An 81,820-nucleotide genomic window follows, 5' to 3' on the forward strand; every position below is an offset into this window, starting at 1 on the left:
TTAAAGTAAACGATTTAGACTTCGTAACTGCTAACAATCTTACATCTTTTTACGTAACTACTCAAACTGGTGCAGGTGCAGGAGTAACTTTACCTACTTGGGCAGACTGGACTAAATAATAAAAACATAATATTCATACAAAAATGTCTTTCTTAACTGAAAGACATTTTTTTTTGGTATAGTCTTTGTTTTTTGTATATTTACTTAACAAAAATCACATTGATGGCAAAAAATTACTTTTATAGTGTTCTTTTATTGGTTTTTTTATTCTCTCTTAGCAGCAATGCTCAAGATACTAAGCAATTACCTAAAGCACAACAAGCGACTACAATCGAAGGATTGAATTTGTATCCTAATCCCGTGAGCAACGGTAAAGTATACATCTCGACAAAAAACGATGCCGAAAAACAAATCATTATTTTTGATTTGCTCGGAAAAAAAGTACTTCAAACAACACTTATTTCTAAAGAATTAAATATCTCATCATTAAGCCCTGGTGTTTACATCATTAAAATTGATGAACAAAACGCAACAGCGACTCGCAAGTTAATTGTAAGATGAAATTCACAGTTAAAACCAAAAATTTAAAGCTCCTCTTAACCGTGGGGCTTTTTTTATACCCTTTGCCCCCATATTGAAATTAAACTCTATAGACAAAAAGCCAAAATATTTGATTAAACATGCTTAAAACCTGCAATAGTCAATAAAAAAAATCACAATGATCGAAATGGTTCTTCCCACAAATCAAAACCATTTTAACCATATTAATTTGTTGCAATAAAGCTTTTAGAAGCTAAAGCGAGATGTACTAAAAGCAAAACATTTTAAACTCTATTTGAAACCAATAAAAAAGCATAAAATTAATATCTTTGTAAAAAAAAGTTTTGATTACTCCCACAGATATTTTCACCATTACAGGACAAAAACAATTTGAAAAAATTGCATTAAAAGTTTTTAGGTACCAATACGAGAACAATAAAGTTTATAATGAGTTTTGTAAATTATTAAATACTGATGTGGGATGTGTAAAAAGTATACAACAGGTCCCATTTTTACCCATTCAGTTTTTTAAAAGCCATGAAGTGGTTTCTAATAATGATCCCGTTCAAGCCACTTTTTCTAGTAGTGGAACTACAGGAATGATCACTAGTAAACATCTAGTTACTAATGTTGCAATCTATGAAGAAAGCTACCGCAAGGGATTTGCTGATTTTTATGGCAATATCGAAGACTATGTGGTTCTAGCCTTATTACCTTCCTATTTAGAGCGTGACGGTTCATCTTTGATTTACATGGTCGAAGATTTAATTAAATTGTCTAATCGCACTGAAAGTGGGTTTTACTTGCACAATCATGACGAACTCATAAAAAACCTAATCGCTCTAGATGATGTCGGACAAAATGTAATTTTGATAGGAGTCACCTATGCCCTACTAGATTTAATTGAGAAACAAAAATTTCAATTAAAAAACACTATTATCATGGAGACCGGTGGAATGAAAGGCAAGCGCAAAGAGATGATCCGTGAGGAATTGCATGAACAATTGTGCGCAGGTTTTGGCGTGACAGCGATTCATTCAGAATACGGTATGACCGAACTACTTTCTCAAGCTTATTCACTAGGGGATGGAATATTCGAATGCCCCTCTTGGATCCAAATCCTATTGAGAGATACCGAAGACGCCCTAAGCTATGTGGGTATCGGAAAAACTGGCGGAATCAACGTGATTGATTTGGCTAACATCAATTCATGCTCTTTTATAGCAACACAGGATTTAGGAAAGAAATACCCAAACAACTCTTTCGAAGTATTGGGACGTTTTGATAATTCAGATATTCGTGGTTGTAATTTAATGGTCATTTAGAATTCGTAGTATATTTATAACTTTTTAAACTTAGCACATGCGCATCATTTCTATTGTAATTTTCTTCTTTTCAATCTGTAGTTTTGCACAGAATCCAGAATTGGAAGTAAAAATAGATTCCATTACTTCACTAAATACAAATCCAAGTAACAGGAAATTCACAATACATTATCATATTAAAAACAGAACTAACACTATTGTTTCTTTTATCTTAGATACCAAATCGACAAAATCCAATACTACAAATTCTTTATCCTGGAGCCCTTCATACAGATTATACCAAGAAAATGTGACTATTGAAGCCGATAATATTTTCAATACAAAAAATACTCAAGAGCCAGTAAAAAAAACGATAAGTGAATTACGATCTAACAAAGGTAACTTAGAACAATACTTAGCTGCCGAGCAAAAAAAGATAAAAGAACAAAACAGTAAAAACATTATTCAAAGCATCATTAAATTAAATCCAAACGAAAGAAGAACGTACACTATAACCGCAAACTGGGATAAAAATAGATACCTACAGTATTTTGACAACGAATATTATTTAGACGAAAAATCCACCCACTACATTGACTTGCACATTAATTTATTCAAAGAGGAATTATATGAACGCTTACTTACCGAAGATTTAAACACAATAAAAGAAGACAAAACCATCACAAAAGGTTGGATCCAATCAAATAAAATGGAAATCAATTTTAAAGAATAACATACATTCAAAACACAAAAAAGTCACAATAGTTCCTTAGAACTCTTGCGACTTTTTGACCATTTGTTTATTTATTTACCATTTTATTTTTGAATATACTACAATAAACTATAGTCACATTCTTGTCATTCCGACAAAGGAGGAATCTCATCAAACCACTTACGTGACGGGGATTCCTCTTTCGTCGGAATGACAAACTAAATGTTAAATTTTGGGTATGAAAAATTTTACAGTACTTACTATGCTGAGAAAGTATTAATCGTTGTTTAACTTGAAAATTAAACTACTCTTACCACAAAGTAATTTTTCTTTCCGCTTTGTAACAATACAAATTGATTGTTGATTAAATCTTTTGACGAAAGTATAAAATCTTCTTTTATTTTCTCTTTGTTTATCGAAATCGAGTTTGCTGTCAAAGCTCTTCTCGCTTCTCCATTCGATTTAAAAAATCCTGTTTTATCATTCAAAACAGTGATGATTTCGATTCCCGCTTCCATCTCATTTCTTGCAATTTCAGCTTGCGGAACACCATCAAAAACTTCTAAAAAGGTCGCTTCGTCCAATTCTTTTAAATCAGCGGCAGTTGCATTTCCAAAAAGAATATTTGATGCTTTGATAGCTTTCTCTAATTCTTCTTTTGAATGAACAAAGGTTGTTAACTCTTCGGTTAATCTGCGTTGTAACACCCTTAAATGCGGCGCTGTTTTATGCTCTTCAATCAAGTTATCGATTGTTTCTTTATCTAAGAAAGTAAAGATTTTAATATATTTTTCGGCATCGACATCTGTCGTGTTTAACCAGAATTGGTAAAATTTATAAACCGAAGTTTTATCTGCAGTTAACCAAACATTTCCACCTTCGGATTTACCGAATTTAGATCCATCCGCTTTTGTAATCAATGGGCAAGTCATTGCATACGCTTTAGCCTCTTCGCCTACATTCATTCTACGTACTAATTCTGTTCCCGTAGTGATATTTCCCCATTGGTCAGAACCTCCCATTTGCAACAAACAGTTGTATTCTTTATGTAAATGGTAAAAATCGTATCCTTGAATTAATTGGTATGTAAACTCTGTAAAAGACATTCCTTCACCCTCTCCCGCAAATCTTTTCTTTACAGAATCCTTAGCCATCATGTAATTTACCGTAATACGCTTCCCTACATCACGAGCAAAATTTATAAATGACAACCCTTTCATCCAGTCGTAGTTGTTTACTAAAACCGGCGCATTTGCAGCATTTGAATTAAAATCTAAAAAACGAGATAAAACACCTTTTATTCCTGCTACATTATGGTTAAGAGTGACTTCATCAAGAAGGTTTCTTTCATCTGATTTTCCTGAAGGATCTCCAATCATTCCTGTTGCACCACCTATTAAAGCAATGGGTCTATGCCCAAAGTTTTTTAAATGTACCAAAAGGATAATAGGAACTAAACTTCCAATATGCAAAGAATCAGATGTAGGATCAAATCCTATATAAGTAGTGGTCATTTCTTTTAAAAGTTGTTCTTCGGTTCCAGGCATGATGTCGTGAACCAATCCGCGCCACTGTAATTCGGAAATAATATTTTTCATTCTACTTAGTATAATTTTTATGCAAATATAAAATTTAAAGTCGAATCGCTTATTTGTTTGTGTGCATAATCTTAAAAAATCGCAATTCGTAAATCATAATTCGTAAATTTGCTATATGATATTAGTAACAGGAGGAACAGGTTTAGTGGGCGCACATTTATTACTGCAATTGATTGAACGTGGAAATTTAGGTTCCAATCAAATTCGCGCTATTTATAGAGACCCAAGCAGCATCCTAAAAACTAAAGCATTATTTACTCATTATCAAAAAAGCTCACTATTTGACACCATAGAATGGGTTCAAGCAGATATCCTTGATGTTCCTTCGCTAGAAAAAGTCTTCACTGGGATTGATTATGTTTATCATTGTGCCGCCCTTATCTCGTTTGCCTCTAAAGACGAAAACAAACTACGCAAAATCAATATTGAAGGCACTGCTAATATCGTCAACTTTTGCCTCGCCAGAAATATCAAAAAACTATGTCACATTAGCTCTATTGCTGCACTAGGCGACTTAGCTCCTAATGAAACGGTAGTTACAGAGGAATCTGAGTGGAATCCTGAAAAGCCACATAGCGATTATGCCATCTCTAAGCATGGTGCCGAAATGGAAATATGGCGCGGCCAGCAAGAAGGTTTAGCGGTAATTATTGTAAATCCAGGAGTGATTATAGGACCCGGTTTTCCTGATCAAGGAAGTGGGGAGTTATTTAAAAAAGTGAGTAAAGGATTGTCTTTTTATACCTCAGGAACTACGGGTTTTGTAGCCGTAAATGATGTTGTAACTAGCTGCGTACAACTAATGGAAAGCGATATTAAAAACCAAAAATACATCCTTATCACTGAAAACAGTTCTTTCAAAAATATTCTTAATGCAATAGCTGATTCTTTAAAAGCAAAAAGACCTTCTATAGCACTTAGTCCGCTTGCAATGGAGGTATTATGGAGAGCTGATTGGATCACCTCTTTTATTTTTAGAAAAAAAAGAAGCCTTACTAAAGCTACAGCAAGAGCTTCTTATTCTACTACCTTATATTCTAATGATAAAATCAAAGCGGCTTTAAAAACCAACTTTACTCCCATTGCTCATTATATCCAAGAAAACAAATTCTTGTAAATCTGTATTGCTTTCGATAATTATTATTTGACTGCAGCAGCATTTTTATTTAAGAGAACTTTAGCTGCTTTAAATTTGCGTTTGCGTTTCAACTCAATCGCTCTATCTTCACTGTAAGGTTTTAATAAAGAATCATTTTTTAAAGCTGGTTTTTCTTTTAAAAGCAGTAAAGAATCTTTCTTACTTTTAGCTTTATTCTCTTTTTTAAGTATTGAATCAAGTACTGTTTTTTTATCATCTAAACGCTTGATAATTTTATCAAACATGTCTTTATATTCAACATAATTAGAAGCGTAATAAATATTGCTTTTAGCAAATTGAAGGCTATCAATCTTATATTTTTTAAAAATATATTCTGACGGGTTCAATTCTATACTATCTCTCACTGTATTGTTTTGGTACTTGATACCATCCAAAAGTGATAAATCATACATAATATTCATCATTTTTTCTTTTTCAATAAGACCTTTGGGTTTTTCGACCACTTCCTTCTTACAACTAAAAAATAAAAACAACACCGCAATCAATACTATACTTTTTTTCATTTTCTATTTTTAACGATCAAACAAAAGTCTTTTCCCTGCGCGAATATCTTTAACTTTAAAAGCGTTATATACTAATTTCCCGTTTACAAAAGTATGGGTGATTCTAGACTTAAAAGTAAACCCTTCAAAAGGAGACCAGCCGCATTTAGCAAAGATATTCTCTTTTTTCACACTCCAAGGCAAACCTGCATTCACGATTACTAAGTCGGCAAAATAACCTTCTTTAATAAAACCTCGTTTTTCAATTTTGAAAATTTTAGCTGGATTATGGCACATTTTCTCCACAATTTTCTCCACACTAATTTTTCCTTGATGGTGTGCTTCAAACATAGCTACAACAGCGTGTTGTACTAACGGCCCACCTGAAGGTGCTTTTAAATACGGTTGTTTTTTTTCTTCAAGAGTATGCGGCGCGTGATCAGTAGCAATAACATCAATACGATCGTCAAGCAATGCTTCCCAAAGTACTTTTCTATCATTTGCTGTTTTCACTGCAGGATTCCATTTTATCAAATTTCCTTTAGTAGCATAATCATCATTAGTAAACCATAAATGGTGAATACAAACCTCAGCAGTAATTTGCTTTTTTTCTAACGGAATTTTATTGGTAAACAAGTCCATTTCTTTTGCCGTAGAAAGATGAAAGATATGCAAACGTGCACCGGTTTTTTTAGCCAAAGCAACCGCTTTAGAAGAAGAAATATAACAAGCCTCCTCTGAACGAATTAAATGATGCGCTGTTACAGGAACATCATCACCATACTCAGCTATAAATTTTTCAGTATTACTTTTAATAGTTGCTTCATCTTCACAATGAACAGCAATTAACATAGAAGTACTAGAGAATATCTTCTCTAATGTAGCCTCATTATCTACAAGCATATTCCCTGTAGATGATCCTAGAAATATCTTTACTCCAGGAACATTCTTAGGATTAGTTTTTAAAACTTCGGCTAAGTTATCATTAGTTGCTCCCATCATAAAGGAGTAGTTTGCATACGATCTATCGGCTGCAAGTTGGTATTTTTCTTCTAGAATTTCTTGAGTAACGGCATTAGGAATCGTGTTAGGTTGCTCAATGAAAGAAGTGATCCCTCCTGCAACGGCAGCTCTAGATTCTGATTCGATATCTCCTTTATAAGTAAGTCCTGGCTCTCTAAAGTGCACTTGATCATCAATAGCGCCCGGCATTAAATAATTACCTTCGGCATCAATGATTAGACAATTAGATGATTTTGCACTAATACTTTCAGCAACTTCTACAATTAAGTCGTCCTCAATTAACACATCACCCTCAAAAATCACCCCTTCATTTACTATTTTGGCATTCTTAATTAAAACACTATTCATGGTTTCCTTTATTATAAAGTATTTAATAATTTTTTTATTCTTAGCGAAATAACTCCAAAAACGGCTTCAACAATAATTGAATTACTCATTTTAGAAACTCCTTTTGTTCTGTCTGTAAAAATTATTGGCACTTCAGTAATTTTAAAATTTTTAGAGAAAGTTCGGTATTTCATTTCAATTTGAAAAGCATAACCCACAAATTTTATTTTATTAATATCTATTCTCTCTAAAACCTCTCTTTTATAACATACAAAACCTGCAGTGGCATCGTGAATTTTCATTCCCGTAATCATGCGTACATATACTGATGCAAAATACGACATCAATACTCTGCTTAAAGGCCAGTTTACTACATTTACTCCTGTTACGTAACGAGAGCCTATTGCTAAATCAGCATTCCCAAAATGACAAGCATCATACAATTTTTCTAAATCATTTGGATTATGTGAGAAATCAGCATCCATTTCAAATATAAAATCATACTTATTTGCTAGCGACCATTTAAAACCATGTACGTAAGCAGTACCTAATCCGGATTTCTTTTTTCTAACTTCTAGAAATAAACGACCTGGAAACTCTTCTTGCAACAGCATCACTTTATCAGCTGTACGATCAGGAGAATTATCATCAACGATAAGCACGTGAAAAGGTTTGTGTTGCGAAAGCACTGATCTTATAATGCTCTCAATGTTTTCAATCTCGTTATAGGTAGGGATTATAACAATACAATCGTTCATAAATCTTGTAATTTCACGGCAAAAGTAACGTTTTTATGCCATTTCATTCATAATAAAATTATAATAAAAAGATTCATATAAAAAATTAGTAATTTTGCAGCGATATGATGGAACACTTACTTCAACCGAGAATTATTGAAAACAAAGATTGGGCAACCTTTTTATTTGTTTTGACATTTGCGCTTATTGCTTTTACCAAATCATTCCATGAAAATCGATTTGGAGATTTCATGAATTTACTATTTTCTGATAAATATTCTAAAGTATACCGCGATAGCAGCAATATAAAGAGCACTTTTACAATTTCTTTATTTATTGCTCAAGTGATTTCGTTTGCCTTTTTTATCCAATTGTCATTAAGCTTCTTTGGTTATGCATCAAAAACAGACTGGTTGCTTTACATTCAAATAACAACATTACTAGGATTCTTCATTCTTTCTAAATTTTTGATCGAAAAAATTATCGCAACAGCGTTTAATATTGAGGAATTTATGGAGCAATACAACCTGCAAAAAGTAACTTATAGAACCTACATTGGACTATTATTACTACCAATCAATGTAATCCTATTCTATTACAGTGATTTTTCAAGAAATATTTTACTGATAATCATAGCTATATTATTGCTATTAAACATATTAACCTATTTGATTACAATAAAAAATTATCAAAATCTAATAATAGGTAAGTTGTTTTATTTTATTTTATATCTTTGCACTTTGGAAATAGCCCCCTATTTTTTTATGTATTATTGGTTTACAAAAGGTAGCGCCTAGAAAAAATAAAATATGAAAGTGAAAACAATTTTGGTGTCACAACCCGAGCCTAAAGTAGAGAACTCTCCTTACTTTGAGCTTCAACAAAAGCATAAAGTGAAAATTGATTTCAGACCTTTTATTCACATAGAAGGAGTTAATGCTAAAGAGATTCGACTTCAAAAAATCGATCTTAATCATTATACTGCAATTATTTTAACTAGTAGAAATGCAGTAGATCATTTTTTTAGAGTAGCTGATGAAATGCGCTTTAAAGTTCCTGAAACTTTAAAATATTTCTGTCAATCAGAAGCAGTTGCTTTTTACCTACAAAAATACGTAGTTTATAGAAAACGTAAAATTTATGTAGGTCCTAAGGATTTTGCTGATTTATCTCCGCTAATTAAAAAATACAAAGACGAGAAGTTCTTACTTCCTGCTTCTGATCAATTAAATGCTGACGCGCCAATTGTATTAGATAGTTTAAAAGTAGACTGGACTGCAGCTGTTTTTTACAAAACAGTAATGAGTGATTTATCTGATCTTGCTGATGTTTATTATGATGTTTTGGCTTTCTTTAGCCCAACCGGAATAAAATCATTGTACAAGAACTTTCCGAATTTTGAGCAAAACGATACTCGTATTGCCGTTTTTGGAAGTACTACTCAAAAAGAAGCTTTAGATCACGGATTAAGAATTGATATTCTTGCTCCTACACCTGACACTCCTTCTATGACTATGGCACTTGAAAAATACATTGTTGAAGCAAACAAATCAAAATAACATTTGTTATTATATATATTAAAAGCCGCTAATCAGCGGCTTTTTTTTTATTTATGATTTTTAAAATAAGCCAATACTTTTTATAAAAAATTTCAATTGTTAACTCAAACGCAGTTGACAACCACTATTGCATCTCAATCTAGCTCGAAGTAAAAAACCAGACTCAGCTATAATATATTGATTTACGGTGTTATTTTGTGATTTTTTACTTAATTTTGATTTATAATTTTAACTAAAAAACAATTTTTAGTTTCAAAAGCTAACTAATGAAAATCAATTCCCTTGTAGTAGAAATAGACGGTATCGACAAAGAAATTTTACGCGATCTAATGCAAGATGCTCGAAAACCCATTTTGCAAATTGCAAATAAAATTGGAATTTCAGGAGCTGCAATTCACCAACGCTTGCGCAAATTAGAACAATCTGGCGTAATCTCAGGATCTAAATTTACGGTGAATCATAAAATACTTGGTTACAACACGATGGCATTTGTAGGTGTATATCTTGACAAAGCATTACGAAACCCAGAAGCAGTAAAGGAACTAAAAAAAATTCCCGAAGTTTTAGAATGTCACTACACTACAGGAAACTGGTCTATATTAATAAAAATAATTTGTAGAGACAACGAGCATTTAATGCACATGTTGAATACTAAAATACAAGCCATCGAAGGCGTTTCAAGAACAGAAACTTTTATCTCCTTAGACCAGCAAATTAATAGACAAATTCAGCTTTAGATAACGCTAAAAAAATCGCAAATGCCAATTTATAAAAATTGAAATTTGTGATTTTTTATTTATCCCATTTATAAAACTACTCCATTAAAAGTTCAAAGTCGTGAATTATTACTGCATCTCGACTGCACTCAATGTGACAAAATCAGACTGAAACTTATTGCACTGGTTATGACACTATATTTAAAACGTTTTCGGCTTAGCGATGTGGCATACATCGAAGAACAACTGTTGAATTTAGTGCTAAACCCGCCATATTGCCAAACCGATGTTATGGGCCGTTATTTTTTGATAATTATTTACAAATCAAGTTTATCAAAATCTTTTATATTAGACAGCCTTGTCAATTGTTTAATATTTATTCGCTCCCAAGTTTCTTTAAAATTATCTGTCGTATAGTTATCTCCGTCCACATCTTTATTTAGATTATCACGTGTGAGTTTCTTTTTTGTCAAAAAATTTATACTTACTTCATATTGCGGGACTGAACCTCTACTTGAATAGGAATCATAACCAATAAGTTCCATATCTCCATTTTGACACCTAAATGTGTAGCTCCAACTACCGTATCTTCCGTGTCTATAACTTATATATAGTTTTCTGTTTTTTATTTCAAAATCTAATTCTGGTGCAAAATACACACCACCATCTTCGTTTTCAGAAGAAAAACAATCATAATTTTTTGAAGCTAATTCGTATATTTTTCCTTTTTTTAACAATACAATAATACCTCTACGGTTTCGATTTAATTCGCCACGATATTCGTCTTGTATAATTTTGCTTTTGTCTGTTCCCTTAATGATGAGTACAATATCTTCTAATCCATCACCATTTAAATCTCCTTTTATCACATCAAAGGCACCAGATGAAACCCCACCTTCATACTTGTACTTTACATATCCTTTTGGGATAAAGTCTAAATAAGCTTTCTTTTCCTTAATTTGTCCAAAAACTGAAATCGTCCAAATTGTCGTTAAAAATATTAAAAGTTTATTCACACGTGTCGTTTTTTATAATTACCCATAACAAATTCACAACTTAATCTCTTCTACTTCCCGCTCCCATATAAATAGAAACATAGTACAACAAAGTTCCTATCGATCCTATCGCCGCAACTACATAAGTTCTAGCAGCCCATTTTAAAGCATCTTTTGCCCCTGCTTGTTCTTGTTGCGTAAGCATACGTTTGTTTTCTAGCCAAGCCAAAGCGCGGTTACTTGCATCATATTCAACCGGTAATGTTACAATCGAAAATAGGGTTGTTGCTGCAAAAAGTACAATTCCACCTAGTAGCAAATAAGGAAAACTATTGATCAATAAAATCCCTCCTATTAAAACCCATTGCATATACTTAGAAGACACATTTACAAAAGGCACCAACTTAGAGCGCATGGTCAACCATTGATATCCTACAGCATGTTGCACAGCATGACCACATTCATGAGCCGCTACTGCTGCTGCAGCTGCGTTACGTTGATTGTAAACCGACTCACTTAAATTCACCGTTTTATTCACTGGGTTATAATGATCTGTCAATTGTCCTGGTGTCGAGATAACACGTACATCCGTAATACCATTATCGGCTAACATTTTCTCAGCAATTTCAGCACCAGACATTCCGTTTTGCAAATGCAGTTTAGAATACTGCTCAAATTTACTTTTGAGCCTAGAACTTACTAACCAGCTAAAAAGCATGATAGCACCTGCTAGAATTAAATACCCTGATCCCATATCTTTATTTTTAAGTGTTTTATTGTAATACTATCATAATAGCAAAATTTGAACCAAAATGTTAAAATGCCACTATGACATTTTCTAAATATACGTAAAATAAAAAATCCAAACGCTAACAAAGTAGCATTTGGATTTTTTATCACTAGGTACCAACTTGATAATTAGCTACTACTAGCCAACTAGGTTGATTATTTTTCCAGGAACGATGATCACTTTATTAGGTGTACGTCCTTCTAATTGTTTGATTGTTCGCTCGTCTTTCATTACGATTTCTTCAATTTGCTCCTTAGTTAAATCTAGAGGCAAAGTAATTGTAAAACGCATTTTTCCGTTGAAAGAAACAGGATACTCTTTTTCAGATTCGACTAAATGTTTTGGTTCGAATGCTGGAAAAGGAACTAAAGCTATCGAACCCTCGTTTCCTAATAATGACCACAATTCCTCAGCGATGTGCGGCGCATAAGGCGAAATCACAATAGCCAATGGCTCTAAAATAGCGCGAGAATGACAGTTTTGAGTCGATAGTTCATTCACACAAATCATAAACTGAGAAACCGAAGTATTGAAAGAGAAATTCTCAATATCGTCAGCTACTTTTTTAATGGTTTTATGCAATGTTTTCAAATTGTCTTTTGTAGGCGTTTCGTCAGTCACAATCATGTTGTGCTCATCAAAATACAAACGACACAGTTTTTTCAAGAAACCAAACACACCCGAAATACCTGCTGTATTCCAAGGTTTAGCTTGCTCTAATGGCCCTAAAAACATTTCGTACAAACGCAACGTATCTGCTCCATATTCATCACAAATAGCATCTGGTGTCACTACATTGTAATACGATTTAGACATTTTTTCAACTTCACGACCAGCAATAAATTTTGTATTTCCAGCGAAGGAAATAAATTTTGCGTTTGCAAATTCTGAGGAATATTTTGAGTCTTTAATAAATTTATCGATAAACAATTCATTCGTGCTTTCGTTAATAAATTTCAAATCAATTCTAATTGGACTGAAACTGAAAGCTACTGAGAAAGGATCACAAGAATTAAAACTTATTTGAAAAGCTTTATTAGAGTGCTGCTCATTTAATGCTGACAATAAACTTGATAAAATAATTATAATCTCCTTTAAATCAGCAATATCCGACTCATTGAAAGTTTGTATAATTTTATCATGATCTCCTAAATCAACTAAATTACTTTCTAAAATGTCCATTATTTGATAAACCCAATAGTTACCTATTAAAGTATCTATCTCACCATCAACCACCTTTTTTATATTTAAAGAATTTAGCTTATCCTTTAGTTTATTATATTTTTTTAAGAAATCATATTCAATAATGGTTGCAGGAAGTTTTAATGTCATAAATTCTTCATCTGGAGTCCCTAAAAATAAGTAAGAACTTACTTCTGCTCTTAAAACAAAAGCACTAGTACCTAAGATCATTCCTTGATTAATCAATTTCTTGAATGGCTCTTCTGTTGGCGCAAAGCCTTTATCCTTTAAGAATTTATTCCAGAAACGAGCGTACAACAAGTGACCTGTTGCGTGTTCGTTTCCACCAATATATAAATCCACACTTTCCCAATAAGCCAGCGCTTCTTTGCTTGCAAATTCGTTTTCGTTATGCGCATCCATGTATCGCATCCAGTAAAATGAACTACCCGCCCAACCTGGCATAGTATTCAATTCTAGAGGAAAAATAGTCGCATTATCCACAAGATCAGTATTGACCACTTTATTTTCTGTAGTATCCCAAGCCCAAACTGTTGCATTCCCTAAAGGTGGCAAACCATCTTCTGTTGGTAAATACTTTTCTACTTCTGGCAACACAATTGGTAAATGCTGCGCATCGATCATATGTGGCAAGCCATTTACATAATACACTGGGAATGGTTCTCCCCAATATCTTTGACGAGAAAATACAGCATCACGCAAACGGTAATTGATTTTTCCGTAGCCTTGATTTAGTTTTTCTAAAGCTTCAATTGCTTTTTTAGTCCCTTCTTTATACCCTAATCCCGTTAAGAAATCAGAATCTACTAATTTAAAACCTTCTTTTGCTCCAAAAGCAGCTTCAGAAATATCTTTATCGAAAATGTTTTTGATAGGCAACATCCCGTCTTGACCTTTGAAGAAATTAGCAAAAGCATAATCACGTTCGTCACCACAAGGAACCGCCATTACAGCACCTGTTCCATATCCTGCAAGAACATAATCCCCAATCCAAACTGGAATGGCTTCCTTAGTAAACGGATGCTCTGCATACGCACCTGTAAAAACTCCCGAGATGGTTTTTACATCAGCCATACGCTCTCTCTCAGAACGTTTAGATGTTTTAGTAATATAAGTTTCAACAGCTTCTTTTTGCTCAGGCGTAGTAATTTGAGCAACTAACTCATGCTCTGGAGCAAGCGTCATAAATGTCACTCCAAAAATTGTGTCAGGGCGCGTAGTAAAAACTGATATCCCCCTAGCCTCCGAAGGGGAAACTATCGCATTGCGCAGTTCATGCGTAATTATAGCTAGAACACTGTCAATATTATTTAAGACTTCCTTATTATTAAAACGAATAACTTTAAATCCTTTTTCACCAAGATCCTTTGTTCTCTCATCGTCTGCCTCTTTTTGATCGTTGTGAATTTCACCATCAACTTCAACAACTAACTTTCTAGATAGACAAACAAAATCTACAATATAGTCGTCTATTAGATGTTGTTGTCTAAATTTATAATCTAGCGCTTTAGACTTCAAATGCAACCACAAGATTTTTTCTGCTTCGGTTGGGTTGTTTCTCATTTCTTTAGCTTTTTCAAGTAGTAAATGAGCATTATTACCGCCAGTCATATAACCAGGAGTCTGCGTCGACTCCAAGTTCTCTTCCCCTTCGGGGAAGGATAGGATGGGGAACGTAACCATCGCACCAATTGATTTTCCAATCCAATTTCTTTGACTTTCTTTGATGCTTTCGCTCCAGTCAATATCGTTTAATCCTTGTAATAAACGTTCTGCATAAGCAGATATTCGCATGCTCCATTGTGTCATTTTTTTACGTACAACCGTAAAACCGCCACGTTCTGAAACTCCATTTACAATTTCGTCATTTGCTAACACAGTTCCTAAACCTGGGCACCAGTTCACTTCAGTCTCTGCTAAATACGTCAATCTATATTGTAACAAAATTCTCTCCTGTTGTTCTTTTGCGTAAGCATTCCATTGGTCAGCAGAAAAAATTGCAATTTCGTCATCACACACGGCATTGACATTTGCATTTCCTTCTTTTTCGAATACTTCCTTTAGAGTAGAAATATCCTCGGCTTTATCACTGTTTTTATTATACCACGAGTTAAACAATTGGGTAAAAATCCATTGTGTATGTTTGTAATAATCCGGGTTTGACGTTCGTACTTCTCTACTCCAATCAAATGAAAACCCAATTTTATCTAATTGCTTGCGATAACCAGCAATTTTATTTCCTTCTTTATCAAATCCTCCATCGATGTTTACACGCGTAGTATCTTCAGGACGTTGCCCTGTTTGAATAGCATATTGCTCCGCTGGCAAACCAAAACTATCATAACCCATTGGGTGTAAAACATTAAAACCCTGATGTCTTTTATATCTCGAATACACATCTGAAGCGATGTACCCTAGCGGATGTCCTACGTGAAGTCCTGCTCCTGATGGATAAGGAAACATATCTAACACATAATGTTTGGGTTTATCTGAATTATTTGACGCAGCAAATGTTTGATTTTCTGCCCAATATTTTTGCCATTTGGCTTCTATTTCGTTCGGATTGTATTTCATTATAAAGTTTCAAAGTTGCAAAGTTGCAAAGTTTCTAAAGTTTTTTTCTTAACGTATTCAAGCGCCAAATTTACGTTTATTGTACGAAAGTTAAAACTTTGGGCGTTATTAACTTTAAATAAAGAAATTCTTTATTATTTTTACCCCATAATTAAAGTAAACTATGAGTTCTTCATTTGATAAATTTCAAAAACGCCGACTAATTTCTTCTTATTTTTCAGTAGTACTAAGTGTATTCTTAGTTTTATTTCTATTGGGAATACTAGGACTTTTTATTATCAATTCTAAAAAACTAGCTGACGATTTTAAAGAAAAAATTGCCATGACGGTATTTTTTAAAAATGAGGCTAACGATAGTATCCTGAAATCTTTTGGCACCGAATTAAAAACTGCTCCGTATGCAAGAAAGACTGTTTACGTAACTAAAGAGCAAGCTGCTAAACAACATACTGATATTATTGGCGAAGATTTCATGACCTTTTTAGGAGAAAATCCACTTCAAAATTCTTTTGACATTCACTTAAAAGCTGATTATGTAGAGAAAGATAGTATTTCTAAAATTGAAATGCGCTTGCGCGAAAACCCTATGATTTCAGACATTGTTTATGACAAACAACTAGTAAACCTTGTTAATGATAACATCAAAAAAGTAAGTATGTGGATTTTAGTAATAAGCGGTTTCTTGACTTTTATTGCTGTTTTATTAATCAATAGTTCTTTAAGGCTATCCATTCACTCTAATAGATTTATTATAAAAACCATGCAAATGGTAGGTGCTACAAAATCTTTTATTAGAAAACCATTTGTAATGCGCAGCATAAGACTAGGAATGCTAGGTGCTGTATTAGCGATTATCGCTCTTATAGGGGTATTATTTTATGTAGAAACTAAATTCCCTGATTTAGGAATATTAGACAATAAGGCATTTATAGCCATTATATTAGCAGGCGTTTTTGGGGCAGGAATTTTGATTACTTGGTTGAGTACACACTTTGCTACCCAACGTTTCTTGAATTTAAGAACAGACGACCTTTATTAATTATTAGAGTACAGCATACCAATTTTTGACATTAGATTTTAAAAACACAGCATAAATGGAAAATAAAGAAAAAACACAGCAATTTCTTTTTGAAAATATTAATTATAAAATTCTACTTATAGGAATTGGGGTGATTATTCTAGGCTTTATATTAATGTCTGGTGGAGGAAGCGATGATCCAAATGTTTTTAACGACGACATTTTCAACTTTAGAAGGATTCGCTTAGCACCTACAACCGTTTTAATTGGTTTTGGAATCACTATTTACGCTATATTAAAAAATCCAAAGAAATAGTTTGTAGCATTCAGCCATCTGAAACTAAAACCTACAATCTAAAATAAAACATAAATGAATACATTACAAGCTATTATTATAGCGATAATTGAAGGACTGACTGAATATTTGCCCATTTCTTCTACTGCCCATATGGGTTTTACAGCTTCTCTTTTAGGAATGGAAGAAAGTGAGTTTTTGAAAATGTTTCAAGTTTCCATACAGTTTGGAGCCATTTTATCCATAGTAGTATTGTATTGGAAAAAATTCTTTGATTTCACTAATTTGAATATTTATATAAAATTAGTTTGCGCTGTAATCCCAGCTTTAGTTTTAGGGTATCTTTTTGATGATAAAATTGAGGCCGTTTTAGGAAATCAAATTGCAATTTCTTCGGTTCTCGTTTTAGGTGGAATTGTGCTTTTATTTGTAGATAACTGGTTTAAAAACCCTGTAATTCTCGATGAAAAGGACATTACGGTGAAAAAAGCAGTAATTATTGGTTTTTGGCAATGTCTTGCTATGATGCCTGGAACTTCTCGCTCTGCAGCTTCAATCATAGGCGGTATGACGCAAGGATTGAGTAGAAGAGCATCGGCTGAGTTTTCATTCTTTTTAGCCGTTCCTACAATGTTAGCTGTAACTGTATACTCGGTTTTTGTTAAGACTTGGGGAAAAGGCACCAGTACTGAAATGAAAGGTTACGAAATGATCTTACAAGATGACAACCATATTCAACTGTTTATTCTTGGTAATGTTATCGCTTTTGTTGTTGCACTAATTGCTGTTAAAACATTCATCAACGTACTTACAAAATACGGATTCAAATTTTGGGGTTGGTACCGAATTATAATAGGAGTAGGATTATTGATTTACTTTTACACCTCAAAATAATGGAAAAACTAACTCCCGAAGACTACTTAAACGGACAAATATTATTAATTGACAAACCCTTGAAATGGAGTTCCTTTCAAGCGGTTAATAAATTAAAATATGCGCTAATCAATAAACTAGGTCTTCCTAAAAAGTTCAAAATAGGTCACGCGGGAACGCTAGACCCTTTAGCGACAGGTTTATTATTAGTTTGCACCGGAAAATTCACTAAAAGAATATCAGAGCTTCAAGGGCAAGCCAAAGAATATACAGGCACTTTTTTTATTGGAGCAACGACTCCTTCGTACGACTTAGAAACTGAGGTGGATGAAACTTTTTCAACAGCGCATATAGACGACGCTTTAATTCATGAAACGGTAAAACAATTTCTTGGAGAAATAGACCAAAAACCACCCATTTATTCCGCTATAAAAAAAGATGGTGTGCGCTTATACGAGCATGCCCGTGCTGGAGAAACTGTAGCGATTGCTTTTAGAAAAACAACCATTCACGAATTTGAAATTACACGAATTGCATTGCCTGAAATTGACTTTAGAGTGGTCTGTAGTAAAGGAACATACATTAGATCGTTAGCGTATGATTTTGGTAAAGCCATGCAATCAGGTTCACACCTTACCGCTTTGAGGAGAACAAAAATTGGCGATTATAATGTTATTGATGCCCAAGATGTTATTTTGTTTGAAGAAAAGCTAGAAATAAACTAGCTTAAAAACAAAACACATGACAAATACATTATAGTATTTCTCATGTGTTTCTTTTTAAATTAGAGTACTTAAACTCCAAATTTATCATTTGCAATTGGTCATGAAGCTTGCTCATTAATAATGAATTGATCTATGTCCTCCAAATAGCAAATTAGATAAATAATCGTAAAATTTTTCAAATAGCTTTCTCATAATGATGTTTTTTAATTGTTAAACAATGTTATTGAACAGTAATAAAAAAAAGTAAATCAAATAGTAGATTTGGTTTGCTTTTACTAAAGTACAACTTTTTTACTAAAAAAACTAATGAATAAGCACGTAATTAATTGATTTTAAGAAAATTATAACAAATAAACTTAATCGATGTCCTTATCAATATCAATCATCATGTCAATTAACTCTAATTGCGTAGTCATACCTTTATCGTGTAAATACCATAATTGCAGCGCTGTTTTAGCCTCTTCATCAACTACACCATGTTGCTTTTTATAATCAATAATCAAGTCTGATGCTCCTTTAGGTCTTGGTCCCCAATGCGCTAATGCACCGCTAGTTTCTTTGTGTATGACAATTAATTTCGGAATCGATTTTGATTTATTGGTTAAAAACAATTTCATTAATTCGTCATTCTCGTCACGTAAAACCACACGCATTTCGATTTTATCCCCTGAAGCTAGCACCATTTTATTAAATACTGGTAGTAATTGCGCCGCGTCACCACACCAACCTTCAGAGATAACCAACCATATATATTCTCCTTTTAATCCTATTAATCTTGTGGTAATTTCTTCAGGAACCGCAATAGTTTTATCTAAACGCTTCATGCGAGTATCATTTAAGACACTATAATGAGTTAATTCTTCAGATTGAACAGCTCCAGTAGATTTTTGATCCAATAATAAATCAGAAACTATTTTTCTATATTCTAAATAAGAGTGGCTATTAAATAATGCTTTCGCTATTGAAATTTTCATAATTGATGCTTTTTGAAGTAAAGTTACCAAAATTTAATTAGTACAAAGAAGATAAATATCATATTTAAATAAGTAAAAATTGTAATTTTATATCCTACAAAAAAAGAAAAATGAATTTACATACCAATTCGATTGGCTTGGTCCTTTCTGGAGGTGGATCAAAAGGATTAGCCCATGCAGGAGCTATTAAATTTTTAGAAGAAAAAAATATTCAACCCACTCGAATCGCCGGAACAAGTGCAGGTTCAATTGTAGGAGCATTATACGCATGGGGCAAGACTCCTGAAGAAATTTTAGATTTTTTCAAATCAATTTACTTATTCCATTGGCGCCACTTAACTTTTAAAAAAGCAGGTTTCATTGATTCAGAATCTTTTAAAATAGATTTTCATACCATTTTTAAAGACGCCACGATTGCAGACATGAAAATCCCAATCCAGATTACAGCCACAGATATGGTAAAAGGAAGACTGAAAATTTTTGAACCAGAAACAAAAATAATTGATGCTATTTTAGCCTCGTCTGCTTTTCCTGGAATAATATCCCCCTACTTAATTAAAGGAGAACCTTATAGCGATGGAGGTATTTTAAATCATTTTCCTACTGATATACTACAAGGACAATGCGATACCATAATAGGTATTTATGTAAGTCCAATTCAAAAAATAGAAGCCAAGGATTTAAAATCAATCCGTTCAGTAACAACAAGAGCATTTGATATTCTTTCGGCCAATTCGAATATTCAAAAATTCAATATTTGCGATTGGGTTATAGAACCCGAAGAGTTGAGTTTACATAGCACCTTTGAAATGAATAAATCAAAGATGGATATAATATTCAACATTGGTTATGAAGCAGCAAAAAGCTCCTATGAGAAACTAAATTTATAAAATTTAAGTCTCTCTATTTCAAAAAAAAAGAATATCACTATATTTGCACCAAACAACTCAACAAAGACATGAAATATAAAAGAATTCTTCTAAAATTAAGTGGCGAAGCATTAATGGGAGAGAGACAATACGGAATTGATCCTGTAAGATTAGCTGAATATGCCGAAGAAATCAAACAAATTCACGACAAAGGTGTAGAAATCGCTATTGTTATAGGTGGAGGAAATATTTTTAGAGGTGTTGCTGGTGCTAGTAACGGCATGGATAGAGTTCAAGGAGATTACATGGGAATGCTTGCCACTATTATTAATGGTATGGCTTTACAAGGTGCTCTTGAGGATAAAGGGATGTTAACTAGGTTACAAACGGCTTTAAAAATTGAAGCTATTGCTGAGCCTTATATAAAAAGAAGAGCAGTTCGTCACCTTGAAAAAGGAAGAATTGTAATTTTTGGTGCAGGAACAGGAAACCCATATTTCACAACAGATACCGCTGCGGTTTTACGTGGTGTAGAAATAAATGCTGATGTAATCCTTAAAGGAACAAGAGTAGATGGTGTTTATGACTCTGATCCTGAGAAAAATGCTGAAGCTTTAAAATTTGATACTATCTCATTTGAAGATGTACTTAAAAAAGGACTAAATGTAATGGATACTACTGCTTTTACATTAAGTCAGGAAAATAAACTTCCAATTGTAATTTTTGACATGAATAAAAAAGGAAACTTGGAGAAAATATGTGCAGGAGACAATATAGGAACTGTAGTAAATATTTAATCTCCATTATTAAGAAGGAGAAAACTAAAAAAAACAACAATGACTGAAGAAATTGAATTTATACTAGATAGTACAAAAGAATCTATGACTGGTTCTATTGCACACTTAGAAAAAGAATTTTTAAACATCCGCGCTGGAAAAGCATCTCCTGCAATGTTAGGAAGTGTTTTTGTAGATTACTACGGATCTTCAACTCCATTATCACAGGTAGCAAAAATCAGCGTACCTGATGCTAGAACAATTACTTTGCAACCGTTTGAAAAAAACATGTTACAAACTATTGAAAAAGCAATTATGATCGCAAACATTGGGTTCAACCCAATGAATAATGGTGATTTAATCATTATTAGCGTACCGCCTTTGACAGAAGATAGAAGACGCGACTTAGCAAAACAAGCCAAAGTAGAATCAGAAGATGCTAAAATAGGAATTAGAAACGCCCGTAAAGACGCAAATACTGAAATTAAAAAATTAGAGAAAGATGGTACTTCTGAAGACGTTTGTAAAAGCGCCGAAGAAGAAGTGCAAAATTTAACCAATAGTTTTATCAAAAAAACAGAAGAACTTCTTGTATTAAAAGAAGCTGAAATCATGAAAGTATAATTTTTTATACCAATCCTATTTAAATCCGTTCTGTTTCTATTAACAGAACGGATTTTTTATTGTTATTTTTGCGCTATCAAAAGGCTATCAGTCTTGAAATAAAAAATCCATATGAAGCAATTGTGTGTATCGTTCTTTTTTTTAACGCTTTCGCTACAAGCGCAATTTCATATAAGCGGTACTGTAAAAGAGGCTGTTACTAGCAAACCTCTGTCTTACGCTACAATTACTTCAGCTGAAGGTTTCAACTCCGTTACTGATGTTGATGGAAGATTTGACATTAATTCTAAAGTACAACTTACTAGTTTAAAGGTATCCTATCTTGGGTATTCAAAAACCTCCATTAAAATAAATAGAAATGTAGAGCAATACGCTATTTTTTTACATCTAAAAAAAGACCGTTTGAACGAAGTTCTAGTGTCAAACATCAATCCTGCGTTAGCAATTATAAAGGCTGTCATTGCAAACAAAGACAAAAACGATCCACAAAAAAAATTAAACACTTTTGAGTTTAAATCTTATAATAAATTAATCGTTAGTGCCCCAGTCGATTCTATTTCTAGCAAAATTGATTCTATTTTTGTTGATAAAGGCAACGTACAAAAACTTGTAAAAATAGATTCATCTAATTACAAGATTAAGCAGATGGTGAGTAAACACCATTTATTTCAAACCGAAAAAGTATCGCAATATCAGTTTGCTAACCATACCTTAAAAGAAACCATTTTAGGTACAAAAATGGCTGGATTCAAGCACCCTGTTTATGAAGTTCTAACGTTTAACTTGCAATCTTTTTCTATTTATGATTCAAGTTATGAATTATTTGAAACTAAATATGATAGTCCTATTGCTGCTGATGCGTTAAGGAATTACAATTTCAAAATATTAGACACTGTCGCTATTTCAGGACGGAATTCGTACATGATTTACTTTAAAAACAAGAAAAAAAGTAGAGCAACAGGATTAGAAGGTGTTTTATACATTGACGAGAATAGTTTTGCTATTGCTAAAGCTGTTATGCACATTAAAGGCGTTTTAGACATTAGCGGAACACATGAATTTGAATATATTCCAAGTGAAAATATTTGGTTCCCAATAAATAAGAGCTTTAAGATTATAAAAGGAAAAAACGATGATGATATTAAAATTCTAGGAGGAACCATTCAGTTTGATGGAGATGTCGAAGAGAATTTTAAAACCCGAAAAAGAACCGCTTCTGATTATACCTATTTATTTTCTGAGAGTAATAATTTTGATGTAAGCTACAACTGTCCTACTCAAACAAAAAAGAATTTCATTACGGTAGAGTTAAACGAAGACGCTGCACATAAACCAGAAAGTTTTTGGAATGAATATAGAAAAGACAGCCTAGATATTAGGAGCCAAAGAACTTATTTAGCATTAGACAGTATTTCTATAGAAAAGAATATTGCGAGCCGCTTGCGCTTTGGACGTAAAGTCATCAACGGGTATTTGCCCCTAGATTTCTTTGATCTGGATTTACGTAAAATTTTTAGTTACAACAACTACGAAGGGTTTCGTTTAGGTCTAGGAGGAGTTACCAATGAGCGTTTTTCAAAAGACTTTAGAATAAGTGGCTATGTTGCTTACGGGACTAAGGATACTAATTTTAAATACAATCTAGGTGCAGCCACACAATTAGACCGAAGATCCAGTTCCTGGTTAGGCGTTGCTTATACAGATGATGTGAAGGAAATTGCAAGTACTTCCTATGCTATTGAGAAAAGGCCTTTCAAAATTTATGATCCCCGACCAATAAACATTAGTACTTTTTATAATTATGTGGGTTGGAAAACATTTTTAGAAACCAAATTAATTCCAAAGACCGAAAGCATTTTAGAGATTTCAAGATCTGATATTGAACCAAAATTTAATTATGCGTTCAATCTTAATGGCCTTTCGTACACACAATATGTGATGACAACTGCAATGCTTTCACTGCAATGGAGTCCGTTTAGTGAATACATGCAAACTCCTGATGGCCGAATAGAGTCTGAAAAAAGATACCCTAAATTCACTTTTCAACTGACAAAATCACTTCCTAAAATAGCTGACAATGATTTTGATTTTGGCAAAATAGAATTTAAAACAGAGTATGAAAAGAAATACTTAAACGGACAAAAGTCTTCCTTTTTATTCGAAGGAGGTTACGCTTTAGGCGATGTGCCACTAACACATTTATACAATACCTCCCCTAATAATATCACCAAAGAAAGTATTATTCAACGCATTACCTTCTCATCAAAAAACAGTTTTGAAACCATGTATTTCAACGAATTTTTCTCAAGTGAATTTGTTTATTTTCAATTCAAACATAGTTTTAACCGAGTAAAAATCATTAAAAAAGTAAAACCTTCTTTAGTTTTAGTTTCTCGAATGGGTTGGGGAGATTTACAAAAGCCTGAACAACACACAGGCATTGATTACAAAACCCTAAATGAAGGCTATTTTGAGTCGGGTATTGAATTGAACCAAATTTTTAATGGCTTAGGACTAACTGCATTTTACCGTTATGGCCCCAATCAATTACCCAAGTTTGAAGACAACATTGCTATTAAACTGAGTTTTGTTTTAAAATTAGGACTGTAAACATTAGTTTAAATGACCGCCCGATTTGAGTACTGAAATAAATTTGCTCACAGATTTTGAAGATTTCAGTAGATCAATCCGTTATGGTTATTCCTTCAAAATCTTTGAAATACGCATGCCTTTTATAATTAGAGACCTAGTAACTGATAGTCATACTATTTTAAATAAGTAGAAATAAAACTCTTTTAAGGTTTAATAATTAAGACCGAAGGTACTCCTATCAACCAATCACTATCTGAATCTAGTAGCGATTTCCAACTTTCGAGACTTATTAACATTAAATCTTGTTTATCTAAAAAGGATAATGGTACTTTTTTACCAGCAACTACCTCAATATTTTCAGCATGCTTTTGCTCTAATGAGTCTACAGCACTTTGCAAAACAAAATTATTTTGGACATGATTGTTAATGTCTAAAATTACAATCTTAGAGTTATTATTGTTGATTAATTTTTGAGCATAATCAATTAAAAAAGCATCTTCTGATTTAAAAATGGGAATAAAAACATGGTCAATATGCTGAAATTCTTTATCGATTAAAATACCCAAAGGCATTTTGGTTTTTGCAACAATTTGCCTTGTTCTTTCATCAAAAGGGGAATTTTCAAACAAACCTTCTTTACCTGTAAACTTATCAATTAATCTATCCGGATTGATAATTCTAGTCGTAAAACCTATTACTTTACCAAGTAGGGTTCCTTCAAAAATTGATTTTCCAAGTCCAACTAATAATAAATCATAGTCTCCTTGATTGGCCACATCAGTGATTTCGGTTTCGATATCATTAGTTACTTTAAAAATTGTATCAATTTCAAGATTTAACTGCTCTGATTCTTCAAAAATAGGCTCAAAAGTATCCTTCTCTTTTTCTTCTCTATTAAAAGAGTGCAGCTCATCACTTACCGTTAAATGCAAAGCGGTGATACTTGTATTTGCCTTTTGCTTTTTTGTTAAGCCATTTGCTAAACGCAAAAGTGATTTACCTTTTTCATAATTCCCAAATGAAACTAGAATTCTATATTTATTTTGATCTACTTGCTCCTCCTCTTCCGAAACATTTTTATTTTTAAAAAGAAAATCAATTAAATCTAAAGCAGGTCCCGTCATAAAAGTAGTGACTAGAGCCATAATTACCATCATTGTAAACACTTCGGGCGTTAGAACTTTTAATTCTAAACCAATATTTAACACAATTAACTCCATCAATCCCCTTGTATTCATCAAGGCACCAATAGTCAAGCTGTCTTTCCAGTTTTGTCCAACAAATTTTGCTGCTAAAGCACTTCCTAAAAACTTTCCTACCACAGCAACAAGGATAATGGCTCCCGTTACTTTCCATAAATAACTATCGTTGATTAGCCCTACTTCGGTTTTTAAACCTGTAAAAACAAAGAACAATGGCAATAGCAAAATCACGGCTACATCTTCGACTTTTTCGATAAAAATCAAACGGAATTTAGAAACATCTGGCATGATAGCTCCCATCATAAATGCACCAAAGAGTGCATGAATTCCAATAACTTCAGTTGCGTAAGAGGACAAAATTAAGAATAGAAAGAAAATTGCCATCACTGGTTTTCCAATACTGTCTTTAGAACCATATAAATCCCCTATCCTTTTCAAGAAAGGTTTTACTATAAATATCATGGCAAGAACATAGACTACAGCAAGTGAAATCACGTAAAGTGAACCTATGAAATCTCCTGCTTTTACAATGGCAATTACTACTGCAAGCAAGCACCATGCGGTGATGTCATCTGCGGCAGCGCAAGTAATAACAATAGCTCCTAACCTTGTTTTATGAATACCTCTTTCTTGTACAATACGTGCCAAAACTGGAAACGCAGTAATACTCATGGCAATTCCCATAAAAAGGCTAAAAGACAAAAATTCTACACCTTCAGGAGCAAATTTATTATATACAAAATAAGACAAGCCTATTCCTAATGCAAAAGGAAACACAATACTTGCATGACTTATTACAATGGCTTCACTGGCTTTATTTTTTAAAACTTTTATATCAAGCTCCATTCCTATTACAAACATAAAAAGGATAAGCCCTATTTGGCTTAGGAATTTTAGATTCCCTAAAGATTCTACCGGGAATAATGCTGCTGAAAACTCCGGAAAATACATCCCGACTAAGGATGGTCCTAGAACGATTCCGGCAATAATTTCACCAATTACAGTAGGTTGCCCTATTTTTTTGAATATCCAACCAAATAATCGCGCTACTAAAATAATAGTAACAATTTGTGCCAAAAGAATTGCTAGAGGATCCTGAAAATTCTCTTTCATAGAATCGATAAAATCATTCCATGAATTATGTGTCGCCGAAGCAACGATGGAGCCATCAAGCTTTTCTAACTCTTTTCCTCTTTTAACGATCCAGTAAATCAATGCGCTAAACCCTCCGGTTACACCGAAATAAAACAAACTGTTTTTATATTTTTTCAAATCCATTTTACTGTAGTGTATTCGTTAAAAAAATCACACAAAGATGTAAAATTCTACAATATGTTTTACATCCCTCAAATTTATTTTTAAGTGTGATTTAAAATAAAAAAAACAGGCTATATAAAGCGCTTAAAACAACTAAAAAGAATTCAATAAATTCATTCTTTTGCAGTGGTTTTCACTACATTTGCATCCATTTTTAAAGATTTATGAGAAAGAGATTAAAAGTAGGTTTCTGGGAACTTATCGCCCGAATTGTACTTAAAAATAGACTAGCGATACTTGGTGTTATTATTTTAATAACTATTTTCTTAGGCCTGCAATGGAAAAACATTCAGTTTTCTTTTACAGAAGCTAACTTACTGCCAGACGACAACAATGTCAATAAAGAGTACAATGCTTTTTTAGACAAATTTGGAGAAGAAGGAAATTTGATTGTTGTTGGAGTAAAAGACAACACTTTTTTCACTCCAAAAGCTTTTGCTGCTTGGAATAAATTAATGGCTGATTTTAAATCGAATAAAGAAGTAGACTTAGTTGTATCAGTTAGTGACTTAAAGAAACTTCAAAAAAACGATTCTATTCAATCATTTGAGTTGGTTCCGTTTGTTGATCAAAACAAAATCTCTAGTCCAGCCTATCTAAAATCAATCCAAAAAGATTTGTTTACAAACATGCCTTTTTATGAGGGATTGTTATTCAATAAAAAAAGCGGAAGCATTCGATCAGCTATTTATTTGGATAAAAAAATTGTCAACACAGCACATCGAAAAGATTACATTGTAAATACTTTTATTCCAAAGATTAATGCTTTCGAAAAAGAAACTGGAATAGATTTACGTGTTTCTGGAATGCCATACATACGTACCCTTAATGCGATGAGTATTTTAAGCGAGATCAGTTTGTTTATTGGTGCATCGTTATTACTTACTTCATTGATCTTTTTCTTCTTCTTCCGTTCCTATAGAGCAACATTAATCGCTATTGTAATTGTGGTAATTGGTGTGATGTGGACCTTTGGATTATTAGGATTATTTCATTATCAAATTACGGTACTTACTGCACTTGTTCCTACATTAGTAATTGTTATAGGTATCCCAAACTGTATTTTCTTAACTAATAAATACCAGCAAGAATATAGTGCCCATGGTAATAAAGCCAAAGCTTTACAACGCGTAATTACAAAAGTAGGAACCGCTACTTTAATGACAAACCTAACTACTGCAGCTGGGTTTGCTACCTTTATCATTACGAGTAGTCAATTATTAAAGGAGTTTGGTATTATCTCCTCTTTAAGTATTATTTCATTGTTCTTTTTATGTTTGATTGTAATTCCTATTTATTACAGCTATCAACCCGTACCTAAACAAAAACATTTAGAACACTTAAACCGCAATTATACCCGCGTGTTCATTAATTGGATCGAAAAAACGGTAAAATACAACAGACGTTATGTTTACATCGTTTCTATATTTTTATTTTTAGTAAGCATCATAGGCGCTTTCAAAATTAAAACATCAGGAAGTTTAATTGAAGACATGCCTAAAAACACGAGTTTCTTTAAGGATATTTTATTTTTCGAAAAAGAATTTGAAGGGATTATGCCTCTTGAAATTACGGTTGACACCAAAAGAAAAAAAGGAGTCATGGTAATGTCTACTTTAAGAAAAATGGACGAATTTCAAGAAACCATCGAAGAAATTCCAGAACTTTCAAAACCAATTTCGATATTAAATCTAGTTAAATATTCGAAGCAAGCCTATTACAATGGCAATCCTGAATTTTATAAATTACCTACATCACAAGAGAAAACTTTTATTTTAAGTTACGCTAAAAATGCGACTAAAAACAGTAAGAATAACTTAATGAAAAGCTATGTTGACAGCACTGGACAAGTAGCCAGAATCACCACTTTCATGAGAGATATTGGTACGGGAAACATGGCAAATATTGAAGACAAACTCTGGGCGAAAGCTAATAAGGTTTTCCCAAAAGACCGCTACAATGTAGTGATGACTGGAAAAGCTTTGGTTTTTGAAAAAGGAACACAATACCTATTAGATAACTTAGTAAGTTCGTTATTATTTGCAGTATTATTGATTTCGTTATTAATGGTATTCATGTTTCGTTCTTTCAAAATGGTCGTAGTTTCTTTGATTCCTAATTTACTTCCGCTAGTGATTACTGCTGGATTAATGGGCTATTTCGGGATTCCGTTAAAACCTTCTACCATCTTAGTCTTTAGTATTGCATTTGGATTATCTGTAGATGATACTATTCACTTTCTTGCACAATACCGTCAAGAACTAGCTCATAATAATTGGAAAATTAAAAAGTCAGTTTTTGCTACAATAAAAGAATCTGGAATAAGTATGTTTTATACTTCAGTCGTATTATTTGCTGGTTTCTCTGTATTTATGCTGTCTGATTTTGGAGGGACTGTAGCCTTAGGAGGATTAATAGCTATAACACTTGCTTTTGGTATGTTGTCCAACTTAATGTTACTGCCTTGTTTAGTTTTAACGCTAAATAAATCATTAGCTAACAAGCAAGAATTTATCGAACCAAAAATCGATATTTTAAACAACCCAAATGAAGTTGATGATGAAAAGCTCATTTAATAAGTACATCCAAATAAATAGACTAATCCTGCCCTTTAAAGGCGGGATTTTTTTGGCTTAAACCTGAACTCTTTGGGATTAATTTTTTAAAAATGTACCTTTGTTGAAATACCTTTATAAATAGCCAAAACCTAAGTAAAAAAGGGATTTTAGGTATTTTTAATCTAAAAAGTGGAGTCTAGTCACCACTTTAAAAAACAGGGCGAAATCGAAAAGCCTCATGAGTAGAACAATAAAATAAAAAATAAATGGATCAACAAGTTCTCGTTGTAAACAATTATCTAGAAAAAATAACCAACTTTGGTTTAGAATATGCACCCAAATTATTAGGAGGATTACTTGTCCTTTTTATTGGATTATGGGTTACTAAATTAGTTACTAAAGCCGTTGGAAAGTCATTAACTAAATCTTCAATTGACCAATCTCTTGTTCCTTTTTTAAAGAGTTTGACCAATATCATTTTAAAAGCCTTACTCATCATCACTGTAATGGGAATGATAGGAATTGAAATGACCTCATTTGTTGCTATTATTGGTGCTGCAGGTCTAGCCGTAGGTTTAGCATTGTCAGGAACATTACAAAATTTTGCTGGTGGTGTGATTATTTTAATATTAAAACCATTTAAAATTGGTGATTTTGTAGAAGCTCAAGGTTTCTTGGGAACAGTAAAAGAAATCAATATATTTTCGACATTATTAAATACCCCTGATAAAAAACTAGTGATCATTCCTAATGGACCACTTTCTACAGGAGCATTAATTAATTATTCAGCTGAACCTTTACGAAGAGTTGATTGGACTTTTGGAATTGCGTATGGTGATGATGTTGAAAATTTCAAAAAAGCTATAAATCAATTCATCTCTGAAGATGATCGAATTTTAAAAGACCCTGCAGGTTTTATAGGTTTATCAGAGCTAGCTGATAGTTCGGTAAATTTTGCAGTAAGAGTTTGGGTTGACAGTGCTAATTATTGGGGCGTGTTTTTTGATATGAATGAAAAAGTATATACTAAATTTCCCGATTATGACCTCAACATTCCTTTTCCACAAATGGATGTGCATGTGCAAAAACAATAACTCCTCAAATACAATTAATACTTATTAAATTAGTATAGCTGTATTTACACATTTAAAAAAGGTTTCTCGTTTATTAAAACAAGAGGCCTTTTTAATTATAATTATTTTTCTAAACTTATTTTTCCCAAAGCAGCTTCTAGACTTTTAAAATCAGATAGTACTTTGACAATAATTCCTTCCTTATTAATAATATAATGAGTGGGGAATGCATTGAGTTGTAGAGTCAAATTCATATAGGTTTTCATATCAGGAACAACAGCATATGAGAGTGGTTTTCTAACTAAAAATGGCGCTAACTGTTCGGCTGTATCTTCGGCTAAACTTACAAAAACAATGTCTGTTCTATCTTTGTAGTTAGCTACTAATTGATTGACTTCTGGAAATTCTTTGAGACAGGCTGCACAATGAATGTACCAACATTTTATAACAACAATCTTCCCTTTTAGAGTTTCATTAGTAATTAAATTACCCTCTAAATCTTTGAATGAAAATGCAGGGAATGGTTCGCCTTCTTTTTTATAGTTTTGAATTTCATTGAATGCCGTTTCAGCAATCGAAGCCTTTATACTCGTATCTGATGTTGGTTCAATTTTAAATAGCTGGTAATATAATGCTGCACTGTCGGATTCTAATTGAATGGGGATATAGTTTCCGCTGGTTAATTCTTGTAGAAAAGCTGCTTTAGTAATTGGGTTTGATTTTGCATCTAAGGCCACAAAATCAGTCGAAAGCATGATGTGCGATTTTTGATAGTTGTTCCAACCCAAATACGTTTTTTGAACTTCGGACTGATTCACAGCCGGTTTCCAAAATTTAGTTTGCGCCATACAAGAACCAAAAGCAAGTAATAAGCTAAACGTATACAATTGTTTTTTCATGGCCAGCACATATTGAAAACCTAATTTATATTTAAGATCTGGGCTTATTAAGTCCGCGATCATAGAGCACAATACTTCCTGCAACAGAAACATTCAAGCTTTTCTCTGACTTAAATTTAACCAAATAATGGCATTTTTCGATCGCTTTTTTCGAAAGTCCGTTATCCTCAGCACCTAGAAGATAAACACAACGTCGTGGATGTTCAAAGGTTTCTAAATCTACCGCTGTATCATCAAGCTCTACCCCTACTAAACGAGCACCTTTGGGCAGATTTTTATAGAAATCTTCAAAGGTATCATAATGAAAATACGGAATCGATTTTACGGCATTGTGCGTATCACTCGACTGTTTTGCATAGCGGTTCCCAATCGTAAAAATATAGCTAGCACCTAAGTTTTGAGCCGTGCGCCATAGCACCCCTAAATTTTCAGGAGTTTTTCCGTTTTGTATGCCTATCCCGAAATACTCGGTTATAAAATTATCATTCATGCTGCAAAAATACAAACTGTTGGCTGGTTTTTCAAGTTTTTAGAATGATTTACACTACAAAACTATTATTGCGGTCAAAATCTTCTTAGGGGTAAAATAAAATTGAGCAGGAGATCTTACTTTATTCGTTACATTATTAATTAAATTAAAATACTTAATGTCTAGTACTTAAAAAAAACTACAGGATTATTATATAAGAAATGCCCCAAATAGTATCTAACTTTTTGGAGCATCTTCAATTTGATTGGATTTTTTTTATCTAAAAAACATTAAAAACTTTTTGTGTGCTTTAAAACATAATTTATTAGTTCTAACTCAGTACTTTTTTTTATTTTCTCTATTTCTTCTTTAAACGAGATCACTTTGCAATTATTTTCTATAGTAGAATTCGAAAAATCACTTTCATTTAATTCAAAATCCATTTTGAACTGTGTGAAATATTTATTTTTTTTTATTGTGATATCATCTTTCATATAATTTGAATAAAATTAGAAAATCATTTAGACCTTAAAGTATGAACAGCTTGCTGCTCTAATGTTGATAAAGCTTGTAAAGATTTAGCTTTCTTAGGTTTAATATTTTTTAAATTCTTTTTAATTAATTTTCCATTATCTTTTCTTTCGGCAAAGTTAGTAAAAAATAATAAATAATTACGAGGAGCTACACCATCAAACATTAAAATCTTAACTCTGTCTGATATATTCTCGTTTTCTGTCATGGCATCACTATGTAGTGTTAAACATAAACTTTTAACATAGGGCTCAATATAATAAACTTCTTTAATACCTGCTGCAATAATGTGTCTTGCACAATTGTGACAAGGATATGTAGTACAAAAAAGCTTACCATTAATCATTCTTGTACCTGTTATTTGACTACCCTGAATAATTGCATGCATTTCAGCATGAACACTACGCGAAAATTCTATTAGATCTTTGACTTTACTATTTCGTAAATTAAATTTAATTTTACTTATTAAATCTTCTTGAATAGTTACACCATCTTTTTGAAAAATATCTTTCAACTCAACATCTGTAATTAGAGAATCTACAATATTGTCAACTAATTTATCTTTTTGAGTATCATTACTACAAAAACCCTTGTTGAAACATCTATTATCAATTGTTGTATTTGATGTATACAAGTTACCTCCATACTTAGGTACATCATTCCACCCTGTTGATAGAATATTGCTATTTTCATCAACTATGCAAGCACCAACTTGCCTTGATAAGCAAGCCGAATTTCCAGCTGCAGATTTTGCGTAATACATTGACTGTTCCTCAACAGTGGGTGTTATAATCGCACTTTCAAAAATTAAATCAAAAAACCTTTTAACTTTAATATCAGTAGCAGCTTTATTACTTTCTGAAATCCTCATAAAGAAGTCACCATCTACAAATGTACCTCTAACATTTTGTCCGTGCTTGAAATTTTGTTTATCATCAATTTCAATAATATTTTCAATTTCATCTTTCTTAAACCCCTTCTCTAACAAATTTGCTTTCCTATCGTCAATGGGTGAAAAAATACTTATCTGATAAAAATTTTCTGTATAAACTTTTCTAAATAGATCTAATTCTTCCTTAGATTTAATTGAATCGATAATATAACATTTTCTCCTAGATGTAAAATCCTCAGCTGTAGGTGTTTTGGCCCCTTTATCTTTTACCTCAGCAAGCCTCTCTAAATGAATTTTTTGAATAGTTTTTTCTGCTAAATGCGAATTATTGAATTTTTCTCTAATTGAATTTCCTCTCTCAATTTTGTGATAATATTGGTTATAAACTTTTGTTTTACCAACTTGTTCTTCTAGTAGAGTTTCTTCTGAATCTTCAATAAAATCGCTTAACTTTATTCGTTCTACTGTATAGCCGTAGTTAATTTTAATAATGTTTTCTATACTTTCTAATGCCGCCTCTTTTATAGATCCAATTGGTGAACAAATACCAATGAATAATTCTTCAGTCAAAGTTTTATCCACTTTATCGATTGTATCTGACTTCTTTAGTGACTTTTTTATACTTTCGTCAAATTCTGTTAATTTTAATGCTTCCATTTAATGATTTTATTACTATTGCACCCACAATTATTGTTCTCTTATTGATAGTTCTTAAAATCCATAAAGAAAATAAAATAATTTTTCATTTTAAAATGGATTAAAATTATTAGAACGTTCAAATATAGAGTTAATTTAAATATATCTTACTTAATTTAATTCTAAAACAAAAACTGGCTCATAATTCCACTACTGCCTAGCCCAGATAGTAGCGGCATCCTTTTACTTTTTTTCTTTAAAAAAGTAAAAGATAGAGCGGAAAGCTGGAAATAGCTCCAAAAAAACAACATTGTCTATCTTGATTGCTTGCTTACTGCAATGACAATTAAAACAAATGAATTATATTTGCAGTTAGAACACGAGTGAATTTTAAAATCAACTATACACATATAATGAGACATACAAAAGTTAAAGACTTACTAAACAGCACCAAGACGCTTCATGAAGTAAATGCAAAAGGATGGGTGAGAACTTTTAGAAACAATCAATTTATTGCTTTGAACGATGGCTCGACGATTGATAATATACAATGTGTAGTCGATTTTGAGAATACTCCTGATGAAACCTTAAAGAGAATTACGACTGGTGCTGCGATATCTGTTACTGGAACTTTGGTAGAAAGCAAAGGTGCGGGACAAAAATTTGAAATTCAAGTTGCAAAACTAGAGATTCTTGGAGACTCAGATGCGGAGAAATTCCCGATACAACCTAAGAACAAGCCTAGTCTTGACTTCTTGCGTGAAAATGCACATTTACGTGTGCGTACGAATATGTTTGGAGCGATTATGCGTGTGCGTTCAGTACTATCTTACGCGGTGCACAGTTATTTTCAGAAGAAAGGTTTTGTGTATGTGAACACACCTATCATCACGGGATCTGACGCTGAGGGTGCCGGAGAAATGTTTAAAGTTACGGCTTTGCCATTTGACGGAACTCCTAGAAAAGAAGACGGAAAAGTTGATTATAGAGAAGATTTCTTTGGTAAGGAAACTAATTTGACTGTTTCGGGACAACTGGAAGGAGAGACTTTTGCGATGGCATTGGGTCAGATTTATACGTTTGGACCTACGTTTAGAGCAGAGAACTCGAATACTTCGCGTCACCTTGCTGAGTTCTGGATGATTGAGCCAGAGGTTGCTTTTAATGATTTGAATGATAATATGGATCTTGCTGAAGATTTTATCAAATATGTAATTGAATACACATTGAATAAATGTGAAGATGATATTAAATTTTTAGATCAAAGATTGTTTGACGAAGAAAAGACGAAACCAATGGCTGAACGTAGCGAAATGAATCTTCTAGAAAAATTGCATTTCGTTCGTGATAACAACTTCAAACGTGTTTCATACACAGAGGCAATTGACATTTTGAGAGATTGCACGCCTAATAAAAAGAAAAAATTCAACTACATCATTAACGAATGGGGTGCTGACTTACAATCAGAACACGAGCGTTACTTGGTAGAAAAACACTTTAAATGTCCGGTGATCTTGTTTGATTACCCAGCAAATATCAAAGCATTTTACATGCGCTTGAACGAAGACGGAAAAACAGTTCGTGCAATGGATATCTTATTCCCTGGAATTGGAGAAATTGTAGGAGGTTCTCAAAGAGAGGAACGTTTTGATGTTTTGGTCGAAAAAATGAAAGCCTTAGGAATTGATGAAGAAGAATTGTGGTGGTATTTAGATACCCGTAGATTTGGATCAGCAGTACACTCTGGTTTCGGATTAGGATTTGAGAGATTGGTACTATTTGTAACTGGAATGACAAACATACGTGACGTAATTCCTTTTCCAAGAACACCTATGAATGCGGAGTTTTAAAAAAAAGTTTCAAAGCTGCAAAGTCGCTAAGATTTTAAGTTTTATAAATTTGTTTAAAGTTTAAAGTTGTTTAAAACGTGAGCAACTTTAAACCTTTTTAAACAACTTTTCTAGTTAATAAAATAAATAATTATAATTCGTCAACACACGTTACTTAGTAGCTTTGCAACTTAGTAACTCAGTCACTTTTTTTATGCTAAAGCAATTCTTAAATTTAAAATTATCACAGAAATTATCTCCACAGCAAATCCAGCTGATGAAGTTAATTCAATTGCCTACGCAAGCCTTTGAGCAACGTTTACTGGAAGAAATGAATGAAAACCCAGCTCTAGAAGCGGGTAAGGAGGAAGATGATTACGAGAATGACGATTTTGAAAACGACGAATTCGAAGATTATGATGAAGGCGATTCAGAAAGAATTGAAGCAGACGACATTAATATCGATGAGTATTTGAGTGATGATGACTCGCCTGATTATAAAACACAAGCTAATAATTATAGTGATGATGATGAAGAACGCGAATCGCCTCTTGCCTCTCCTATTAGTTTTCACCAAGATTTAATCAATCAGCTAAATACATTTATTCTAGATGATCAAGAACGTGAAATTGCCGAATTCTTAGTAGGAAGTATTGATGATATGGGTTACATACGTCGCAGTATTCCTGATATTGTTGATGATATGGCTTTTACACAAGCAATCTATACCGATGAGGAAATGGTCGAAAGAATGCTGCATGTAATTCATGAACTAGAGCCATCAGGTGTGGGAGCACGCGATCTACAAGAATGTTTATTGCTGCAGTTGAAGCATAAAACACCGTCTGAATATATTGACTTGGCTACTGATATTATCGAAAACCAATTTGATGCCTTCACAAAAAAGCATTACGATAAATTATTACAGAAATATGGTGTCTCTAACGAGCAATTAAAGAAAGCGGTTCACGAAATAGAGCGATTGAATCCAAAACCTGGTGGAGCCTTTACTGGAAACAATAAAGTTACCGAAAATGTAGTCCCTGATTTTGCTATTCGAATAGTTGAAGGCGAACTGGAATTAACCCTTAATGGAAGAAATGCACCAAGCCTTCATGTCTCTAAAGACTACCAAGAAATGATGCAAACCTATAAAGTGTCTACTGATAAATCAGGTCCGCAAAAAGATGCAGTACAATTTATCAAGCAAAAATTAGATTCGGCTAAGTGGTTTATTGATGCGATACGCCAGCGTCAAGAGACGTTGTTTGTTACCATGAATGCTATTATGCATTATCAAGAAGAGTATTTTCTAGAAGGAGACGAAACCAAATTAAAACCAATGATCTTAAAAGACATTGCCGATATGGTAGGATTAGACATCTCAACCATTTCTAGGGTTGCCAATAGTAAGTATGTAGAAACACCTTATGGAACTAAATTAATCAAGGAATTTTTCTCAGAAGCAATGAAGAACGATCAAGGTGAAGATGTTTCTACACTCGAAATCAAGAAAATATTGCAAAATATAATCGAAGAAGAAGACAAGAAAAAACCTCATCCAGATGATCAGTTAGCTGAATTATTAAAGGAAAAAGGGTATCCTATTGCTAGAAGAACCATTGCTAAATATAGAGAGCAACTCGATATTCCGGTAGCTAGAATGAGGAAGAAGATTTAAGAATGACGATTTTTATTGAACACAAAAAAAGGACTAAATAAATTATATTATTTGGTCCTTTTTATTTTAACGGGGTTTTGTTTGCAATTGAACACATCCCAAATTTCTATTTGATTTTTATTTGTGTTGATCCAATAAATAACTTTATAATCCTTACTAATTAAAACCCTGAACACTCTAGATCTATCTAACAGTAAATCCTCAACCTTGCCTAAATAAGGATGATTGCTGAGTAACTTGACTTCGTTAGTTATATCATTAATTGTATTTTTTGCAACAAGTATGGTAGCATTAGTTTTAAGAAATTCATAAATGAGTTGAAGTTCTATTTTAGCAAAGTCTGTCCAATAAACTTTTAATTCCATTTTTCTATTGCATCCAAAAAGTCCTCCATCTCAGTCAGTTTTCCCTTATTGGAGTCTTCTTCTGATTGGTCTATTCTTCTATTTAATTCTGAAATAGTCATCGAATTTAATTCTGTATTTTTAAAAGCAGTATTTTTATTTTTCAGCAAGTTTTCAAATCGAGAAATAAGCTCCTCACTTTCAATAGAAAGAAATTCCTGAACAAACGATATTTTTCGACTTTGTAAATCCATTCCAATTAATTTTAAATCAAAGTTACAAAATTAAAATCACCTTAAGATGTAAGTGCTTCTAAAAGTGAGATATAATCATTTATGGATTCAAATTGACTTTGGAGTAAATCACAAATAGCTCAAAATAACTTCATGTTAAAATCAAAAAACCCTTTCTGAGTATCAGAAAGGGTTTTGAATTATATAGAATCTTTTTTCGTATTGTCTCCCTCTCCTTTGGAGAGGGCTGGGGAGAGGACCTCACGCATCGCATGATAATAAGCAGCTCTACTTAACGGCTCATACTCTTCCGTTTCACCAAGCATTACTAATTTATCGTTATCGGTTTTTCTAAAACTGTAATTAGCAAGATTTCCTGTTCGCGTGCATACTGCGTGCACTTTAGTAACATATTCGGCTGTAGCCATTAGTGCAGGCATGGGTCCGAAAGGGTTTCCTTTAAAATCCATATCTAATCCAGCTACAATAACACGAATACCTTGATTAGCAAGATCGTTACAAATTTTCACTATCTCGTCATCAAAAAACTGCGCTTCATCAATCCCAACCACATCACACCCTTGTGCTAGAATGGCAATATTAGCCGCGGCTGGAACTGGTGTAGAGCGAATTTCATTGGCATCATGAGAAACCACCATTTCGTCATGATAACGCGTATCTACTTCAGGTTTAAAAATCTCTACCTTCTGTTTAGCAAATTGCGCTCTTTTAAGACGACGTATTAATTCTTCGGTTTTACCCGAAAACATCGAACCGCAGATGACTTCAATCCAACCAAATTGCTCTTTATGATTTACTGTATTTTCGAGAAACATTTTGTATTTTTCTAACTTAAAAAATGAATAGTTTTTATTACTTTGTAATGTAATAATTCGGCTTAAGATTTTATACTTTTACACTGTCTCAAAAGTAGAAAATTTTTATCAATTCGAGGATTCACGAGCGGTTAATTAAAAAATTAAATCTGCCTGCTAATTCCTTCGTTATCATTAATAAGCATTTAAGCTACATTTTTAAACAAATAAAACACGCCATACATACAATAATTTAAAGGTTATGAAAAAAAGACTGGAAGCTGATTTAGTTAGCATTGCTCACAGAGTATTACAACTTAAAAATAAATCTGATATCAATCAATTGTATTTAGAAACTCAAAAATTATATGAAAAACTTTCTGTTTTGAAATATATTGATGAGCAATATGGTGATGTAAAACCTACTATTGGTCGCAATGAGATAGAGAAAGAAATGGAAAGCTTTTATAATAAACAAGAAAGCTTACCAATAGAAACGGTTGTCGAAATGACCGAAGAACCTCTACCGGTAGTAGAAGCAGCTAAAAATGAACTTATCGAGGAAACCATTGAAGATAACGAAGAAATCATTATCGCTGAGACTGTAAACGAAGTAACTCCTGAAGAAGAGCCTGTTGTTGCTAAAGAAGAAATCACAATAAATACAGATTTTGAAGCTGATATTAAAGAAGAACAAATAGTTCCTGATGTTGAGAAACAAGAAGTTACTAACGAAGCAATAGAAGAAGATATTCTTGGAGTTGCTCCAGCAGAGGAAACTATTGAAGAAGAAATTGCTGAAAAAGAAATCAAAGCTACAAAAGAAGAAACACCAGAAACAGTTTTTTCATTTGAACCTGTAATTGATTTATCAGAAGAAGTAAAAACAGCAGCAAAAGAAGAAGCCGTTCAAATCTCATTTGAAGATTTACTAGGCGCAAACTATAGTGAACCACAGTTTATAAAAGTAGAAAATGTTGCTCCACTTGCTCCTGAACCTATTTTTGATGCTGTTGTTGAAAAAATAGAAATAGAAAGTGTTACTCCTGAAGTTGTATCCACAATTGTTGAAGAAGTCACTCCTGAAGTTGTTAAAACGAAACCTCCTGTTATTGAAAAACCTACAGAGGCTACAGTACCAAAGAACTTATCGATTAATGATAAATTCTCAAAAGGAATCGATATTGACTTAAATGATAGAATTGCTTTTGTAAAACACTTATTTGGAAATAGCGAAGAAGATTACAACCGTGTTCTAAATCAACTAATTACCTTTGATAACTTTTATGAAACACGTAACTTTATCGAAGAAATGGTGAAACCTGATTACAACGACTGGAAAGGTAAAGACGATTATGCAGAGCGTTTTATTGATATTATCGAGAAAAAATTCTTGTAATACAGCATTGTTCCTTGGTCACCGCAGCCTATTAAATTACTTGTAAATACTATTATGTCAAAATTATATATTGTTCCTACGCCTATTGGTAATCTCGAAGACATGACTTTTAGAGCGATTAGAATCCTCAAAGAAGTCGATTTGATTCTCGCAGAAGACACCCGTACCAGCGGAAAACTGTTGAAACATTTTGAGATAGGCACGCACATGCACAGCCACCACATGCATAACGAACATAAAACGGTTGAGAACCTAATTGCTCGTTTGCAAGCCGGAGAAAACATCGCTTTGATCTCTGATGCAGGAACGCCTGCCATCTCTGATCCTGGTTTTTTATTGACTCGCGCTTGTGTCGAAAATGGTATCACTGTTGAATGTCTACCCGGCGCTACAGCATTTGTACCTGCATTAGTAAATAGCGGTTTGCCTAATGACAAATTTGTATTTGAAGGTTTCTTACCTGAAAAAAAAGGACGCCAAACACGTTATCTAGAGTTAGCGGAAGAATCTCGCACCATGATTTTATATGTTTCACCACATAAATTGGTAAAAACATTAGTCGAATTTGTCACTTACTTTGGCGAAGACCGACAAATATGTGTTTCCAGAGAGCTCTCTAAACTGCATGAAGAAAATGTAAGAGGAACTACTCGCGAAGTCTTAACCCATTTCGAAAAAACAGCTCCTCGTGGCGAAATCGTAGTGGTAGTTGCCGGAAAACCATTTATAAAAGAAGCCAAGAAAAGTAAATTTTCTAAAGAAGATAATAAAGAATAAATACATCATGACATTAAATACATTCCTTTCTACCTTAAAAGAAAACCCAACAACACTAGCATTTACAGACACTATTGCTGTAATTGAAGATAATTATATTTTTACTCCTACCGCTTTTAAAAACGGAAACCAACAAAATGCTGCTGGTGAAAACTCCGGTTCTTGCAAGATTTTTGCTTTCGCGAAAGCGCAACAACTTTCTCCAGAAGAAACTTTAAGTTGTTTTGGTACGTACTATACTGAAGACGTTTTGAAAAACCCGGAAGGAACAGACCACCAAAACATCCGTAATTTTATGATTCATGGTTGGGACGGAATCGCATTTGAAGGCGATGCTTTACAATTGAAATAAGACATTTTACCGCACACTCGCAATTAATTTATTTTGGGAATTTGCGATATATTTTTTAAACAATAAATTATTAAAACAGCATAATCCCTAGTACTATGAGGTGGACCATAAAGCCAAAACCTTCTGAAGATAAAATTACCCATTTGGCGGAAGCCTTACATGTAGAAGATTTTGTAGCTACCTTATTAGTGCAACGTGGCGTGGAGACGTTTCAAGAAGCCAAAGATTTTTTTAGACCCTCGCTAGATCACTTACACGATCCTTTCTTGATGAAAGACATGGACAAAGCCGTGGAAAGAATCGAAAAAGCGATTGCTAATCAAGAACGTATTCTTGTTTTTGGTGATTATGATGTTGACGGTACCACAGCGGTTTCGTTAGTTTCTTCTTATCTAAAATCATATTACCCTAATATAGCCACGTACATTCCGGATCGTTATCTTGAAGGATATGGCGTATCATACAAAGGGATTGACTTTGCCGAAGACAATGGTTTCACACTAATAATTGCACTAGATTGCGGAATCAAATCTATTGATCATGTCGCTTACGCAAAAGAAAAACAGATTGACTTTATCATTTGTGACCACCACAGGCCGGGAGACCAATTACCCGAAGCAGCAGCAGTTTTGGACCCAAAAAGAAGCGATTGTGATTATCCCTATGACGAACTTTGTGGTTGTGGTGTGGGATTTAAATTGATTCAAGCACTAGGAAGTCGCAAAGGTGAAACGATCGCTGATTTAGTTCCCTATCTTGACTTAGTAGCTACCGCAATTGCCGCAGATATTGTCCCTATGACAGGAGAAAATCGCGTACTCGCCTACTTTGGTTTACAAGTTATTAATGCGGATCCAAGACCTGGAATTAAAGCATTAGTCCATCAAGTAAAAAAGAAAACCCTAGATATTACCGATGTTGTTTTCATTATCGCCCCGCGTATTAATGCGGCAGGAAGAATAAAGCACGGTAATCATGCGGTAGAATTGCTAACCGAATTTGATTTTGAGCAAGCCCAGCAATTTGCTTCAGAAATTGAGCAATACAACTCTGATCGAAAAGATCTAGACAAGCAAATTACTAAGGAAGCGCTCGAACAAATTATTGCGAACCAAGAAACAGAAAAATTCACATCAGTGGTACTTCAAGAAGATTGGCATAAAGGCGTAATCGGTATTGTAGCCTCTCGATTAATCGAAACCTACTATCGCCCTACCCTAGTTTTTACTAAAAGCGGTGACAAATATGCAGCTTCGGCGCGATCTGTAAAAGGATTTGATGTGTATAACGCACTTGAAGCCTGTTCAGAGCATTTGGAGCAATTTGGTGGCCACATGTACGCCGCAGGAATGACTATTTTACCTGAAAATTATTCTGCTTTTAAGGCAGCATTCGAAAGGCAAGTAAAAGACACGATCCAACCCGAAATGCAAACGCAAGAAATTGACATTGACGCTGAAATAGATTTCAATGATATTACCCCTAAGTTTTTTAGAATCTTAAAACAGTTCGAACCCTTTGGACCACTGAACATGACGCCTACCTTTTTAACAAAAAACGTAATCGACACCGGTTATGGTAAAACGATGGGTAAAGACGACGAGCACCTGCGCTTATTTGTAAAACAAAATAATTCAGAAGGACTCGCTGCCATAGGTTTTGGCTTGGGAAATAAAATAGCACTTACAAAAAACCAGCAACCATTTGAAATCGCTTATTGTATCGATGAGAATGAGTGGAATGGCAAAATTACTACACAATTACGATTAAAAAGTTTACGAAATGAGTGCTGATCAAGTAAAAAAGAAAGACCCTTACGCAGCCTTGCGTTACAAGGAATTTAATATATTTTTATTGTTGCGTTTTGCCATGGTCTTTGCCTGGTCTATGCAATTTATTGTGATTGAATGGGAAGTGTACAGCATCACTAAGGACCCTTTATCATTAGGAATCATCGGTTTGATGGAAGTTATCCCAGCTGTATCCATGGCATTGTTTGCCGGACATATTGTCGATCAAAAAGAGAAAAAGAGTTTGCTCGTTAAATGTATCTTGGCTTTCTCGGTCATTAGCTTTGGTTTGTTTTTATTAACCTGGCCTGCAGTGATAGGTGGTTATGACACACAAAGTATTCTCTATGCTATTTACTTTCTAGTCTTTTTAGGTGGATTGGTTCGTGCTTTTCTAGGACCTACGATCTTTTCCCTACTGTCCTTATTAGTACCTAAAAAAGTCTATCCTAACGCCGCTACTTGGAGTAGTTCCGTATGGCAAATTGCCTCTGTAGTAGGACCTGCAGTTGCTGGATTTTCTATCAACTGGATTGGAGTGCATTGGTCTATGTGTTTGGTTTTTGGGTGTTCGCTATTTGCTTTAATCACCTTATCTCAAATAGAAAAGAAACCTATTTTAAATCCTAAAATTGGCGAACCTGTAATGCAGAGTTTGTCTGAGGGGATTAAATTTGTCTTCAATAACAAAACTGTATTGGGAGCTATTACGCTAGATATGGTCGCAGTCCTTTTTGGAGGAGCTGTTGCTTTACTACCCATTTTTGCACAAGATATTTTAAAAGTAGGTCCCGAAGGTTTTGGTTTCTTGAGAGCCGCCCCTGCTGTAGGTGCTTTTATTACCATGCTAATCACAGCATATGTACCGTTAAGTAAAAATGCGGGAATAAAATTGCTATCAGCGATCTTTGCTTTTGGTGTTTGTATTATTGTATTTGGTTTGTCTACCTTATTTTGGGTATCGTTAATAGCCCTATTTTTTAGCGGTGTTTTTGACGGAATTTCAGTTGTTATTAGGCAAACTATTTTACAACTAAAAACTCCAGATCACATGCGCGGACGCGTCTCTTCAGTGAACTCTATGTTTGTGGGGTCGTCAAACGAATTAGGTGCTTTTGAGAGCGGATTGACAGCCAAATTAATGGGAACGGTTACCGCAGTAGTATTTGGAGGAAGTATGACGTTATTTGTAGTCTTGACTACTGGAATTGTCTCTCCTACTTTTAGAAAGCTTGATCTTACAAAAGATTTAGAAGAGCACGAAAACGAAGCGTAAAAATCTTTATTCGAAATAAAAAAACGTCGGTAGTGCATTATAAAATTGCTTACCGACGTTTTTTTATGTTTTTTTTAATCAATTTTATTTAGAATAAATCTAAATAATTATTATATTTGTTTTAAACGAGACGATCATGAACGAAATGAAACAGATATATTACAACGATGCAGGGACTTCTTTTTTCTGGAGAAAAGAGAATGAAGTTTTAAGTGATAAGGTACAATTGATTTTTAGAGAAACAGGCTTTTATTTTAGCCGCCAAGAATTGAAACATTTTCGATGCTGCATTGACGAAAGCTACGCTATTAATAAATGTTGCGATGACTGTGAGTTAAAAAATGATTGCCATAAATTTCTATTGAAAACCCCTTGTGCTCAAATTGACTTGGCTGTTTCTATGAAGGAATTAAAATCTATTAAAGACCTTGTCGAAGGTACCTTGTTCAAAATAGATTTGGATGAATATTTGTATGGCGAAGGGATGAACTAGTTTTCGTATTTTTTTATTTCGAAAGTGTCTCCGTCAAAGACACCGTAGGTAAAATAAGAGATCCAATCTCCTAAGTTTACGTATTCGGCATTTTCACCTACAGTGAGTTTCATAGGCAAATGGCGGTGTCCAAAAACAAGGTAATTGTAGTGTTTGGTTTCGAGTTTTTTCTTGGCATAGATTATTAGCCATTCGTTTTCTTCCCCTAAATAAGTGACATCATCATCACCTGAAATTAGTTTGTTTTTCACTGAAAGATACTGTGCTAATCCTACACCAATATCAGGATGCAACCAGCGAAAAAGCCATTTAGAAAACGGATTTGTAAATACTTTTTTCATGCGTTTGTAGCCCATGTCCCCAGGACCTTTTCCGTCACCGTGGCCTACGAGAAAAGTTTTATCTCCAAAAGTGTATTCTTGATTATCATGATACACAGGAATATTTAATTCTTTTTCGAAATAACCGTCCATCCACAAATCGTGGTTTCCTACAAAGAAGTAAATTGGGATGCCGCTGTCGCGAATTTCGGCTAGTTTGCCTAGCACACGTACAAAACCTTTAGGTACCACAGTTTTGTATTCGAACCAAAAGTCAAATAAATCGCCTACTATAAAAATGGCTTCGGCGTCTAGTTTCACCTCATCAAGCCAAGCCACAAATTTCTTCTCTCTAGGAGCACTTAATTCAGGCGTAGGCGCTCCAAAATGTTGATCAGAAGCAAAGTATACTTTTTTATTATTAGGTAGTTTCATGAAACTAGAGTGTCAATTGGGATTATAGATTATCGCTAGCGTACCATTCAGCAAATGACGATTCTGTTTCTTGCAATTTCAAGGCAAAAAGTTTGATTCCTTGTGGTAATCTGGCTTTAATTCTATCTGCAAAATCAATTACCATGTTTTCACTTGTAGGTTGGTAATCTACTAAAATCACATGGTGTCCGCGTTTTTTAAGTTCTTCGGCTAGCTCTACGTGAGGCGTCGTTTCGTTAAAAACAGTGGCGTGATCAAATTGATCTACAATTTCTTCTTTTACAATTTTCTTTAAGTCCGAGAAATCGATTACCATTCCGAATTTCACATCGTTCCTATTTGTAATAGGTGTCCCAATAACGGTTACTGATAATTTGTAGCTGTGTCCGTGAACATTTTTACATTTTCCGTCGTATCCATAAAGGGCGTGACCGGTTTCGAAGTTAAATTGTTTTGTAATTCTGATATTGCTCATCTGGATATAATTTTGAGTGCAAATTTAGTGAAAAATTAAATATTTTTGTCTCTTTTTTTTGCAGAAGAGTACATCCAGTAAGCCAATATGAGCAAAACTACAAATGGAACAAAGGAACCTATAAGTACTCCTATTTGGTAACTACTATCAGGAGCATTTTTTAATTTTTCTACGACATCTACTTGTTGTATAAGAGTTGTAATTCTCATTTCAGTATTATTTTTTAAATTGAGTTAAAGCATTTTTTGTAAATTCTGAAAGCACTAGCTCTCCAGAAATAGCAGCACGCTCTAACAAAAGCACATCCCAATTGTCAGTACCTTCCCAAATAATTTTCTTCATTTGGCTTAAAGCCTCCGGATTGTAAGACGCGAGTTTATTTGTAAAGTGAGCCAAATCAATATCTAATTCGGTTTGATCATCTAGTACTTTAGCAAACAATCCTTTTTCTAAAGCCCACTCTGGCGTTTTCCATTCATGTGCAGCAAGGGTCATTTGGGTCATGGCGGTCTTGCCTATCTTGCGGCTCACGGCAGGCTCAATCACAAAGGGGCCAATCCCAATGGCAAGCTCAGAGAGTTTTACAGCCGCTTTTGTAGTGGCAAATGCATAGTCACAAGCGGCAGCAATCCCTACACCACCACCTACGGCTTTACCGTGAATGCGACCCACAATAATCTTAGAACAGCTGCGCATGGCATTAATTAGATTTGCAAAACCAGAGAAAAAAGTAGTTCCCTGCTCCAAATTTGAAACCGCTAAGAGTTCGTCAAAAGAAGCTCCTGCACAAAAAGCACCTTCGCCTTCACTTCGCAAAATAATTACAGACACAGCATCATTTGTACTTAATTCATTCAAGGAATTAGTCACCGCATCTAACAATTGACGGGGGAAAGAATTGCTGGCGGGATGCGCAAATTGTACTGTTGCAATTTGATCCTGAATGGTTGTAGTAAGTGAACCTGCTGTTGATGCTGCTGTCATTTTATTTTTTATTGTAAAGTTAGTATTTTAATGAAGATGGCAAAGAATACCGCTTTAGAAAGTTGTTGACTATTTGTTTTTTGAATAGTAAATAACACTATATTTGCGAAACTATTGGGGGATTAGCTCATTTGGCTAGAGTGCTTGCCTGGCAGGCAAGAGGTGACCGGTTCGAATCCGGTATTCTCCACAAAAAACACTCATAATTAGTGTTTTATAAATTAAAGTACCCAGTTTTACACTTGAAATGTAAAGTTGGGTACTTTTTTTTTGTAAATAAACGTTTAAATAAAATAAGTTAAGATAAAGATTACTATTTTTAACTATCAAAATCATTCTTCAAATAAATGGCATTATATCAAAAATCAGTTCTTAATAAGCATCTTAAACAATTAGAGCACTCAAAAGTAAGTAAGGCATATAAAAAGTATATCAAGTACTTCTTAAACCCAATTATTCAAGACAACATACGCAATTCGAAAGAAGAGGAATACCAAGGTATTTTTCTAACAGAATTATTTGTCAATGTTTTAGATTATACTTTGAAACCCAATGTCAATTTTGATTTAGTAGCCGAGTATAAAAACCAAACCAATTCTCGAAAAGCGGATGGCGCCATTCTAAAAAATGATGTTGCTGTTGCGGTAATAGAATTGAAGGGAACCAAAACAAAGGATTTAGAAAGCATACGTCAACAAGCATTTGATTACAAAGCCAATCAAAAAGAATGTGTTTATGTAATTACGTCTAATTATGAAAAGCTGCGGTTTTATATCAATGATGCTACCGAGTTTGAAGAGTTTAATTTATTTGATTTAAGTGAACAACGTTTTGAAGTATTGTATTTGTGTTTACAAAAGGACAATGTTTTAAATAACATCCCTTTGCAAGTAAAAGAAGCTTCGATTATAGTTGAAGAACAAATAACCAAGCAGTTCTACAAAGATTATTCTGTTTTTAAGAGAGAATTGTTTAGGGATTTAGTAAAGCGCAATGCTAAGAAATTAAAAAGCACTTTAGATCTTTCTGCTTCTGAAATGGATGAGGAAGCGAAGGCAGAACAATTGCGTCTAGACAAAAACTTGAAACTTACTCTATTCAAGAAATCTCAAAAATTAATAGATCGTTTCTTGTTTATATTTTTTGCTGAAGACAGAGGTTTGCTACCACCAAATAGTACGATCCAAATCCTAAACAAATGGAAAGCGGATGTTGATTTTGGTGACGAAAGACCGCTTTACGATATGTTCAAGCAGTATTTTAAATTTCTTGACACCGGAAGACAAGGAACAACAAATAGAGCTGAGATTTATGCCTACAACGGTGGTTTGTTTAAGGAAGATACACTACTGGACAAATTAGAAATTGACAACGACTTATTATTCAAGCATACGCAAACATTAGCATCATACGATTTTGAAAGTCAAGTGGATGTTAATATACTAGGACATATTTTTGAAAACTCACTTAACGAAATTGAGAGCGTAAATGCCGAAATTGAAGGCGGTGATTTTGATAAACAAACAAGTAAACGTAAAAAAGATGGTGTTTTTTACACCCCAAAATACATTACCAAATACATAGTAGAGAATACGATTGGTAAATTGTGCGACGAAAAGAAAAATGAACTAGGTTTTAAAGAAGAAGAATATTTTAAGGGCAGAAAAAACCGCCAGCAAAATACGATTGTAAAGTTAGTTGAAACTTTAGATGTGTATAGAGAATGGTTGCTACAATTAACCATTTGCGATCCCGCCTGTGGTAGTGGCGCGTTCTTGAACCAAGCGTTAGATTTTTTAATAAAAGAGCACAATTACATAGACGAACTAAAAGCTAAAATTTTAGGAGGAGGTTTGGTCTTTAGTGATATAGAAAATACCATTCTAGAAAATAATATTTTTGGTGTAGACCTTAACGAGGAAAGTGTAGAAATCGCCAAGTTATCGCTGTGGTTACGTACTGCGCAACCACGACGTAAACTGAATAACTTAAACAGTAATATTAAATGTGGAAATAGTTTAATCGAAAGCAAAGCTGTTGCAGGTGACAAAGCCTTTAATTGGAAAGAACAATTTCCTAACGTATTTGAGCAAGGTGGTTTTGATGTGATTATTGGTAATCCGCCATATGTACCCACAGAGTACATAGACGAAATTGATAAAAAGTATTTAGAGAAAAAATATCAATCAGCATTTGGGAGGATAAATTTATATCCAATATTTTATGAAAAAGGAATCTCGATCTTAAATAAGAAAGGCCTTTTAGGATTTGTTACTCCTTACACAATTCTAAAAAATAAATATTACAAAGAAGCTAGAAAATATATTATCGAAAATTCTAAAATCATAGAGCTAATTGACTTTAAAGGTGTTATGGTTTTTCAGGATGCAGCAGTAGATTCTATTATTTTAATTCTTCAAAACATTGTTGAAGAAAATTATATTTTTAAACAAATTTCAAATATTATTTCATTCGAAAGTTTTATTTATACTGAAGATAATTTTAGTGTTTCAAATATATTTAAAAATGAGGATTTATCAATGCTAATTACTGTAAATGATAAATTGATCAAAAAAGTATCGAAAGATACTGTCCAGCTTTCTAAAATCATAAATTTCAATCAAGGTATTATAACAGGGGGTAATAGTAAATATTTAACCGAAGTTCCTTCAGAAGTAACCGAGAAAGTTTTAACAGGAAGTGATTTTAATAGATATAATTTGAAACCAACAAGCCAATTAATTATCTATGATACAAAACTATTACATAGGCCACGTAAGAGAGAAATTTATGAAGTAGCATCAAAAATTTTGTTAAGACAAACTGCATCCTTTCCAATTTGTATGTTAGACAATGAGCAATATTATACTTTAGACACTGTTCATAATGGATTGCTATTAGATAATAATTACGATTTAAAATATGTACTTACACTTTTAAACAGTAAGCTTTTAAAATTTTTATATGAATCTAGTGTGAATGAAGGAGGAAAGGTTTTTGCGCAAGTAAAAATAATGTATGTTGATCCTTTACCTATAAAAAAGGTAAATAAAAACGAACAGATTAGTTTTATAACAAAAGCAGATTTAATACTATCATTGAATGAAAAATTACAAGATAAAAACTCAAAATTCACCAAATACCTAGAATCCAAATTTGCTATTAAAAAACTAACTAGAAAACTTGAAAATTGGTACGGGTTAGAATTTGGAGAATTTGTAAAAGAAATCAGCAAGGCCATTACTGTCATCAACAAAGAAGCCATTAAAAGCGGACAACCTACCATTAAAGAGTTATCCAAACTCGACGAAATGGATTGGATGGAAGTATTTGAAACTAAAAAAGCAGAAGCTCAAACTCTTAAAAAACAAATAGACGCTACTGATCGAGAGATCGATGCCATGGTGTATGAGTTGTATGGTTTAACAGCAGAGGAAATAGCCATCGTAGAGAATAGTTAAAGACAATTGTAAACAAACAAAACAAATGAAACAAAACGAGCAAAATATCATTATTTACAACACACAAGATGGTAAATCAGCCGTAAGTTTATATTCTAAAGATGGTACTATTTGGATGAACCAAAACCAATTAGCAGAACTTTTTGACACCTCAATTCCTAATATTAGTATGCACATCAAAAACATACTGAAAGAAGGTGAGTTACATCAAAATTCAGTTATTAAGGATTACTTAACAACTGCTACAGATGGTAAGAATTATGACGTTATTTTTTATGCCCTAGACATAATCTTAGCAATTGGGTTTAGAGTTCGAAGTAAAAGAAGTAATCAACATAATGTCTCTATAATCTATTGAAATATGCTTTTGAAAATAGTTTAAGCTAGGTCTTTCTTCTTTTAACTGTTGATAAAAAAGTTTCAATATGTTAGATAAATCATATATTTTTACTAAAAAATAAACCTATAAGTTGATTTAATGAAAATAGTCCCTATATTTGTCCAAGAAAGTAAGCGAGAGGGGTTGTTTTCAATTCACTTAGATGGTGAGCTTGAAGATGAAGTAACCAAGTGTATGGAGCAATGGTTGTTAGATCCTCAGTATTTATATGATTTTTTCACTTTACATCAAGACGATTTAAATAGTGGTTATTATGGAAAAGCAATCAGCATACAACAAGCAATTAATTATACTAAAGAAGAAGCTGAAGCATTATTTTACCAACTTGAAAGTTTGGCAGCCTCTGGAACAAAAAAAGGAAGCGACACTCTTTCAAAAGCATTTCATCCTTTACACAATTTAGAATACACACATAAAGAACTGCAACTAGTCAAAGCGAAAACACCAATTAGGAAAAAATGGTTGCGTATGTACGCAATTAAAATTGGACCAAATACATTTCTTGTTACTGGCGGAGCAATAAAGTTAGTGGAAACAATGAAGGAAAGCACACACTTACTCAAAGAAAAACAAAAATTAGAAGACATTAAATATTATCTTATTGAAGAAGGAATTCTAGATCAGGATGATTTTGAAGTGTATGAAATTTAATATATGGAACTAAACGAAAGATTAGACAAATTTGAAAAATTAGTAAGCGACAAGCCTTCTAATTTCCTTTCAAAGTTGGCTCAATACAAAGCCAATAAAAAATGGATAGATCACTCATTCAATGTTGCGACAACTGTTCTAGAGGCATTGAAACACAAAGGAATGTCTCAAAAAGATCTAGCAAAAAAAATGAATGTTTCTGCACAACAAGTGAATAAGATCATCAAAGGAAAACAAAATCTAACCTTTGAGACCGTTGGAAAATTGGAAGATGCTTTGGGAATTTCGTTGATGGAGATTATAAGTTATAATCCAGTAAGCGAAATAAAAATAAATGCAACTCAAGTTAGATCAGTTGAAAAAACATTAACCAATGAGTTAATTAATAATGATGTAGCCGATTTTACTTTTTCAGATAATTTCAGACAAAAAAAGGGAGTCCAAATGAATGTAGTTTACAATAATTTTACTCAAGCAATCAAATACCCAAAAGTAGGATAATGGCAGATAATAACGTAAGCCTTACTTTTAACTTAGTTAAAATAAGAACAGATCAGTTTGCTTTGTTTGAAGAAAACCATCTTGACAAGGGCAATGTAAACCTTAGTACAAATATGTCTTTTGGCTTGAATGTAGAAGAGGAAGCTTTTTCAGTAAGTTTAAAATTTACATTTGAGATGAAGAAAAAGCCATTTATGGCGACGCAAGTGACTTGCTTTTTTAATATTGAAAAGGCTACTTGGGAAAGTTTACAATCAAATGATAAAATTATTCTTCCAAAAGGTTTTGTCGCACACATGGCCATGTTAACAGTAGGTACGGCACGAGGTATATTGCATTCAAAAACTGAAGGAACCATCTTTAATAAATATATCTTACCTACTCTAAACGTAGCGGAAATGGTTCCCGAAGATGTAGTTTTTGATTAATCAAATCATTGCTTTCTTTAACAGATGATCTTTGTTCTATAAATAATGTTTCTAGCCTAGAAACACTATGTAATATAAACTATGGTATTACTTTCAATACTCAATACCCAAAATCTTAAACTCCCTATCTTCTGTAGCTAATTTCAACACGGCTACAGCACCTACTTTTTTATTAATTAAGATTCTTGCTATGGGTGAGATAAACGAAATCTTGCCTTTGGCGATATTCGCTTCGTCTACTCCTACTATCTGGTACTTTTGAATCTTTTTATCGGAGCCTATTTGCATGTTTATGAGGGCACCAAATCGTATTTCGTCATGCGGTTGCTTGCTTAAGTCAACCACTTTTGCTGTGGCGATTCTTTGATTCAGCAATTGTATTTTGGCATTTATATAATTTACTGCAATGCGCCTTTCGTTTTCATCTGTGTTTGCTACTGTTTCTATTTCGTGTAACAACGTTTCTTTTTCCAGAAGTAATTCGTCCATTCCGTTTTGCGTTACGTAGTTCACCATTCCGTCAGGTAAATCAGCTCTGGGTGGAACCATTGGAATTTCTTCTTGGTCGTTTTCTTTTACAAATCCTCTGCTCATATTTTCTATTTTTCTACTACTAGTATCGCTCCGTTCAATGTATTTGTGGTTAATTTAACAACAAGAACAACATTCGATAACTACTAGTTTTTCATTATTAATTTTATCTATCAACCTCAGCATAACTTAATGATTATCAAATTAAATTAGCGTATTAGCCTATAATACTAAGTTACAAAATATCCTTTTTTTGACTGCAACACTGGCGCAATCTTTAAGAAAACTTTAGCGGTTTATAGCCGTAAAACAAAAATAGTTGCAACAAAAAAACCCCGGAATATCCGGGGTTTTAAAATGTATCTGAGTTCTTTTAGATTAAAAGAAACCCATTGGTTTTTTATCGTATGAGATCAACATGTTTTTTACAACACGGTAATGGTCTAACGCCATTTTGTGATTCTCACGTCCAAAACCTGACTCTTTTACTCCACCAAATGGTGCGTGCGCTGGGTAAGTGTGGTATTGATTTACCCATACTCTACCTGCTTGAATAGCACGTGGCACTTGGTATAATTCATGTGCATCACGAGACCAAACTCCTGCTCCTAATCCGTAAGGAGTATCGTTTGCGATTTCGATTGCTTCTTCAGTAGTACTGAATGTAGTTAATGCTACAACTGGTCCAAAAATCTCTTCTTGGAAGATACGCATTTTGTTATTTCCTTTAAGAACTGTAGGTTGGATATAGTACCCCTCAGAAAGTTCTCCTTCATAGTTTCCTGCTCCACCACCAGCAATTACTTCAGCACCTTCTTCTTTACCAATGTTGATATAGTTAAGGATTTTTTCGTATTGTGGTTTAGATACTTGAGAACCAATCATTGTCTCTGGATCCAAAGGATTTCCTGTTTTGATTGCTTTTAGTCTCACTTTCATTTTTTCGATAAAAAGATCAACGATGTCTTCATGTACTAAAATTCTTGTTGGAGCTGTACAAATTTCCCCTTGATTTAAAGCAAACATTAACGCTCCTTCGATTGATTTACTAAAGAAATCATCATCATGAGCTGCTACAGATGGGAAGAAAATATTAGGTGATTTACCTCCTAATTCCATTGTTACGGGAATAATGTTTTCGGCTGCATTGTGGTATACTTTCTGTCCTGTTGCTGTTGAACCTGTAAAAGATAATTTAGCAATTCTTTTTGAAGTTGCTAGTGCTTGACCTGCTTCTGCACCAAAACCTGTTACAATGTTTAAAACTCCTGGAGGCAATAAGTCTCCAATTAATTCCATTAACATGATCACACTTGTAGGTGTTTGTTCCGCTGGTTTTACCACTGCAGTACATCCTGCAGCTAATGCCGGTGCTACTTTCCAAGCTAACATTAACATTGGGAAATTCCATGGAATGATTTCTCCCACTACTCCAATAGGCTCGTGTATAACGATACTCACTGTGTTTTTATCATGCTCAGCGATTGATCCTTCGTCTGCACGAATTACTCCTGCAAAATAACGGAAGTGATCTACACAGTAAGGAATATCTGCTGCACGTGATTCACGAATAGGTTTTCCGTTGTCAATTGTTTCTAGTGTTGCTAAGTATTCTGCGTTATCTTCCATCACTTGCGCGATTTTCAATAAGGCGTTGCTACGCTCTGTTGCTGATGAAGTACTCCATGACGGAAAAGCTTCGTGTGCAGCATCTAGTGCTAAGTCTATATCTTCTTGTGTTGAACGTGCTGCTTGCGTAAATACTTTACCATCTACTGGTGAAATATTATCAAAATATTGTCCTTTAACTGGATCAACAAATTTACCTCCAATAAAATTTCCGTATCTTTCTTTAAAGTCCGGTTTTGTTACATTTGCCATATCTGTTTGTATTTAATTTGTTATAATCGTTTTAAAAACGCTTTGTTTTAATTACAAGGCAAAGGTATCAATACACAAAACCAATTTAATTACCAATACGGTTCAAAAACTTATGAAAACAGTCCAAAAAGTCCAACTAAGCTACTTTTTATTCGAATAAAATTAGTATTTAATTGTTTTTCAGTGCTTTAAAAATAATCGCGCTATTGCAAAATATCCACTGGACTTATTCCAAATTTATTTTTGAAGGCTATACTAAAGTTAGACAGGTTGTTATAACCCGCGTCTAAATAAATGTCTGAAGGTTTTAAGACTCCTTCTTGCAATAAATCTTTGGCTCTTTGAAGACGCTTGTCTTGCAACCACTTTCCAGGTGCTTCTTTATATTCTAAGGTAAAATGACGCTTGAAGGTAGACAAACTCATATTGCATAAAAACGCAATCTCTTCTAGTTTTAGGTTCGAATAAACGTTACTCTCTATCACATTTTTAAATGGCGAAACTTCATTAGAGATCAAAGAATGTAAGAAATCTTCAAATGCCCCTTTGTACTTCGCCAAAAGGTACAGCATGATTTCCTCAAATTTTATCTCTAATAAATTAGCACTATACGCTGAATTATCCAGATGAAGAATAGAAAGCGAATTCAAGAACGACCCTATATAATCATCATTCTCTATAACAAAGTAGGCTACCTCGTTTGTGTACGGCTGTGTATTTTTAGTATGCTTTTTTAAAAATTTTAAAAGTTGGTGTTCTGAAAAAAAGAACAGCTTGCAGTAATAAATCGTTTCTGTGTCTAATAATTCAGTCCACAACCAGTTTCCCTTTTTTAATAGTAGCGATTGCTGGCTGTTGACCGCAATTGAAGTATCCCCAAAATGGACCTGCTTCTTCCCTACTTGCAAAAAGCTGAACATGTTCATGCTCAAGTTTACTTTGCTTTTTACAACATCACTCGTCATTTTAAAATCATACACGAGTAAGCCTTCATTTACTTCTTTCTCTTTTATATAGATTTCAGGAATATTTTCTATTGGCATGAATTCTTATTTAATTAGGATCTTAAATTACTTTAGCAAATACGAAACTCCAATAGAGCCGTAAAAATAGCCCGAATTTGTAGGATGATGCAATTCGCGACCGCGATACATAAAAACATACGAAAGGTTGAGTTTGTTTTTTCTGTATTTAAAACCCGCTTCTCCATTGAAACGTAAAGGCACTAACTTAAATGTAACTGGACTATTATCATTAAAAAGGCTACCTTGAATGGTGGCGTCATACAGTTGATAATTAATACTAGGTGCAATATAAAAGTAAAATTCACTTTCAGCACTACCTACAGCGCCACCGTATAAATTAGAATTATAAACGGGAGCCAACTTTTTAAAACCTATTCTACTAACAAAACCAGTAGTAACTCCAGTGAAAATCGTCCCTAAACTTGCTTCTGATCGAAAATGAAAATCAACAAAATCACTTTTTACACTTGAAAAAAGCTTTTTTGAAAATAAAAAATGTGTTTGAATCGCAAGTGCATTCTGAATTTGATATTCCCAACCAAATACTTCTTTATATCCCACTAAATCGTGAAAGGATTTTTGAGTTTCTTGCCCAAAAGCATTTTGACCTAAATAGCCTAAACGCAAATCCATTTTTAAAACCGACTCGTTTTTATAAAAAAAGGTTTTTCCAAACTCTCCAAAAAGATAACCCGCATACGGCCTATCCATTATTTCTTTCTCAGGCGTATTTATAAATCTTGGCGTATAAATATATTGCCCTACTCTAAACTCGGTTGTTTTTTTATGGATTTTAGAATTTTGGTTTTTAGATACATATTTATAAAAAAGCTCTAAGCCATTTGTATAATACATATCATACTTAGACGACGTGTACAAATCATTATCGGTTATAATTCCGAATTCAGACCCACTATTTTGACTCCAAACTTGAGCAGTTAAGAGAAAAAATAATATAATATAACTGTTTTTAAAACCCATCTAATAATTGATTTTACCTACTGTTCTCATGACACGCATTATCTTCTTTTTTCTATTATTAATATAACTAGAAGAACTTGTGGCTGTAAATCGTCTTGGACTTGGTAAAATTGCAGCTATTCCTGCAGCTTGTATTGGTGTTAAATTAGCCGCATCTTTTCGGTACCAATGTTGAGCCGCTGCTTGGGCACCATAAACACCATCCCCCATTTCTATACTATTCAAATAAACTTCCATGATGCGCTCTTTACCCCAAATGAGCTCAATTAAAACTGTAAAATAAGCTTCGAGCCCTTTACGTAAATAACTACGACCTTGCCATAGAAAAACGTTTTTTGCTGTTTGTTGTGAAATCGTACTCCCGCCTTTAATTTTTCGACCACGTGAGTTGCTTTTATAAGCTTTTTGCATGGCTCCAAAATCAAAACCATTGTGTGACAAAAACATTCCGTCCTCGCTCGCAATAACCGCTTTTTGTAAATTAATAGAAATATTTTCTAGAGGCTCCCAGTCATGGCTGCATATTGCTTCCTTATCTGCTTTTTTATGTTCAATTGCCCGTATAGCCATCAATGGAGTAAAAGGAACAGGAACAAATTTATAAAGAACTACAAAAAACAATGACACTGCTATAAAGTAAAGCACTATTTTAAAAATAAACTTCATTACTTTACTCATAAAACTCCCCTCATTTTTCTTTGTAGTTTTTTTAATTGGTTTCTTTTTGATGTTCTTTGTTGGTGTAGTTTTTATCCCCATTATATTAAATCTGCTAATTCTTTTCCTATTAAACTTCCTATTGCCACTCCCATTCCTCCTAATCGCACACCGCAATAAACATTTTCAGACAATTGTGAGACAATAGGATTTTTACTGTTTCCAATTCCCATGATACCGCTCCATCTGTGTGCAACTTTAAAATCTTGGTTTGGCAAAATTACTTCTTTTAATAACTGTTCCAATTTATTTTGAATAATTTCCGTTTGCGCAAATTCAGTTGTAGTTTCAGTATCAAAATCCAAGTTTCTACCGCCACCCAATAGTATTTTATCGCCTATATTTCTAAAATAATAATAGCCACGATCTAAATGGAAAGTGCCTTTTATGTCTAAATTCGCTATAGGATCCGTAATTAAAACTTGCGCTCTTGCTGGTTTGACAGCCCCGTTTGTAATTTGGCTCGAAAAACCATTCGTTGCAAACAACACTTTTTTTGAAATAAAACTAAAATCTCCTAAAACAACTTCTACACCATTTCCTTTTTCTAGAAATGAAGTAACCGCTTGTTGATTTAATATCAAAATATTTTCTGCGTAAGCGTTTTTCAACAATGCTTGCATCATATTTCCAGTATCAATTTGCGCTTCAAACGGATTAAAAATTAAATATTCATGAATCCCTTTAAAATCAAAACGATCAACTTCTTTTGCAAAAACAGCGGTCTTAAATAAGGGCTTTAAAATCTCATTTATAAAAGGCAACTTGCTCATACATTCCGTGTAAGAGCTTTCATCTTTGTTTAAAAAAAGCTCATAACCTCCATATGGTTTGAAATCTATCACAGCATCACCTAATCTTTTTCTTAACAACTGTAATCCTTGCCAACGTTTTTCAATAAGAGAAACTACCTCTTGTTCAGTATGTGATTTTAGATCCTCTATAATTTCTGACAGGCTTCCAAAACAAGCAAAACCAGCATTTTTAGTACTCGCTCCATGTGGTAACATCCCTTTTTCAAGAACTAGAATTTTACTATCTGGAAATCTTTCGCGCAAGCGCAATGCAGCATGTAAACCTACAATTCCGCTTCCTACAACTGTATAATCAACATTAGAAAACCAATTTTTTAACTCCCAATAGCTTAGTTGCATGCTTTAATTTTTTATAAAAATAATATTTTAAATGAATAAAATAACATTTAGAAATAGTTAACAAAATCTCCCACTCCATTTTAGAATAAAATTGTACTTTTAAAATCCAAAAATAATTTTATTTTCATGAAAAAAATTCTTCTTACAACACTAACAATGATGAGTTTAAGCGCAATTAGCCAAAACGTTATGTCTCCAGAATTACTCTGGAAATTAGGGAGGGTATCTCCTTTAGGCATTTCAAAAGACAGTAAAAATATCGTTTATAAGGTAACCACTCCTTCTATTGAAGAGAATAAATCTTCTTCAAAATACTATACCGTTCCCGTAAATGGTGGAAATGCAACCGAAGTAAAAGACTATGAAGGTCTGGTTGCCGACAAAAATATTTCGCCCGACTCCAAATACCTAGTTTATAATGAAGAGGTAAAAATCAACAACGTTAACGGAAAAGATTTTTATCCCGAATTAGAAAAATCAGAAGTACAAATTTATGATGGCTTAGATTACCGTCATTGGGATACTTGGAATGAAGGTAAATTCAACCACGTATTTTACAAAGAAACAAAAACCGATGCAACCGGAATTGATATTTTAAAAGGCGAAGCATACGATAGTCCGCAAAAACCCTTTGGAGGTGACGAAGATTACATTTGGTCACCAGATAGTAAAAGTATTTTTTATGTATCAAAGAAAAAAGCAGGAACTCAATATGCCATTTCTACCAATACAAATATTTTTGAATACAATCTTGAAACAGGAAAAACAGTAAATAGAACTGAAGAAAACCTAGGTTATGATACTGCGCCACAATTTTCGCCTTCTGGAAATCTTACTTATTTACAAATGAAACGTGACGGGTATGAAGCGGATAAAAATGACATAATTGTTGATTTTAAAGGCATAAAAATGAACCTCACTGCAAACTGGGACGGAACTGTAGATAGTTTTAAATGGAGTATTGATGGTAAAAAAATCTATTTTATTGCTGCAGTTGACGGAACAAAACAATTATTTGAAGTAAATTTTCCTGGATTGACAAAAATAGCCATCATGGTAAATCAAGTCACTAACGGTGATTTTGATGTAAATGAAATTATTGGTTTCTCAGGTAACAATGTTCTAGTAACAAGAGGCGACATGAATCATGCTGCTGAGATTTTTTCATATGATCTAAAGAAAAATACTTGGAAACAAATCACGAATGTAAATACTGAAGTTTACAGCTCTTTGGCGTTAAGCAAAACCGAAAGAAGATATATAACAACTACCGATGGTAAAAAAATGCTAGTTTGGGTGATTTTACCTCCTAATTTTGATGCAACAAAAAAATACCCTACACTTTTATATTGTCAAGGTGGACCACAAAGTGCTTTGACACAATTTTATTCTTTCCGTTGGAATTTTCAATTAATGGCAGCAAACGGGTATATTGTTGTAGCACCTAACCGTCGTGGAATGCCAGGACACGGAGTAGAATGGAATGAAGCAATCAGTAAAGATTGGGGTGGCCAGGTAATGGACGATTATTTATCAGCAATTGATGATGTAAGCAAAGAAAGCTATGTTGACAAAAGCCGTTTAGGATGTGTAGGTGCTAGTTATGGTGGTTATTCTGCATTTTATTTAGCCGGAATTCACAACAACCGTTTCAAGACATTTATCGCTCACGATGGTGTTTTTAATACGCAAAGTATGTTTGGTACTACTGAAGAAGTTTTCTTTAACAACTGGGATTTTGGTGGTGCTTACTGGGAAAAAGACAATGCGGTTGCTCAAAAAACATATACTATTTTTAACCCAATTTCATTAGTGGATAAATGGAATACTCCTATTTTAATTATCCAAGGAGGTAAGGATTTTAGAGTACCAATAGGGCAAGGACAAGAAGCATTTCAAGCAGCACAATTGCGTGGTATAAAAAGTAGATTTTTATATTTTCCAGAAGAAAACCACTGGGTTTTAAAACCACAAAATGCACAAGTATGGCAAAAAGAATTCTTTAAATGGCTAAAAGAAACATTGTAGTACACTATGAAATGTTAAAGTCAAGCCGATAATGTAACAATATTGGCTTTTGTTAAACCAATAATAAAATTTAAATAACAATACATGTATAAATTTCCAATAAAAAACTTGTTCATCGCATCAGCATTGGTGTTAAGTATGAGCACTGTTTCAGCACAAGACGGATTAGTAAATTCCTTAAAAGTAAACATCAGCGCAAAAAGTGCTGAAAGCTTCAATTTTACAGATGTTATCAATCTTGCAAACACTTCAGTAAAGAATCAAGGTTCATCAGGAACTTGCTGGAGCTACTCTACTAATTCTTATTTAGAGTCGGAAATGATTCGACAAGGAAAACAACCCGTTGAACTTTCACAAGTTTTTTCGGCACGTAATGCTTATGTTGAAAAAGGTAAAAATTATGTGCGCATGCATGGAGCCGTAACGTTAGGAGACGGAGGAGAATTACATGATGTAACAAACATGTTTAGAAAATACGGAGCGGTACCCCAATCAGTGTATAGCGGATTAAATTACGGTACTACAAAAAATAAATTTGCTGAAATGTCAGGTATCACCGAAGCATTATTAGCAGCGGTTGTAAAAAATCCAAATGGCGAACTTACTCCAAATTGGGAAAAAGCATACGCAGCAGTTATCGATTCTTACTTAGGAGAAGTTCCGAAAAACTTTGATTATAAAGGAAAAAATTATACCCCACAAACTTTTGCTAAAGAAGTAGTTGGTATTAATCCTGATGAATATGTTGAGTTTGCTTCTTATTCAACTGAGCCTTACTATGCTAAAACAATGATGATGGTTCCTGACAACTGGTCATTTGATTTAGTCTACAACGTAAAAATGAATGACATGACTGCAATTATTGATAACGCATTAAAAAGCGGTTTTACTGTGGCGTGGGCATCTGATGTTAGTGAAAAAAGTTTTAGCTGGAAAAACGGTGTTGCTTATGTTCCTACTAAAAAGTTTGAAGACATGACAACAGACGAAAAAGAAAACATGTTCAATGGCCCTAAACCAGAATTAGAAATCACTGAAGAATTGCGTCAAAAAGCTTTTGACAACTACCAAACTACAGATGATCACGCGATGCACATTGTAGGACTTGCCAAAGACCAAACTGGAAAAGAATATTATATTGTTAAAAACTCTTGGGGAGCTACAAATGATTACAAAGGGTATTTATATGTGACTAAAAATTTTGTTAAATACAAAACAACTTCTTTTATGGTAAACAAAGCAGGAATTCCTTCTGACATTTCTAAAAAATTAGGCGTTTAAGTTAATTGAAACACTACTTCCTTAATCATTAAGTGATAAAGCAGTAGCAATCGAATAAGCCTTAAATACTTAAAAAAATAATACAATTTAAATCTACCCCGCACTAATTTAAAAAAATGGGAAATAAGAGCAGTAATATTCCTGTAAAAGTTTTCATTAGTTATCTTGTCCTAGCGGCATTAGTGATTAGTGTGGGATGGATTTTATATTCAGAAAATGTTGTTTATACCAATATTGAAAAAAAGATTGCCTTTGAAAAAAGCAAAGTTTTAAAGATTACAAAGCTCTTCACAAATGTTTATAAAACAGAAGGTTTAGCTCGAAAGACAATTCAAACAAATTCAGAAGAAGATTTTAAGAACTACATCGTTCAATCGGATTCATTGTTGATAAGAGTAGATTCTTTAAAAAAATTAGTTTCTACCAACTATCAAATTCAATTATTAGATAGTGTCAATATTTTACTCTCTGAAAAAAACAATAACATTAGGCAACTAAAAGCCATAAAGAGTAAAGAAAGTGATGAAGCCTCTGTCAATAACGCTATTGACGAACTTACAAAATTAGAGTTTTCATTGCGAAAACTAGAATTGAGAGATTTCACTAAAAACCCCAAACAATTAGGTAGTTATCAACGTAATGTTTTACAAAAATATGTGGATTATCTTAATCAGAATATTCCTGATGACAGTACCAATACACTAACAAAAAAAGCTACTGACTCCATTTTATCAGCTTCAAAAAGACTCCTTAGTAAGGTAAAGAAAGAAGCGGAAAAAAAGAAAGAATCTGTAAATCTTCAAGAGAACAAACTGCTTAAAAACGAGATTTTAATTTCAGAACAGCTACGTAAAGTACTCCGAATTATTGAGCGAGAAATCATTGTTTATTCGGTTCAAAATAATACTGAAAAGGAAAAATCGCTTAAAAAAATCAATCAAATTGTAACTGCTGCTGCTGCAATAGGTCTGTTATTGACGATTTTCTTTTCTATTTTGATTACCAGTGATTTTTCTAAAACACAATCTTATAAAAAGCAACTAGAAATTGCTAATTTCAAAACTAAAAATTTATTAAAAAGTAGAGAGCATTTAATCTCGACCGTTAGCCATGATTTAAAAACACCGCTAAGCACCATCATGGGTTATACCGAACTTTTGTCAACTTCTAGCTTAACAAAAAAACAAGATTATTATACTCAAAACATAAGAAATTCTTCTGAATATATTTCGCGATTAGTGCAAGATTTACTAGAGTTTTCACAAATTGAAGCTGGAAAAATTGCTATCGAAAAAATAAGTTTTTTACTTCCTCAAACCATTGATGAGATTGCAAAAAACATACAATCTGTTTTCACGGAGAAAGACATTGTACTAACAGTAACAGCCGATCACGCTTTAGAAAAACCGATTATTGGTGATCCTTTTCGATTAAAACAAGTCCTCATTAATTTGATAGGGAATGCTTATAAATTCACCGAAAATGGCCATATAAAAATTAATGCTGCTGTTAAACAAAATAATGCCCAGCTTGTTATAACCATTGAGGATTCCGGAATAGGTATTGAAGCTGATAGTCAAGAATTGGTTTTTGAAGAATTTGCTCAAGCCAACGAAAACATTGAAAAAGAATATGGCGGAACTGGTTTAGGCCTAGCTATTTCTAAAAGAATAATTGCCATACTAGGCGGTGAACTACGTTTAAAAGAAAGCTCAAACCAAGGAAGCACATTTGAAATAACTTTGCCTTTATATTATGGATCTGAAATTCCTGAAATAGAAGAAGACGAAGTCATTAAAACTAGCAACAGTAGTACTGATAAAACTATAATTGTAGTTGATGATGACAAGGATTTATTAACGTTGAGTACGGAAGTCTTGAAACAAAAAGGCTATACTGTTTTGGCTTACAACAATGCTCAAGAAGCATTAAAAACAGTTCAAAACACTCCATTTGATTTAATCATTAGCGATATTCAAATGCCTATTATGGATGGTTTTGCTTTCGCAAAAGCGATACAAGAAACTCAAATCTATAACAACCAACCCATCGTAGCCGTTACAGGTCGCAGCGATTTAGACCTAAGCGTCTATGAAGAAGCGGGGTTTACTACAGTTATTAAAAAACCATTTTCAACCAAGACGCTTTTAGCAACGATAGAAGCAATATTCAATAAACAAGAAATCCCCTTTCAAGACGAAAGTAAAATAATAAAAAACGCTACTGAATTATTTACTATTGCCTCTTTAGAATCCTTTTTAGGAAATGATAATGAAGCCGTAAAAAGTATTTTATTCTCTTTTATAGAATCAACAGCAAGTAATATTATAATTCTAAAGGAAGCGATAAACACAAGTGATTTTGTAACCGTAAAAGCTACAGCACATAAAATGGCGCCTATGTTCAAACAAATAGAAGCCACAAAAATAGCTCTAGTATTAAACGACATAGAATCGAACGATTACGACAAAAAAACTTTAGAAAAGCTATTTAAAAATGTGAAAAAAGATATTGATTTATTGATCGCAGCAATCAAAAGTACTATTAATTAAGATCGTACAATTTCAATTTATTATATAATGTTTTACGCGTGATTTTGAGCAATTTTGCAGCTTCGGACTTATTGTTATTTGTTCTATCTAATGCATTTAGAATCGCTTCTTTTTCATTTACCGATAAAGAAAAATCTCCGTTAGTACTTGTTGTTTTTTGAAAAAATTCAACAGGCAAAACATTACTTTCTATAAAATCAGTTTGTGTCAATAACGTTGCCCTTTTAACACAATTTTGAAGTTCACGTAGGTTTCCGGGCCATGGATATTTTTGAAAAATGGCAACTACTTCTGGTGAAAAACCTAGTACATCTTTGTTTAATTGGTCGTTTGCTTTTTGAAGAAAAAATTCTGCAAACACCATCAAATCTTCCTCACGCTCTGAAAGTGCAGGCGAGTGAATAGAAAACTCATTGATTCTATGGTACAAATCTTCTCTAAAATCGCCGTTTTTAACCGCTTCTCTTAAATCTTCATTTGTAGCTGTTAGAATTCGGATATCCACTTTTATCTCCTTGTTACTTCCTACTGGTTTAATCTTGCGTTCTTGTAAAGCCCTTAATAACTGAATTTGGTTTTCGTAGGATAAATTACCTATCTCATCTAGAAAAACTGTCCCGCCATTTGCTGCTTCAAAATAACCAATCTTATCAGAAATCGCTCCAGTAAACGAACCTTTTAAATGTCCGAAAAACTCACTTGCAGCCAATTCTTTTGGAATTGCACCACAATCTACCGCGATGAAATTATTATCCTTACGAAGGCTTTGTTGGTGAATACTCTTAGCGATGATTTCTTTTCCGGTTCCGCTTTCGCCAATAATTAGCACAGACATATCAGTGGGGCTTACTAATTTAATATATTCTGCTAATTTAATTGAAGCTTTAGATATCCCTTTAACATATTCCTCATCAGAGTTTGACTTGGGTTTAGGTATTTTCTTTTCTATTGGAGTAGCAACACTTGAAGATTGTAGTGCATTTGTAATAACAATTAGCACTTCATCAGGGTTAAATGGTTTTGAAATATAATCCGAAGCACCGTTTTTTATTGCTTTTACAGCAGTATTAACATCAGAATATCCCGTCATTAGAATTACAGGAACATTAGGAAATGTCGCTTTTATTTCCGTCATCAATCCTATCCCATCATCATCAGGCAAACGCAAATCAGTTAGAACCAAATCAAAATTTTCCTTTTTCACAGCACTTCTTGCTTCTGCAGCAGAAAATGAAGTAGTTACGGTATAATTATTTTTAGTTAGAAATTTTTCTAATAGTTTGCAGAATGAAATATCATCTTCAATTAATAAAATCTTTGGCATTATTTGGCTACATTTTAGGCTAAAATAACATTAATAAAATGGTCTTTTCATAAAATTTTGCAAAAAAAAAGAGAAGTTACTTGATGTAACTTCTCTTAATCAAAACCAAATCTAATCTATTACCAAATATTTATTATACAGTAGCCATCGACACCTGCAGAAACAGTAGCCTTCTGACCTTGTATTATAATTTAAACGCATTCTCATAGTTTCCCCAAACACTTAGAATACGCTATTTTTTAAATTAGTATTACAATTAAGATTTTGATTTTTAGTGTTTTATTTTTTCAAAATTGCACCAGTAGCATCCGTAAAGACTGTTACATCTTGACCCGCATTTTTAATTTCAATCTTGTACTCTTTATCTTCATTCATATATGCTTTAGTAATTGTAGCATCTGGATATGCCGCTTTTAAAGCATCAACTACAGTTGCAGGTAATTCTTCAATTTGAATTTGTGTAAATTCATTTGCAATTAAAATCGATGTTTCTACTGAATTCTGAACAGGCGCGATTGCTGCAAAAGTGCATAAACTCCCTAAAAAAATCGCTACTGATAATACTAACTTTTTCATAATATGTGTTTTTGTTTATTATTAATTTATTCTTTATTTCTGAATCCAATTTCCATTCTCATCAGCAAACAAAGAACCCTCTTGATCTCCTGTTTTTATATCTAGTCGATATTCTTTATTCTCATTAACAAATGCTTTATTGATTATTGCATCTGGATAAGCAACTTTCAAAGCATCTGTAACTGCAGCTGGCAATTCTTCAATTTTAATTTCTGTAAATTCATCAGCAATATTAATTGTAGAAATTACTGAATTTTGAATTGGTGCTACAGCAGCGAATGTTGATAAACTTCCTAAAATAACTGCTAAAGATAATACTAACTTTTTCATAATCTATATGTTTTATAATTTCTTGTTTAATTGTTGTTTTATTTTTGAATCCATTTTCCGTTTTCGTCAGCAAAAACAGACCCTTGTTTATCACCTAATTTAATATCTAATTGATATTCTTTATTTTCATTTACATAAGCTTTATTAATCACAGCATCTGGATAAGCTGTTTTTAATGCATCAGTAACTGCTGTTGGAACTTCTTCAATTTTGATCTCGGTAAACTCATCTGCAATAGTGATTACTTTTTCAACTGAATTTGGAACCGATGTGATAGCAGCAAAAGTTGATAAACTTCCTAAAAGAACTGCTGTTGATAATATTAATTTTTTCATGACATGTGTTTTAATGGTTATTGTATCGTTGTTTTACACTTTAGACAAAGAAATTATTATGCCGCGAAATTCACAAAGAAAAACTTAACATCAATATGTTAATTATCAGATACTTAATAAGTATCATGCATTTTTATAATCAATAAAAAGTGTAACATTAAAAATTAAATGGGGTATTTTTTACTCATATATTACCAAAAAAACATATAATTTAATCCAAACAAATTTTATCACATCAAGAGCAGTTGAAATGCAATCGTGCTTTTCGACTCCATTCGAACTAACAAATGGGCTATTATAAATAGATAGCTATATCAAAAAATAGCACATAAAAAAAGCCGTACATTGCTGTACGGCTTTTTAAAAAATATTGTAATCAATTATTCTTTTGGTAACATTTTAAAGGTATCCATGAAGGCAGTTGTATAATCGCCTTCAATATATTTAGGATCATCCATTAATTGTCTGTGAAACGGAATAGTTGTTTTAATTCCTTCAATAACAAATTCGTCTAGCGCTCTTCTCATTTTGCTAATTGCTTCTTCTCTAGTTTGAGCAGTAGTAATTAATTTAGCAATCATAGAATCATAATTAGGCGGAATAGTATATCCTGAATACACATGTGTATCTAAACGCACACCGTGACCACCAGGCATATGAAGTGTAGTAATTTTTCCTGGAGATGGGCGGAAGTCATTATATGGGTCTTCTGCATTAATACGACATTCAATAGCGTGTAATTCTGGTAAATAGTTTTTACCTGAAATAGGCACTCCAGCAGCAACCAATATTTGTTCACGAATTAAATCATAATCAATTACTTGTTCTGTGATTGGGTGCTCCACTTGAATACGCGTATTCATTTCCATGAAATAGAAATTACGGTGTTTATCAACTAAGAATTCAACTGTACCAGCACCTTCATATTTAATATATTCAGCTGCTTTTACTGCTGCTTCACCCATTTTCAAACGCAATTCGTCTGTCATGAATGGTGAAGGTGTTTCTTCGGTTAATTTTTGGTGACGTCTTTGAACAGAACAGTCTCTCTCAGAAAGATGACAAGCTCTACCGTAGGAATCTCCAATCACTTGAATTTCAATATGGCGCGGTTCTTCGATTAATTTTTCAAGATACATTCCGTCATTACCAAAAGCAGCAGCAGACTCTTGACGAGCACTCTCCCACGCTTTAAGTAAATCCTCTTCTTTCCAAACGGCACGCATTCCTTTTCCACCACCACCAGCAGTTGCTTTAAGCATTACTGGAAAACCGAACTCTTTAGAAAGTTGTAATGCTTGTTCATAAGATTCTAAAATCCCAACAGAACCAGGTACACAAGGCACACCAGCTTCAATCATAGTTGATTTAGCCGAAGCTTTATCACCCATTCTATCAATCATTTCTGGAGAGGCTCCAATAAATTTGATTCCGTGTTCTTGACAAATTTTAGAAAATTTTGAATTTTCAGATAAGAATCCATAACCTGGATGTATAGCATCTGCATTTGTAATTTCTGCAGCAGCAATAATATTTGACATCTTTAAATATGACAAGTTACTTGGAGGAGGTCCTATACAAACCGCTTCATCTGCAAACCTAACGTGTAAACTTTCTGCATCAGCAGTAGAGTAAACCGCTACGGTCTTAATGCCCATTTCTTTACAAGTTCTAATTACACGAAGTGCAATTTCTCCTCTATTGGCAATTAATATTTTTTTAAACATCTTGCTTTAAATTTAAATTATGAATTTTAAATTTTAAATTATTTCAAAAGGCATAATACACCAAATGAAACATATAATTTAAAATTAATTAAGATGGATCAACTAAAAATAATGGTTGGTCAAATTCAACAGGAGACATATCGTCAACAAGAATTTTTACAATTTTACCTGAAATTTCAGATTCTATTTCGTTGAATAATTTCATTGCTTCAATTACACATAAAACATCACCAACAGCTATTTTAGTACCCACTTCAACAAAGACAGCTTTGTCTGGAGATGGTTTTCTATAAAAAGTTCCAATGATAGGAGATTTAACAACAATATATTTTGAATCCTCAGCTGGAGCTACTGCAACTGGAGCTACTGGAGCAACAGGTTGTGGCGCTAAAGCTTGTTGCAACGTATTTTGAGCAGGTACTTGTTGTACATAAGTAGTCTCTGTAGTACTACCTTCTAAAGTTGTTCTAATGGTGATTTTTACGTCATCCATTTCCAATTTAACTTCTGCAACTCCCGAATTTGCTACAAATTTGATTAGGTTCTGAATTTCTTTTAAATCCATAATTATTTGTTTTTAGTTTAAATTTATTTTTTGTCGTATGCCCATTTTAAGTAAATAGAACCCCAAGTGAATCCTCCACCAAAAGCGGCAAAAATTACCGTATCTCCTTTTTTGAATTTATTTTCAAAATCGCTAAGTACTAAAGGTAAAGTCGCTGATGTAGTATTACCATATCTTTCGATATTCATTAACACCTTAGAGTCTTCTAAGTTCATTCTACTTGCAGTGGCATCAATAATTCTTTTATTAGCTTGATGTGGCACTAACCAATCTACGTCTTCATTTGTCAAATTATTTCTTTTCAGAATTAAATCACAAGCGTCAGCCATATTAGTTACAGCATATTTAAATACTGTTTTACCATCTTGAATGATATTGTGTCTTTTTTCTTTGAATGTTTCGATAGAAGTTGGGTTCAAAGACCCACCTGCATCAATCTTTAAAAAATCACGACCTACACCGTCACTTCTTAAATATTCATCTTGTAAACCTAAACCTTCAAAATTAGGTTCAAACAAAACCGCTCCGGCACCATCACCAAAAATGATACAAGTAGAACGATCAGTATAATCTACAATAGATGACATTTTATCAGCACCTATAAGTAATACTTTTTTATATCTTCCGGATTGAATGTAAGCAGCTGCTGTAGACATCCCGTATAAAAAGCTGGAACATGCGGCTTGTAAATCATAAGAAAAAGCATTAGTAGCACCAATTGCAGTCGCTACATATGCTCCAGTAGAAGCTACAGGCATATCAGCCGTAGCTGTTGCCATTATTAATAAGTCAATTTCTAAAGGATCAATATTCGCTTTGGCAATTAAGTCCTGAGCGGCTTTAATTGCTAAAAATGAAGTTCCTTTATCAGTGTCCTTAAGAATTCTTCTTTCTTTAATTCCTGTACGAGAGGTAATCCACTCGTCATTTGTGTCGACCATAGCCTCTAAAGCTTTGTTTGTAAGAACAAAGTCAGGAACATAAGCGCCAACAGCGGTAATTGCGGCTGTAATTGAATTCATTGTATTTGAATATTTTTCATCAAATGTTGCCATTCAATAAAACGTTTAAAAGAGTTGAAAATTACAAAAAAAAATCTAAACGTTCCGTTTTAGACTTTTTATTTAACAAAATTACAATCAACAAAAAAACTCTCACGATGTGAGAGTTCAGATATCATTTATAAAAAAAATGCATTAAGCAACAGCTACAGACTTATCTATAACAACTTGCCCTCTGTAATACATTTTCCCTTCATGCCAGTAGGCTCTGTGGTATAAATGCGCCTCACCTGTAATAGGGCAAGTAGCGATTTGTGCTACAGTAGCTTTATAATGTGTTCTTCTCTTATCTCTTCTTGTTTTGGAGATTTTTCTCTTAGGATGTGCCATTTTACTATATTATTTATCCGTTAATAGTTGCTTTAATTTGTCCCATCTAGGGTCAATATTTTCTTCGTTTTCTTCTTCTTTTTCTTCTTGTTGCTGCTCTTTTACCTGCAATTCATTCAGTTTATCAAGTGCTTCAGTTTTTAAACTTCCGTCTTCAACTCCTGGATGAACTCGTCTTAGAGGTATTGATAACACAATCATCTCGTACATATACTGAGCGACATCTATTTCAAACTCACCAAATGGCAAAATAAGCAACTCTTCATTGTCATTATTAAATTCTTCACCAAAACGAACAATTAATTTCATCTCACCATTTATTGGCAAATCAAAATCTTCGCTTGTAAGGTCACAGGGAACATTTACAGTTCCACTATGTTGAAAAACCAACTCTAACATGCTGCTATTTTTCTCTAAAACTACATTTACTTTGATATCAGAATTTTCAAATTCGTCATAATCAAAGATTTCAAAGAACGCATTACTTAATTGATATTCAAAATGATGTTTTCCTTGCTTCAATCCCACAAAAGGAATTAAATATTCTTTTGTATTCTTCATTTCAACATGATTTTGCCCCAAACTTCGGGAGTGCAAAGATATAAAATTATTATAAAACTAATAATGTTATTTACCTTTTTTTATTTAGGACTGTTTTTCTTTTACTTTTAGTGGCTTTTCACTTATTTCTGCATACTCCATTCTAGAACGATAAATATCCAAAGCCAAATAAACGGCTTCCTTAAACGAATTATAATCTGCCATACCTTTTCCAGCAATATCGTAGGCTGTGCCATGATCCGGCGAAGTTCTAACCTTACTCAAACCAGCCGTATAATTAACTCCATTGCCAAACGATAACGTTTTAAACGGGATCAATCCTTGGTCATGATAAGTTGCTACTACAGCGTCATATTTTTCATATTGACTACTACCAAAAAAACCATCAGCGGCAAATGGACCAAAAACAAGCGTTCCTTTATCAAAAATTTTCTTCAAAGTAGGCTTTAAAATAGCGTCATCTTCTTTACCTATAACTCCACCATCACCACAATGTGGATTAAGTCCTAAAACCGCAATTTTAGGCTTATTGATACTAAAATCTTGAATCAAAGACTTTCTTATTGTTTCTATTTTTCGAGTAATTAATTCCTCTGTTAAATGCGAAGCAACCTCACTCACCGGAATATGATCCGTCAATAAACCAACTCTTAAATTATCTTGAATCATAAACATCAAGGCATCCCCTTCTAATTCTTGATCCAAATAATCAGTATGCCCTGGGAATTTAAATTCCTCAGACTGAATATTATATTTATTAATTGGCGCAGTAACTAACACATCAACCAAGCCTTCTTTTAAGGCTTTAGTAGCTACAACAAATGACTTTATAGCATAAACGCCTACTTTTTCATCATTTACACCTAGATTTAAATCAACCCCTTCTTTCCAAACGTTCAAAACATTGATTTTTCCAGGAAGAATTTGGTCTAAACTATCTATTCCATGCAAAGGCGTAGCAGCGTCTAAATTCTTTTTTATAAAGGTCATGATTTTCACATTAGCAAAAATAACTGGCGTACACAACTCCAACATTCGATTATCTTCAAATGTTTTAAGCACAACTTCGCTTCCAATACCGTTTAAATCTCCTATTGAAATTCCAACAATTATATTTTCTGCTCTTTTCATAATGACGACTAATTATTTATTACTAATTTTGAACTACAAATTTAGTAAAATAAAACAAGAAATGTTTACAGGAATAATAGAAACCCTTGGTACAATCCAAGAAATTCAAAAAGACAAAGACAACATCCACATCACGATGGACGCAACAATAACAAATGAGTTAAAAATTGATCAAAGCGTTGCTCATAACGGCATATGTCTCACCGTAGTAGCTATAAAAGACAACTCTTACACCGTGACAGCAATTGACGAAACAATTCAGAAAACTAATTTAGGAAGCTGGAAAGTAGGCGATACCGTTAATCTTGAGAGAGCCATGAAATTAGGAGACAGACTAGACGGTCACATTGTTCAGGGACACGTTGATCAAACAGGAACATGCATAGCTACCCAGGAAACTAACGGAAGCTGGTCATACACCTTTGAATACGACCCCAACCTAAACAACCTCACCATAGAAAAAGGTTCGATTACCGTAAACGGAGTAAGCTTAACAGTGGTAAATTCTAAAAAAAATCAATTTAGCGTTGCCATAATCCCATACACACACGAACACACAAACTTCAACGCGTTTAAAGTGGGCACAAAAATCAATTTAGAGTTTGACGTAATAGGAAAATACGTATCCAAACTTCATCAAAACAACTTATAACTTTTATTAAAATAAAAAACCTCAGCTTTACACTGAGGTTTTTTTATATTTTGTCTTTTTATAAATCGTATAACTACCTAATAACACTCCCGCTATCAAAAGCAAAACAAGACCTCCATCTATAGGGAAGCCTGGAGGAGGAGGAGGTGTAGGATCAGGTGGATCAGCTGCAAAAACTGAAGCGACAGTCATTACAAACATCATTGCTAGAAAAATCTTTTTTGGAATAATTTTCATATGGGTCAAAAATAACAAATCAATTGATTTAAAAAAAATATTATGTATGCTATTTTATATGTACAACAAAATTAAATTACAAATAACAGTTTCGCAAAAATAAAAAACCTCGTAAACTATTAATTTACAAGGGTTTTTTAAACTTAAAATGTGGTCCCACCTGGGCTCGAACCAGGGACCACCTGATTATGAGTCAGGTGCTCTAACCAGCTGAGCTATAGGACCGGTTATGAGAGTGCAATATTACTACTATTTTTCCTTTACTCCAAATAATATTACGCTAGTTTTTACATAAATATTTAAATAAATTAAAAGACCCTGATTACTAGATTTATAAAAACTACTCTTCTTCATTATTTAATCTCTTGACACAACTCAATCAAGACGCCATTAGTACTTTTAGGATGCAAGAAGGCTACTAATTTATTATCGGCTCCTTTTTTAGGGACTTCATTTAAAACAACAAAACCTTCTGCCTTTAATCTTTCAATCTCCGCTTCGATGTCTTCAACATCAAAAGCAATGTGATGAATCCCCTCCCCTTTTTTCTCCAGAAACTTGGCAATAGGGCTGTCAGGATTTGTAGCCGCTAGAAGCTCAATTTTATTAGGGCCGTTTTTAAAAAATGAAGTCATTACTCCTTCACTCGCTACTTCCTCTGATTTGTAGGCAGGAGCTCCAAATAATTTTTCGAATAAAGCATTGGACACCTCCATATCTTTCACTGCAATACCTATATGTTCAATTTTTCTCATAATTTTAATGGGGTTTTAAAAAACAAAGATACTACTATCGTTGGTAAACAAATTTATTAAAGCTCCCACATTCCGCAATAACCTCTTGATAGTAATCCGTATCTGAATACTCTTTTTGCAAGGTTTTAAAACCGTTTCTTGCTGATGAACTCACTCCTACATCATAGTAATCCCACAAACTCATATTTTGAGAATAAAACATTTGATCATAATACTCATTGCGTTCACATTTACTCAATAGGTAAACACATTTTGCTTTTTGCTCTTTAGTAGTAGCTGCTTTAAAAGCTTTTTGATAATATTTTTTTGGCAAAACACTACTAAGAATTTTCTCTTTAATAGCTTCTCTAAAATAACTAGGATCAGAACCATAACCTACAATTGGTCCTTCGTAAAAACTACGTGCATTTCCAAAATGAGAAATATTATAAAAAGCATTTCCTAACAACAAACTATTGTTATAAACATCAATATTATTGGCTACATTGTCTTCCATCTCTTTAATAATTTTCAAAAACTCCATTTGCGTGAATTTCCTTCTTTGGTAAGCAGCATGTTCGCAATCATGACAATCTTTAATGTTTCCGTTAAACGGATTTCCTAAAAACACTTCATATTGCGTACTGTCTGATTTCTCCATAAATGCAATTGCCTCTGGAATATCATCTGCGAAAGCAGCTTTAACCGCTTGAAAGTTATTAATATCACTCAATTTCAATGTGTAAATACTAGCCGCTAATGTCTCAATTGCTGATTTTTTTGTTTTCGAAAGAAAGTCTTTCATGGCTTGCAAATTTTCATCATTGTCATAAAAATCATCCGTTGGTAAAAACAACTCCGACATCACATCATTTTTTTGACCTTTATATAGCGCTGCTAAATACGTTTTACTTCCGTTTAATGCATTATTGAATCGTAGGTTTTCTATAGTATGACTAGGTAGTTCTTTATATATCCAGTTTAAATCTTTCAGAATTGTCTTTTCGGCACTGGAATTTATCTTGGTTATTTTATTCAAATTATTCACAAATCGCAATATTCGAAGTTGACCTTCCGCTAATGGCGTTTTAGGCAATTTTGATGCTACACCGTCATACGTTTTATCTGCTTTAGCATATTCTCCATTCAAACTTTGTAAATAACCCAATGCAATATTCCACAAATACGGTTTATTTGTTTCCTTAGAGCCAGCAATTTTTTGTACCAAGGAAAGTACCGACTTGTCCATTTGTGCTAGTTTAGCTTTGTTATTATCCGCCACAGACAAATCTTTATAATTATCACTAATCTTATTTTCTTGATTATTGATTAATCTCGTTAAGAGGTAATTTAGGTGCTCACTTGACGGGTCTAATTCAAAAATAGCCGCAATGGCTTTGAATTCCTCTTTATAATAGCCGTGAATTGCCCACAACGCTGCTTTTTCTTGATTGTTTTTGGCCAAAGCCAAAGACTCATTCCAATCCTTCTCTTCCTGTGGATGAAAACTATATGCTGTTACAACACGCATTTCTGGGCATTTATCGAATACTTTACTGTACAAATAATTGGATTTAGCATATTCTTCTCTACCATAATATACCCCTGCACAATACCCTAAAGCGCGATAATACAAGGTGTTTTTAACCACAGACTCTGATGTTTTATCAAAAAAATCAATAGCCTTTTGTTTATCATCACTATAAAAATAGGCTTTCATTAATTGAAACCAATACCTGTTTTTCAAAAAATCATCTGAACTATTTTGGTATGCTTTTTCTATTCCAGCAATTGTTTCCCAGTCCGAAAAAACTTTTACCTCTACAACATCATAACTCCAATACCTATTTGAAACAGAAGTCGCCTCTACCTTTTTTGCTAGATATAGAAAGCGAAAAAATGCTTTTACCTTTTTATCGTTTAAATTAAATACCGCACTCCACTTACTAGAACTTGCATTTTCTTTTTTTGATGAATAGTAATTTTCTAAATCATTTATGTCTTTTTCACTGTTATCTATTAAGAAGAATTTCACTGTTTCAGCATTCATACTTCCTTTTAAGAACATTTCCCAGTCCGCTGTAATCAAAGTATTAAATCTCGAATCGTGCTGGTCGTCAAAACGAATTCCATAAAAAACATCCCCAGATAAAAATAAAGGAGAATAGGAATTATCTACAAAAGCCTCGGGTGCAAAATTAGAATTACCACCATAATACCAGTCGCCATACCAACCATCTCCTCCGCAGGCATAAATTAAGCCATAAGTAAAAAGTAATCCTGTGCTAAAAACAAGTAACAACTTGCTTGAAAATAGTTTTTTCATAATTTATTAAATTAAGTTCGTCTAAATCGTAGAAGATAATTTCTTTGGGAGTTGATGCTCCATTCTCTTTTAAATCTGATGCCATTTCTTTTAAATCATCCGCAGATATGGCTTCTATTTTTATAACATCTTCTTTTTTATAAAACACTCCTTTGCGGTAATGCGATTGATTTACCTTATAAATATTCTTTTTTATAAAGGTAAAATTAGCACTTGAATCTAAATCGCTAGCTAATAATTTACTACGCAAACCAATCACCTTGCCTTGGCTAATATGGATACCCCACGAATAAATAGGCAAAGCATAACTTAATGGCAATGGATATTTTTTTAAACTTTTAATATAACGTTTCGCAATTCCTTGATCGTATATCGAATTTAAAGATTTTACTGCAATGGTACCCATATTGTAATACATTAAAACCCCTGAATCAACATTTGGAATTTTTGTTTTCTCAAAATACTTGACTTGATGCAATCTAATTGTAGCCGATAATTTCTTAGCAGAGATACGTTTAAAGTCTTCGATAAATTTCAAATAATTGGTTTTACTACTTAAAGTCCAGTCGCAATCTATTTGGATTTCTTGGCACGAAAGCCCATTTTTAGTATTCATTAAATTAATAAACTCATTGGTTTTATCAGCCAAATTTTGACTATTAAAATTTTCATCAAGCATTACTTTATTTTGGATATAAACAACCGGAACAATTGTTTTAATATTTGGGAGCTTCGTAAAATGTATTGGACTTACGGGGTAAACTTCCTTCGTTTTTGGATGTAAATCAAGATCAAAATACCGAATATAGATTTTTTCTACCTTATTTTCTTTAATCGTTTCTAGTTCTAAAGGAGAGAGATCAAAATTAGTTTTCCAATAATAAAACGATACAATAGGAGTTTCTGTACGTTGGCAAGAAATAAAAACCACAAATAATATGATATATAAACAAAAATTCTTCAAGATTACAGGCCATTTAGCATCAAACAAATCTAAGATTTTACAAATACTAATAACAGCTTTGAGTTGCATTTATTTTTTTGAACACCAAGTCTAATCTATTACAAAATACAAACTATCCTAATATTGCCATAAAAATTTCGATTACAGAAAATATAATTGTTATTTTGTAGCAATAAATTCACATTCTTTATGTCTAAAAATATCGCATTTATAATCTATATCTTTTTAGTTTTATCACTAACTAATTGTGCCAAAAGAGGAACAATTACTGGTGGTTTAAAAGACACTCTTGCACCAACATTAAAATCCAGTTTCCCTAAAAACTATAGCACTAATTTTAAAGGCAATGAAATCAAATTAGTTTTTGATGAATACATTAAATTAAAAAACTTAAACAAGCAGTTAATTATCTCACCTCCCATGAAACAGGAGCCAATAATTTTACCAACTACAGCGAGTAAATATTTGACCATACAAATAAAAGACACTTTACAACCCAACACCACCTATAGTTTTAATTTTGGTCAAAGTATTGCTGATAACAATGAAGGCAACCCTTACAATCAATTTAAATACATATTTTCGACGGGAACTTATATTGATTCACTTGCTATAGGCGGCAGGATCAAAGACGCTTACAATAAAGAAGCCGATTCATTTGTATCAATAATGCTTTATGATGTGGATGAAAAGTACAATGATTCGGTTGTTTACAATAAAACGCCTCGCTATATCACGAATACTTTAGACAGTTTAAAAACTTTTAGATTAGAAAATTTAAAAGCTGGAAAATACCTATTAGTTGCTATGAAAGATCAAAATAGCAATAATAAATTCAATCCTAAAGAAGATAAAATAGGTTTTAGAAAAGAATTTATTACAATCCCAAATGATACTGTTTATGAATTAGAGTTATTTAAAGAAACATTAGACTTAAAAACATCAAAACCAATGCAGGCTTCAGGTAATAGATTATTTTTAGGTTATGATGGAAAACAAAACCTTAAAGAAAAACAACCTAAAGTAGTTGTTAAAAACAATACCGAAGTTCTTGAGACAATCATTACTCAAATGCCCAAGAAAGACTCTCTACAAATATGGTTCAAACCTTTAAAAGCCGACTCACTAGCCGTTAGCGTTTCTAGAGATAATTATTTAAAAGATTATGTTATAAAAATCAAAGACCAAAAGAAAGATTCTTTAAACATCACTGCTAATCAAAATGGTGTTTTAAATTTTAGAGATCGCTTTTCATTAGAAACCGCTACACCGTTAGTGAAATTTGATGATGCTAAAATAAAACTTACGGATAACGACAGCACCGAGGTTCCTTTTAAAAGAGAATATGATGTTTTTAATCAAAAGCTTTATTTTGACTTTAAAAAAGAACCCAATAAAAAATACAATTTCAGATTATTACCTGGAGCATTAACTGATTTTTATGAAAAATCTAATGATACCTTAAGCTACAAATTAGCTACAAAAACCGAAGCCGAGTATGGTAATTTACGCATTCAACTTAAAAACGTAAAACGCTTTCCGGTAATTGTAGAATTGACCAATGCAAAAGGAGACGTTTTAGCTACTGAATACTCCGAGAAAAACACGACAATTGACTTCAATTTACTTGAACCTACTTTATATTCCCTTCGCATTATTTATGACGATAACAAAAATAAAATCTACGATTCCGGAAATTATTTAGAGAAACGCTATGCCGAAGAAGTTATTTATTCTTCTAAAGAAATAAACCTTCATGCAAATTTTGATTGGGAAGAGGTCTTTGATGTTAGTTTACCCTACTCTCCCGAACTAAAGAAAAAAGAAAAAGGCAAAGGGGGAGATGACAAACGAAAATCTCAAGGTGGAAAACCTGAAAACAGACAATAATTAAAAATAGCACACCCTTTTTAGTTTCAATACTCTGTAGCCATAAAGGGTTCATGTAATTAATTATTTTATTTTGAATACATCTCTATCGTTCAAAAAATTCAACTTTTCACGAACTTTCATTAAATATGATTGGTCAAGAGTCGTTATAAAAACTCCTTCTGATTCTTCTGGCGCCATCAAGTGATCGCCTAAACAATCCAACACTTGTGAATGTCCAATGTATTCATAACCATTGGCATCAGTACCTATTCTATTTACCCCTATTACGTAACTCATATTTTCTATAGCACGCGCTGCAAGTAAAGTATCCCAGGCTTTTATTCGGGTTTTTGGCCAGCTGGCAGCGTAAATTAACAAGTCGTAATTCTCGACGTTACGAGAGTAAACTGGAAAACGCAAATCATAACACACAAACGGACAAATTTTCCAACCTAGGTAGTCTACAATCAATTTTTGAGTTCCTCTTGAGTACACTTTTTCTTCACCAGCAAGAGTAAACAAATGCCTTTTATCATAATGCTGAACTTCACCAGATGGAAAAACAAACAACATCCTATTATAAAAACTGGAGTTTTCTTCAATTACTACGCTTCCAGTTATGGCGCAGTTTTTGGCTTTCGCCAAAGCTTGCATCCACAATACCGTTTTGCCTTGCATTGATTCAGCTACTTTTGAAGGCAGCATTGTAAAACCTGTTGTAAACATTTCAGGAAGTACAATTAAATGTACTTCATCTATAATTGCGTTGATTTTTTCTTTGAAATAAACTCGGTTTGCTTCTGGGTTTTCCCAAATAATTGGTGATTGAATTAAGGCTACTTTCATTTTATAAAATTACTAAAAAAGGAAATATGGATGATCGTTTTTTTTAGAATTATGGCTATTTAGAATCCCTTTATGAATTAATTTATGTTGTCATTGGAACACGGATGACATGGATCGAGCAGATGTAAACGGATTTCTTTTTATTGGGTTATGAGTAGAAATGATTTTACTATTTTTACATAGTGGTCTTGGTACCCAGATCGGACGGATTTAAACGGATATACTATCTTGAAGAGAGATAGTTTCGTTTGTTTAGAAGACTTACTTATTTTGTACTGGTGGCAAAGTCCAACCTTGATTTGTATACAATTACTTCAAAGCTACAATAGCTCTAAAAACACTATCGATAACTAACGCCATTTTTGGAATATTAATTGTTTCCAGAACATCTTTATCGGTGTGGTAGTTTGGGTTTCTATAAAAACACCCCATTATCACCCTAACGAAAACTTGATAGGAAACGATAATTTCACTGAATTCCACCTAGATCAAAATGGCTTTTACTTGAAATCTTTATTAGCTTGTTCGTGGAAAAGTATTAAATCTTTAACAATATATTTCAATTTAGCGCTATAAATAACTGATTGATTTACAATGCCATTTTCACTATTTACACTTAATAAAGGAATAGAATTTTCATTATAATTATACATAGAAGTTAAAATACCAGCATGTACAAATTTAGAACGAGTAACATAATATTCAGAAATAATTTTTTTTATTAATTCATTTTCAACATTAGCTTCTTTTGCTAAATTTATTATTCTTTTTGAAATAGAAAAAGTCTCTTGATTACATGTATTACATTTTTTTGATTCAATGTCATTAAGTGTTATTAGTTCTAAAGATGACATGTATGAAGTGATAGCATATTCAATACAATTAAAATCTAAAGCAAAAGAAGTGTTGTATAATTCCTCGAAAAATAATCCTTCCGAGAAAAATAATATACTCTTTTCAAAGGAATTGTAAAGTTCAAAGTAATTCAATGGCTTAGATAAATAATGGTCTATATAATTACCTATTTTTCCCGAGATTTCTAACTTTTTAAATGCATCACTTGTTAGATAAGAAGATTGTTCATCTGTATCTGAATCAATTAAAACAATTTCACGATGATTCATATTTCTTACAACACTTATTCCTGTTTCACTAAAATTTATAAATTTTAAAGTATCAAAAGACAATATACTTCTGACAAATCTCAATTGAGAGGTTGCAAAAGTTTTTGCATCGATATCATCATATCCAGTTACAGTAAGTCTAAGTTTGTCATTTTCAATTTTGAAATATTTATACTCTACTTTCTTAAAAATTATCACTACTATCCGAAAGTCTGAAATTAAAAATGCCTGAGAATCCCTTATTTTTGTTTTGCGAAAAATAAAATAATTTTATGGGACTCTTCAAGCG

The 81,820-nt window shown here is 33.1% G+C and carries 78 protein-coding genes and 2 tRNA genes (1 of these 80 running past the window's edge); 37 read left to right on the forward strand and 43 right to left on the reverse strand.

Going from position 1 to position 81,820, the window contains the following annotated elements; all coding sequences use genetic code 11:
• From HNP99_RS02305 to HNP99_RS02320, 4 genes are all read left to right on the forward strand, one after another.
• Positions 1-119, forward strand: the final stretch of a protein-coding gene (locus HNP99_RS02305; RefSeq protein WP_173850849.1) for a hypothetical protein. Its footprint begins 1,006 nt before the window's first position; 119 of the gene's 1,125 nt are visible here — the last part of the coding sequence; its start codon lies off the left edge, out of view; the stop codon is at positions 117-119.
• Between the two features lie 103 nt (positions 120-222).
• A complete protein-coding gene (locus HNP99_RS02310; protein WP_173850851.1) occupies positions 223-561 on the forward strand; it encodes a T9SS type A sorting domain-containing protein in 339 nt (112 codons plus the stop codon).
• Positions 562-884: 323 nt separating this feature from the next.
• Positions 885-1,865 carry a LuxE/PaaK family acyltransferase gene (locus tag HNP99_RS02315; RefSeq protein ID WP_173850853.1) on the forward strand — a complete coding sequence of 327 codons (981 nt, stop codon included), beginning with the start codon at positions 885-887 and terminating at the stop codon, positions 1,863-1,865.
• Between the two features lie 37 nt (positions 1,866-1,902).
• Positions 1,903-2,577, forward strand: coding sequence for a hypothetical protein (locus HNP99_RS02320; protein ID WP_173850855.1), 675 nt, complete (start codon positions 1,903-1,905; stop codon positions 2,575-2,577).
• Between the two features lie 278 nt (positions 2,578-2,855).
• Here HNP99_RS02320 and tyrS read toward each other — a convergent pair whose 3' ends face one another.
• On the reverse strand, positions 2,856-4,154 hold the full coding sequence (gene tyrS, locus HNP99_RS02325; protein WP_173850857.1) for a tyrosine--tRNA ligase: 1,299 nt from the start codon (positions 4,152-4,154) through the stop codon (positions 2,856-2,858).
• 115 nt (positions 4,155-4,269) lie between these two features.
• Between tyrS and HNP99_RS02330 the strand changes: the two genes are divergently transcribed.
• Positions 4,270-5,271 (forward strand): NAD-dependent epimerase/dehydratase family protein, encoded by a 1,002-nt coding sequence (locus HNP99_RS02330; RefSeq protein WP_173850859.1) that lies wholly within the window; start codon positions 4,270-4,272, stop codon positions 5,269-5,271.
• Positions 5,272-5,294: 23 nt separating this feature from the next.
• On the opposite strand, the gene HNP99_RS02335 is transcribed toward HNP99_RS02330, so the two are convergent.
• From HNP99_RS02335 to HNP99_RS02345, 3 genes are read right to left on the reverse strand one after another with little or no spacing between them, the layout of a single operon-like run.
• Entirely contained in the window at positions 5,295-5,816 is a 522-nt protein-coding gene (locus HNP99_RS02335) for a DUF4296 domain-containing protein (RefSeq protein ID WP_173850861.1), read from the reverse strand.
• 9 nt (positions 5,817-5,825) lie between these two features.
• Positions 5,826-7,166, reverse strand: a complete 1,341-nt coding sequence (locus tag HNP99_RS02340) for a dihydroorotase (RefSeq protein ID WP_173850863.1) — start codon at positions 7,164-7,166, stop codon at positions 5,826-5,828.
• Between the two features lie 11 nt (positions 7,167-7,177).
• The gene (locus HNP99_RS02345) at positions 7,178-7,903 is read right to left on the reverse strand and encodes a polyprenol monophosphomannose synthase (RefSeq protein ID WP_173850865.1); all 726 of its coding nucleotides are present in this window, start codon (positions 7,901-7,903) and stop codon (positions 7,178-7,180) included.
• A gap of 104 nt (positions 7,904-8,007) precedes the next feature.
• Here HNP99_RS02345 and HNP99_RS02350 point away from each other — a divergent pair, with 104 nt between their 5' ends.
• From HNP99_RS02350 to HNP99_RS02360, 3 genes are all read left to right on the forward strand, one after another.
• Complete coding sequence (locus HNP99_RS02350) at positions 8,008-8,679, forward strand: DUF4271 domain-containing protein (RefSeq protein WP_173850867.1); 672 nt, start codon at positions 8,008-8,010, stop codon at positions 8,677-8,679.
• Between the two features lie 12 nt (positions 8,680-8,691).
• A complete protein-coding gene (locus HNP99_RS02355) occupies positions 8,692-9,441 on the forward strand; it encodes a uroporphyrinogen-III synthase (RefSeq protein ID WP_173850869.1) in 750 nt (249 codons plus the stop codon).
• 266 nt (positions 9,442-9,707) lie between these two features.
• Complete coding sequence (locus tag HNP99_RS02360; protein ID WP_026708857.1) at positions 9,708-10,178, forward strand: Lrp/AsnC ligand binding domain-containing protein; 471 nt, start codon at positions 9,708-9,710, stop codon at positions 10,176-10,178.
• 296 nt (positions 10,179-10,474) lie between these two features.
• On the opposite strand, the gene HNP99_RS02365 is transcribed toward HNP99_RS02360, so the two are convergent.
• From HNP99_RS02365 to HNP99_RS02375, 3 genes are all read right to left on the reverse strand, one after another.
• Positions 10,475-11,173, reverse strand: a complete 699-nt coding sequence (locus HNP99_RS02365; protein ID WP_173850871.1) for a hypothetical protein — start codon at positions 11,171-11,173, stop codon at positions 10,475-10,477.
• Between the two features lie 40 nt (positions 11,174-11,213).
• On the reverse strand, positions 11,214-11,906 hold the full coding sequence (locus HNP99_RS02370) for a zinc metallopeptidase (RefSeq protein WP_173850874.1): 693 nt from the start codon (positions 11,904-11,906) through the stop codon (positions 11,214-11,216).
• 174 nt (positions 11,907-12,080) lie between these two features.
• Positions 12,081-15,719: a leucine--tRNA ligase gene (locus HNP99_RS02375; RefSeq protein WP_173850876.1), complete on the reverse strand. Its 3,639-nt coding sequence runs from the start codon at positions 15,717-15,719 to the stop codon at positions 12,081-12,083.
• A 163-nt stretch (positions 15,720-15,882) separates the two neighbouring features.
• Between HNP99_RS02375 and HNP99_RS02380 the strand changes: the two genes are divergently transcribed.
• The 4 genes from HNP99_RS02380 to truB are packed head-to-tail and all read left to right on the forward strand — an operon-like array spanning position 15,883 to position 18,630.
• The gene (locus HNP99_RS02380; RefSeq protein WP_173850878.1) at positions 15,883-16,758 is read left to right on the forward strand and encodes a cell division protein FtsX; all 876 of its coding nucleotides are present in this window, start codon (positions 15,883-15,885) and stop codon (positions 16,756-16,758) included.
• 55 nt (positions 16,759-16,813) lie between these two features.
• Complete coding sequence (locus HNP99_RS02385; RefSeq protein ID WP_173850880.1) at positions 16,814-17,053, forward strand: DUF3098 domain-containing protein; 240 nt, start codon at positions 16,814-16,816, stop codon at positions 17,051-17,053.
• Between the two features lie 54 nt (positions 17,054-17,107).
• A complete protein-coding gene (locus HNP99_RS02390; RefSeq protein ID WP_173850882.1) occupies positions 17,108-17,926 on the forward strand; it encodes an undecaprenyl-diphosphate phosphatase in 819 nt (272 codons plus the stop codon).
• Positions 17,926-18,630, forward strand: coding sequence for a tRNA pseudouridine(55) synthase TruB (gene truB / locus HNP99_RS02395; RefSeq protein ID WP_173850884.1), 705 nt, complete (start codon positions 17,926-17,928; stop codon positions 18,628-18,630). The genes HNP99_RS02390 and truB overlap by 1 nt, the downstream gene beginning before the upstream one ends.
• A 356-nt stretch (positions 18,631-18,986) precedes the next feature.
• On the opposite strand, the gene HNP99_RS02400 is transcribed toward truB, so the two are convergent.
• Positions 18,987-19,604, reverse strand: a complete 618-nt coding sequence (locus tag HNP99_RS02400) for a thioredoxin family protein (protein ID WP_173850886.1) — start codon at positions 19,602-19,604, stop codon at positions 18,987-18,989.
• 110 nt (positions 19,605-19,714) lie between these two features.
• Here HNP99_RS02400 and HNP99_RS02405 point away from each other — a divergent pair, with 110 nt between their 5' ends.
• From HNP99_RS02405 to HNP99_RS02420, 4 genes are all read left to right on the forward strand, one after another.
• Positions 19,715-20,494 (forward strand): patatin-like phospholipase family protein, encoded by a 780-nt coding sequence (locus HNP99_RS02405; RefSeq protein WP_173850888.1) that lies wholly within the window; start codon positions 19,715-19,717, stop codon positions 20,492-20,494.
• Between the two features lie 68 nt (positions 20,495-20,562).
• On the forward strand, positions 20,563-21,270 hold the full coding sequence (gene pyrH, locus HNP99_RS02410) for a UMP kinase (RefSeq protein ID WP_173850890.1): 708 nt from the start codon (positions 20,563-20,565) through the stop codon (positions 21,268-21,270).
• 39 nt (positions 21,271-21,309) lie between these two features.
• Positions 21,310-21,873: a ribosome recycling factor gene (frr, locus tag HNP99_RS02415; protein ID WP_173850892.1), complete on the forward strand. Its 564-nt coding sequence runs from the start codon at positions 21,310-21,312 to the stop codon at positions 21,871-21,873.
• Positions 21,874-21,984: 111 nt separating this feature from the next.
• The gene (locus HNP99_RS02420) at positions 21,985-24,483 is read left to right on the forward strand and encodes a DUF5686 family protein (protein WP_173850894.1); all 2,499 of its coding nucleotides are present in this window, start codon (positions 21,985-21,987) and stop codon (positions 24,481-24,483) included.
• 185 nt (positions 24,484-24,668) lie between these two features.
• Here the strand turns inward: HNP99_RS02420 and HNP99_RS02425 are convergent, their stop codons facing one another.
• The gene (locus HNP99_RS02425; RefSeq protein WP_173851035.1) at positions 24,669-26,939 is read right to left on the reverse strand and encodes a cation:proton antiporter domain-containing protein; all 2,271 of its coding nucleotides are present in this window, start codon (positions 26,937-26,939) and stop codon (positions 24,669-24,671) included.
• Positions 26,940-27,148: 209 nt separating this feature from the next.
• Here HNP99_RS02425 and HNP99_RS02430 point away from each other — a divergent pair, with 209 nt between their 5' ends.
• Both HNP99_RS02430 and HNP99_RS02435 read left to right on the forward strand, forming a co-directional pair.
• Positions 27,149-29,560 (forward strand): efflux RND transporter permease subunit, encoded by a 2,412-nt coding sequence (locus tag HNP99_RS02430; protein ID WP_173850896.1) that lies wholly within the window; start codon positions 27,149-27,151, stop codon positions 29,558-29,560.
• Positions 29,561-29,808: 248 nt separating this feature from the next.
• The gene (locus HNP99_RS02435; RefSeq protein ID WP_173850898.1) at positions 29,809-30,636 is read left to right on the forward strand and encodes a mechanosensitive ion channel family protein; all 828 of its coding nucleotides are present in this window, start codon (positions 29,809-29,811) and stop codon (positions 30,634-30,636) included.
• Between the two features lie 101 nt (positions 30,637-30,737).
• Here the strand turns inward: HNP99_RS02435 and HNP99_RS02440 are convergent, their stop codons facing one another.
• From HNP99_RS02440 to HNP99_RS02455, 4 genes are all read right to left on the reverse strand, one after another.
• Positions 30,738-31,514, reverse strand: coding sequence for a TlpA family protein disulfide reductase (locus HNP99_RS02440; RefSeq protein ID WP_173850900.1), 777 nt, complete (start codon positions 31,512-31,514; stop codon positions 30,738-30,740).
• A 31-nt stretch (positions 31,515-31,545) separates the two neighbouring features.
• Complete coding sequence (locus HNP99_RS02445) at positions 31,546-32,004, reverse strand: RNA methyltransferase (protein WP_173850902.1); 459 nt, start codon at positions 32,002-32,004, stop codon at positions 31,546-31,548.
• A gap of 269 nt (positions 32,005-32,273) precedes the next feature.
• Entirely contained in the window at positions 32,274-32,477 is a 204-nt protein-coding gene (locus HNP99_RS02450; protein WP_173850905.1) for a hypothetical protein, read from the reverse strand.
• Between the two features lie 23 nt (positions 32,478-32,500).
• Complete coding sequence (locus tag HNP99_RS02455) at positions 32,501-34,063, reverse strand: anti-phage dCTP deaminase (RefSeq protein WP_173850907.1); 1,563 nt, start codon at positions 34,061-34,063, stop codon at positions 32,501-32,503.
• A gap of 392 nt (positions 34,064-34,455) precedes the next feature.
• Here HNP99_RS02455 and asnS point away from each other — a divergent pair, with 392 nt between their 5' ends.
• Together asnS and rpoN are read left to right on the forward strand one after the other, a co-directional pair.
• Positions 34,456-35,892 (forward strand): asparagine--tRNA ligase, encoded by a 1,437-nt coding sequence (gene asnS, locus HNP99_RS02460; RefSeq protein ID WP_173850909.1) that lies wholly within the window; start codon positions 34,456-34,458, stop codon positions 35,890-35,892.
• A 193-nt stretch (positions 35,893-36,085) separates the two neighbouring features.
• On the forward strand, positions 36,086-37,552 hold the full coding sequence (rpoN, locus tag HNP99_RS02465; RefSeq protein ID WP_173850911.1) for an RNA polymerase factor sigma-54: 1,467 nt from the start codon (positions 36,086-36,088) through the stop codon (positions 37,550-37,552).
• A gap of 47 nt (positions 37,553-37,599) precedes the next feature.
• Here rpoN and HNP99_RS02470 read toward each other — a convergent pair whose 3' ends face one another.
• The 3 genes from HNP99_RS02470 to HNP99_RS02480 form a co-directional block, all read right to left on the reverse strand.
• The gene (locus HNP99_RS02470) at positions 37,600-37,917 is read right to left on the reverse strand and encodes a type II toxin-antitoxin system RelE/ParE family toxin (RefSeq protein ID WP_173839088.1); all 318 of its coding nucleotides are present in this window, start codon (positions 37,915-37,917) and stop codon (positions 37,600-37,602) included.
• The gene (locus HNP99_RS02475) at positions 37,908-38,150 is read right to left on the reverse strand and encodes a hypothetical protein (RefSeq protein ID WP_173850913.1); all 243 of its coding nucleotides are present in this window, start codon (positions 38,148-38,150) and stop codon (positions 37,908-37,910) included. The genes HNP99_RS02470 and HNP99_RS02475 overlap by 10 nt, the downstream gene beginning before the upstream one ends.
• Positions 38,151-38,329: 179 nt before the next feature.
• Positions 38,330-38,965, reverse strand: a complete 636-nt coding sequence (locus HNP99_RS02480; RefSeq protein ID WP_173850916.1) for a thymidine kinase — start codon at positions 38,963-38,965, stop codon at positions 38,330-38,332.
• Positions 38,966-39,206: 241 nt separating this feature from the next.
• Between HNP99_RS02480 and HNP99_RS02485 the strand changes: the two genes are divergently transcribed.
• The 6 genes from HNP99_RS02485 to HNP99_RS02510 all read left to right on the forward strand — a co-directional run bounded on the left by HNP99_RS02485 (position 39,207) and on the right by HNP99_RS02510 (position 45,031).
• Complete coding sequence (locus HNP99_RS02485) at positions 39,207-40,343, forward strand: hypothetical protein (protein ID WP_173850918.1); 1,137 nt, start codon at positions 39,207-39,209, stop codon at positions 40,341-40,343.
• A gap of 54 nt (positions 40,344-40,397) precedes the next feature.
• Positions 40,398-41,120 carry a 16S rRNA (cytidine(1402)-2'-O)-methyltransferase gene (rsmI, locus tag HNP99_RS02490; RefSeq protein WP_173850920.1) on the forward strand — a complete coding sequence of 241 codons (723 nt, stop codon included), beginning with the start codon at positions 40,398-40,400 and terminating at the stop codon, positions 41,118-41,120.
• A 7-nt stretch (positions 41,121-41,127) separates the two neighbouring features.
• Complete coding sequence (locus tag HNP99_RS02495; protein ID WP_173850921.1) at positions 41,128-41,472, forward strand: HopJ type III effector protein; 345 nt, start codon at positions 41,128-41,130, stop codon at positions 41,470-41,472.
• Between the two features lie 95 nt (positions 41,473-41,567).
• Positions 41,568-43,265: a single-stranded-DNA-specific exonuclease RecJ gene (gene recJ, locus HNP99_RS02500; protein WP_173850923.1), complete on the forward strand. Its 1,698-nt coding sequence runs from the start codon at positions 41,568-41,570 to the stop codon at positions 43,263-43,265.
• Positions 43,255-44,538 (forward strand): MFS transporter, encoded by a 1,284-nt coding sequence (locus HNP99_RS02505; protein WP_173850925.1) that lies wholly within the window; start codon positions 43,255-43,257, stop codon positions 44,536-44,538. Before recJ ends, HNP99_RS02505 begins: the two co-directional genes overlap by 11 nt.
• Before the next feature lie 136 nt (positions 44,539-44,674).
• Positions 44,675-45,031: a hypothetical protein gene (locus HNP99_RS02510; RefSeq protein WP_173850927.1), complete on the forward strand. Its 357-nt coding sequence runs from the start codon at positions 44,675-44,677 to the stop codon at positions 45,029-45,031.
• Here the strand turns inward: HNP99_RS02510 and HNP99_RS02515 are convergent.
• The 4 genes from HNP99_RS02515 to HNP99_RS02530 are packed head-to-tail and all read right to left on the reverse strand — an operon-like array spanning position 45,028 to position 47,245.
• On the reverse strand, positions 45,028-45,786 hold the full coding sequence (locus HNP99_RS02515) for a UDP-2,3-diacylglucosamine diphosphatase (protein WP_173850929.1): 759 nt from the start codon (positions 45,784-45,786) through the stop codon (positions 45,028-45,030). The genes HNP99_RS02510 and HNP99_RS02515 overlap by 4 nt on opposite strands.
• 22 nt (positions 45,787-45,808) lie before the next feature.
• Positions 45,809-46,261: a 6-pyruvoyl trahydropterin synthase family protein gene (locus HNP99_RS02520; protein ID WP_173850931.1), complete on the reverse strand. Its 453-nt coding sequence runs from the start codon at positions 46,259-46,261 to the stop codon at positions 45,809-45,811.
• A gap of 35 nt (positions 46,262-46,296) precedes the next feature.
• Entirely contained in the window at positions 46,297-46,470 is a 174-nt protein-coding gene (locus tag HNP99_RS02525) for a hypothetical protein (RefSeq protein WP_173850933.1), read from the reverse strand.
• A 7-nt stretch (positions 46,471-46,477) separates the two neighbouring features.
• Positions 46,478-47,245, reverse strand: a complete 768-nt coding sequence (locus tag HNP99_RS02530; RefSeq protein ID WP_173850935.1) for an enoyl-CoA hydratase/isomerase family protein — start codon at positions 47,243-47,245, stop codon at positions 46,478-46,480.
• Between the two features lie 116 nt (positions 47,246-47,361).
• Between HNP99_RS02530 and HNP99_RS02535 the strand changes: the two genes are divergently transcribed.
• From HNP99_RS02535 to HNP99_RS02560, 6 genes are all read left to right on the forward strand, one after another.
• Positions 47,362-47,435: transfer RNA gene (locus HNP99_RS02535), tRNA-Ala, on the forward strand.
• Positions 47,436-47,592: 157 nt separating this feature from the next.
• The gene (locus HNP99_RS02540) at positions 47,593-50,706 is read left to right on the forward strand and encodes an Eco57I restriction-modification methylase domain-containing protein (protein ID WP_173850937.1); all 3,114 of its coding nucleotides are present in this window, start codon (positions 47,593-47,595) and stop codon (positions 50,704-50,706) included.
• A gap of 25 nt (positions 50,707-50,731) precedes the next feature.
• Positions 50,732-51,064 carry a virulence RhuM family protein gene (locus tag HNP99_RS02545; protein ID WP_173850939.1) on the forward strand — a complete coding sequence of 111 codons (333 nt, stop codon included), beginning with the start codon at positions 50,732-50,734 and terminating at the stop codon, positions 51,062-51,064.
• A gap of 120 nt (positions 51,065-51,184) precedes the next feature.
• Complete coding sequence (locus HNP99_RS02550; protein WP_173850941.1) at positions 51,185-51,757, forward strand: hypothetical protein; 573 nt, start codon at positions 51,185-51,187, stop codon at positions 51,755-51,757.
• 3 nt (positions 51,758-51,760) lie between these two features.
• Positions 51,761-52,258 carry a helix-turn-helix domain-containing protein gene (locus HNP99_RS02555; protein ID WP_173850943.1) on the forward strand — a complete coding sequence of 166 codons (498 nt, stop codon included), beginning with the start codon at positions 51,761-51,763 and terminating at the stop codon, positions 52,256-52,258.
• Complete coding sequence (locus HNP99_RS02560) at positions 52,258-52,686, forward strand: hypothetical protein (protein WP_173850946.1); 429 nt, start codon at positions 52,258-52,260, stop codon at positions 52,684-52,686. Before HNP99_RS02555 ends, HNP99_RS02560 begins: the two co-directional genes overlap by 1 nt.
• Positions 52,687-52,779: 93 nt before the next feature.
• On the opposite strand, the gene HNP99_RS02565 is transcribed toward HNP99_RS02560, so the two are convergent.
• From HNP99_RS02565 to HNP99_RS02590, 6 genes are all read right to left on the reverse strand, one after another.
• A complete protein-coding gene (locus HNP99_RS02565) occupies positions 52,780-53,280 on the reverse strand; it encodes a GreA/GreB family elongation factor (RefSeq protein WP_173850948.1) in 501 nt (166 codons plus the stop codon).
• Between the two features lie 315 nt (positions 53,281-53,595).
• The gene (locus tag HNP99_RS02570; RefSeq protein WP_173850950.1) at positions 53,596-55,098 is read right to left on the reverse strand and encodes an aldehyde dehydrogenase family protein; all 1,503 of its coding nucleotides are present in this window, start codon (positions 55,096-55,098) and stop codon (positions 53,596-53,598) included.
• A 203-nt stretch (positions 55,099-55,301) separates the two neighbouring features.
• Complete coding sequence (locus tag HNP99_RS02575) at positions 55,302-56,141, reverse strand: helix-turn-helix domain-containing protein (protein WP_173850952.1); 840 nt, start codon at positions 56,139-56,141, stop codon at positions 55,302-55,304.
• A 27-nt stretch (positions 56,142-56,168) separates the two neighbouring features.
• The gene (locus HNP99_RS02580) at positions 56,169-57,104 is read right to left on the reverse strand and encodes a lipid A deacylase LpxR family protein (protein ID WP_173850954.1); all 936 of its coding nucleotides are present in this window, start codon (positions 57,102-57,104) and stop codon (positions 56,169-56,171) included.
• Positions 57,105-57,863, reverse strand: coding sequence for a monofunctional biosynthetic peptidoglycan transglycosylase (gene mtgA / locus HNP99_RS02585; RefSeq protein WP_173850956.1), 759 nt, complete (start codon positions 57,861-57,863; stop codon positions 57,105-57,107).
• Positions 57,863-58,975, reverse strand: a complete 1,113-nt coding sequence (locus tag HNP99_RS02590) for an NAD(P)/FAD-dependent oxidoreductase (protein ID WP_173850958.1) — start codon at positions 58,973-58,975, stop codon at positions 57,863-57,865. The genes mtgA and HNP99_RS02590 overlap by 1 nt, the downstream gene beginning before the upstream one ends.
• A gap of 126 nt (positions 58,976-59,101) precedes the next feature.
• On the opposite strand from HNP99_RS02590, the gene HNP99_RS02595 reads away from it, so the two are divergent.
• The 3 genes from HNP99_RS02595 (at position 59,102) to HNP99_RS02605 (ending at position 64,836) form a co-directional block, all read left to right on the forward strand.
• A complete protein-coding gene (locus HNP99_RS02595) occupies positions 59,102-61,003 on the forward strand; it encodes a S9 family peptidase (protein ID WP_173850960.1) in 1,902 nt (633 codons plus the stop codon).
• 84 nt (positions 61,004-61,087) lie between these two features.
• Positions 61,088-62,284 carry a C1 family peptidase gene (locus HNP99_RS02600; RefSeq protein ID WP_173850962.1) on the forward strand — a complete coding sequence of 399 codons (1,197 nt, stop codon included), beginning with the start codon at positions 61,088-61,090 and terminating at the stop codon, positions 62,282-62,284.
• A gap of 116 nt (positions 62,285-62,400) precedes the next feature.
• Positions 62,401-64,836, forward strand: coding sequence for a hybrid sensor histidine kinase/response regulator (locus HNP99_RS02605; protein ID WP_173850964.1), 2,436 nt, complete (start codon positions 62,401-62,403; stop codon positions 64,834-64,836).
• Here the strand turns inward: HNP99_RS02605 and HNP99_RS02610 are convergent.
• The 10 genes from HNP99_RS02610 to pdxA all read right to left on the reverse strand — a co-directional run bounded on the left by HNP99_RS02610 (position 64,829) and on the right by pdxA (position 72,779).
• A complete protein-coding gene (locus HNP99_RS02610; protein ID WP_173850966.1) occupies positions 64,829-66,160 on the reverse strand; it encodes a sigma-54-dependent transcriptional regulator in 1,332 nt (443 codons plus the stop codon). The genes HNP99_RS02605 and HNP99_RS02610 overlap by 8 nt on opposite strands.
• Before the next feature lie 279 nt (positions 66,161-66,439).
• Complete coding sequence (locus tag HNP99_RS02615) at positions 66,440-66,736, reverse strand: PepSY domain-containing protein (RefSeq protein ID WP_173850968.1); 297 nt, start codon at positions 66,734-66,736, stop codon at positions 66,440-66,442.
• 33 nt (positions 66,737-66,769) lie between these two features.
• A complete protein-coding gene (locus HNP99_RS02620) occupies positions 66,770-67,066 on the reverse strand; it encodes a hypothetical protein (RefSeq protein WP_173850970.1) in 297 nt (98 codons plus the stop codon).
• Positions 67,067-67,104: 38 nt separating this feature from the next.
• The gene (locus HNP99_RS02625) at positions 67,105-67,401 is read right to left on the reverse strand and encodes a hypothetical protein (RefSeq protein WP_173850972.1); all 297 of its coding nucleotides are present in this window, start codon (positions 67,399-67,401) and stop codon (positions 67,105-67,107) included.
• A 380-nt stretch (positions 67,402-67,781) separates the two neighbouring features.
• Positions 67,782-69,128 carry an acetyl-CoA carboxylase biotin carboxylase subunit gene (gene accC / locus HNP99_RS02630; protein ID WP_173850974.1) on the reverse strand — a complete coding sequence of 449 codons (1,347 nt, stop codon included), beginning with the start codon at positions 69,126-69,128 and terminating at the stop codon, positions 67,782-67,784.
• 88 nt (positions 69,129-69,216) lie between these two features.
• The gene (gene accB, locus HNP99_RS02635; RefSeq protein ID WP_173850976.1) at positions 69,217-69,693 is read right to left on the reverse strand and encodes an acetyl-CoA carboxylase biotin carboxyl carrier protein; all 477 of its coding nucleotides are present in this window, start codon (positions 69,691-69,693) and stop codon (positions 69,217-69,219) included.
• A gap of 23 nt (positions 69,694-69,716) precedes the next feature.
• On the reverse strand, positions 69,717-70,715 hold the full coding sequence (locus HNP99_RS02640; protein ID WP_173851037.1) for a beta-ketoacyl-ACP synthase III: 999 nt from the start codon (positions 70,713-70,715) through the stop codon (positions 69,717-69,719).
• A gap of 174 nt (positions 70,716-70,889) precedes the next feature.
• The gene (rpmF, locus tag HNP99_RS02645) at positions 70,890-71,084 is read right to left on the reverse strand and encodes a 50S ribosomal protein L32 (RefSeq protein ID WP_007137315.1); all 195 of its coding nucleotides are present in this window, start codon (positions 71,082-71,084) and stop codon (positions 70,890-70,892) included.
• 9 nt (positions 71,085-71,093) lie between these two features.
• Positions 71,094-71,645: a YceD family protein gene (locus tag HNP99_RS02650; RefSeq protein ID WP_173850978.1), complete on the reverse strand. Its 552-nt coding sequence runs from the start codon at positions 71,643-71,645 to the stop codon at positions 71,094-71,096.
• A gap of 84 nt (positions 71,646-71,729) precedes the next feature.
• Entirely contained in the window at positions 71,730-72,779 is a 1,050-nt protein-coding gene (pdxA, locus tag HNP99_RS02655; protein WP_173851039.1) for a 4-hydroxythreonine-4-phosphate dehydrogenase PdxA, read from the reverse strand.
• A 58-nt stretch (positions 72,780-72,837) separates the two neighbouring features.
• Here pdxA and HNP99_RS02660 point away from each other — a divergent pair, with 58 nt between their 5' ends.
• Positions 72,838-73,428 (forward strand): riboflavin synthase, encoded by a 591-nt coding sequence (locus tag HNP99_RS02660; RefSeq protein ID WP_173850980.1) that lies wholly within the window; start codon positions 72,838-72,840, stop codon positions 73,426-73,428.
• A 27-nt stretch (positions 73,429-73,455) separates the two neighbouring features.
• Here the strand turns inward: HNP99_RS02660 and HNP99_RS02665 are convergent, their stop codons facing one another.
• The 5 genes from HNP99_RS02665 to HNP99_RS02685 form a co-directional block, all read right to left on the reverse strand.
• Positions 73,456-73,665, reverse strand: coding sequence for a PID-CTERM protein-sorting domain-containing protein (locus HNP99_RS02665; protein ID WP_254596808.1), 210 nt, complete (start codon positions 73,663-73,665; stop codon positions 73,456-73,458).
• Positions 73,666-73,816: 151 nt separating this feature from the next.
• Positions 73,817-73,890 (reverse strand) — tRNA-Ile (locus tag HNP99_RS02670).
• Positions 73,891-74,018: 128 nt separating this feature from the next.
• Positions 74,019-74,420 (reverse strand): methylmalonyl-CoA epimerase, encoded by a 402-nt coding sequence (gene mce, locus HNP99_RS02675; RefSeq protein ID WP_173850984.1) that lies wholly within the window; start codon positions 74,418-74,420, stop codon positions 74,019-74,021.
• Positions 74,421-74,454: 34 nt separating this feature from the next.
• Complete coding sequence (locus HNP99_RS02680) at positions 74,455-76,725, reverse strand: hypothetical protein (RefSeq protein WP_173850986.1); 2,271 nt, start codon at positions 76,723-76,725, stop codon at positions 74,455-74,457.
• Entirely contained in the window at positions 76,685-77,758 is a 1,074-nt protein-coding gene (locus HNP99_RS02685) for a hypothetical protein (RefSeq protein WP_254596803.1), read from the reverse strand. Before HNP99_RS02685 ends, HNP99_RS02680 begins: the two co-directional genes overlap by 41 nt.
• Before the next feature lie 120 nt (positions 77,759-77,878).
• On the opposite strand from HNP99_RS02685, the gene HNP99_RS02690 reads away from it, so the two are divergent.
• The gene (locus tag HNP99_RS02690) at positions 77,879-79,579 is read left to right on the forward strand and encodes an Ig-like domain-containing domain (protein ID WP_173850988.1); all 1,701 of its coding nucleotides are present in this window, start codon (positions 77,879-77,881) and stop codon (positions 79,577-79,579) included.
• 63 nt (positions 79,580-79,642) lie between these two features.
• Here the strand turns inward: HNP99_RS02690 and HNP99_RS02695 are convergent, their stop codons facing one another.
• Together HNP99_RS02695 and HNP99_RS02700 are read right to left on the reverse strand one after the other, a co-directional pair.
• On the reverse strand, positions 79,643-80,407 hold the full coding sequence (locus tag HNP99_RS02695; RefSeq protein WP_173850990.1) for an amidohydrolase: 765 nt from the start codon (positions 80,405-80,407) through the stop codon (positions 79,643-79,645).
• Positions 80,408-80,907: 500 nt separating this feature from the next.
• Positions 80,908-81,729, reverse strand: a complete 822-nt coding sequence (locus HNP99_RS02700; RefSeq protein WP_173850992.1) for a hypothetical protein — start codon at positions 81,727-81,729, stop codon at positions 80,908-80,910.
• Between the last annotated feature and the right edge of the window lie 91 nt (positions 81,730-81,820).

The organism is Flavobacterium gelidicaeli, from assembly GCF_013294005.1.
Taxonomy (GTDB): domain Bacteria; phylum Bacteroidota; class Bacteroidia; order Flavobacteriales; family Flavobacteriaceae; genus Flavobacterium.

Bases quoted from the DNA above. Each gene is read 5' to 3' on its own strand.
- mce (WP_173850984.1), bottom strand. From the start codon at position 74,420: ATGAGAAAAATTGAACATATAGGTATTGCAGTGAAAGATATGGAGGTG.
- HNP99_RS02545 (WP_173850939.1), top strand. From the start codon at position 50,732: ATGAAACAAAACGAGCAAAATATCATTATTTACAACACACAAGATGGT.
- HNP99_RS02355 (WP_173850869.1), top strand. From the start codon at position 8,692: ATGAAAGTGAAAACAATTTTGGTGTCACAACCCGAGCCTAAAGTAGAG.
- HNP99_RS02565 (WP_173850948.1), bottom strand. From the start codon at position 53,280: ATGAGCAGAGGATTTGTAAAAGAAAACGACCAAGAAGAAATTCCAATG.
- HNP99_RS02435 (WP_173850898.1), top strand. From the start codon at position 29,809: ATGGATCAACAAGTTCTCGTTGTAAACAATTATCTAGAAAAAATAACC.
- HNP99_RS02505 (WP_173850925.1), top strand. From the start codon at position 43,255: ATGAGTGCTGATCAAGTAAAAAAGAAAGACCCTTACGCAGCCTTGCGT.
- tyrS (WP_173850857.1), bottom strand. From the start codon at position 4,154: ATGAAAAATATTATTTCCGAATTACAGTGGCGCGGATTGGTTCACGAC.
- HNP99_RS02330 (WP_173850859.1), top strand. From the start codon at position 4,270: ATGATATTAGTAACAGGAGGAACAGGTTTAGTGGGCGCACATTTATTA.
- HNP99_RS02570 (WP_173850950.1), bottom strand. From the start codon at position 55,098: ATGGCAAATGTAACAAAACCGGACTTTAAAGAAAGATACGGAAATTTT.
- HNP99_RS02510 (WP_173850927.1), top strand. From the start codon at position 44,675: ATGAACGAAATGAAACAGATATATTACAACGATGCAGGGACTTCTTTT.
- HNP99_RS02445 (WP_173850902.1), bottom strand. From the start codon at position 32,004: ATGAATGATAATTTTATAACCGAGTATTTCGGGATAGGCATACAAAAC.
- HNP99_RS02595 (WP_173850960.1), top strand. From the start codon at position 59,102: ATGAAAAAAATTCTTCTTACAACACTAACAATGATGAGTTTAAGCGCA.
- accB (WP_173850976.1), bottom strand. From the start codon at position 69,693: ATGGATTTAAAAGAAATTCAGAACCTAATCAAATTTGTAGCAAATTCG.
- HNP99_RS02620 (WP_173850970.1), bottom strand. From the start codon at position 67,066: ATGAAAAAGTTAGTATTATCTTTAGCAGTTATTTTAGGAAGTTTATCA.
- HNP99_RS02580 (WP_173850954.1), bottom strand. From the start codon at position 57,104: ATGGGTTTTAAAAACAGTTATATTATATTATTTTTTCTCTTAACTGCT.
- HNP99_RS02335 (WP_173850861.1), bottom strand. From the start codon at position 5,816: ATGAAAAAAAGTATAGTATTGATTGCGGTGTTGTTTTTATTTTTTAGT.
- HNP99_RS02575 (WP_173850952.1), bottom strand. From the start codon at position 56,141: ATGCCAATAGAAAATATTCCTGAAATCTATATAAAAGAGAAAGAAGTA.
- HNP99_RS02650 (WP_173850978.1), bottom strand. From the start codon at position 71,645: ATGAAGAATACAAAAGAATATTTAATTCCTTTTGTGGGATTGAAGCAA.
- HNP99_RS02385 (WP_173850880.1), top strand. From the start codon at position 16,814: ATGGAAAATAAAGAAAAAACACAGCAATTTCTTTTTGAAAATATTAAT.
- HNP99_RS02530 (WP_173850935.1), bottom strand. From the start codon at position 47,245: ATGACAGCAGCATCAACAGCAGGTTCACTTACTACAACCATTCAGGAT.
- HNP99_RS02320 (WP_173850855.1), top strand. From the start codon at position 1,903: ATGCGCATCATTTCTATTGTAATTTTCTTCTTTTCAATCTGTAGTTTT.
- HNP99_RS02685 (WP_254596803.1), bottom strand. From the start codon at position 77,758: ATGCAACTCAAAGCTGTTATTAGTATTTGTAAAATCTTAGATTTGTTT.
- HNP99_RS02455 (WP_173850907.1), bottom strand. From the start codon at position 34,063: ATGGAAGCATTAAAATTAACAGAATTTGACGAAAGTATAAAAAAGTCA.
- HNP99_RS02555 (WP_173850943.1), top strand. From the start codon at position 51,761: ATGGAACTAAACGAAAGATTAGACAAATTTGAAAAATTAGTAAGCGAC.
- HNP99_RS02485 (WP_173850918.1), top strand. From the start codon at position 39,207: ATGAAAAAAAGACTGGAAGCTGATTTAGTTAGCATTGCTCACAGAGTA.
- accC (WP_173850974.1), bottom strand. From the start codon at position 69,128: ATGTTTAAAAAAATATTAATTGCCAATAGAGGAGAAATTGCACTTCGT.
- HNP99_RS02375 (WP_173850876.1), bottom strand. From the start codon at position 15,719: ATGAAATACAATCCGAACGAAATAGAAGCCAAATGGCAAAAATATTGG.
- HNP99_RS02450 (WP_173850905.1), bottom strand. From the start codon at position 32,477: ATGAAAGATGATATCACAATAAAAAAAAATAAATATTTCACACAGTTC.
- truB (WP_173850884.1), top strand. From the start codon at position 17,926: ATGGAAAAACTAACTCCCGAAGACTACTTAAACGGACAAATATTATTA.
- recJ (WP_173850923.1), top strand. From the start codon at position 41,568: ATGAGGTGGACCATAAAGCCAAAACCTTCTGAAGATAAAATTACCCAT.
- HNP99_RS02615 (WP_173850968.1), bottom strand. From the start codon at position 66,736: ATGAAAAAGTTAGTATTATCAGTAGCGATTTTTTTAGGGAGTTTATGC.
- HNP99_RS02345 (WP_173850865.1), bottom strand. From the start codon at position 7,903: ATGAACGATTGTATTGTTATAATCCCTACCTATAACGAGATTGAAAAC.
- HNP99_RS02360 (WP_026708857.1), top strand. From the start codon at position 9,708: ATGAAAATCAATTCCCTTGTAGTAGAAATAGACGGTATCGACAAAGAA.
- HNP99_RS02640 (WP_173851037.1), bottom strand. From the start codon at position 70,715: ATGAATTCAATTACAGCCGCAATTACCGCTGTTGGCGCTTATGTTCCT.
- HNP99_RS02550 (WP_173850941.1), top strand. From the start codon at position 51,185: ATGAAAATAGTCCCTATATTTGTCCAAGAAAGTAAGCGAGAGGGGTTG.
- asnS (WP_173850909.1), top strand. From the start codon at position 34,456: ATGAGACATACAAAAGTTAAAGACTTACTAAACAGCACCAAGACGCTT.
- HNP99_RS02440 (WP_173850900.1), bottom strand. From the start codon at position 31,514: ATGAAAAAACAATTGTATACGTTTAGCTTATTACTTGCTTTTGGTTCT.
- mtgA (WP_173850956.1), bottom strand. From the start codon at position 57,863: ATGGGGATAAAAACTACACCAACAAAGAACATCAAAAAGAAACCAATT.
- HNP99_RS02680 (WP_173850986.1), bottom strand. From the start codon at position 76,725: ATGAAAAAACTATTTTCAAGCAAGTTGTTACTTGTTTTTAGCACAGGA.
- HNP99_RS02515 (WP_173850929.1), bottom strand. From the start codon at position 45,786: ATGAAACTACCTAATAATAAAAAAGTATACTTTGCTTCTGATCAACAT.
- HNP99_RS02405 (WP_173850888.1), top strand. From the start codon at position 19,715: ATGAATTTACATACCAATTCGATTGGCTTGGTCCTTTCTGGAGGTGGA.
- frr (WP_173850892.1), top strand. From the start codon at position 21,310: ATGACTGAAGAAATTGAATTTATACTAGATAGTACAAAAGAATCTATG.
- HNP99_RS02560 (WP_173850946.1), top strand. From the start codon at position 52,258: ATGGCAGATAATAACGTAAGCCTTACTTTTAACTTAGTTAAAATAAGA.
- HNP99_RS02690 (WP_173850988.1), top strand. From the start codon at position 77,879: ATGTCTAAAAATATCGCATTTATAATCTATATCTTTTTAGTTTTATCA.
- HNP99_RS02600 (WP_173850962.1), top strand. From the start codon at position 61,088: ATGTATAAATTTCCAATAAAAAACTTGTTCATCGCATCAGCATTGGTG.
- HNP99_RS02660 (WP_173850980.1), top strand. From the start codon at position 72,838: ATGTTTACAGGAATAATAGAAACCCTTGGTACAATCCAAGAAATTCAA.
- HNP99_RS02605 (WP_173850964.1), top strand. From the start codon at position 62,401: ATGGGAAATAAGAGCAGTAATATTCCTGTAAAAGTTTTCATTAGTTAT.
- HNP99_RS02475 (WP_173850913.1), bottom strand. From the start codon at position 38,150: ATGGATTTACAAAGTCGAAAAATATCGTTTGTTCAGGAATTTCTTTCT.
- HNP99_RS02340 (WP_173850863.1), bottom strand. From the start codon at position 7,166: ATGAATAGTGTTTTAATTAAGAATGCCAAAATAGTAAATGAAGGGGTG.
- HNP99_RS02520 (WP_173850931.1), bottom strand. From the start codon at position 46,261: ATGAGCAATATCAGAATTACAAAACAATTTAACTTCGAAACCGGTCAC.
- HNP99_RS02470 (WP_173839088.1), bottom strand. From the start codon at position 37,917: ATGGAATTAAAAGTTTATTGGACAGACTTTGCTAAAATAGAACTTCAA.
- HNP99_RS02495 (WP_173850921.1), top strand. From the start codon at position 41,128: ATGACATTAAATACATTCCTTTCTACCTTAAAAGAAAACCCAACAACA.
- rpoN (WP_173850911.1), top strand. From the start codon at position 36,086: ATGCTAAAGCAATTCTTAAATTTAAAATTATCACAGAAATTATCTCCA.
- HNP99_RS02390 (WP_173850882.1), top strand. From the start codon at position 17,108: ATGAATACATTACAAGCTATTATTATAGCGATAATTGAAGGACTGACT.
- HNP99_RS02380 (WP_173850878.1), top strand. From the start codon at position 15,883: ATGAGTTCTTCATTTGATAAATTTCAAAAACGCCGACTAATTTCTTCT.
- HNP99_RS02610 (WP_173850966.1), bottom strand. From the start codon at position 66,160: ATGCCAAAGATTTTATTAATTGAAGATGATATTTCATTCTGCAAACTA.
- HNP99_RS02310 (WP_173850851.1), top strand. From the start codon at position 223: ATGGCAAAAAATTACTTTTATAGTGTTCTTTTATTGGTTTTTTTATTC.
- HNP99_RS02540 (WP_173850937.1), top strand. From the start codon at position 47,593: ATGGCATTATATCAAAAATCAGTTCTTAATAAGCATCTTAAACAATTA.
- pyrH (WP_173850890.1), top strand. From the start codon at position 20,563: ATGAAATATAAAAGAATTCTTCTAAAATTAAGTGGCGAAGCATTAATG.
- HNP99_RS02665 (WP_254596808.1), bottom strand. From the start codon at position 73,665: ATGAAAATTATTCCAAAAAAGATTTTTCTAGCAATGATGTTTGTAATG.
- HNP99_RS02480 (WP_173850916.1), bottom strand. From the start codon at position 38,965: ATGTTTCTCGAAAATACAGTAAATCATAAAGAGCAATTTGGTTGGATT.
- HNP99_RS02590 (WP_173850958.1), bottom strand. From the start codon at position 58,975: ATGCAACTAAGCTATTGGGAGTTAAAAAATTGGTTTTCTAATGTTGAT.
- HNP99_RS02350 (WP_173850867.1), top strand. From the start codon at position 8,008: ATGATGGAACACTTACTTCAACCGAGAATTATTGAAAACAAAGATTGG.
- rsmI (WP_173850920.1), top strand. From the start codon at position 40,398: ATGTCAAAATTATATATTGTTCCTACGCCTATTGGTAATCTCGAAGAC.
- HNP99_RS02400 (WP_173850886.1), bottom strand. From the start codon at position 19,604: ATGAAAATTTCAATAGCGAAAGCATTATTTAATAGCCACTCTTATTTA.
- HNP99_RS02370 (WP_173850874.1), bottom strand. From the start codon at position 11,906: ATGGGATCAGGGTATTTAATTCTAGCAGGTGCTATCATGCTTTTTAGC.
- HNP99_RS02430 (WP_173850896.1), top strand. From the start codon at position 27,149: ATGAGAAAGAGATTAAAAGTAGGTTTCTGGGAACTTATCGCCCGAATT.
- HNP99_RS02525 (WP_173850933.1), bottom strand. From the start codon at position 46,470: ATGAGAATTACAACTCTTATACAACAAGTAGATGTCGTAGAAAAATTA.
- HNP99_RS02695 (WP_173850990.1), bottom strand. From the start codon at position 80,407: ATGAAAGTAGCCTTAATTCAATCACCAATTATTTGGGAAAACCCAGAA.
- HNP99_RS02625 (WP_173850972.1), bottom strand. From the start codon at position 67,401: ATGAAAAAATTAATATTATCAACAGCAGTTCTTTTAGGAAGTTTATCA.
- rpmF (WP_007137315.1), bottom strand. From the start codon at position 71,084: ATGGCACATCCTAAGAGAAAAATCTCCAAAACAAGAAGAGATAAGAGA.
- HNP99_RS02420 (WP_173850894.1), top strand. From the start codon at position 21,985: ATGAAGCAATTGTGTGTATCGTTCTTTTTTTTAACGCTTTCGCTACAA.